The sequence below is a fragment of the Streptomyces poriticola genome (assembly GCF_036689765.1).
Lineage (GTDB): Bacteria > Actinomycetota > Actinomycetes > Streptomycetales > Streptomycetaceae > Streptomyces > Streptomyces poriticola.
In genome coordinates, this window is the sequence record NZ_JBAGKH010000001.1 from 285432 (window position 1) to 400088 (window position 114657).

93 protein-coding genes and 4 pseudogenes (2 of these 97 running past the window's edge) are annotated in these 114657 nt (G+C 72.8%); 56 read left to right on the forward strand and 41 right to left on the reverse strand.

The window, feature by feature from the left end; all coding sequences use genetic code 11:
* Together V5O46_RS01255 and aceE are read left to right on the forward strand one after the other, a co-directional pair.
* Positions 1-598: the 3' portion of a GntR family transcriptional regulator gene (locus tag V5O46_RS01255; RefSeq protein WP_332882464.1), read on the forward strand. It extends 26 nt beyond the left edge of the window; the window shows 598 of its 624 coding nt (coding positions 27-624); its start codon lies beyond the left edge, outside the window; the stop codon is at positions 596-598.
* Between the two features lie 360 nt (positions 599-958).
* A complete protein-coding gene (gene aceE, locus V5O46_RS01260) occupies positions 959-3661 on the forward strand; it encodes a pyruvate dehydrogenase (acetyl-transferring), homodimeric type (RefSeq protein ID WP_332882465.1) in 2703 nt (900 codons plus the stop codon).
* Positions 3662-3774: 113 nt separating this feature from the next.
* Here the strand turns inward: aceE and V5O46_RS01265 are convergent, their stop codons facing one another.
* Positions 3775-3915, reverse strand: a complete 141-nt coding sequence (locus tag V5O46_RS01265) for a methionine/alanine import family NSS transporter small subunit (RefSeq protein ID WP_332882466.1) — start codon at positions 3913-3915, stop codon at positions 3775-3777.
* Positions 3915-5483: a sodium-dependent transporter gene (locus V5O46_RS01270; protein WP_332882467.1), complete on the reverse strand. Its 1569-nt coding sequence runs from the start codon at positions 5481-5483 to the stop codon at positions 3915-3917. The genes V5O46_RS01265 and V5O46_RS01270 overlap by 1 nt, the downstream gene beginning before the upstream one ends.
* Before the next feature lie 111 nt (positions 5484-5594).
* Here V5O46_RS01270 and V5O46_RS01275 point away from each other — a divergent pair, with 111 nt between their 5' ends.
* Positions 5595-6638: a helix-turn-helix transcriptional regulator gene (locus V5O46_RS01275; RefSeq protein WP_332882468.1), complete on the forward strand. Its 1044-nt coding sequence runs from the start codon at positions 5595-5597 to the stop codon at positions 6636-6638.
* A 145-nt stretch (positions 6639-6783) separates the two neighbouring features.
* Entirely contained in the window at positions 6784-7305 is a 522-nt protein-coding gene (locus V5O46_RS01280) for a DUF4240 domain-containing protein (RefSeq protein WP_332882743.1), read from the forward strand.
* Between the two features lie 57 nt (positions 7306-7362).
* Here the strand turns inward: V5O46_RS01280 and V5O46_RS01285 are convergent, their stop codons facing one another.
* Positions 7363-8157, reverse strand: a complete 795-nt coding sequence (locus tag V5O46_RS01285; RefSeq protein WP_332882469.1) for a peptidoglycan recognition protein family protein — start codon at positions 8155-8157, stop codon at positions 7363-7365.
* A gap of 408 nt (positions 8158-8565) precedes the next feature.
* Here V5O46_RS01285 and V5O46_RS01290 point away from each other — a divergent pair, with 408 nt between their 5' ends.
* The 3 genes from V5O46_RS01290 to V5O46_RS01300 all read left to right on the forward strand — a co-directional run bounded on the left by V5O46_RS01290 (position 8566) and on the right by V5O46_RS01300 (position 12734).
* Positions 8566-9750: a MarP family serine protease gene (locus tag V5O46_RS01290; protein ID WP_332882470.1), complete on the forward strand. Its 1185-nt coding sequence runs from the start codon at positions 8566-8568 to the stop codon at positions 9748-9750.
* Positions 9751-10036: 286 nt separating this feature from the next.
* Complete coding sequence (locus V5O46_RS01295; protein ID WP_332882471.1) at positions 10037-10942, forward strand: TIGR01777 family oxidoreductase; 906 nt, start codon at positions 10037-10039, stop codon at positions 10940-10942.
* A 193-nt stretch (positions 10943-11135) separates the two neighbouring features.
* A complete protein-coding gene (locus tag V5O46_RS01300; RefSeq protein WP_332882472.1) occupies positions 11136-12734 on the forward strand; it encodes an NAD(P)/FAD-dependent oxidoreductase in 1599 nt (532 codons plus the stop codon).
* Between the two features lie 95 nt (positions 12735-12829).
* Here V5O46_RS01300 and V5O46_RS01305 read toward each other — a convergent pair whose 3' ends face one another.
* Positions 12830-14296 (reverse strand): regulator, encoded by a 1467-nt coding sequence (locus V5O46_RS01305; RefSeq protein WP_332882473.1) that lies wholly within the window; start codon positions 14294-14296, stop codon positions 12830-12832.
* A 147-nt stretch (positions 14297-14443) separates the two neighbouring features.
* Between V5O46_RS01305 and lipB the strand changes: the two genes are divergently transcribed.
* The 4 genes from lipB to V5O46_RS01325 all read left to right on the forward strand — a co-directional run bounded on the left by lipB (position 14444) and on the right by V5O46_RS01325 (position 17728).
* Positions 14444-15349, forward strand: coding sequence for a lipoyl(octanoyl) transferase LipB (lipB, locus tag V5O46_RS01310; protein ID WP_332882474.1), 906 nt, complete (start codon positions 14444-14446; stop codon positions 15347-15349).
* A 192-nt stretch (positions 15350-15541) separates the two neighbouring features.
* On the forward strand, positions 15542-16528 hold the full coding sequence (gene lipA, locus V5O46_RS01315) for a lipoyl synthase (RefSeq protein ID WP_332882475.1): 987 nt from the start codon (positions 15542-15544) through the stop codon (positions 16526-16528).
* A gap of 246 nt (positions 16529-16774) precedes the next feature.
* Complete coding sequence (locus V5O46_RS01320) at positions 16775-16975, forward strand: SCO2195 family GlnR-regulated protein (RefSeq protein ID WP_332882476.1); 201 nt, start codon at positions 16775-16777, stop codon at positions 16973-16975.
* Positions 16976-17023: 48 nt separating this feature from the next.
* Positions 17024-17728 (forward strand): DUF4191 domain-containing protein, encoded by a 705-nt coding sequence (locus V5O46_RS01325; protein WP_332882477.1) that lies wholly within the window; start codon positions 17024-17026, stop codon positions 17726-17728.
* Positions 17729-17841: 113 nt separating this feature from the next.
* Here the strand turns inward: V5O46_RS01325 and V5O46_RS01330 are convergent, their stop codons facing one another.
* Positions 17842-18309, reverse strand: coding sequence for an RDD family protein (locus V5O46_RS01330; RefSeq protein ID WP_332882478.1), 468 nt, complete (start codon positions 18307-18309; stop codon positions 17842-17844).
* A gap of 210 nt (positions 18310-18519) precedes the next feature.
* Here V5O46_RS01330 and glnA point away from each other — a divergent pair, with 210 nt between their 5' ends.
* The 5 genes from glnA (at position 18520) to V5O46_RS01355 (ending at position 23505) form a co-directional block, all read left to right on the forward strand.
* The gene (gene glnA, locus V5O46_RS01335) at positions 18520-19929 is read left to right on the forward strand and encodes a type I glutamate--ammonia ligase (protein WP_332882479.1); all 1410 of its coding nucleotides are present in this window, start codon (positions 18520-18522) and stop codon (positions 19927-19929) included.
* A 210-nt stretch (positions 19930-20139) separates the two neighbouring features.
* Positions 20140-20445, forward strand: a complete 306-nt coding sequence (locus V5O46_RS01340; protein WP_332882480.1) for an SCO2583/SCO2584 N-terminal domain-containing protein — start codon at positions 20140-20142, stop codon at positions 20443-20445.
* A gap of 95 nt (positions 20446-20540) precedes the next feature.
* Entirely contained in the window at positions 20541-21458 is a 918-nt protein-coding gene (gene htpX / locus V5O46_RS01345; RefSeq protein ID WP_332882481.1) for a zinc metalloprotease HtpX, read from the forward strand.
* 2 nt (positions 21459-21460) lie between these two features.
* Positions 21461-22045 (forward strand): PspA-associated protein PspAB, encoded by a 585-nt coding sequence (gene pspAB, locus V5O46_RS01350; protein ID WP_332882482.1) that lies wholly within the window; start codon positions 21461-21463, stop codon positions 22043-22045.
* Between the two features lie 275 nt (positions 22046-22320).
* Entirely contained in the window at positions 22321-23505 is a 1185-nt protein-coding gene (locus tag V5O46_RS01355) for a winged helix DNA-binding domain-containing protein (RefSeq protein WP_332882483.1), read from the forward strand.
* Positions 23506-23623: 118 nt separating this feature from the next.
* Here V5O46_RS01355 and V5O46_RS01360 read toward each other — a convergent pair whose 3' ends face one another.
* Complete coding sequence (locus V5O46_RS01360) at positions 23624-23950, reverse strand: hypothetical protein (RefSeq protein ID WP_332882484.1); 327 nt, start codon at positions 23948-23950, stop codon at positions 23624-23626.
* Between the two features lie 173 nt (positions 23951-24123).
* Between V5O46_RS01360 and V5O46_RS01365 the strand changes: the two genes are divergently transcribed.
* The 6 genes and pseudogenes from V5O46_RS01365 to V5O46_RS01390 all read left to right on the forward strand — a co-directional run bounded on the left by V5O46_RS01365 (position 24124) and on the right by V5O46_RS01390 (position 30066).
* Positions 24124-24483, forward strand: coding sequence for an arsenate reductase family protein (locus V5O46_RS01365; protein ID WP_332882485.1), 360 nt, complete (start codon positions 24124-24126; stop codon positions 24481-24483).
* A 158-nt stretch (positions 24484-24641) separates the two neighbouring features.
* A complete protein-coding gene (locus tag V5O46_RS01370) occupies positions 24642-25361 on the forward strand; it encodes an RlpA-like double-psi beta-barrel domain-containing protein (protein ID WP_332882486.1) in 720 nt (239 codons plus the stop codon).
* 226 nt (positions 25362-25587) lie between these two features.
* Complete coding sequence (glnII, locus tag V5O46_RS01375) at positions 25588-26628, forward strand: glutamine synthetase (RefSeq protein ID WP_332882487.1); 1041 nt, start codon at positions 25588-25590, stop codon at positions 26626-26628.
* Positions 26629-26900: 272 nt separating this feature from the next.
* Positions 26901-27198, forward strand: a pseudogene (locus V5O46_RS01380) (winged helix-turn-helix domain-containing protein); the annotation flags it as partial.
* Between the two features lie 69 nt (positions 27199-27267).
* Entirely contained in the window at positions 27268-28293 is a 1026-nt protein-coding gene (locus tag V5O46_RS01385) for an SDR family oxidoreductase (protein WP_332882488.1), read from the forward strand.
* 207 nt (positions 28294-28500) lie between these two features.
* Complete coding sequence (locus V5O46_RS01390; protein ID WP_332882489.1) at positions 28501-30066, forward strand: DUF1996 domain-containing protein; 1566 nt, start codon at positions 28501-28503, stop codon at positions 30064-30066.
* A 98-nt stretch (positions 30067-30164) separates the two neighbouring features.
* On the opposite strand, the gene V5O46_RS01395 is transcribed toward V5O46_RS01390, so the two are convergent.
* Positions 30165-30563, reverse strand: a complete 399-nt coding sequence (locus V5O46_RS01395) for a hypothetical protein (RefSeq protein ID WP_332882490.1) — start codon at positions 30561-30563, stop codon at positions 30165-30167.
* A gap of 129 nt (positions 30564-30692) precedes the next feature.
* Here V5O46_RS01395 and V5O46_RS01400 point away from each other — a divergent pair.
* The 6 genes and pseudogenes from V5O46_RS01400 (at position 30693) to V5O46_RS01425 (ending at position 36595) form a co-directional block, all read left to right on the forward strand.
* Positions 30693-31243: pseudogene (locus V5O46_RS01400) on the forward strand (tetratricopeptide repeat protein).
* Between the two features lie 30 nt (positions 31244-31273).
* A complete protein-coding gene (locus V5O46_RS01405) occupies positions 31274-33193 on the forward strand; it encodes a hypothetical protein (RefSeq protein ID WP_332882491.1) in 1920 nt (639 codons plus the stop codon).
* Between the two features lie 205 nt (positions 33194-33398).
* On the forward strand, positions 33399-34349 hold the full coding sequence (locus tag V5O46_RS01410) for a metal-dependent hydrolase (RefSeq protein ID WP_332882492.1): 951 nt from the start codon (positions 33399-33401) through the stop codon (positions 34347-34349).
* Positions 34349-35404 (forward strand): PDR/VanB family oxidoreductase, encoded by a 1056-nt coding sequence (locus tag V5O46_RS01415; RefSeq protein WP_332882493.1) that lies wholly within the window; start codon positions 34349-34351, stop codon positions 35402-35404. Before V5O46_RS01410 ends, V5O46_RS01415 begins: the two co-directional genes overlap by 1 nt.
* Positions 35405-35460: 56 nt before the next feature.
* Positions 35461-36150 carry a TetR/AcrR family transcriptional regulator gene (locus V5O46_RS01420; protein ID WP_332882494.1) on the forward strand — a complete coding sequence of 230 codons (690 nt, stop codon included), beginning with the start codon at positions 35461-35463 and terminating at the stop codon, positions 36148-36150.
* Positions 36151-36160: 10 nt separating this feature from the next.
* The gene (locus V5O46_RS01425; protein WP_332882495.1) at positions 36161-36595 is read left to right on the forward strand and encodes a hypothetical protein; all 435 of its coding nucleotides are present in this window, start codon (positions 36161-36163) and stop codon (positions 36593-36595) included.
* Between the two features lie 16 nt (positions 36596-36611).
* Here the strand turns inward: V5O46_RS01425 and V5O46_RS01430 are convergent, their stop codons facing one another.
* From V5O46_RS01430 to V5O46_RS01440, 3 genes are all read right to left on the reverse strand, one after another.
* Positions 36612-36971, reverse strand: coding sequence for a 5-carboxymethyl-2-hydroxymuconate Delta-isomerase (locus tag V5O46_RS01430; protein ID WP_332882496.1), 360 nt, complete (start codon positions 36969-36971; stop codon positions 36612-36614).
* Positions 36972-37045: 74 nt separating this feature from the next.
* Positions 37046-42454: a pullulanase-type alpha-1,6-glucosidase gene (gene pulA, locus V5O46_RS01435; protein WP_332882497.1), complete on the reverse strand. Its 5409-nt coding sequence runs from the start codon at positions 42452-42454 to the stop codon at positions 37046-37048.
* 130 nt (positions 42455-42584) lie between these two features.
* Positions 42585-43961: an alpha-amylase gene (locus tag V5O46_RS01440; RefSeq protein WP_332882498.1), complete on the reverse strand. Its 1377-nt coding sequence runs from the start codon at positions 43959-43961 to the stop codon at positions 42585-42587.
* Between the two features lie 237 nt (positions 43962-44198).
* On the opposite strand from V5O46_RS01440, the gene V5O46_RS01445 reads away from it, so the two are divergent.
* The 3 genes from V5O46_RS01445 to V5O46_RS01455 all read left to right on the forward strand — a co-directional run bounded on the left by V5O46_RS01445 (position 44199) and on the right by V5O46_RS01455 (position 47523).
* Positions 44199-45413, forward strand: coding sequence for a cytochrome P450 family protein (locus V5O46_RS01445; RefSeq protein ID WP_332882744.1), 1215 nt, complete (start codon positions 44199-44201; stop codon positions 45411-45413).
* A 180-nt stretch (positions 45414-45593) separates the two neighbouring features.
* Entirely contained in the window at positions 45594-45797 is a 204-nt protein-coding gene (locus tag V5O46_RS01450; protein WP_252425628.1) for a cold-shock protein, read from the forward strand.
* 88 nt (positions 45798-45885) lie between these two features.
* Positions 45886-47523, forward strand: a complete 1638-nt coding sequence (locus V5O46_RS01455) for a DEAD/DEAH box helicase (RefSeq protein WP_332882499.1) — start codon at positions 45886-45888, stop codon at positions 47521-47523.
* A gap of 70 nt (positions 47524-47593) precedes the next feature.
* Here V5O46_RS01455 and V5O46_RS01460 read toward each other — a convergent pair whose 3' ends face one another.
* The 6 genes from V5O46_RS01460 to V5O46_RS01485 all read right to left on the reverse strand — a co-directional run bounded on the left by V5O46_RS01460 (position 47594) and on the right by V5O46_RS01485 (position 54161).
* Complete coding sequence (locus V5O46_RS01460; protein WP_332882500.1) at positions 47594-48007, reverse strand: cytidine/deoxycytidylate deaminase family protein; 414 nt, start codon at positions 48005-48007, stop codon at positions 47594-47596.
* Complete coding sequence (locus V5O46_RS01465) at positions 48004-48366, reverse strand: hypothetical protein (protein WP_332882501.1); 363 nt, start codon at positions 48364-48366, stop codon at positions 48004-48006. Before V5O46_RS01465 ends, V5O46_RS01460 begins: the two co-directional genes overlap by 4 nt.
* Positions 48367-48857: 491 nt before the next feature.
* Complete coding sequence (locus tag V5O46_RS01470) at positions 48858-50603, reverse strand: glycoside hydrolase family 13 protein (protein ID WP_332882502.1); 1746 nt, start codon at positions 50601-50603, stop codon at positions 48858-48860.
* Between the two features lie 250 nt (positions 50604-50853).
* Positions 50854-51768: a sugar ABC transporter permease gene (locus tag V5O46_RS01475; RefSeq protein WP_332882503.1), complete on the reverse strand. Its 915-nt coding sequence runs from the start codon at positions 51766-51768 to the stop codon at positions 50854-50856.
* A 13-nt stretch (positions 51769-51781) separates the two neighbouring features.
* Positions 51782-52786 carry a carbohydrate ABC transporter permease gene (locus tag V5O46_RS01480; protein WP_332882504.1) on the reverse strand — a complete coding sequence of 335 codons (1005 nt, stop codon included), beginning with the start codon at positions 52784-52786 and terminating at the stop codon, positions 51782-51784.
* A 103-nt stretch (positions 52787-52889) separates the two neighbouring features.
* Entirely contained in the window at positions 52890-54161 is a 1272-nt protein-coding gene (locus V5O46_RS01485; protein ID WP_332882505.1) for an extracellular solute-binding protein, read from the reverse strand.
* A 463-nt stretch (positions 54162-54624) separates the two neighbouring features.
* Between V5O46_RS01485 and V5O46_RS01490 the strand changes: the two genes are divergently transcribed.
* Positions 54625-55659 carry a LacI family DNA-binding transcriptional regulator gene (locus V5O46_RS01490; protein WP_332882506.1) on the forward strand — a complete coding sequence of 345 codons (1035 nt, stop codon included), beginning with the start codon at positions 54625-54627 and terminating at the stop codon, positions 55657-55659.
* Between the two features lie 119 nt (positions 55660-55778).
* Complete coding sequence (locus tag V5O46_RS01495) at positions 55779-56708, forward strand: phosphatase PAP2 family protein (RefSeq protein ID WP_332882507.1); 930 nt, start codon at positions 55779-55781, stop codon at positions 56706-56708.
* 34 nt (positions 56709-56742) lie between these two features.
* Here the strand turns inward: V5O46_RS01495 and V5O46_RS01500 are convergent, their stop codons facing one another.
* Entirely contained in the window at positions 56743-59739 is a 2997-nt protein-coding gene (locus V5O46_RS01500) for a bifunctional [glutamine synthetase] adenylyltransferase/[glutamine synthetase]-adenylyl-L-tyrosine phosphorylase (RefSeq protein WP_332882508.1), read from the reverse strand.
* Between the two features lie 122 nt (positions 59740-59861).
* Here V5O46_RS01500 and V5O46_RS01505 point away from each other — a divergent pair, with 122 nt between their 5' ends.
* Together V5O46_RS01505 and V5O46_RS01510 are read left to right on the forward strand one after the other, a co-directional pair.
* Entirely contained in the window at positions 59862-60371 is a 510-nt protein-coding gene (locus V5O46_RS01505) for a pyridoxamine 5'-phosphate oxidase family protein (protein WP_332882509.1), read from the forward strand.
* 20 nt (positions 60372-60391) lie between these two features.
* Positions 60392-60847 carry a VOC family protein gene (locus V5O46_RS01510; protein ID WP_332882510.1) on the forward strand — a complete coding sequence of 152 codons (456 nt, stop codon included), beginning with the start codon at positions 60392-60394 and terminating at the stop codon, positions 60845-60847.
* A gap of 342 nt (positions 60848-61189) precedes the next feature.
* On the opposite strand, the gene V5O46_RS01515 is transcribed toward V5O46_RS01510, so the two are convergent.
* Positions 61190-62944 (reverse strand): NAD+ synthase, encoded by a 1755-nt coding sequence (locus tag V5O46_RS01515; RefSeq protein WP_332882511.1) that lies wholly within the window; start codon positions 62942-62944, stop codon positions 61190-61192.
* A 108-nt stretch (positions 62945-63052) separates the two neighbouring features.
* Between V5O46_RS01515 and V5O46_RS01520 the strand changes: the two genes are divergently transcribed.
* Positions 63053-63508: an RrF2 family transcriptional regulator gene (locus tag V5O46_RS01520; RefSeq protein ID WP_332882512.1), complete on the forward strand. Its 456-nt coding sequence runs from the start codon at positions 63053-63055 to the stop codon at positions 63506-63508.
* 14 nt (positions 63509-63522) lie between these two features.
* Here V5O46_RS01520 and V5O46_RS01525 read toward each other — a convergent pair whose 3' ends face one another.
* Positions 63523-64710, reverse strand: a complete 1188-nt coding sequence (locus V5O46_RS01525; RefSeq protein WP_332882513.1) for a globin domain-containing protein — start codon at positions 64708-64710, stop codon at positions 63523-63525.
* Between the two features lie 277 nt (positions 64711-64987).
* On the opposite strand from V5O46_RS01525, the gene V5O46_RS01530 reads away from it, so the two are divergent.
* Positions 64988-66349, forward strand: coding sequence for a glutamine synthetase family protein (locus tag V5O46_RS01530; RefSeq protein WP_332882514.1), 1362 nt, complete (start codon positions 64988-64990; stop codon positions 66347-66349).
* Positions 66350-66737: 388 nt separating this feature from the next.
* The gene (locus tag V5O46_RS01535; protein ID WP_332882515.1) at positions 66738-67058 is read left to right on the forward strand and encodes a GYD domain-containing protein; all 321 of its coding nucleotides are present in this window, start codon (positions 66738-66740) and stop codon (positions 67056-67058) included.
* Here the strand turns inward: V5O46_RS01535 and V5O46_RS01540 are convergent.
* On the reverse strand, positions 67055-67681 hold the full coding sequence (locus V5O46_RS01540) for a TetR/AcrR family transcriptional regulator C-terminal domain-containing protein (RefSeq protein ID WP_332882745.1): 627 nt from the start codon (positions 67679-67681) through the stop codon (positions 67055-67057). The two genes, V5O46_RS01535 and V5O46_RS01540, sit on opposite strands and share 4 nt — an antisense overlap.
* 163 nt (positions 67682-67844) lie before the next feature.
* Here V5O46_RS01540 and V5O46_RS01545 point away from each other — a divergent pair, with 163 nt between their 5' ends.
* Together V5O46_RS01545 and V5O46_RS01550 are read left to right on the forward strand one after the other, a co-directional pair.
* On the forward strand, positions 67845-68576 hold the full coding sequence (locus V5O46_RS01545; RefSeq protein WP_332882516.1) for an NAD(P)-dependent oxidoreductase: 732 nt from the start codon (positions 67845-67847) through the stop codon (positions 68574-68576).
* A 344-nt stretch (positions 68577-68920) separates the two neighbouring features.
* Positions 68921-69466 carry a PIN domain-containing protein gene (locus V5O46_RS01550; protein ID WP_332882517.1) on the forward strand — a complete coding sequence of 182 codons (546 nt, stop codon included), beginning with the start codon at positions 68921-68923 and terminating at the stop codon, positions 69464-69466.
* Positions 69467-69535: 69 nt separating this feature from the next.
* Here the strand turns inward: V5O46_RS01550 and V5O46_RS01555 are convergent, their stop codons facing one another.
* Together V5O46_RS01555 and V5O46_RS01560 are read right to left on the reverse strand one after the other, a co-directional pair.
* Positions 69536-70753: an MFS transporter gene (locus V5O46_RS01555; protein ID WP_332882518.1), complete on the reverse strand. Its 1218-nt coding sequence runs from the start codon at positions 70751-70753 to the stop codon at positions 69536-69538.
* A 111-nt stretch (positions 70754-70864) separates the two neighbouring features.
* Entirely contained in the window at positions 70865-71917 is a 1053-nt protein-coding gene (locus tag V5O46_RS01560; protein WP_332882519.1) for an endonuclease/exonuclease/phosphatase family protein, read from the reverse strand.
* Positions 71918-72236: 319 nt separating this feature from the next.
* On the opposite strand from V5O46_RS01560, the gene panB reads away from it, so the two are divergent.
* The 3 genes from panB to V5O46_RS01575 all read left to right on the forward strand — a co-directional run bounded on the left by panB (position 72237) and on the right by V5O46_RS01575 (position 75328).
* On the forward strand, positions 72237-73124 hold the full coding sequence (gene panB, locus V5O46_RS01565; RefSeq protein ID WP_332882520.1) for a 3-methyl-2-oxobutanoate hydroxymethyltransferase: 888 nt from the start codon (positions 72237-72239) through the stop codon (positions 73122-73124).
* 354 nt (positions 73125-73478) lie between these two features.
* Entirely contained in the window at positions 73479-74504 is a 1026-nt protein-coding gene (locus V5O46_RS01570; protein WP_332882521.1) for an ATP-binding cassette domain-containing protein, read from the forward strand.
* A complete protein-coding gene (locus V5O46_RS01575) occupies positions 74501-75328 on the forward strand; it encodes an ABC transporter permease (RefSeq protein WP_332882522.1) in 828 nt (275 codons plus the stop codon). Before V5O46_RS01570 ends, V5O46_RS01575 begins: the two co-directional genes overlap by 4 nt.
* Before the next feature lie 8 nt (positions 75329-75336).
* On the opposite strand, the gene V5O46_RS01580 is transcribed toward V5O46_RS01575, so the two are convergent.
* Positions 75337-78693: an AfsR/SARP family transcriptional regulator gene (locus tag V5O46_RS01580; RefSeq protein WP_332882523.1), complete on the reverse strand. Its 3357-nt coding sequence runs from the start codon at positions 78691-78693 to the stop codon at positions 75337-75339.
* Between the two features lie 173 nt (positions 78694-78866).
* On the opposite strand from V5O46_RS01580, the gene V5O46_RS01585 reads away from it, so the two are divergent.
* Positions 78867-79664, forward strand: coding sequence for a site-2 protease family protein (locus tag V5O46_RS01585; RefSeq protein ID WP_332882524.1), 798 nt, complete (start codon positions 78867-78869; stop codon positions 79662-79664).
* Here the strand turns inward: V5O46_RS01585 and V5O46_RS01590 are convergent.
* The 3 genes and pseudogenes from V5O46_RS01590 to V5O46_RS01600 all read right to left on the reverse strand — a co-directional run bounded on the left by V5O46_RS01590 (position 79654) and on the right by V5O46_RS01600 (position 81707).
* Positions 79654-79878, reverse strand: coding sequence for a hypothetical protein (locus V5O46_RS01590; protein WP_332882525.1), 225 nt, complete (start codon positions 79876-79878; stop codon positions 79654-79656). The two genes, V5O46_RS01585 and V5O46_RS01590, sit on opposite strands and share 11 nt — an antisense overlap.
* A 63-nt stretch (positions 79879-79941) precedes the next feature.
* On the reverse strand, positions 79942-80658 hold the full coding sequence (gene npdG / locus V5O46_RS01595; RefSeq protein WP_332882526.1) for an NADPH-dependent F420 reductase: 717 nt from the start codon (positions 80656-80658) through the stop codon (positions 79942-79944).
* 37 nt (positions 80659-80695) lie between these two features.
* Positions 80696-81707, reverse strand: a pseudogene (locus V5O46_RS01600) (sialidase family protein).
* A 166-nt stretch (positions 81708-81873) separates the two neighbouring features.
* Here V5O46_RS01600 and V5O46_RS01605 point away from each other — a divergent pair.
* Complete coding sequence (locus V5O46_RS01605; RefSeq protein ID WP_332882527.1) at positions 81874-82491, forward strand: hypothetical protein; 618 nt, start codon at positions 81874-81876, stop codon at positions 82489-82491.
* Positions 82492-82689: 198 nt separating this feature from the next.
* Here V5O46_RS01605 and V5O46_RS01610 read toward each other — a convergent pair whose 3' ends face one another.
* Positions 82690-82914 carry a hypothetical protein gene (locus tag V5O46_RS01610; RefSeq protein WP_332882528.1) on the reverse strand — a complete coding sequence of 75 codons (225 nt, stop codon included), beginning with the start codon at positions 82912-82914 and terminating at the stop codon, positions 82690-82692.
* Between the two features lie 59 nt (positions 82915-82973).
* Here V5O46_RS01610 and map point away from each other — a divergent pair, with 59 nt between their 5' ends.
* Both map and V5O46_RS01620 read left to right on the forward strand, forming a co-directional pair.
* The gene (gene map / locus V5O46_RS01615; RefSeq protein ID WP_332882529.1) at positions 82974-83831 is read left to right on the forward strand and encodes a type I methionyl aminopeptidase; all 858 of its coding nucleotides are present in this window, start codon (positions 82974-82976) and stop codon (positions 83829-83831) included.
* Positions 83832-83982: 151 nt separating this feature from the next.
* Positions 83983-84630: a biliverdin-producing heme oxygenase gene (locus V5O46_RS01620; protein WP_332882530.1), complete on the forward strand. Its 648-nt coding sequence runs from the start codon at positions 83983-83985 to the stop codon at positions 84628-84630.
* A gap of 45 nt (positions 84631-84675) precedes the next feature.
* On the opposite strand, the gene V5O46_RS01625 is transcribed toward V5O46_RS01620, so the two are convergent.
* The 3 genes from V5O46_RS01625 to V5O46_RS01635 form a co-directional block, all read right to left on the reverse strand.
* On the reverse strand, positions 84676-85320 hold the full coding sequence (locus V5O46_RS01625; RefSeq protein WP_332882746.1) for a PhzF family phenazine biosynthesis protein: 645 nt from the start codon (positions 85318-85320) through the stop codon (positions 84676-84678).
* A 79-nt stretch (positions 85321-85399) separates the two neighbouring features.
* On the reverse strand, positions 85400-86923 hold the full coding sequence (locus V5O46_RS01630; RefSeq protein WP_332882531.1) for an HtaA domain-containing protein: 1524 nt from the start codon (positions 86921-86923) through the stop codon (positions 85400-85402).
* Between the two features lie 57 nt (positions 86924-86980).
* A complete protein-coding gene (locus V5O46_RS01635) occupies positions 86981-88405 on the reverse strand; it encodes an HtaA domain-containing protein (RefSeq protein ID WP_332882532.1) in 1425 nt (474 codons plus the stop codon).
* 109 nt (positions 88406-88514) lie between these two features.
* Here V5O46_RS01635 and V5O46_RS01640 point away from each other — a divergent pair, with 109 nt between their 5' ends.
* The 4 genes from V5O46_RS01640 (at position 88515) to V5O46_RS01655 (ending at position 93094) form a co-directional block, all read left to right on the forward strand.
* The gene (locus V5O46_RS01640) at positions 88515-89558 is read left to right on the forward strand and encodes a heme/hemin ABC transporter substrate-binding protein (RefSeq protein ID WP_408648854.1); all 1044 of its coding nucleotides are present in this window, start codon (positions 88515-88517) and stop codon (positions 89556-89558) included.
* Entirely contained in the window at positions 89555-90646 is a 1092-nt protein-coding gene (locus V5O46_RS01645; protein WP_332882534.1) for a FecCD family ABC transporter permease, read from the forward strand. The genes V5O46_RS01640 and V5O46_RS01645 overlap by 4 nt, the downstream gene beginning before the upstream one ends.
* A gap of 17 nt (positions 90647-90663) precedes the next feature.
* The gene (locus V5O46_RS01650; protein ID WP_408648865.1) at positions 90664-91488 is read left to right on the forward strand and encodes a heme ABC transporter ATP-binding protein; all 825 of its coding nucleotides are present in this window, start codon (positions 90664-90666) and stop codon (positions 91486-91488) included.
* 604 nt (positions 91489-92092) lie between these two features.
* On the forward strand, positions 92093-93094 hold the full coding sequence (locus V5O46_RS01655) for a hypothetical protein (protein WP_332882536.1): 1002 nt from the start codon (positions 92093-92095) through the stop codon (positions 93092-93094).
* 24 nt (positions 93095-93118) lie between these two features.
* On the opposite strand, the gene V5O46_RS01660 is transcribed toward V5O46_RS01655, so the two are convergent.
* The 5 genes from V5O46_RS01660 to V5O46_RS01680 form a co-directional block, all read right to left on the reverse strand.
* Positions 93119-93847, reverse strand: a complete 729-nt coding sequence (locus tag V5O46_RS01660; protein ID WP_332882537.1) for a bifunctional DNA primase/polymerase — start codon at positions 93845-93847, stop codon at positions 93119-93121.
* Between the two features lie 152 nt (positions 93848-93999).
* Positions 94000-94623, reverse strand: a complete 624-nt coding sequence (locus V5O46_RS01665; RefSeq protein WP_332882538.1) for a TetR/AcrR family transcriptional regulator — start codon at positions 94621-94623, stop codon at positions 94000-94002.
* 260 nt (positions 94624-94883) lie between these two features.
* Positions 94884-95873: a small ribosomal subunit Rsm22 family protein gene (locus V5O46_RS01670; RefSeq protein WP_332882539.1), complete on the reverse strand. Its 990-nt coding sequence runs from the start codon at positions 95871-95873 to the stop codon at positions 94884-94886.
* A gap of 62 nt (positions 95874-95935) precedes the next feature.
* Entirely contained in the window at positions 95936-97141 is a 1206-nt protein-coding gene (locus tag V5O46_RS01675; protein WP_332882540.1) for a serine hydrolase domain-containing protein, read from the reverse strand.
* Positions 97066-98424: a multidrug effflux MFS transporter gene (locus V5O46_RS01680; RefSeq protein WP_332882541.1), complete on the reverse strand. Its 1359-nt coding sequence runs from the start codon at positions 98422-98424 to the stop codon at positions 97066-97068. Before V5O46_RS01680 ends, V5O46_RS01675 begins: the two co-directional genes overlap by 76 nt.
* A gap of 105 nt (positions 98425-98529) precedes the next feature.
* Here V5O46_RS01680 and V5O46_RS01685 point away from each other — a divergent pair, with 105 nt between their 5' ends.
* Positions 98530-99336, forward strand: coding sequence for an SDR family oxidoreductase (locus V5O46_RS01685; protein WP_332882542.1), 807 nt, complete (start codon positions 98530-98532; stop codon positions 99334-99336).
* A gap of 274 nt (positions 99337-99610) precedes the next feature.
* On the opposite strand, the gene V5O46_RS01690 is transcribed toward V5O46_RS01685, so the two are convergent.
* Positions 99611-99937: a nuclear transport factor 2 family protein gene (locus tag V5O46_RS01690; protein WP_332882543.1), complete on the reverse strand. Its 327-nt coding sequence runs from the start codon at positions 99935-99937 to the stop codon at positions 99611-99613.
* Positions 99938-100097: 160 nt separating this feature from the next.
* On the opposite strand from V5O46_RS01690, the gene V5O46_RS01695 reads away from it, so the two are divergent.
* Together V5O46_RS01695 and V5O46_RS01700 are read left to right on the forward strand one after the other, a co-directional pair.
* Positions 100098-100640: a DoxX family protein gene (locus V5O46_RS01695; protein ID WP_332882544.1), complete on the forward strand. Its 543-nt coding sequence runs from the start codon at positions 100098-100100 to the stop codon at positions 100638-100640.
* A 47-nt stretch (positions 100641-100687) separates the two neighbouring features.
* Complete coding sequence (locus V5O46_RS01700) at positions 100688-101026, forward strand: MazG-like family protein (protein WP_332882545.1); 339 nt, start codon at positions 100688-100690, stop codon at positions 101024-101026.
* A gap of 448 nt (positions 101027-101474) precedes the next feature.
* Here V5O46_RS01700 and V5O46_RS01705 read toward each other — a convergent pair.
* The 3 genes and pseudogenes from V5O46_RS01705 to brxD all read right to left on the reverse strand — a co-directional run.
* A pseudogene (locus V5O46_RS01705) lies at positions 101475-101649 on the reverse strand (DUF7873 family protein); the annotation flags it as partial.
* Between the two features lie 156 nt (positions 101650-101805).
* Positions 101806-104004, reverse strand: coding sequence for a DEAD/DEAH box helicase (locus V5O46_RS01710; RefSeq protein WP_332882546.1), 2199 nt, complete (start codon positions 104002-104004; stop codon positions 101806-101808).
* On the reverse strand, positions 104004-105353 hold the full coding sequence (gene brxD, locus V5O46_RS01715; RefSeq protein ID WP_332882547.1) for a BREX system ATP-binding protein BrxD: 1350 nt from the start codon (positions 105351-105353) through the stop codon (positions 104004-104006). The genes V5O46_RS01710 and brxD overlap by 1 nt, the downstream gene beginning before the upstream one ends.
* 184 nt (positions 105354-105537) lie before the next feature.
* Between brxD and V5O46_RS01720 the strand changes: the two genes are divergently transcribed.
* Both V5O46_RS01720 and V5O46_RS01725 read left to right on the forward strand, forming a co-directional pair.
* Entirely contained in the window at positions 105538-107355 is a 1818-nt protein-coding gene (locus V5O46_RS01720) for a GmrSD restriction endonuclease domain-containing protein (protein ID WP_332882548.1), read from the forward strand.
* Complete coding sequence (locus V5O46_RS01725; RefSeq protein WP_332882549.1) at positions 107352-108398, forward strand: CBS domain-containing protein; 1047 nt, start codon at positions 107352-107354, stop codon at positions 108396-108398. The genes V5O46_RS01720 and V5O46_RS01725 overlap by 4 nt, the downstream gene beginning before the upstream one ends.
* A gap of 29 nt (positions 108399-108427) precedes the next feature.
* On the opposite strand, the gene pglZ is transcribed toward V5O46_RS01725, so the two are convergent.
* Together pglZ and pglY are read right to left on the reverse strand one after the other, a co-directional pair.
* Positions 108428-111331 (reverse strand): BREX-2 system phosphatase PglZ, encoded by a 2904-nt coding sequence (pglZ, locus tag V5O46_RS01730; RefSeq protein ID WP_332882550.1) that lies wholly within the window; start codon positions 111329-111331, stop codon positions 108428-108430.
* Positions 111328-114657: the 3' portion of a BREX-2 system ATPase PglY gene (gene pglY, locus V5O46_RS01735; RefSeq protein ID WP_332882551.1), read on the reverse strand. It continues 561 nt past the right edge of the window; the window shows 3330 of its 3891 coding nt (coding positions 562-3891); its start codon lies beyond the right edge, outside the window — the gene reads right to left on this strand; it ends in the stop codon at positions 111328-111330. Before pglY ends, pglZ begins: the two co-directional genes overlap by 4 nt.

Genomic DNA, 114657 nt, shown 5'->3' on the forward strand with positions numbered 1-114657 from the left:
GCGCGAGCAGATCCGCGAGCACATCCTGGAGGGGATCATCAGCGGGCGCTGGCAGCCGGGCGAGCGGATCGTGGAGCGGCGGATCGCCACCGAGCTGGAGGTCAGCCAGACACCGGTACGGGAGGCGCTGCGCGAGCTGGAGTCGCTGCGGCTGATCGAGTCGGCGCCGAACAAGGGCGTCCGGGTACGCAATCTGACCGCCGCCGACCTCGAGGAGAGCTACCCGGTCCGGGCCGGTCTGGAGGCCATCGCGGCGGAGCTGGCGGCCGAGCGGCTGGCCGCGGACTGCTCGGCCCTCGAGCCGCATGTCGCCGCGCTGTACGAGGCGGACCGGAAGGCGGACGGGACGGCCCAGGTGCGGCACACCGTGGCGTTCCACCGGGAGCTGGTGCGGGCGGCCGGCAACTCGGTGCTGCTGCACACCTGGGAGGGCCTGGGCATCGAGGTGTTCACGGCGTTGTCCATCCGGTGGCTGGGCACGGTGCAGCAGTCGTACGCCGAGGAGCACGAGGAGCTGGTGGCGGCGTTCCGGCGCCGCGACCCGCGGATCGCCGAGCTGGTCAAGGCACACGTCCTCGGCTGCGCGCCGCGCGCCTGACGGTGATTCGTCCCGCGCCCGCGCTACGGTCAGGGGCGCGGGGAACCGCACGGACGAGCCACGGACCACCGGCATCCGCCACTCCGCCGAGCCGCCCGGGCTCTCCTGCGCACACCGCCTCTCACCTGCGCAAACCTCCCGATCGGACAGTCACCCCGTGCCATCGCCAGCGGCACTCCGTGCCTACTTTCTCGCGATCAAGAGGTTTTCCAGGTCAAGGCTTTGATCGATCATCGATCAGGGAGTTACAGTCACCGACGGGCTTCGACCAGAGGCCCACGCCCTGTCCTGCCAAAGACCAAGGGCACCCCCGAACCCTTACCGATGAGGGAACCCCCTTCGACTGAGGAAGGCGGCGACATGACCGACCCCAACGCCATCCAGCCGAGCGAGCTCGACCAGCTCCCGGACCGCGACCCGGAGGAGACCGCCGAATGGCAGGCCTCCCTGGACGCCGTCGCCAGGGCGGCCGGGCCGCATCGTGCGGCGTACCTGATGCGCCGCACTCTGGAGCGTGCCGAGGGCACCGGCGTCGCCCTGCCGAAGCTCCTCGAGACGGACTACGTCAACACCATCCCCACCTCCGCCGAGCCGGCCGTGGACGGCGACCTGGAGATGGAGCAGCGGATCGCCGCCTGGAACCGCTGGAACGCGGCGGCCATGGTGACTCGCAGCAGCAAGTACGGCGTCGGCGGTCACATCGCCACCTTCGCCTCCGCGGCCTGGCTCTACGAGACCGGCTTCAACCACTTCTTCCGCGGCAAGGAGGGCGACGGCTCCGGCGACCAGCTGTACATCCAGGGCCACGCCTCCCCCGGCATCTACGCCCGCGCCTTCCTCGACGGCCGGCTGAACGAGTCCCACCTGGACCACTTCCGCCGCGAGTCCGGCGGCAACGGCCTGCCGTCCTACCCGCACCCGCGCCGGCTGCCCTGGCTGTGGGAGTTCCCCACCGTCTCCATGGGCCTCGGCCCGCTCTCCGCGATCTACCAGGCGCGCTTCAACCGCTACCTGACCAACCGCGGTATCAAGGACACCTCCGCCTCCCACGTGTGGGCGTTCCTCGGCGACGGCGAGATGGACGAGCCCGAGTCGACGGCGGCCCTCGCGCTCGCCGCCCGCGAGGAGCTGGACAACCTCACCTTCGTCATCAACTGCAACCTGCAGCGCCTGGACGGCCCGGTCCGCGCGAACTTCAAGATCGTGCAGGAGCTGGAGGCCCAGTTCCGGGGCGCCGGCTGGAACGTGGTCAAGACGCTGTGGGGCACCGCCTGGGACGAGCTGTTCCAGCTCGACACCACCGGCGCGCTGGTACGCCGGCTGCGCGAGGTACCGGACGCCCAGATCCAGACCTACCAGACCCGCGACGCCGCCTACATCCGCCAGGACTTCTTCGGCGCCGACCCGGCGCTGGCGGAGATGGCCAAGCTGCTGAGCGACGACAAGATCCTCGAGTGCTTCCACACCTCGCGCGGCGGTCACGAGGTCCGCAAGGTGTACGCCGCCTACCGGGCCGCGCTCGCCCACAAGGGCGCGCCGACCGTGATCCTGGCCCAGACGGTCAAGGGCCACACCCTCGGTGAGGGCTTCGCGTCCAAGAACGCCAACCACCAGATGAAGAAGCTGACGGTGGACGAGTTCAAGGGCATGCGCGAGCTGCTCGGCCTGCCGATCAAGGACAGCGAGTTCGTCGACGGTGTGGTCCCCTACGGCCACCCGGGCGCCGACTCCCCCGAGGTCCGCTACCTCCAGGAGCGCCGTGCCGCCCTCGGCGGTCCGGCCCCGGCCCGCCGGGTCCACCCGGTGGCACCGCTGCCCGCACCCGCCGAGAAGCCGTTCACGGCCTTCGACAAGGGCTCCGGCTCCCAGAACGTGGCCACCACCATGGCGTTCGTCCGCCTGGTCAAGGACCTGGTCCGGGACAAGGAGACCGGGAAGCGCTGGGTGCCGATCGTCCCCGACGAGGCCCGCACCTTCGGCATGGAGAGCCTCTTCCCGTCGCTGGGCATCTACTCGCCCAAGGGCCAGACGTACGAGCCGGTCGACCGCGACCAGCTGATGTACTACAAGGAGGCCCGGAACGGTCAGATCCTCAACGAGGGGATCACCGAGGCCGGATCGATGGCCGACTTCATCGCCGCCTCGACGTCGTACGCGACGCACGGCGAGACGATGATCCCCTTCTACATCTTCTACTCGATGTTCGGCTGGCAGCGCACCGCCGACCAGATGTGGCAGCTCGGCGACCAGCTCGGCCGCGGCTTCCTGATCGGCGCGACGGCCGGCCGCACCACGCTGACCGGCGAGGGCCTGCAGCACGCCGACGGCCACACCCCGGTGATCGCCGCGACCAACCCGGCGTCGCTGACGTACGACCCGGCGTTCGCCTACGAGATCGCGGTCATCGTCCGCGAGGGTCTGCGCCGGATGTACGGCGAGCCGAGGCCGGGCGAGGACCAGGACGTCTTCTACTACCTGACGGTCTACAACGAGCCGCTGCCGCAGCCCGCCAAGCCGGCCGGCCTCGGCATCGACGAGGGCATCGTCAAGGGCCTGTACCGCTTCAACACCGCGGAGTCCGCCGGCCTGACCCCGGCCGCCAACGCCCCGCGGATCCAGCTGATGGGCTCCGGTACGGCGATCCACTGGGCGCTGAAGGCGCAGGCGCTGCTCGTCGAGGAGTGGGGCGTGGCCGCCGACGTGTGGTCCGCGACCTCCTGGACCGAGCTGCGCCGGGACGCCATGGAGGCCGACGCGGCGCTGCTGCGCGGCGAGGAGCGGGTGCCCTACGTCCGTCAGGCGCTGCAGGGCGCCGAGGGCCCGGTGCTGGCGGTCTCCGACTACATGCGCCAGGTCCCGGACCAGATCGCGCAGTGGGTGGAGCAGGACTGGGCCTCGCTGGGCGCCGACGGCTTCGGTCTGTCGGACACCCGTGAGGGCGCCCGCCGCCACTTCGGCGTGGACGCCGAGTCGGTCGTGGTCGCGGCGCTGGCCCAGCTGGCCCGGCGCGGCGAGGTCAAGGCGACGGCCGTGAAGGAGGCGCGCGAGCGCTACGGCCTGTAGGCCCGCCCGGCAACGGAGAAGGCCGTCGGCCCCCGTACTCCTCGCCCGCACGTGCGGGCCGGGACGGGGGCCGACGGCCTTCCGGCGCGATGCCGCTCCGCGGGACGCGGGCGCTACGGCGCGGGAGGGGTCTCCTCGTCCTCGGGGGTCGGCCCCGGGTCGGGGTGGCGGCGGAGCTGGAGGATGGCCAGCGCCAGCCCGCCCCACACCACGAGGATCGCAATGAGCATCATGACGATGGCGCCGCCGGACATCAGCGGTCCTCCTCTCCGTGCCGGTCGTTCCTCCGGTGGGCCCCGCTCCCCCCGGCGGCCGCCTTGTCCAGACTGGGCGGCGGGGTGGGGGGCGACTTCCACGGGATGAGCGAGAGAAGTACGCCGACCACCAGCGCGGCGATCGCCACGCTCCAGCCCGCCGAGAGCAGGAAGTCGGTGGAGTAGCCCTCGTAGTTCTCGTCGAACTCGGCGCGCAGGCTGTCGACCATCATCCAGCCCAGCACCACCGGGGTGATCAGGCCGAGGCAGAGCCGCCACCAGTGGCCCAGCCGGACCGCGGAGGTGGCGTCGGCGTCGCGCTGCAGCTCGGGGAGCTTGCGCATGAACCAGGCCACCGCGACCACCGAGACCAGCGCGGCCAGCGCGATGCCGTACTGGTTGATGAAGTGGTCGGAGACGTCGAGCAGATAGACGCCCTCGTTGGTGGGGAACAGCAGGATCGAGACCACCGCGACGGCGCCGCCGACCCCGAGGACGGCCGGGATGCGCGCCATGCCGGTGCGGTCCTGCACGGCGGAGACCACCACCTGGACGATGGAGATCAGCGAGGACAGCCCCGCGATCACCAGCGACACGAAGAAGAGCACGCCGAACACCTCGCCGAGCCACATCTCGGAGATGATCGTCGGGAAGGCGACGAAGGCCAGTCCGAGCCCCGCGCTCGCCACCTCGTCGACCGGCACACCCGCGTTCTGCGCCATGAAGCCCAGCGTGGCGAACACTCCGATGCCGGCGAGGATCTCGAACGAGCTGTTGGAGAACCCGGCGACCAGCGCGGAGCCGGTGAGATCCGCGCGGCGGCGCAGATACGACGCGTAGGTGATCATGATGCCGAAGCCGATCGACAGCGAGAAGAAGATCTGGCCGTAGGCGGCCACCCACACGCTGCCTTCGCCGAGCTGGGACCAGTCCGGCCGGAAGAAGCCGTCCAGACCCTCGGCCGCGCCGTCCAGGGTGAGGGCCCGGATCACCAGGACCACGAAGAACACCACCAGCAGCGGGATGAAGATCTTGTTGGCCTTCTCGATGCCGCGCCGGACCCCGAACGCCAGGATGACCAGCACGACGACCCAGACCGCGATGAGCGGCCACAGCACCCCGGTGACATAGCCGGAGACGAACCCGGGCTCCTCGGAGGTCTGGAGGAAGCTGCCGAAGAGGAAGCCCTCCGGATCGTCTCCCCAGGCGCGGTCGGCGGAGAAGCCGACGTAGCGGACGGCCCAGGCGATGATCACCGCGTAGTAGGTGGCGATCACGAACGAGATCGCCACCTGCCACCAGCCGATCGCCTCCGCCGGGCGCGCCATCTGCCGGTACGCCGCGGGCGGCGAGGTCCGGTGTCTGCGCCCGATCGCGTACTCCATGATCAGCAGCGGGATTCCCGCCGTGAGCAGGGCGATGAGATAGGGGAAGAGGAAGGCGCCGCCACCGTTGTCGTAGGCGACGGCGGGAAAGCGCCAGATGTTGCCGAGACCGATGGCGGAGCCGATCGCCGCCAGGAGGAATCCTGTGCGTGTGGCCCACTGTTCGCGGGGCTGATTCGCCATGTGCGTGTCCTCGTCCAGGGACGGCCCGATTGATGCGACGTTAACAGCGGTTCAGGGGATGCCCCAGGGGTCGTACGCCAGGCAGGTGAGACACCCGGCAGAATGGCTGTCATGCGTGCCGCGCGGCTGATCAGAATGGTGCTGCTGCTCCAGTCCCGGGCGTCGATGACCGCCGCCGAACTGGCCCGGGAGCTGGAGGTGTCGGAGCGGACCGTGATCCGGGACGCGCAGGCGCTCTCGGAGGCGGGTGTTCCGGTGTACGCGGACCGGGGCCGGGCCGGCGGGTACCGGCTGATCGGCGGCTACCGGACCCGGCTGACCGGGCTGGCCCGCAGTGAGGCCGAGGCGCTGTTCCTGTCCGGGGTGCCGGGGGCGCTGCGCGAGATGGGGCTGGAGGACGCGGCCTCGGCGGCCCGGCTGAAGGTGTCGGCGGCACTGCTGCCCTCCCTCCGGGACGCCTCCCGCACGGCCGCGCAGCGGTTCCATCTGGACGCGCCGAACTGGTTCCGGGAGCCGGAGACACCGGGGCTGCTTCCGGCCGTCGCGGACGCGGTGTGGGACGACCGGCGGATCACCGCCCGCTACCGGCGCGGGGAACAGGAGGTCGGCCGGGAGCTGGAGCCGTACGGGCTGGTGCTGAAGGCGGGGGTCTGGTACCTGTGCGCGCGAGCGGCGGTCCGCGCCGGCGCGGACAAGGGGGGCGACGGGGGCGGCGACGGGAGTGGGGGCGTGTCCGGCGACGGAGGCGGCGGAGCCTTCCGGGTCTACCGGATCGACCGGTTCGCGTCCGTCGAGGCGGGCACGGAGCGGTTCGCCCGGGACGAGGGGTTCGATCTTCCCGGGTTCTGGGCGGAGCGTGCCGAGCAGTTCGCGCGGTCGATCCTGCGGGCCGAGGTGGTGGTGCGGCTGTCCCCGCAGGGGGCGCGCGCGCTGCCGCACGCGGTGGGCTCGCTGTCGGCCGGTGAGGCGCTGGCCGGCGCCGGTGCCCCGGAGGCGGACGGGTGGGTGACGGTGACGCTGCCGGTGGAGTCGGAGGAGGTCGCCCACACCCAGCTCACGGGCCTGGGGCCGGAGGTGGAGGTGGTGGCGCCGGCGGGGCTGCGGGAGCGGTTCGCGCGGGATGCGCGGCGGCTGGCCGGGCTGTACGGCGCATGAGTGGCCGGGCTGTACGGCGCATGAGTGGGTGGCCGTGGGCGGCGGAGCCTGCGGTGGTCCGCCGGTGGCCCGCTCCGGACCGGCCCGGGGAATCCGCCGTATTCCGCGTGCGGGGCGCACTCCCAGGGCCGATGCTGGACCCGTGATGGACGAGACGGAGTTCTGGGAGCTGATCGACGCCACCCGCGAGGCCGCCGAGGGCGACCCCGAGGAGCAGGCCGACCTGCTCGTGGAGCGGCTGCTCCGGCTGGACCCGGACATGGTCCTGGACTTCGCCCGCCATTTCGAGGCCCGCTACAACCGCGCCTGCACCTGGGACCTGTGGGCCGCTGCCTGGATCCTGCTCGACGGTGCGAGCGACGACGCGTTCGACTACTTCCGGTGCTGGCTGATCGGCCAGGGCCGGGAGATCTACGAGGGTGCGGTGCACGAGCCCGACGCGCTCGCCGAGTTGCTCGACGAGTTCGACGAGGAGCTCGACGGCGACGGCGAGGACCTCGGCTACGCGGCCGACGAGGCGTACGAGCAGCTCACCGGCACCGTCGCCCCGGACCTGGGCATCGCCCCCGCCCCCGCGGAGCCGCTCGGCACACCGGTCGACCTGGAGAGCGACCGGGCGCTGGCCGAGCGGCTTCCGCGGCTGTGGGAGCGGTTCGGCGGCGAGTGACCGCCCCGGACCCGTGAGCCGTCCCCCCTCCCTCCGGGAGTTCCGGGTCCGGGCCTGCTAGGAGTTCCGGGTCCGGGCCTGCAGGGAGGGCCCGTCCGGGAGGAAGGGACGGTCCTGCAGGAGGGCGGCCCGTTCCCTGATCTGCGGCAGGCGGGCGCTGAGGGCGGCCCCCGGGCAGCTGGTCTGGTAGCCGGCGTCGTGTCCGGCGACGGCGGGCAGGGTGGCGGCGGTGCCGGCGGCGTACCGGCTCAGGCCGTTGCTGGAGACCAGGCGGACGCTCGCGCGCGGGTCGGTGCCGGAGCCGCCGAGCTTCCAGGCGGCCAGGGCGGCGATCGCGTCGGTCACTTCCCGGGGCACGGGACTTCCGGCGGTGAAGGTGCCCAGGGCGGCGATGCCGGTGGAGCGGTGGTTGAAGCCCTGGGTGTGGGCGCCGGTGACGGCGCGGTCGACGCCGCCGGCGCGGCCCTCGTAGATGGTGCCGCAGCGGTCGACGACGAAGTTGTAGCCGAGGTCGTCCCAGTCGCGGACGCCGGTCTGCCCGGTGTACAGGTCGCGGATGATGCGGGGCGCGTCTGCGCAGTCGTAGCCGTTGGGGGTGTCGGTGTGGTGCACGAACACGGCGACGACCGCGTCGTCGTAGCGCGGGGGCGGCTGGTCGCGGGCGGCGTCGCCCAGCCAGGAGCCCCGGGGCACGATGGGCGGCCGGGGAGCGGTGTGCGGGGCGGGGCTGCGGGCGGCGGCCCGGGCCTGGGCGGTGGCGGTCCGTTCCACCGAGATCGCGCACAGCGCCAGCGCCAGGACGGCGGCGAGGCCGGGCAGACAGGCGAGCAGCATCAGGGCCGACTCCGGCATGCGCACCGTGAGGCGCCGGCGCCCCCCGGGCAGCCGCCGCACGGCGGACAACCTGCGTGCCACGGGCAGCCGCCGCACGGCACGCGGCCTCCGTCCGACACGCGGCCGTCGTACGAGACGCGGCCTCCGCACGAGACGCGGACTTCGCCCGGTATGAGGTCTTCGTACGACATGCGGCTTTCGCGCACCACCACGCATGGACCCACTGTCCGCCGGAACCGGCCCGCCCGCGATGTGTGCTGTGCCACCCGGTGGAACCATCATCCCGGTCCGCGGCGTTTTCCGGTTACCGGCATGCGTGGCCGCCTCCCGGCCGCCCGTGCGCCCCTGGCTGATCACCGGGCCCGTCCGGTGCGTATTCCAGGGTCCCGAGGTGTCCGAAGGTGTCCGAGAGAGAGGCGGCTCTGCGTGGACCTGCTCGACATCCTGCTGTTGCTGGTGATCCTGGCGTACGCGGCGTCCGGGTACCGGCGCGGGCTGGTGGCCGGCTGTGTGTCGCTGGCGGGTTTCGTCGGCGGCGCGGTGGTCGGCGTGTGGCTCCTGCCGTGGGTGATGGACTGGGCGACGCCGGGGACCACGGCGGCGACGGTGACCGCGGTCCTGACGGTGCTCGTCCCGGCGGTGGTGGGCCATGAGCTGGCCGGGCGGCTGGCGCTGCGGCTGCGCCGGGAGCTGGGCGCCGGGCCGCTGCGGGTGGCCGACGGGGTCGGCGGGGCGGTGGCCAACTCGGCTGCCGTGCTGATCGTGGCCTGGGTGGCGGCGAGCGTTCTCGCGGCGTCCTCCTCGCCCCTGCTCACCTCGGCGATCCGGGGGTCGACGCTGCTGGGCACGGTGCAGCGGGCGATGCCGGAGACCACGCCCGCCTGGTTCTCGCGGGCCACGTCGGCGCTGACGGACGCCGGGTTCCCGCAGGTGTTCAATCCGTTCGAGAACGAGTCGACGGCACGGGTCGCCGAGCCCTCCGGCGACAGCGTCACGGCGGCGGCCACCCGGGCCGCGAAGCTCAGCACGGTCAAGGTGGAGGGCGTGGCCGGTCTCCAGGGCCGCGAGGGCAGCGGGTTCGTGTACGCGCGCGAGCATGTGATGACCAACGCCCATGTGGTGGCGGGCATCGACGAGCCGACGGTGCGGGTCGGCGGCGTCGGTCCGGTGCACGCGGCGCGGGTGGTGCTGTTCGACCCGGACAAGGACGTGGCCGTGCTGTATGTGCCCGGTCTGGGCGCCCCGGTGCTGCGCTTCGACGACGAGGCGGGGCGCGGTGACCCGGCGGTGGTGGCGGGGTATCCGCAGGACGGCGCCCTGGATCTGCGGGCGGCGACGGTCGCGAGCCGGGTGCGGGCGACCGGCCAGAACATCTACAGCGACGAGACGGTCACGCGGGAGATCTACTCCATACGTTCACTGGTCCGCCCGGGCAACTCCGGCGGCCCGCTGCTGACCACCGACGGCCGGGTGTACGGCGTGGTCTTCGCCCGCTCCACCTCAGACCCGGAGACCGGCTATGTGCTGACGGCCGCGGAGGTGTCCGCCGAGGCGCGGCGCGCCGCGCAGGCGACGGCGGCGGTGGACACGGGGGAGCCGGTGAGCTCCTGACGGCCCCTCGGGCCGCGGTCGGCGGCGGAGGCCGCCTCCGCGGGCGCGGTCCGCCGGCCCCGGACCTGGCGCCGGCCCGCTGTGCACGCCGGCCGGCGGTCTGCCGGTCCCGTGTGACAACGGTCCGCGTGACGACGGTCCCGTGTGACGACGGTCCCGTGTGACGACGGTCCCGTGTGACGACGGGTGCGGCGGGCCGCCCGGCCGCGGCGCTGCGGGCCGGCCTCCCCCGTTGGCGGGCCCGGTCGTGCGGGACTGCGGCGACGGCGGCGGGCAGTATGGGCGCATGGCAGCTTCCCGTGTCGCGGTGGCCGGAGCGTCCGGTCTGATCGGCAGCGCCCTGGTGCGGTCCCTGACCGCGGACGGGCACGAGGTGGTGCGCCTGGTGCGGCGTGCCCCGCAGGCTCCGGGCGAGGTCCGGTGGGATCCCGAGCGGAGCCGGGCGGACCCCGCCGGTCTCGCCGGGTGCGATGCGGTGGTGAACCTGGCCGGGGCCGGGATCGGCGACCGCCGGTGGACGCCGGCGTACAAGGCGCGGATCCGCGACAGCCGGGTGCGCGGCACGGCGGCGCTCGCGGAGGCCGTGGCCGCGCTGGAGCCGCGTCCGCGGGTCTTCGTGAACGGCAGCGCGATCGGCTACTACGGCGACACCGGCGCCCGGGCGGTGGACGAGAGGGCGCCCGCCGGCCGGGGTTTCCTGCCTTCCGTGTGCGTGGAGTGGGAGACCGCGGCGGCGCCCGCCCAGGAGGCGGGTGTGCGCACGGTGTTCCCCCGGACCGGGCTGATCGTGGCTCGCCGGGGCGGGGCCTGGGGGCGGCTGTTCCCGGTCTTCCGGGCGGGGCTCGGCGGACGGCTGGGCGACGGGCGGCAGTACTGGTCGTTCGTCTCGCTGCACGACGAGGTCGCCGCGATCCGCCATCTCCTCGACCGCGACGATCTGTCCGGTCCGTTCAACGTGACCGCGCCGCATCCGCTGACGAACCGTGAGATCACCGCTGCCATGGGCCGTGTGCTGCGCCGGCCGACGCTCTTCGCGGTGCCCGCGCCGGTGCTGCGGACGGTGCTCGGGGAGATGTCCGGGGAGGTGCTGGGCAGCGCCCGGGTGCTGCCGGCCCGGCTGCTGGAGTCGGGGTTCCGGTTCGCGTTCCCGGAGATCGAGGACGCGATCCGGGCGGCCCTGCAAGCACGGTGACCGGATTCCGAACGTGCTCCGGCCGTCTGCGACCGTCCTACGACCGCGATGCGACCGCCGTGCGACCGTGCCCTGCCCCTGTGCGACTGCCACCGACCGCCGAGGGGCCTAACCTCGTTCCGAACTCGGGTATTCCGGGAGCTTGTTGGGGGCATGACGTCCCCAGCGGCCGCGCAACCTCGAGGAGGGGCACGTGCTTGAGCCCGCGTACCAGGCGGACGTCGTCGTCGTGGGGGCCGGGGTCGCCGGACTCGCCGCGGCGCACCGGCTGACCAGCGCAGGAGTTTCGACCGTGGTCCTGGAGGCCGCCCCTGGTGCGGGCGGCCGCATGGCGACGGAGAAGGTCGACGGCTTCCGGCTCGACAGAATCGGGCGGTTGCTGTCCACGGCGGTCCCGGAGCTGCGGGACGCCCCGGGTCCGGCCGGCCTCGTGCTGCGGCCCTTCGCACCCGGGGTCCTGCTGCACAGCGACGGGCGCCACCATCACGCGGGCGCCCCGGCGGGTCCCGGGAGCGAAGGGGGCGCACGGAGCGCACGGGGCGCATTCCGTGCGATGCGCGCCCTCGCCGGCGCTCCCCGGCCGGTCCCGGCGGCCGGCGCTCCGGCGGCCGGCCCGAGCGCCCCCGGAGTCTCGGGGGGCCGCAGCGCGCCGGCGCACGGACCCCTCGTACCGGCGGCCCCGGGACGGCTGCTCGCGGGAGTCCCCGGGCGCCTGGGCTCGGTCCCCGCACGACTCGCCTCGGCCTCCGGCCGGTTCGCGGCGGGACCCGGCCGGCGCACGGGAGCGGCCCCCGGCGTGCCCGGACGGCCCGTGTCCCTGCCCCGGATCCGCGCCGGCGCCCCGCTCGGCACCGCCGTCGACCAGGCCCGGCTCGGCGCAGCGCTCGCCCGGCTCGCCGCGACGCCCGTCGAGCGGCTGCTGGCCCGCCCGGAGCTGCCCGCCGCCGAGGCGCTCGCCGCCCGCGGTCTGCCCTCCCGCGCCATCGAGGGCTTCCTGCGCCCGCTCCTGACGGCCCTGCTGTACGACCCCGGCCTCACCACCTCGAGCCGCTGCGCCGACCTCGCGCTGCACGCCTTCGCCGGCGGCCGGCTGTGCCTGCCGGAGGGCGGTGCCGAGTCACTGCCGCGGCTGCTGGCGGACGCGCTGCCACCGGGCACGGTGCACACCGGGGTGCGGGTCACCGCGGTCGCGACCAACGCGGTGACCACCGCCGACCACGGGGTGATCCGCTGCCGCGCCGTGCTGGTGGCGACCGACGCCCGGGCCGCCGCCGAGCTGCTGCCCGGCCTGCGGGTGCCCGGTTTCCACTCGGTGACGGTGGTTCACCACACCACGGACGAGCCGCCGGCGACCGGCACGGGTCTCCTGCTCGACGCCGACCGCGGCGGCCCGGTCGCCCACACGGCGGTGGTCAGCGAGGTGGACCCCTCCCGCGCCCCGTCCGGCCGGACCCTGGTGTCCTCGACGGTCCTGGGCCCTCCCCCACCGGACACCGACAGCGCCGTCCGCACCCATCTGTCCCGCCTGTACGGGGTGTCCACCGCCCGCTGGGAGACCCTTGCCGTGCACCACACGTCCGAGGCGGTCCCGGAGATGCGCCCGCCGCACGACCTGCGCCGGCCGGTACGGTTGCTGACCGGTCTCTACGTGTGCGGCGACCACCGCGACACCAGCACCGTCCAGGGCGCCCTGCGCTCCGGCCGCCGCGCCGCCGCCGCGGTCCTGGCCGACCTGGGCACGGACCGCCCGATGCACACGGCGGAACCCGTGCCCACGGCCCGGGCGGCCTGAGCGCTCCGCTGGACGTGCCGCGCTGTGCCGCCGCTCGTCCGCGGTGCCGCCGTGGCCGGTCGCGCAGTTCCCCGCGCCCCTTCAGGGCGCATGCCCTACCCCAACGCCGCCACCTTGTCCCGGTAGCCGCGCACCGGGGCGGCGTCGCGGTAGGGCTCCAGGCGGCGTTCGAAGTCGCGGACGTACTCCGTCGCCCGTACCGAGCGCATCTCGATCGCCTGGCCGGCGGCCTCGGCGCCCAGCTGACAGGCCTGGTCGAGCTCGCCGAGGCCGAGGCGGGCGGTGGCCAGCACGACCCGGCAGAACAGGCGGCTGCGGGCGTGGCCGGGGGCGCGCAGCGCCAGGGCGCGTTCCGCGTGCTGGGCCGCGGCGCGGAACTGGTGCAGGTCCCGGTGACAGTGCCCGAACTCGTCGGCGAGCTGGGCCTCGTCGAAGAAGCGCGCCCAGAACGGGACCTCGTCGCCGGAGCGGGCCGCCTCCATCGCCCGCTCGGCCCGCACCAGCGCGGCGGTGCAGGCCCGCACCTCGCCGAGCACCCCGTGCCCGCGCGCCTCGGCGGAGTGCAGCAGTGCCTGCACCACCGGCGGGGCACCGGCGCCCACCCCCTGCTGGGCGACCCGGGCGAGCTGGACCGCCTCTCGGCCGTGGCCGAGGTAGACGGCCTGCCTGCTCATGGTGACCAGCACATAGGAGCCGTACGCCCGGTCGCCGGCCGCCTGCGAGAGCCGGAGCGCCTGGACGAAGTAGCGCTGGGCGAGACCGTGCGCCGCGATGTCGTACGAGGTCCAGCCCGCGAGCCGGGTCAGGTCCGCGGCGGCGGCGAACAGCCGACGGCCGGTCTGCTCGCCGTAGGTGCCGCGCAGCATCGGCTCCAGCTCGTGCTCGAGGTAGCGGACCAGCGCCTGGCGGGCGTGCCCGCCGCCGTACCGGTCGTCCAGGGTGCGGAACAGCTCGCCGACCGAGCGCAGCGCGGCGAGGTCCCCGCCGGTGACCTTCTGGCCGGGGCCGCGGTCGGCCGGGACCCGCCGCCGGACCGCGGGGTCGAGCGGGGCCGCGCCCCGGGGCGCTGCCGGGCGGCCCTGCGCCGGGATGCGGACCGGGACATCGGCGCGGGCCACCTTCTCGTCGGCGCGGCCGATCAGCCAGTCGCGGCTGGGCACCACGAGTCCGGCCGGGGTGAACGCGATCTTGCGCAGCTCGGCGTGGCTGCCGGAATCCTTGCGCCACAGCCCGCTGACGATGTCGACGGCCTCCTCCGGGGTGGCGGCGAACTCCAGCCCCGCGTAGACCGGGGCGCAGGCGTCCAGGCCGAGGTCCTGGGCGGTGAGGCGGCGGCCGAGGCGGCGGGTGAAGACCTCGGCGATCAGCGCGGGGGTGGTGCCGCGGGGCTGCTGGCCGCGCAGCCAGCGGGTGACGGACGTCTTGTCGTATCTGAGGTCCAGCCCGTGTTCGAGGCCGAGCTGGTCGACGCGACGGGCGAGACCTGCGTTGGAGAACCCCGCTTCTGCGATGAGCGCGGCGAGCTGGCGGTTGGGAGTGCGCTGCGCGGGTCGTTCCGTCATGGTGCGGTGCGGTCTCCTGCCTTCCGGCGTTCGATGTGCCCGGATTGCCTGTGAGCAGCCCTTATGGCCTCTTGGACGGCGCGAATGTAGCGGAGAGTAAGCACCTGATCGCACATTTCGACAGGCATTCATCCGATCGTGTGAGGATTGCCCATTGCGGCTGACGGCAGCGGCCGAACGTACACGGAGCGGTCGGACGTACAGTGGCGTAGGCACGCTGCGTGCCTTACGACATCCAGGGAGGCGCTTGCCGTGAAGGAGCTGCGGTTCGTCCGTATGGGGTTCGGCGCCGAGGCCGTCGAGTACCGGCAGGCGTGGGACGAGCAGCGCCGGGTGCACGCGGCGCGGTTCGCCGACGAGGTCCCGGACACCGTGCTGCTGCTGGAGCACCCGCCGGTGTACACGGCCGGACGGCGCACCGCGGACAGCGAGCGGCCGCTCGACGGCACTCCGGTGGTCGACGTGGACCGCGGCGGCAAGATCACCTGGCACGGCCCGGGCCAGCTGGTGGGCTACCCCATCCAGAAGCTCCCGCGCCCGGTGGACGTCGTCGCTCACGTCCGGCGGCTGGAGGAGGCGCTGATCCGCACCTGCGCGGAGTTCGGCCTGGAGACCACCCGGGTCGAGGGCCGCAGCGGGGTGTGGGTCCTCGGTGACCCGGTGGCGCAGCGCCCGGCGCTCGGCGGGCTCGCCCTCGACTTCGACCCGCGGCTGCACGACGAGGAGTTCGACCCCCGGCTGAACGGGCCGGAGTACGCCCCGTCCAACGCGGGCCAGCGCCGGGAGGACCGCAAGATCGCGGCGATCGGGATCCGGGTGGCCAAGGGCGTCACGATGCACGGCTTCGCCCTCAACGTGAACCCCGACAACAAGTGGTTCGACCGGATCATCCCCTGCGGCATCCGCGACGCGGGCGTCGCCTCGCTGGCCGGCGAGCTCGGTCGCGACGTCACGATCGACGAGGTCCTGCCGGTCGCCGAGCGGCATCTGCGGGACATCCTGGAGAACGCCGACCTGCAACCGCGGGTGATCGAGAAGACACCGGCGGCATAGCGGGACGGCATACGGCATAAAGACAGCCTGCCCGGGGGTTCCCCCTCCGGGGGAGTTCGAGGACGAGGCCGTCCGGGCCCGGAACGGGCTCCGAGGGGCGACAGCCCCCGGCAAAGGCCAGCACCCCCGCCGGCCACCAAATCAACGGGCGTACCCTGGGGAACGCCGAGGAATCAACGCTAGGGAGCCGACGTGTCCGCAGTCGCACCCGACGGACGCAAGATGCTGCGCCTGGAGGTCCGCAACAGCCAGACCCCCATCGAGCGCAAGCCCGAGTGGATCAAGACCCGGGCGAAAATGGGTCCCGAGTACTCGAAGATGCAGAACCTCGTGAAGAGCGAGGGCCTGCACACGGTCTGCCAGGAAGCCGGCTGCCCCAACATCTACGAATGCTGGGAGGACCGCGAGGCCACCTTCCTCATCGGCGGTGACCAGTGCACCAGGCGCTGCGACTTCTGCCAGATCGACACCGGCAAGCCCGAGGCGCTCGACCGCGACGAGCCCCGCCGGGTGGGCGAGTCCGTCGTCACCATGGACCTGAACTACGCCACCATCACCGGCGTCGCCCGCGACGACCTGGAGGACGGCGGCGCCTGGCTGTACGCCGAGACCGTGCGCCAGATCCACGCCCAGACCGCGGACCGCGAGGCCGGCCGGACCAAGGTCGAGCTGCTCGCACCGGACTTCAACGCGGTCCCCGAGCAGCTCGCCGAGGTCTTCGGCTCCCGCCCCGAGGTCTTCGCGCACAACGTGGAGACGGTCCCGCGGATCTTCAAGCGGATCCGCCCCGGCTTCCGCTACGAGCGCTCCCTGAGGGTGATCACCGAGGCCCGGGACTACGGCCTGGTCACCAAGTCCAACCTGATCCTCGGCATGGGCGAGACGCGCGAGGAGGTCAGCGAGGCACTGCGGCAGCTGCACGAGGCGGGCTGCGAACTCGTCACCATCACGCAGTACCTGCGCCCGAGCGTGCGCCACCACCCCGTGGAGCGCTGGGTCAAGCCGCAGGAGTTCGTGGAGCTGAAGGAGGAGGCCGAGCAGATCGGCTTCTCCGGTGTGATGTCCGGCCCGCTGGTGCGCTCCTCGTACCGCGCCGGTCGGCTGTACCGGATGGCCATGGAGCAGCGTGACTCCGCCGCTCCGCAGCGGGGTGGGCACGTCGCCACGCAGGCGGTCTGACCCGAGCGCGTGTGAATCCGCGCACAAGGTGCTACCCCCCGGTATCGGCCGGGGCGCCGCGGCCCTGACCGTCCTCCCAGCTGGGGGCACCGGTCAGGGCCGCGGTGCGTCGGCCGGATCACGCATCAGGCCTTCATGGGTGTTTGACCGGTCGGTCACGCACTGGTAACACCAATCAGTGACCCTGGACTCACGCCACGTACACCCTTACCCAGTGCCGTACCGAGGGGGCCCTCCACGATGCCGATGCAGGCCCAGCCCGTCCGCGCCACCGCGATCCCGTCGTTCTCCGACGCCCTGCGCGCCGTGGAGACGCTGCTGCTCAGCAGCGGCCAGCGCACGGCCCGACGCAACGCCTGGACGTCCGTCCTGGAGGACCGCCGGCGTGCCAAGGACCGGGTCGAGGCCGAGCGCGTGCTCCAGCAGGCCGTCTCCGGCCGCCGCTGACCCGCACTGCCTTCGTCGGCGCTCGCGGGGGCACGTAGACTTCGTGGCATGGCGAGGAAGGACAACGCGGCAGAGACTGCGAACCCCGGGCGACTGAAGCAGATCGCCCTCACTTACAAGATGACCCGCAGGGCCGACACGAAGATCGGTCTTGTACTCGCGGCTGTCGGCATCATCACCTTCGGTGTCTTCCTCGCGATCGGTTTCCTGATCGGCCACCCGATCTATCTCGGCATCCTGGGCCTGCTGCTCGCCTTCCTCGCGACGGCGATCGTCTTCGGGCGCCGCGCCGAGCGGGCGGCCTTCGGACAGATGGAGGGCCAGCCGGGCGCCGCCGCGGCCGTGCTCGACAACATCGGCCGGGGCTGGACGACGACCCCCGCGGTGGCGATGAACCGCAGCCAGGACGTGGTGCACCGCGCGGTCGGCAAGGCCGGCATCGTGCTGATCGCCGAGGGCAACCCGAACCGGGTGAAGTCCCTGCTCGCGTCCGAGAAGAAGAAGATGAACCGGATCGTCGCCGACGTCCCCGTGCACGACCTGATCGTGGGCACCGGCGAGGGCCAGGTCGAGCTGAAGAAGCTGCGCACGACGATGCTGAAACTCCCGCGCGTGCTGAGCGGCCCGCAGGTCACCGCGACCAACGACCGGCTGCGCGCCCTGGGCGACCTGATGAGCAACATGCCGCTGCCCAAGGGCCCGATGCCGAAGGGCATGCGGCTGCCGAAGGGCGGCGGCCCCGGCCCGCGCTGACCCGAGTACAGCAGAGCCGCGAGTACGACGAGGGGCGCCCGGATTCACTCCGGGCGCCCCTCGTCGCACTCGCGGCTCTCGTCGTACCGCTCGCCGAGCGTGCGGCGGCAGCGCTACAGCCGCACCTCGACCGTGCGGGCCAGCCTGTCATGCAGACCGCGGCCGTCACGGTCCCAGATCAGCGCCGGGATCGCCAGGCACAGCAGGACGGAGCGCAGCAGCGCGCGCAGCGGGCTGACCCGGCCGGTGCCCAGCTCGACGACGCGCAGACCGAGCAGCCGCTTGCCCGGGGTGAAGCCGATCGTGCCGACGGTCAGGACGCTCAGCACGAAGAAGATCAGCAACGCCCAGTTCGAGGTGGCCTGGCCGTAGCCGTCGGTGATCAGGCCGTATGCGATCAGCAGGCACAGCCCCCAGTCCACGGCCAGGGCGCCGAGCCGCCGGCCGGGACCCGCGATCGAACCCGGCCCCTTCTCCGGCAGGCCGAGCTCCTGACCTCGGTAGCCGAAGTCGGCACCGGCCTCCTCCATGGCCGCGCGGGGGCCGGAGAGCCACGATCCGATTGCTTGCCTCTTGTCCACCCGTACACGGTACTGCGCCCGTATGCGACCGGAGCACGGCGGGGTGTGTCAGAGCTAGCCTGGGACGCGAGCCGGTTAACTTCTGCGAAACAAACGAGTCACGCCCGAGAAATGACCCGTCCCTAGGGTCGTGGCCAGCGTGTGCCACCCGCACTGGCAGCACGAACGATCTACCACCCCGGCGGGACGGTCGGGAGTAGGAGGAGCTGGATGTTCCAGAACGCCGACGAGGCCAAGAAGTTCATCGCGGACGAGGACGTCAAGTTCATCGACGTCCGGTTCTGCGACCTGCCGGGCGTCATGCAGCACTTCACCGTGCCCGCCGAGGCGTTCGACCCCGCCGAGGAGCTCGCGTTCGACGGTTCGTCGATCCGCGGTTTCCAGGCGATCCACGAGTCCGACATGGCGCTGCGCGCGGACCTGTCGACCGCCCGGGTCGACCCGTTCCGCCGGGACAAGACGCTGAACGTCAACTTCTTCATCCACGACCCGATCACGGGCGAGCAGTACTCCCGCGACCCGCGGAACGTGGCGAAGAAGGCCGAGGCCTACCTGGCCTCCACCGGCATCGCCGACACGGCGTTCTTCGGCCCGGAGGCCGAGTTCTACGTGTTCGACTCCGTCCGCTTCGCCACCAGCGCGAACGAGTCCTTCTACCACATCGACTCCGAGGCCGGCGCCTGGAACACCGGCGCCCTGGAGGACAACCGCGGGTACAAGGTCCGCTACAAGGGCGGCTACTTCCCGGTCCCGCCGGTCGACCACTTCGCCGACCTGCGCGCCGAGATCTCCCTGGAACTGGAGAAGGCCGGTCTGAAGGTCGAGCGCCAGCACCACGAGGTGGGCACCGCCGGCCAGGCCGAGATCAACTACAAGTTCAACACGCTGCTCGCCGCCGCCGACGACCTGCAGCTCTTCAAGTACATCGTGAAGAACGTGGCCTGGCGCAACGGCAAGACCGCGACCTTCATGCCGAAGCCGATCTTCGGTGACAACGGCTCGGGCATGCACGTCCACCAGTCGCTGTGGAGCAACGGCGAGCCGCTCTTCTACGACGAGCAGGGCTACGCCGGTCTGTCCGACACCGCCCGCTACTACATCGGCGGCATCCTCAAGCACGCCCCGTCGCTGCTGGCCTTCACCAACCCGACGGTGAACTCGTACCACCGTCTGGTGCCCGGCTTCGAGGCGCCGATCAACCTGGTGTACTCGCAGCGCAACCGCTCCGCCGCGATGCGTATCCCGATCACCGGCTCGAACCCGAAGGCCAAGCGCGTCGAGTTCCGCGCCCCGGACTCCTCCGGCAACCCGTACCTGGCCTTCTCGGCGCTGCTGCTGGCCGGTCTGGACGGCATCAAGAACAAGATCGAGCCGGCCGAGCCGATCGACAAGGACCTCTACGAGCTGGCTCCCGAGGAGCACGCCAACGTCGCCCAGGTCCCGACCTCCCTCGGTGCCGTGCTGGACCGGCTGGAGGCCGACCACGAGTTCCTGCTCCAGGGCGACGTCTTCACGTCCGACCTGATCGAGACGTGGATCGACTTCAAGCGCAGCAACGAGATCGCCCCGCTGCAGCTGCGTCCGCACCCGCACGAGTTCGAGCTCTACTTCGACGTGTGACCGGCGTGTGATCGGCGTCCGGCCGATCGTGGTGCCCCCGCCCTGGAACCAGGGACGGGGGCACCGTCGTTTATCCGGAAACGGCTTCACAGAGCCCTCCGAAGCGGGAATCATGACGGATGGGACTGCTGTTCGAGTGCGCGCAGCACCCACACAGGAACACGCAGCACCCACACAGGACCACCCAGGGCAACGGGGAGAGGGACCGGGATGTCCGAGCGGGACGACGACGAGCGGGAGTTCGACCTGAAGTGGGCGGACGGCGCCGAGCACAAGGAGCCGTCGGCGCGGGCCCGCATGCTCGCCGCACGCTGGAAGGAGAACCCGCCCGGACCGGTGCCGTTCCGCCCCGACCCGGAGCACTCGGGTTCCCGCCGCAGATCGCGCTCCGCGCGCTCGGCGCGCTCCCCGCACTCCTCGAGGTTCCGGTCGTCCTGGGTCTCCACGGCCGTGGTGCTCGGCGGTATGGCCGCGGTGATCCTGCTGCTGGGCTACCTCAACTTCCGGGCACCCTGACAGGCGCGCCGCCGGTCCGGCACGGGAGGGTTCGCCGGGGCGGGTGCACACTGGAGAGCATCGGGACGAGTGCCTGACTGTTCGGGGTGATGCAGATGCGCAGCCGCTTCCGGAGCGACCGCCGCCTGACCGTGCGGATGGGGCTCACCCTGTTCCTGCTCGGACTGCTGTACGTGGCGTTCGTCGCCGCACTGATCGCGCTGCTGAAGTCCTGGGTGCTGGTCGTGGTGATCGCGGCGGCGGCACTGGGGGCGCAGTACTGGTTCTCCGACCGGATCGCCCTGTACGCGATGCGCGGCCGGGTCGTGGAGCGGGAGGAGTTCCCGGAGCTGCACGGCGTGGTCGACCGGCTGAGCGCGATGGCCGACATGCCCAAACCGGAGGTGGCCGTCTCCAACATGGACATGCCGAACGCGTTCGCGACCGGGCGGAACCCGGACCACGCGGTGGTGTGTGTGACCAGCGGACTGCTGCGCCGGCTGGAGCCCGCCGAGCTGGAGGGCGTGCTCGCGCACGAGATGTCGCACGTGGCGCACAAGGACGTCGCGGTGATCACCGTCGCGTCCTTCCTGGGCGTGATCGCGGGACTGGTCGTGCGGTTCGCCTTCTACTCGCAGCTCTTCGGCGGCGGGCGGCGCGACCAGAACACCTTCGTCGTCTTCGCGGCCGTGATCGGCGTCTCGGCAGCCGTGTACGCGCTGAGTTTCCTGCTGATCCGGGCCCTGTCCCGGTACCGGGAGCTGGCGGCGGACCGGGCGGCGGCGCTGCTCACCGGCCGCCCCTCGGCCCTGGCGTCGGCGCTCACCAAGGTCACCGGCGACATCGCCCGGATCCCGAGCAAGGACCTGCGCACGGCGCAGGCGTTCAACGCCTTCTACTTCACCCCGGCGCTCGGCGCCCGCCCCGGGCTCGTCCAGCTGTTCTCCACCCACCCCAGCCTGGAGGACCGGCTCGAGCAGCTGGGCCGGATCTCCACCGAACTGGGTGAGGCGGCGGCGCCCGGAGGGGCCTGAGCATGGGACTGCTGGACATCCTGCTCGGCCGCAGCAGGCCCGTCGCGCCCGACCTCGACCGGCTCTTCGCGCTGCCGTCGGCTGCCGTCACCCTCCAGGCCGCCACCGGATTCACCCCGACCGGACAGGGTGCGGTGTGCTTCGCGACCGTCGAGGGGGCGGCCTTCGAGCAGATCCACCACGAGGTGCAGGCCCTGCTGGACGCGGACGCCGGCCGCGACGGCTCCCCGGTGGAGATGAGCCGCGACGAGTACGGCTACTCCTGGCTGGTCTCCCGCCGCTCCCCCGAGGCGCTGCCCTCCCTCGTGAACGATCTGCACGCGGTGAACAGCTCGATGGAGGTCAACGGCTTCGGCCCGCAACTGCTGTGCTCCCTGGCCGGCTTCCGGCACGAGGACGGGAGGCGGCTGGGGCTGGTCTACCTCTACAAACGGGGCACCTTCTACCCCTTCGCGCCACTGCCCGGCGGAGCGCAGCGGCGCGACAACCCGCTGGAGCTGCGGGTCCGGGCGGCGCTCGCCGACGACCTGCAGATCGAGCGGGACCTGGGCCGCTGGTTCCCGGTATGGGGCGCGCCGGGCCTGTAGGAACCGACGACAGGGTGGCGCCGGCAGCCATGGGTACGTACCCAGCGCTGCCGTGGCCGGTGCTGCCATGCCCGGTGCCGCCGTGACCGGTGCCGCCGTGATCACGGCCGCCCCCTGCTGGTGCCGCCCGCTGCCGGCCGCGTCGCCCGCCGGCCGCGGCTGTTGTCAGTGCCGTCCGGCAGGATGGGCGATGTGAGGGACCCGCGTGCGGAACCGCGCGCGGGACCTGGGACCTGACGGCGAAGACGCAGGCGGGACCGGCGGACGGAGGCGGCATGAGCGACGGGCGGCGGCACATCGGGGCGGCCGAGCGGCGGGCGCGGCTGGCGCGGCGGCACCGGCTGTCCGGACCGGACCGGGTGGGGAGCCCCGAGGAGGTCGCCGCCTCGCTGGTGGCACTGCACGGCACCGACCCGGCCACCGTGTTCCTGGCGGTGGGTGCGCGGCTGGCGGACCCGGCGAAGACGGTGGGCGAGACCGAGCGCGCGCTGTACGAGGACCGGTCCCTGGTCCGGATGCACGGCATGCGGCACACCATGTTCGTCTTCCCGACGGAGCTGACGGCGGTCGTGCACGCCTTCATGGCGCAGGCGTTCGCCGCCCGGGAGCGCGCCATGCTGCTCACCCATATGGCGGCGGCCGGAGCACCGGACGCGGCCTGGCTCGCCGAGGTGGAGGAGTCGACGCTGGCCGCGCTGGCCCGGCGCGGCCAGGCGACGGCGGCCGAGCTGAGCCGGGACGAACCCCGGCTCAAGGAGCGGTTCGTGCACGAGGCCGGGAAGAGCTACGAGGGGCTGCACACCGTCTCCACGCGGCTGCTGCGGGTGCTGGGTGTGGAGGGCAAGGTGGTCCGGGGCCGGCCGCTGGGCTCCTGGACCTCCAGCCAGTTCCGCTGGGCCGTCGCGCCCGGGCATCCCGAGCTGGACACCGCCGGGGCACAGGCCGAGCTGCTGCAGCGGTGGCTGGCGGCGTGCGGTCCGGCGACCGAGGCGGATCTGAAGTGGTGGACGGGGTGGCGGGTGACGGAGGTACGGCAGGCGCTGGCCGCGAGCGGGGCGGAGGCGGTGTCCCTGGACGAGGGCACGGGGTACGTGGTCGGCGGTGACGCGGACCCGCCGGAGCCGACGGTGGAGCCGTGGGCCGCGCTCCTGCCCGGCCTGGATCCGACGGCGATGGGCTGGCAGCAGCGGGACTGGTATCTGGCGCCGGAGCTGCGGCCCCTGCTGTTCGACCGCAGCGGAAACGTCGGCCCGACGGTGTGGTGGGACGGCCGGGTCGTCGGCGGCTGGGCGCAGCGGCCCGACGGGGAGATCGTCTGGCGCGTCCTGGACGGCACGGGCGTCGGTCGCGAGGCGGAGGCGGCGATCGCCGCGGAGGCGGAGCGGCTGCGGGCCTGGGTGGGGGCGACCCGGGTGACCCCGAGATTCCGGACGCCTCTCGAGCGGGACCTGTCGGCCTAGGACACGCGGCGACCCCGGGGGCGGCCACCTCCGTCTGCCCGCGTCCGGCGGCAGCGGGCCGCGTCCGCCGGGCGCCCCGCTGGTCTGCGGGGTGCCCGGCGTCGACGCGGCCCGGGAGTCAGCGGGAGTAGCGCATCAGCGCGCGCACCATGTGGCACGTCGTGTCGGACGGCGGGTGAACGCCGATGGTCTCCGCGGTGCTCCGTATCCTCTCGTTGCGGGCCTGGTTCGGCAGGTAGACGCCGGAGTCGAGCAGGGCGACGGCGAGCCGGAGCGCCTTGAGCCGGCGGTTGTGCGTGATGTACCACTCGCGGGGGCGTCCGGCCGGCAGCGGGCGCTTCTCCACGGGTGCGTACGGCAGATCGAGCAGCACGGGCTGCTTGGCGGTCGACTGGGTGGGCAACGGTTTCCGGTACGGCTTCGGCGTGAGTGCGGCAGCGGGCACAGGCATCCTCCTGTCGCGGTCAGGGCACCGCCCGGAACCCTCCGGCGGCACCCTCGAACATGCTTCTATTTTACCGCCCACCACTGACAAATCCCCTGGCCAGCAAGGCTTTCGGGGGCTGTGTGACGGGCGGGGAGAACGGGTTCCCGGGCACCACGGGCTACCGTGACGGCATGGAGATCTGGATCAACCCGGCCTGTTCGAAGTGCCGCAGCGCGGTCAAGCTGCTCGACGCCGAGGGCGCCGACTACACCGTCCGCCGCTATCTGGAGGAGGTACCGGGCGAGGACGAGATCCGCGCCGTCCTCGCCCGCCTCGGCCTCGAACCGTGGGAGATCACCCGAACCCAGGAGGCGGCTGCGAAGGAGCTGGGCCTGAAGGCGTGGCCCAGGGACGCCGCCGCCCGCGACCGCTGGATCGCGGCGCTCGCCGCACACCCGAGGCTGATCCAGCGCCCCATCATCACGGCGGACGACGGCACCGCGGTCGTCGCCCGCACCGAGGAGGCGGTCCGGGACGCCCTGTCCAGGTGACCGCGCCCCGCCAGTCGCACGGCAGCCCCGACAGCAGAACAAGCCTCAACTTCCCTGTGATGCAGGTTACTTGAGGGAATCGTCGTGACCAGTGAGTAACCTCGTTCGGGATCTCGTACATAGCGGCGTACGCTCCCCTACCCCTTCAGGAGGCGCGCATGTCGCGCAGGAGAACTCTCGGCCCCAAGAAGAAGATCGCACTTCTGGTCAGCGCTGCGGCGGTGGCCGGCGGCGGGGCCTTCGTGATGGCGAGCACCTCGAACGCCTCGCAGACCACCGCGCAGACGAAGTCCGCCGAGGACTCGACCGTCTGCCAGGGGCTCGCCACCGCGCTCGGTAACAATCTGAACTTCATCGAGGGCCAGCGGGCCAACCCCGACGCCCAGTCGGAGGCCCGGATCGCCAACCGCGAGGCGGTCGTCGAGGAGATCAAGCGCAAGCAGGCCGCGTCCGGCTGCGCGGTGGGGGAGTCGGCTCAGGGCTCCCAGGCCGCACAGCCCCCGCAGAACGGCCAGGAGGACGCCGGGGCAGGTGCCCAGGAGGGCGCCGGGGACGCAGGGCAGGAAGCCGGGCAGGAAGCCGGCGAGCAGGCCGGTGAGCAAGCCGGTGACGCGGGCCAGGCGGCAGCCGGTGAGCAGGTGTGCAACGGCTCCACGGTCACCGTCTCCGGCGAGGGCGGCGCGCCCGCGGCGTCCAGCAACCAGTTCCCGGCGGGCACCCAGCTGAAGGTCACCAACCTGGACAACAACCAGTCCACGACGGTGGAGGTCACCTCGGTCTCCGGAAGCTGCGTGCTGCTCAACAACGCGGCGTTCGAGCAGGTCCGGGAGCCCGGCAAGTTCCTGATCCGCCGGGCGCTGATCGAGAAGGTGGGGTGAGACCCGGCCCTCCTCCCGTCCTCGCGCCCCGAGGCGGGGGGAGGGTCGCAGGGGGCACACCGGGCCGCCGGGCCCCGGCAGCTCCCGGTAACACGGGGTTCACACACGGGCAATGGCCGGGAAATCGCCTGTTGACAGGCTGCCGGGCAGTAGAGGCGGCGCCTCGGTGCCGCAGCGCCGCAGCACCCGCAAGTGCGCCCAGACCCACCCCCGAAGGATGTGGCCCGTGACCTTCAAGGCTGAGTACATCTGGATCGACGGCACCGCGCCGACGGCCAAGCTGCGTTCCAAGACGAAGATCATCGCGGGCTCCCCCGCCGGTCTGGACACGCTGCCGATCTGGGGCTTCGACGGGTCCTCCACCAACCAGGCCGAGGGCCACGCCTCGGACTGTGTGCTGAAGCCGGTCTTCACCTGCCCCGACCCGGTACGCGGCGGCGACGACGTGCTGGTGCTGTGCGAGGTCCTCAACACGGACATGAGCCCGCACCCCTCCAACACGCGTGCCGCGCTGGCCGAGGTCGCCGAGCAGTTCGCCGCGCAGGAGCCGATCTTCGGCATCGAGCAGGAGTACACCTTCTTCAAGGACGGCCACCCGCTGGGCTTCCCCAAGGGCGGCTTCCCGGCCCCGCAGGGCGGCTACTACTGCGGTGTCGGCTCCGACGAGATCTTCGGCCGCGACATCGTCGAGGCGCACCTGGAGAACTGCCTCAAGGCGGGCCTGGGCATCTCCGGCATCAACGCCGAGGTCATGCCGGGCCAGTGGGAGTTCCAGGTCGGCCCGCTGGCGCCGCTCGACGTCGCCGACCAGCTGTGGGTCGCCCGCTGGCTGCTCTACCGCACCGCCGAGGACTTCGGCGTCGCCGCCACCCTCGACCCCAAGCCGGTCAAGGGCGACTGGAACGGTGCCGGCGCGCACACCAACTTCTCCACCAAGGCGATGCGCGAGTCCCCCGGGGGCTACGACGCGATCATCACCGCCTGCGAGGCGCTCGGCGAGGGCTCCAAGCCGTTGGACCACGTCAAGAACTACGGCTCGGGCATCGACGACCGGCTGACCGGCCTGCACGAGACCGCCCCGTGGGACAAGTACTCCTACGGCGTCTCCGACCGGGGAGCCTCGGTCCGTATCCCGTGGCAGGTCGAGAAGGACGGCAAGGGCTACATGGAGGACCGCCGCCCGAACGCCAACGTCGACCCGTACGTGGTGACCCGCCTCCTCGTCGACACCTGCTGCACTGCGCTGGAGAAGGCCGGCCAGGCCTGATCCGCCCACTGCTTCTCCCGCTTCCTTCCGGGGCGTCCACCGTCGAGGTGGGCGCCCCGGCCGGGTTCCGCCCCACCGGGTTCTGGTCCAATGGGGACCTGGTCGGCTTCCAGAAGTGTGCGGGGACGGGTCGTACGACCTCGAGCCCTTCTGGTCCGCACGCCGGCACCACGACTTCGACCGGGTGTGTCGCCGCGCTCACCGCGCGGGCCCGCTGACGCCGCCCACCCGGCCTCCCCCGCCCCGCCGGGCGCCCGGCGCCCGGCGAAGCAGCCGGGGAACCGCTGGTGCGCATCGACACCGCGCGGCACCGCCGCCGTCGACGGCCGCGAGCTCGCTCTCATCTACCTGGAGTTCGGGCTGCTCTCCCACCTCGTCGCGCACCCGCACCAGGTGCACACCCGGGACCGGCTGGTCACCACGGTGTGGGGCTACGGCCATGTCGGCGACGGCCGCACCGTGGACGTGCACATCGCCCGGCTGCGCCGCAAGCTGGGCCCCGAGCACCGGGACGCCATCCGGACCGTGCGCCGCGTCGGCTACACGTACGTCCCCCCGGCCGGCCGCTGACCAGGGCGGGGGTCTGCTCACAGCAGACTCCTGTTCCCCCGTCCTCCCACGCCGGGCACCCTGGAGCGCATGAGACTGCTGATGCTGGGTGGTACGGAGTTCGTGGGGCGGGCGGTCGTCGAGGCGGCCCTCGGGCGCGGCTGGGACGTCACCGTCCTCCACCGGGGACGGCACGCCCCGCCGCCGGGCGTGCGGGCGCTGCACGGCGACCGCACCGCACCCGACGGGCTCGCGGCGCTCGCCGGCGCCGACGGCGACTGGGACGCCGTCGTCGACACCTGGTCGGCGGCGCCCCGCGCGGTGCGGGACTCGGCGCGGCTGCTGCGGGGCCGCGCCGGCCGGTACGTGTACGTGTCGAGCTGCTCGGTGTACGAGTGGCCCCGGCCCGCCGGATACACCGAGGACGACCCGCTCGTCGACGGCGCCTCACCGGACGCCGGGCAGCGCGACTACGCCCGCGACAAACGGGGCGCCGAACTGGCCGTCCTGGACGCCTTCGGTGCGGACGCCTCGGTCCTCGTACGGGCCGGACTGATCCTCGGGCCGTACGAGAACATCGGCCGGCTGCCGTGGTGGCTGACCCGGACCGCCCGCGGCGGCACCGTCCTGGCACCCGGCCCGCGCGAACTGCCGCTGCAGTACATCGACGTACGGGACCTGGCCGGATGGCTCCTGGGGGCGGTGGAGCAGGGGCTGAGCGGCCCGTACAACCTGGTCTCCCCGCCGGGACACGCCACCATGGGCGCCCTGCTCGACGCCTGCGTCCAGGTCACCGGCGGCGCGGCGAGGCTGCGCTGGACCGCGCCCGACGACGTGCTCGGCGCCGGGATCGAGCCGTGGACCCAGCTGCCGGTGTGGGTGCCGCCGGACAGCGACCTGCACGCCACCCTGCACGGCGCGGATGTCTCCCGCGCCCTGGCGACCGGCCTGCACTGCCGCCCGGTCACCGAGACGGTCGCCGACACCTGGAGCTGGCTGCGGGAGATCGGCGGCACGGCTCCCCTGCGCCCGGACCGGCCGACGGTGGGCCTCGACCCGGAGACGGAGGCCAAGGCGCTGGCGGACGGGAACCCGGAGGGACCGGGCGGAGAATAGGCCCGCACCCCCGCACCGGCGACCCGCGGTGAGGGATCAACAACTGCCGGTGTTTCACGGCCAGTTGTGACGGGAATGTCCCAGGGGATTCCCATCAACTCCCGGGACGGGTGAACACCTCTGCGGCGGACTCCGTATGGGAAGGAGCCGCTTCACTCCTGACGGGCGCCCCGATGCCCCGCCCCCGCAAGGAAGCAGAGGAGTTCCATGGGACGCAACACAAGAAAACGCCGTACGCCGCTGGCCACCAAGGCCATAGCCGCATCGGCGGCCCTAGCGCTCGGTGGGGGCGGGCTGATCTGGGCCAACTTCTACGCCTCGGCACACGAGAAGAACCGGGGGTACGACCAGACCAGGTCCGCGGCGGCGCAGGTCGCGACGATCGACTGTCCCGACGTCGGCCAGCAGATCTCCGACGTGCCCGACCGGGCCCGCGGGGAGGTCGACGGCGAACTGGCCACGCTCGACCAGCAGATCACCAACGCCTACCAGCGGCTGGCCACCACGCGCCGGGCGCAGCAGCAGGACCCGCGGTTCGTCCAGAACAGCATCCTCAGTCCGCTCAAGGACCGGCGGAAGGCGATCATCGACCGCATCCAGCTGGAGATCAACCGCGCCGGCGGCAACGCCGACGACAACCTGGACGAGCTGGCCGGCTGCCAGGGGGTGCCCGCCGAACAGCCGGACGTCAACAACGGCAACGACAACAACGGCGGTAACAACGACGGCGGTAACAACAACAACGACAACAACAACAACGGCAACAACGACGGCGACGGCAACCAGGACAACGACGGCCAGAACCAGGGTGACGGCCAGAACGTCGGTGACAACGGCAACGGTGCCGCCGGGCCGTTCGCCGACGACTTCGTCGACATCACCACCGTCGAGCCGAACGTCCCGCCGTCCAACGGCAACGGGCTGAAGGCGGACGGGGACTCCGGTTCCCAGGGCAGCTTCACCACGTTCTGCGGTGTCAACGAGAACAACCTGTTCAACAGCGACAACCTGATCGTGGCCCCGGGTGTCGACAACGGCGCCCACCACACCCACGACTACGTCGGCAACCAGGACAACGACGCCTTCTCCAGCGACGAGGACCTGGCCGACGCGGACACCTCCTGCCAGAACCAGGCCGACAAGTCGACCTACTACTGGCCGGTGCTGCGGCTCCAGGACGGCACCGAGGAGTTCGACGCCAATGATCTGGGCGGCGGCGCCGAGGGCAACGTCGGCAGGATCCTGAAGGCCGAGCAGGCCGAGATCAAGTTCGTCGGCAACAAGCAGAGCGACGTCGTCGCCATGCCGAAGTTCCTGCGCATCATCACCGGTGACGCGAAGGCCTTCACCAACGGCGACGCCAACGCCAACGCCTCGCTGAGCTGCACGGGCTTCGAGGACCGGCAGCTGACGGACAAGTACCCGATCTGCCCCGAGGGCAGCAAGGTGGTCCGCACGGCCAACTTCCAGAGCTGCTGGGACGGCCAGAACATCGACAGCGCCAACCACCGGGACCACGTGGACTTCGTCCAGGAGGACGGCGGCTGCGCCAACGGCTTCCAGGCCATCCCGCAGCTGCAGATCCGGCTGATCTACGACGTGCCCGCCCCGGTCATCGAGAACGGACAGGTGCAGAACCCGTTCGCGGTGGACGGCTTCCCGGAGCAGCTGCACAAGCCGATCACCGACCACAACGACTTCATCAACGTCATGGACAACCGGCTGATGAAGCAGGTGGTCAAGTGCATCAACAGCGGCAGGGACTGCCAGTGAGCCGGTAGGCACCGGACCGGCCGCGCAAAGAGCCGGCGGTGGGAGATCCCACCGCCGGCTCCCGCATGCCGGGGGTCCGTCCTCAGTGATCGGTCCCCCTAGTGGTCGGCGTGGTTGAGGCCCACCTCCATCGCGCCGCCGAGCCGGCCCTGCAGTGTGGTCAGGGTGTCCTCGTGGCCGACGGCGACCCATTTGCGGCCGACCAGGTAGTAGCCGCCGTAGTCCTTGGCCGTGTTGATCCACTCGCGCTGGCCGCGGTCGGTGGCGAAGGTGACCAGGACGTACTTCTCGTCGCCCTTGGCGCAGATGGCCTGGCGGATCTGGTCGGCGTCGGTCTGCATGTTCGGCTCGCACTTCACCTCGGCGGCGAGCTGCTCCAGGTTCCCCGTCGCGGTCTCCGGCACGTCCCCGGCACCGTCCGTACCGGCTCCGCAGCCCGTCAGCGCCAGCACCGCCACCGCGCCCGCCAGCGCCGACTTCGCTCGGGTCAGCCTCATGAGTTCCTCCGGTCCCTTCGGCGGCATGCCGCACCACGCCCCGGCACGGGGCTCCGTCGCCCTCCTTACGGCTGCGGGCCACGACGTGCTCAAAGAACGCCGGTGCCACCGGGGCGCGGGCGTGCGAAGGTGGCGCGTGGACACGGACCGGAGATCCGGGTGGCCGCCGCACGGGCGACGCTCGACGGCCGTGCGGACGACGACGGGGACGACGCGGCGGACCGGGCGGCGTTCCGGGCGGTGATCGGCGCACCGGTCGCGGAGCTGCCGGCGGACAGTCCGCTCGGCCCGTTCGAGCAGGCCTGCGCCTGGGACTCGACGGGCCGTACCGAGCAGGCGGTGCCGCGGTACCGGGAGGCGCCGGCGCTCGGACTCGCCGAGGTGAGCCGCCAGGGGCGCGCCGGGCCGGGATCCGGCTCACCGGTTCGCCGCGCAACCTCGGACGCCCGCAGGAGGGCGTCGAGCTGCTCACCCCGGAGCTGGACGCGGAGCCGGACGAGTCGGACGACGCGGTGCCCGCCTGCCCGGCGCCGGGCCGGTCGGGTGTGAGCCGTGACCGGGCAGGGTTGTCCCTGGTGCTCGGCGCGCTCGCTCCCCGTCTGCCGCGACACCAGAGGCCGATGGCGAACTACGCGCGTCTGCCCGGCGCGCCGGAGGAGTCGTCCGTGGCGGTCCGGTGACCAACCGTCGATTCGCTCGTTCTGCTGAACGTGCAGTCACAGGATGTCGCCCCGCGCCCCGCACCGTCCGCCGCCGACCCGGTCGTCGACGTCGAGCAGGCCGAGGCCGCGCTCGTCGAGCACTACCCGCGACTGGTCCGGCTCGCCTACCTGGTGCTGCCGTCCGGTCTCGGCCGCAGCCGCCGGGTGATGACCGCGCACGCCCTCGCCCAGCGCGCACTCCCGCGGAACCGTACGACGACACCCGTCATCCCGGCGCAGTCCACCGGCCGCGAGAGCGACCCCGGCTATGCGCTGGTCCGGCTCGCGGTGGTGCGTACGGCGCTGGAGGCCGGGCTGCCGCTGCGGCGCAGGGCCCGGCCCAGGCGGTCCCAGCTGCCCCCGCTGCTCCCCCAGGTGTGGGGGCTGAAGCTGTTCCCGCGCTCCGGCGGCGCCGACGAACTCGCCCTGGACCAGCGGCTGTCCGCGCTGTCGGGGCCGGGCCGGGCGGCGTATGCGCTGCGCGGTCTGGAGAAGCTCCCGGACGGCGAGGTGCGCCAGGTGCTGGGGGCGGCCGGGGTCGGCGACGTGGCGGCGGCGCTGCGGGAGGCCGACTCCGTACCCGGGCAGCACGCACTGCTCGACTCGCCCGAGTTCGACCCGTGCTCGCTCCAGGCCCGCCCGACCGATCTGATGCGCCGCCGTCAGCACACCAGGGCGGCGCTCGTCGCCGGGGTGGCGCTGGTGGTGTGCGGGGCGCTGCTGGGGCTGCCCGGCGAGGGCTGGGGGCCGGACGGGGCCGCCGCCCCGCCGTACGCCCGCAATCCCGCCGCCGAGGCCGCCCTCGACCCGGGTCGGCTGACCAGGGCCGCGCCCGCCGCCTGGCGGTCCTCGGACCGCACCGACTTCTCGGTGTGGCCGGCCCGCGGCGGCCTCACCGACGACGGGAAGCTGCTGCGCCGCGCGCTCGCTGTGTGGGCACGCCCCGGCGGGACGGTGCGGGTCTCGGCGACGCCCGGCACCCCGACCGGCGGCCCGGCGGGACCACCGCGGCTGCTGTACGCGGGGACGGTCGACGCCGCGCGCGTGGTGATCCTCCACGACGGTCTGCGCGTCGTGCGGTATGCCGAGCCGGAGGACGGCACCGCGGGTGCGGCGCTGGACTTCGCGCGCGCCGACGGGGCGGGCCGGGCGGAGGCCACCGCGGTGGTGCTGGGCCGGGCGGACGGTAACGTGCGCTATCTGACGGCGCCCTGGGTGACCGAGGCGGCGGAGCGGGACCTCACGAAGCCGGGCGCCGGGGCGATGGAGCTGACGCTGACCGACGGGGTGACCTCGCCGCTGGCAAGTCCCGCGCAGCGGAGCGGCGCGTGCACCTCGTGGAACGTGCTGGAGCTGACCGACGGCAAGGACCGGCGGCTGATGACCGATCTGGGCGAGCTGGTCCCGGCCCGGCTGACGGCCGGGCGGCCCGGGTCGGCCGCGGAGGCCTCCGGTGCCGAGGCGCTGCGCACCTGGGCGCCGTTCGGCTGCTCGCTCGGCGCGGTGCGCGGACAGGGCGTGCGGTCGGTGAACGCCTGGGCGTTCGCGGAGCAGCCGCTGCCCGACGGGAGCGGCAGGGGCTCGTGGGTGTGCACCCGCGCCGAGACCTGGCGGGGTGAGGGGGCCCGGGTGCTGGCCCAGTTCCACACGCCGGGCGGCCGGTACGGCGCGGTGGCGGCCAAGGCGGAGAGCGTTCCGGCGTGCGGCGCGCGCGACCCGCAGGTGCTGGCCGGAGTGCTGTGGAAGTCGGCGACGGGCGACTGGTACCTGCTGGCCGCGGGCGGCCGGGACACGGAGTCGGTGCGCGCGACGGGCGGCATCGAGGCGTCCTCGAACGGGAACGTGCTCACCGCGCGGGCCGAACAGGGGGCGCAGGCCGAGCTGTCGGGCACCCTGAAGGACGGCGGGATGCTCACCGGTCTCGGCTGAGCGCTCCGCTCGAAGTGCCGCGACATGCCGTCGCTCGTCCGCGGTGCCGTCGTGGCTGGTCGCGCAGTTACCCACGCCCCTTCAGGGCGCTCGCCGAACCGCAGTGGACTTCACCCGACCTGCCGAGGACCCGTTACTGACACTGCCGTCAACAAGTCCCGCCCGAAGGGTTCCCCCGGGTCGTACCCCTCAGTACATTGACGCCATGTCTAACACGCAGGACCGGCTGCCCCGGCCGGTGGAGTCCGAGCGCATCCCGCTCAAGGCACGGAAAGTGTCCTTCTCCTGGGCGGACACGCCGCTGCACTGGGTGCCGGGGGACCCGCTCACCACGCACACCATCAACGTGCTGCACCTGCTGCTGCCCGCCGGGGAGCGCTGGTTCGTGCACGTCTACAAGCAGGTGCTGCCGTACGTCCGGGACGAGCGGCTACGCGAGGACGTCATCGGGTTCATCGGCCAGGAGGCGATGCACTCCCAGGCCCATGACGAGGTCCTGCCGCACCTGCGGGAGCAGGGGCTCGACCCGACCCCGTACACCGCACAGGTCGACTGGCTGTTCGAGAAGCTGCTGGGTGACCGCACCCTGCCGCCGGGCCGCCCGCGCCGCTGGTGGCTGCAGGAGCGGGTGGCGCTGATCGCGGCCATCGAGCACTACACGGCGTTCCTCGGCGACTGGGTGCTCAACGCGGGCGAGCTGGACCGGCGCGGCGCCGATCCGACCATGCTGGACCTGCTGCGCTGGCACGGCGCGGAGGAGGTCGAGCACCGGTCGGTCGCCTTCGACCTGTTCCTGCATCTCGACGGGGGCTACCGGCGGCGGGTGCGGACCTGGGCGGTCGCGTTCACGGCGCTGGTGTTCCTGTGGCAGCGCGGGGCGCGGTTCTTCATGGCTGCCGACCCGACCGTGGTCGACGGCCGCGCCCGCCTCCGGGACTTCTACCTCCGCGGCCGGCGCGGTCTGCTGCCCTCCACCGGCGCCATGCTCCGCTCCGTCCCGCGCTATCTGAGCCGCGCCTACCACCCTTCGCAGGAGGGATCCACACAGCAGGCCGTGGCCTACCTCGCCTCCTCCCCCGCCGCACTGGCCGCGGAACGGGCCGGGCAGACCGGGAGGCCCGGGGAGACCGGGCAGCCCGGGAAAGGAGCGGCGTGATGCCCAGGCTCACCACCCTGGCCGTGGCCGCCGGTGCCGCGCTGCTCGCCCGGCGGGCGCTGCGCCGCCGTATCCAGGGCTCACCGCTGTGGCCGATGCCCGCGCTGGATCCGCCGATATCCGGCCGGCCCCGGTCCCGCGCACTGACGCTGAGCGTCTCCGCGCACGAGCAGATCGCCGACGGTGTGGTCCGGCTGCGCCTGGAGGGGCACGACCTGCCGCGCTGGGAGCCCGGGGCGCACCTGGACCTCGTCCTGCCGTCCGGCCTGATCCGGCAGTACTCGCTGTGCGGAGACCCGGAGGACACCTCGTCGTACACCGTCGCCACCCGGCTGGTCGAGGACGGCCGGGGCGGCTCGCGCGAGGTGCACGAGCAGCTCCGGGCGGGCATGGAGCTCCAGGTGCGCGGCCCGCGCAACCGCTTTCCGCTCACCGGCGCCCCCGCCTATCTCTTCGTCGCCGGCGGCATCGGCATCACCCCGCTGCTGCCGATGCTGCGCGCCCTGCCGGAGGGCGCCGACTGGCGGCTGCTGTACGGCGGTCGGACCCGGGCGTCGATGCCGTTCCTGGAGGAGCTCGAGAAGCTGGACCCGGAGCGCACCCGGGTCACGGTCGCCGCCGAGGACGAGACCGGGCTCCCCGACCTGGACGGGTTCCTCGCCCGCCCGCCCGAGGGCACCGCCGTCTACTGCTGCGGCCCCGAGGGGATGATGGCGGCCGTGGGGGAGCGGCTCCCGGCGGGCGCCTCGCTGTATCTGGAGCGTTTCGCGCCACGCAGGAGCGCCGAGGGCGAGCACGGCTTCGAGGTCGAACTGCGGCGCAGCGCGCGGACGCTGTCCGTCGCGCCGGACTCCTCGGTGCTGGCCGCCGTGCGGGCCGAGCTGCCGGACACCCCGTACTCCTGTGAACAGGGCTGGTGCGGGACGTGCCGGCAACGGGTGGTGGAGGGCGAGATCGACCACCGGGACGAGCTGCTGACGGACGGGGAACGCGACGACTCCATGCTCATCTGCGTCTCGCGCGCCCAAGGTGAGCGGCTCGTCCTCGACCTGTGAACACCAGGACCGGTCCGGCCCGTTCTGCGGCCGGATCCGATCGGTAAGGTGTTCGTATGACTACCGGGGTACGCCGCAGAATGGGAGTCGAGGAGCGGCGGCAGCAGTTGATCGGCGTCGCCCTCGAACTGTTCAGCCGCCGCTCGCCCGACGAGGTCTCCATCGACGAGATAGCGTCGGCCGCGGGCATCTCCCGCCCGCTGGTCTACCACTACTTCCCCGGCAAACTCAGCCTCTACGAGGCGGCGTTGAAGCGGGCCTCGGAGGATCTGGCGGCCCGGTTCGTGGAGCCCCCGGAAGGGCCGCTGGCGGGGCGGCTGCTGCGGGTGATGGCCCGCTTCTTCGACTTCGTGGACGAGCACGGCCCCGGCTTCGCCGCCCTGATGCGCGGCGGCCCGGCGGTGGGCTCCTCGGCGACGAACGCGCTCGTCGACTCGGTGCGGCAGGCCGCCTACGACCAGATCCTCGCCCATCTGAAGGTCACCGAGCCGCCCGCGCGGCTGGAGCTCGCGGTCCGCTCCTGGATCTCGCTCGCCGAGTCGACCGCGCTGATCTGGCTGGACGGCCGGCGCATCCCGCGCACCGAGCTGGAGGCCCAGCTCGTCCACGACCTCGCCGCGCTGATCGCCGTCAGTGCCGCCTACGACGACGAGATGGGCGCCCTGCTGCGCCGCATCCTGAAGGACGAGCCGGCCGACGGCCCGTTCGCCGACCTGGTGGGCCGGCTGATCACCCTGGCCTCGTAGGAGGGGGAACATGACTACGTGGGCTCTGGTCGTCGAGACGACCGTGGGGTTCCGGGACCGCAAGCACGTGGAGGCGAACGTGGTGGCCCACGTCGAGGGTTCCCGTGCGGAGGCGCTCACGGAGCTGGAGCGGCGGGCACGCAGCTACCAGCCCGAGCACCCCTGGAGCCCCGACCGCCGCCGGCTGCTGCGCACCGGGGACGGCTTCCTGCTGGTCGTCGACGGGGCGATGCAGTCCTTCGCCACCCGGTTCACGGCGGCGGAGCTGCTCCACGACTCCGCCGCCCCGAAGCCCGCGGCGGATCCGCCGGCCGAGCCTGCCCGGCCCTCGAAGGCGGCGGGGAAGCAGGAGAGGAGGCAGGAGGACGAGCGGGCCGAGGTCGAGCGGGATGCGGACGGGGTGCCGGTGAGGCCCGCGTGGCTGGGCCGCCCCGACCTGATGTGAGTGCGCGGTGGGGGCGCTACCGGCTCTCGTGCTTCCGGTACGACGGGTCCAGGTCGCGCACCTCGGCGGAGGCGTGGACGGCGAGGCCCCCGGCGGGAGCGAGGTGCCGGCGCAGCAGCTCCAGGGCGGTCTCGGCGAGCCGCGCCCTGGTCTCCTCGGTGCGGCCCGCGAGCAGCCCGAGGGTGATGTGCACGACGGCGTGTCCCTCGGTGTCCGGCCCGACCGCGGTGTCCTCGCTCCGGCGGAACTGCGTGGTGCACGCCGCCGGCCTGGCCGCCGCGATGTCGACGACGGCGGTGTGCAGGTCCCGGGCGAAGGCGGGCCGGTCGAAGCCGTCAGCGAGCTCGGCGGAGTAGTCGACGGTGATCTGCGGCATGAGCCCTCCTGTTCGTCACTGCTCGTGATCGTTCCCGAACAGCAGGGCTCACCCTAACCGCAGCTCGCGGGCGGTCAGCCCGCCCGGGCGAACACGGCGACCGTCCGGGCCGGGACGGTGAACGTGCCCGAGGCCGACTCGTAGGCCGCCCCCTTCACCACCGCGTCGGCGCCGTCCGCCTGTACCGGGTGCAGCCGGTAGCCGGTGCCGCCGAGCCCGGCGACCCGCTGCTGCTGCCGCTCGGGGGTGGCGTTGAAGACCACGACCAGGTCACCGAGGCGCATGGTGATCACGCCGGGTGTCTCGTCCGTCCCGGACAGCGGGAAGGAGAGCCGGGACTGCACCTGGTCGGCCGTGGTGAGGGAGAACGCGTCCTCCGTCGTGCGGATCCGCAGCAGGTCACGGTAGGCGGCCGACGCGCCCGCGATCTGCGGGCAGCCGACCTGCACCGCACCCAGCAGCGGCTTGGCGTGCGGCCACTTGTCCTGGTTGTCGGCGGCCATCGGCAGCCCCCGGCCGAAGCCGTTGCCGTCGGCGCAGTTCCAGTGGACGGCGTTGAACCAGTCGCCGCTGTCGTAGGAGTTGCGGTCCAGTGACTTGGAGCGCAGCAGGTCGGTGCCGGCCTGGGAGAGCGCCGGGCCCTGGGAGAGTGCTGCCGTCGCCATGGCGAGGACCTGCATGCGCGCCCGGTCGTCCGGGGACGTGTCCTTCGGCAGTTTGAAGGCGAGCGCGTCGAACAGGGTCTCGTTGTCGTGCGCGTCGGCGTAGGCGAGTGCGTCGCCGGGTGCCTCGGCGTAGCCGGCGGGCGAGCCGTTGTAGTCGACGTCGGAGCCCTGGACCTCCTTGCCGCTGGTGTCGGTGAACCGGTAGCCGGCCAGGTTGCCGGAGAGACCGACCTTGATCAGGTCCTGGTGGTGCAGCAGCCGGGCCTTCTGCTCGGCCGGGGTGCCGTTGGCCTCGGAGGTGTTGGGGTCGGTGTAGAGACCGGAGGCGAAGCCCTGGACACCGGGGTCGGCGTCGAAGGGGCCGCCGCCGCGCACCGCGTCGCGGGCCCGGTCGGAGAAGGTGGCGATGCCGGTGCCGGCCATGTGCTTCTGGGTGGCCTGGACGAACCGGGCGTCGTCGGCGACCTCGCCGAAGTTCCAGCCCTCCCCGTACAGGATGATCTTCTTGCCGTCGACCCCGTCCTTCTCGGGCGTCAGCGCGTCGAGGGCCTCGCGGACGGCGGCCATGTTGGCCTTGGGGTGGTGGCCCATCAGGTCGAAGCGGAAGCCGTCGACCTTGTACTGCCTGGCCCAGGTGACCACCGAGTCGACGACCAGCTTGCCCATCATGGCGTTCTCGGGCGCGGTGTTGGCACAGCAGGTGCTGTCGGCCACCGATCCGTCGGCGAGCAGCCGCTGGTAGTAGCCGGGCACGATCCGGTCCAGGACGGAGGTGGCCGCCTGGCCGCTCGCGGCGGTGTGGTTGTAGACCACGTCCATGACGACCCGCAGGCCGTCCTCGTTCAGCGCCTTGACCATCTTGCGGAACTCGACCGTGCGGGCGGTGCCGTCCGGGTCGGTGGCGTAGGAGCCCTCGGGGACCGTGTAGTGGTACGGGTCGTAGCCCCAGTTGTAGGCGTCCTCGGCCGCGATCCCCGCCACGCACTCCTGCTGCCGGTCGGAGTCGGCCGGGTAGGAGCCGAGGTCGCAGTCGACGACGGCCTGGTCGGCCTTCCGCTCCGGGATGGTGGCGATGTCGAAGGCGGGCAGGAGGTGGACGTACGAGGTGCCCGCCTCCGCCAGCTTCCGCAGGTGCTGCGAGCCGTCGCTGTCCTTGTCGGTGAAGGCCAGGTAGGTGCCCCGGTGCTCGGCCGTGCGGTCGGCGACGGAGAAGTCCCGGATGTGCAGTTCCTGGATCTGCGCGTCGTGCAGCGGCACCGCCTCCGGCTTGTCGTACGTCCTCCAGCCGCGCGGGGCGAGGGAGCGGTCGTCCAGGTCGACGACGAGGCTGCGCTCGGAGTCGGTGGTGAGGGCGACCGAGTACGGGTCGGTGACCCGGTTGGTGACGACCTTGCCGGCGGTGGACGCCCACACCTTCACGGCGTACCGGTAGGGCTTGCCCTTCCAGGAGCGCGGTCCGGTGACGGACCAGACGCCGGTGCTGTCGTTCCGCTTCATCCGGACCGTGCGGCCGCCGATCTCCAGGGCCACGCTCTGCGCGGTCGGCGCCCACACGGAGAGCCGGGGCCTGCCGCGGTGGAAGACCGGGCCCAGGCCGGCCTCGGTGGCGGCGGCGTAGAGGTCGTCGAGCGCACCCGCGATCTGCACGCCGGTCGCCGCGAGCACCGCGCCGGTGGCGGCCCGCTGGACGGCCGCGATCTGGCCGCGCAGCGCATCCCGGACCCGGTCGCGGTCGCGCGGGTCGACGGACCAGGCGGTGTGTTCCCTCAGATGCGGGAACCTCGCCTTCTGCGCGTCGGTGAGAGTGGTCGGCGTCAGCCGCAGCCACCTCTCGTCCGCGCCGGTGAGCGTGCCGTCCCGGACGGCGAGGGAGCCGGTGCGGGAGTAGACCAGCTGGGTGGAGGCGGCGCCGTCCGTGCCGTTCCAGGCGACGGTGTCGCGGTCGATCCAGACCGCCTTGGAGGTGGTGAGGTCCAGGGCGGCGGCGGAACCGGCGGGCTGCGGCAGCAGGTACCGCTCCTGCCCGCTCAACAGCCACACCTCGTGGCCGTTCGCCTGCAGGTCCAAGGCCTGGTCGGTGGGCAGGTCCTTCTCGTCGCCCTTGTGGACGATGTAGCTGAGGCTGGTGGCACCCTCGGTGAGCGGCACCTCGAAGACCGCGCCATAGGAGTCGGTCTTCACGGGCAGCAGCGGCTTCGCCCAGTCGGTGGGGTTCGCGGCGCCGGACCAGACGTGCAGTCCCCAGCCGTCGTAGTTCCCGTCGGGGCGGTGGTAGTGCAGCACCGCCTTGCCGGTGTCCTGCGGCGGATGGGCGGGCCGCTCGGTGAGCACCGGCTCCTTGCCCTGCTCGACCCACACCTCGCCGGTCTGTGTCACGTCGATGGTGCGGTCGGCGGCGACGTCCTTGTTGCCGTCCTTGTCGATCACCAGGAAGCCGACGTCGGAGGCACCGGGCTCGAGCCTGACGTAGGCGAAGGCGCCGTAGGCGTCCCGGCCGGTGAAGGGGTGGCTGTCCGGCCAGGTGGTCTGCTCGCCGTCGGCGAGGTCCCCCCAGGCGTACAGGCCCCAGTCGTCGTAGTTCCCGTCGGCGCGCTGGTAGTGGACGATCGCGTAGTCGCGGGAGGAGGCGGAGGGGGGTTCGGGGGCGGGCGGGGTGCCGGTGACGGAGGCCGCGGTGGCGCTCGCCGTACGCCCTGCCGAGTCGACGACGACGGCCTTGTAACGCAGGGCGGTGCCGGGCGCGGTGCCGGCGGGGACGGTGTGGGTGACCTTGTAGGGGGCGTGGTCGGCGGAGCCCAGGGTGCGCCACTTGCCGTTGCCGGTCTGGGCGGCGAAGACGACGCGGTTGAGCCGTCCGCCGTCGGTGTCGGCGGTGAGCTCGACGGTCCCGGTGGCGCCGGGCTCGGGGGCGGTGAGGGTGAGGGCGGGCTCGGTGGCGGGCTCGGCGAGCCGGGCGGCGGCCCTGAGCACGATCGCGCCGCCCGCCGGGACGGTGACGGTGATCTGCCGGTCGGCGCCGGTGGTCACGGTCGCGTCGGTGCCGTAGATCCCGCGGAAGGCGGTGCGCGCCGCGTCGGTCGCGAAGGTGGCGGTGCGGGCGGCGTCGGCGTTGTTGAAGGCGACCACGTACTGGGTGCCGTCGGTGCCGGTGCGGGTCACGGCGTAGACCCCGGCGCCGTCGGCCGCGTACCGCTCGGTCTGCACCCCGTCGGCGAGGGCGGGGTGGGCCTTGCGGAGCCGGGCGAGGGCGGCGATGGACCGGTAGAGGGGCGCCTTCCTGTCGTAGGCGTCCTCGGCGTGGGTGCGGTCGGTGCCGAGCTGGTCGTCGTCGAGGTAGTCGGCGGTGCGGGACGCGAACATCGGCTGGCGGGCGTCCTTGTCGCCGCCGGAGCCGGTGAAGCCCTGCTCGTCGCCGTAGTAGACGACGGGGTTGCCGCGGTTGAGGAACATCAGCTCGTTGGCGAGCCGGGCCTTCTTCAGCAGCTCGGTGTCGGTGGCGTCCGGGTCGTCCTGCTTCAGGAAGTGCCCGAGGCGGCCCATGTCGTGGTTGCCGAGGAAGGTGACCTGCTCGTAGGCGTTGGCCTTGTCGGTGGTGTACTTCCAGTCGTCACCGAAGACGGACGCGAGGCGCTCGGCGCTGCCGCCCTGGGAGGCGTAGCTGCGGGCGGCGTCCTGGAAGGGGAAGTCGAGCGTGGAGTCCAGGCGGCCCCGGGTGACGTAGGGCGAGGTTACCGAGGTGTCGGCGGAGTAGACCTCGCCGAACATGAAGAAGTCCTCGCGACCGCGTTCGGCGGCGTACCGGTCGAGGGCGGTGGCCCACCGGGTCCAGAACTCCATGTTGACGTGCTTGACCGTGTCGATGCGGAAGCCGTCGATGTCGAAGTCCCGCACCCAGCGCTGGTAGATGCGTTCCATGCCCCGGACGACCTCGGGCCGCTCGGTCCACAGGTCGTCGAGCCCGGAGAAGTCCCCGTACGTGGCCGACTCGCCGGCCCAGGTGGAGTCGCCCCGGTTGTGGTACATCGACGGGTCGTTGAGCCAGGAGGGCACCTTGAGGTTCTTCTTGGCGTCGGGGACGACGGGGGTGCGGGGGAAGGAACTCTCGTCGACGCGCGGGAAGCGCCTGGGCTCTCCGTCGGCGTAGTCGGCGTCGTCGAAGGGCTCCCCGGTCTTCTTCGTCAGATAAGGGAAGGCGCCCTTGGAGAGGTAGCTGTAGGACTTCTCCTCGTAGTCGATGACGTCGGCGGTGTGGTTGGTGATGACGTCGAAGAAGACCTTCATGCCCTTGGCGTGGGCCTTGTCGACCAGCCGTTCCAGGTCCCCGTTGGTGCCGAAGTGCGGGTCGACCTGGGTGAAGTCGGTGATCCAGTAGCCGTGGTAGCCGGCCGAGGCGTCGGCCCCGGTCCCCTGCACGGGCTGGTTCTTGAAGATCGGGGCCATCCAGATGGCGGTGGTGCCGAGGTCCTTGATGTAGTCGAGCCGCTCGGTCAGGCCCTTCAGGTCCCCGCCCTGGTAGAAGCCCTTGTCGGTGGGGTCGTGGCCGGTGCTGAGCCGGGAGCCGGTGAGGCCGCCGCGGTCGTTGCGCGGGTCGCCGTTGGCGAAACGGTCCGGCAGGACGAAGTAGAACTGCTCGCGGGTCAGCTCGTGCCGCGCGGCGGTCCTGGCCAGCTTCCCGTCCGGAGGGGGCGGCGGCGGGGCGGCCGCCTGTGCGCCGACGGGCTGGAGGAGTGTCGCCGCGAGGGCGGCGACGGTGAGGGCCGCGACCCGTGGTGCGGCGGAGGTGCGGCGCGTCCCGCGCGCCGGCCGTCTCGGTGTCACCGGTGTGAACTCCTTGCGATTGCGGCTCGTTCGGGTCCGACCCCGGCGTGACGGTAGCGGTGGCGCAAGTCTTGCGGCAAGGGTCGTGAAAGCAACGGCAAGGATTTTCACGACCCTTGCCCGGGGCGGCTCAGCAGGAACGCTCGTCCACGTGCAGCGCGAGGGCGGTGTTGCTGCCGAGCACCGCGGTGACCTGCCCGGATCCGTCGACGGTCACGGGCGTGCCGTTCTGCACGTTGCAGTACGTACCGGCGGGCAGCGAGGTCTGGTAGGTGCGGGTGAGGGAGGAGGACTCGTGGTTGATCGCCACGAAGCCCTTGTCGCCGCGGCCGAAAGCGATCGCGTCGTTCCCGTTGTCCCACCAGTCCGTGACGGCCTCACCGCGCGTGGCGTTGCGGAAGCCCACCATGGACTCGATCTCGGGCCAGGCGTGCTGGCACTTCCAGCCGTCCTGCCAGCAGGCGTTCACCTGCCCGCCGTTCGGCGGCCCGGCGTCGTGGTCGGACCATTCGTAGCCGGAGTTGATGTCGGGGGCACCGTAGGGCCAGGCCAGCATGAAGACGTTGGCCAGGGTGTAGACGGCGTGGTCCTTGTAGCCGAGGGTGGATCCGTTGCGCTCGGTGTCGTGGTTGTCGACGAAGACGCCGGCGACGGAGCTGCTCATATAGCCCCAGCCCTCGCCGTAGTTCTTCAGGTAGGCGAGCTTCTCGTCGTTGAGGACCCGCTTGAGGTCGTACCCGTACCGGAACTCCTGGACGTCGCCGTTTCCGGTGTACTCGCCGGGCTGGACGGCCTCCCCGGCCCCGTGGATGACCTCCTGCTTCCAGTAGACGGAGGGGTTGGTGAGGCGGGACTTGATGGCGGCGAGGTCACCGGACGGCATGTGCTTGGCCGCGTCGATGCGGAAGCCGTCGACGCCGAGGGAGAGCAGGTCGTTCAGGTAACCGGCGAGGGCGGAGCGGACGTACTCCTCGCCGGTGTCGAGGTCGGCGAGGCCGACGAGTTCGCAGTGCTGGACGTGGTAGCGGTCCTGGTAGTTGCCGATCTCGGAGCGGCAGTCGTCGAAGTCGTGGGAGGAGTACAGGCCCGGGTAGTCGTACTTCGTGTACGACGATCCGCCGGTGCCGGTGCCGTCGCCCGCGGACATGTGGTTGACCACGGCGTCGACGACCACTTTCACACCGGCGGCGTGGCAGGTGTTCACCATGTCCCGGAAGGCGGCGCGGTCGCCGAGACGGCCGGCGATCCGGTAGCTGACGGGCTGGTAGGAGGTCCACCACTGCCCGCCCTGTATGTGCTCGGCGGGCGGGGAGACCTGCACGTAGCCGTAGCCGGCGGGGCCGAGGGCGGTGGTGCACTCCCGGGCGACCGAGGCGAAGTTCCACTCGAAGAGTACGGCGGTGACGTCCCTGTCGCCGGGTGGGGACGCCTGGGCATCGGACGTCGGGGCCATGACAAGGGTGGCCGCGGCGAGGGCGGCGGCCCCGGAGAGGGTTCTGCGTGCCATGTGGGGGTCCTTCTTCGCTGAAGGGTCTTTCTGCAAGATTGCTGAAACCTTGCGGTGACGCAGATGTTAAACGCTCATCAACTGAAAGGGGAGCGGTCGGGGCGAAGTTGCGGGAGCGGAGTCGGCCGACGCACCTCTCGGCACGGCGCCCTCCGGCGCCTACGATCGGCCCCGTTCCCGTCCGACCGACGCCAGGAGGGCCCGGTGGAGCCGACCCCCGCCACTGCACCGCACCGGATGGATCCCTCCGGAGGCTGCCCGCATGCCGACAACGCCCGGTTACTGGCCCGCGGAGCGGTCGCCCCGGTCGTCCTGCCGGGCGGCATCGAGGGCATGGCCGTGCTCGGGCACGAGGCGCTCCGGGAGTTCCTCCAGCACCCCGACGTCGCGAAGAACGCCCGCCACTTCACGGCCCTGCGGGAAGGACGGGTCGGCCCGGGGTGGCCGCTGCTGACCTTCGCCACCGTGCAGGGCATGACCACCGCCGACGGGGACGACCACCGCAGGCTGCGCTCGCTGGTCAGCCGGGCGTTCACACCCCGCCGGGTGGACGGACTGCGCCCCCGGGTGGAGGAGTTGACGGACTCCCTGCTCGACGGTCTCGCCCGGGCGGCGGAGGCGGGCGGCGGGATCGCCGACCTGCGGAAGCACTTCGCACTGCCGCTGCCGATGGGCGTCATCTGCGAACTCCTCGGCGTGGCGGCCGAGTTCCGCGACCGGCTGCATCACCTGTCCAACCAGGTCGTGGCCACGGACATCGGACCGGAGGAGGCGGTGGCCGCCAACCGCGAGCTCGTCGCCGTACTGGCCGAGGTCGCCGCCGTCCGGGCCGCGCATCCCGGTGACGACCTCACCAGCGCCCTGATCGCCGCCCGGGACGAGGACGGCGACCGGCTCAGCGAGCAGGAGCTCATCGGCACCCTGGTGCTGATGATCATCGCCGGTCACGAGACCACGCTCAACCTGATCACCAACGCCGTACGCGCCCTGTGCGGCCACCGCGACCAGCTGGACCTGGTGCGCTCGGGCGGGGCGACCTGGGCCGACGTGGCCGAGGAGACGCTGCGCTGGGACGCGCCGGTCAGCTACTTCCCGTTCCGCTACCCCGTGCGGGACCTCGCCCTGGACGGCACCCTCATACCGGCGGGCACCGCCGTGCTCGCCGGGTACTCCGCCGCCGGCCGCGACCCGCAGGCACACGGCCCGGACGCCGGACGCTTCGACGTCACCCGCCCCGCCCGCGCGGACGCCGTACGCCATCTCTCCCTGGGCCACGGCGCGCACTACTGCCTGGGCGCCCCGCTCGCCCGCCTGGAGACGACCATCGCCCTGGAGCGGCTGTTCACCCGCTTCCCCGCACTCGACATCGCGGAACCCGAGGACCGGCTCGCACGCCACTCCAGCTTCGTCGGCAACAGCGTGCGCGCGCTTCCCGTACGCCTGGGCGGCTGACCCGCCGGGCGGGCTCGGCCCGTGATCCGGCACGCGGCCCCGGGCTGTGCTAATGTTTCCACGTTGCAGTTGTGGTACCCATGAACCTATGTGCGCCTGACGGGAATGTTTCTCCTTCGGGCGCATTATTTGTTTTCCGGCATCTCCGGATGGGGCCTCTGCCTACAGAAGGAGAAAATCATGGCACAGGGAACCGTCAAGTGGTTCAACGCCGAAAAGGGTTTCGGCTTCATCCAGCAGGACGGCGGCGGCCCGGACGTCTTCGCCCACTACTCGAACATCGCGACCCAGGGCTTCCGTGAGCTCCAGGAGGGCCAGCGGGTCACCTTCGACGTCACGCAGGGCCAGAAGGGCCCGCAGGCGGAGAACATCGTCCCCGCCTGATCGCCGGACGCGTATCCACTCACCGGGGTCCGCACCGTCACGGGTGCGGACCCCGGTTTGTGCTGTTTCCAGGAAGGCAGACACCTGCATGGCCCGTAGGCCCCAGAAGCCGAACCGGCGCGCCTCGTCGCCCCGACCGTCCGCGTCGACGCCGAGAGAATTCCGGCTGCCGGAGAGCTCGACACCCGCGCTTCCCCCCGTCGAGGACTTCGCCGGTCTGGACATGCCCGCGGGGCTGCTGCAGACCCTCACCGCACAGGGTGTGACCACGCCGTTCCCCATCCAGGCCGCCACGCTCCCCAACTCGATCGCCGGGCGTGACCTGCTCGGACGCGGACGCACCGGATCCGGCAAGACCCTGGCGTTCGGGCTGGCGCTGCTGGCCCGCACGGCAGGGCTGCGCGCGGAGCCCAAGGCGCCCCTCGCCCTCGTGCTGGTGCCCACCCGGGAACTCGCCCAGCAGGTCACGGACGCGCTGACGCCCTACGCGGCGGCGGTGAACCTCCGGCTGGCCACCGTGGTCGGCGGGCTGTCCATCACCAAGCAGGCCGGCGCGCTCCGGCGCGGCGCGGAGGTGGTCGTGGCGAGTCCCGGCAGGCTCAACGACCTCGTGGAACGCGGGGACTGCGTGCTCGACCAGGTACGCATCACGGTGCTGGACGAAGCCGACCAGATGACCGACATGGGATTCCTGCCGCAGATCACCAAGCTGATCGAGAAGGTGCGTCCGGACGGACAGCGGCTGCTCTTCTCGGCCACCCTGGACCGCAACATCGACCGCCTGGTGCAGCGCTTCCTCACCGACCCCGTGGTGCACTCCGTGGACCCGTCCGCGGGGGCGGTGACCACCATGGAGCACCACGTGCTCCACATCCAGGACGAGACCGACAAGAAGGCCGTCACCACGCGTATCGCGGCCCGGGACGGCCGGGTCATCCTCTTCCTGGACACCAAGAGGTCCGCCGACCGGCTCGCCAAGCGGCTCCTGGCCGTCGGCGTGCGCGCGGCGGCCCTGCACGGAGGCCGCTCCCAGCCGCAGCGGAACCGCACCCTGGAGCAGTTCCGGAACGGGCAGGTCACCGCGCTGGTGGCGACGAACGTCGCGGCCCGGGGCATACACATCGACGATCTCGACCTCGTCGTCAACGTCGATCCCCCCACCGACCACAAGGACTACCTCCACCGGGGCGGCCGGACGGCCCGCGCCGGCGGCTCCGGCAGTGTGGTCACGCTGGTCCTGCCCGACCAGAAACGGGACGTCACCCGGCTCATGTCGGACGCGGGCATCCGCCCCCGCACGGCCCGGGTCACGTCGGGCGACGCGGAACTGGCCACCCTCACCGGCGCCCGCGAGCCCTCCGGCATCGCCGTCACCATCGAGGTCCCCCAGCAGGCGGCCCCGGCCTCGTCCCGCCCGGAGCGGAGGACCGGTACGAGAACCGGCACCAAGCCGGGCCCCGGGAACGGCACCAAGCCAGGCGGCCGATCCGGCCGTCGGCGCCGGAACGGCGGCGGGGCCACGGCGACGGCAGGGGCTGCCGCTGCCGGGGGCGAGTCGGCCCGCCGGGCACGCTCCGGCGCGGCCCCGGGCGGTGCGGGTGGGTCCGGCGGAGCGGGCGGCCCCCGATCCGACCGCACGGCCGCGGCCGGTTCGGTGAACGGCGCCGGCGGGACCGGCCGCCGGGGCTCCGGCCGCCGAGGCGGCCGCCGCACCCCCGCCTCCTAGCCGCACGCGGCCACGCCGGCCGTGGAGACGGGTTGCGTGGCCGTTCGTCGCGGGCGTGCTGGGCCGGCCCCTACTCGGCCTCGAGCTGGTGGTCGGCCCGGACGTAGCTCTCGGGCAGCAGGTCCGCGATGGGGACGGCGCGGGTGCGGTCGCCGTTGCCGACGACGACCCCGAGGTCGGGGAAGTAGTCGAGGAGGGCCTGACGGCAGCGGCCGCACGGCGGAACCACCCCGCGGTCGCGGTCGCCCACGGCGACGATCGTGTCCAGCTCGTAGACGCCCTGGGCCGCCGCCGCGCCGATGAGGACCAGCTCGGCGCAGGGACCGCCGGTGAAGTGGTACGCGTTCACCGCGGTGACGATCCGGCCGTCCCGCGCGCGGGCCGCCGCCGCGACGGTGTGGTTGTCACCCCGGCAGCGAGTGCGCGCCACGTCGGCCGCGGCCCGGACGAGGTCGTGGTCGACCGGGCGGGTCGGCGTGGTCATCTCTTCTCCGCCTTCGTCGGGCCTCCGCACGTTGCGGCGAGGCCTGCGGTACTCCCTGCGCGCGAGTCCTTCCGCTCCGCCAGCATGAACAGGGCGGCAGCGGCGCCGATGAAACCGAAGCCGACGCTCGTACAGGCCATGACCGTCCCGTAGGAGGCGTCGGCTATCCGCGGGACGGCGTTCACCAGGGTGAGGGCGTAGCAGCACAGGAAACCGCAGGCACGGAGCCGCATCCCGGCCTGCCGCCGGTTCCGCGACCACCGCGGTGACCATCCGGCCAGTACCGCCGCAGACACCGGCACAACGAGCACGGTCGCCACGGCCAGCGCCGTCCAGTGGTACAGCGGGTTGCCGTTCACCCAGGCCCCCTTTCCCAGGGGGCGCAATCCTAGAGGATGATCACACCGACCACAGGCGGCAGGTCAGGCCACGGGTTCGTACCCGGTGCTGACGCCCACCGGGGGACGTCGTGTCCCCGGGAGGGTGCCGAGTGTTCCTTACGGCCGGTCGACTCGGTGGAGCTGGGGAGCGTGAGAAACAGGCACACCTGGTGCACACATGCCGGCGGATACGAAGGCGGGAAGGACTGGTGTTCCGGTGTGCGGCGACGCGTGATCCCTGTGGGGCAGGTTCGGTGGTCTGCTGCGGTGCTGGGTCCCCGCGCGCGAGGAGGAGTCGGGAAAGAACTCCGGCCCGGACGGCAGTTGGCGGTCTCACGGCTGCCGTGCCGAGGCCGGAGCGGCGGGCACCCGGTGCGCCCGCACCGGATCGAGCAGAGCCGTCGTGGGCGAATGGGCCGAAGGGCCCGCCCCTCCCCTGCCGGGGGGAGCGGCGGGCCCAGGGGCCGGTGTCAGCCCGTCGTCCACCACACCGTCGTGTCGGCCGGCAGCTTCGCCTCGCCGTCGGACTCCGTCACCTCGCCGCTGGAGAGCAGCATCCGGCCGTAGGCGGGCAGCGCGACCGACTCGGCGGTGGTGTTGGCGACGCAGACGAACTCCCCGCGGCGGAGGGCGAGGACGCCCTCGGGGGCGCGCAGCCACTCCACCGCGTCGCCCGCGCCGAGGTCGGGCTGGGTGCGGCGGATCGCCAGGGCGGCGCGGTACAGCTCCAGGGTGGAGCCGGGGACGCCGGTCTGGGCCTCGACGCTCAGTTCGCCCCAGCTGTCCGGCTGGGGGAGCCAGCTGCCGCCGTCCCCGAAGCCGTACGACGATCCCGTGCGGGTCCACGGGATCGGCACCCGGCAGCCGTCGCGGAAGCCGTCCTGCCCGGCGCCGCGGAAGTACGCCGGGTCCTGGCGCACCTCGTCCGGGAGGTCGACGACGTCGGGCAGGCCCAGCTCCTCGCCCTGGTAGACGTAGGCCGAGCCGGGCAGGGCCAGCATCAGGAGGGTCGCGGCGCGGGCGCGGCGCAGGCCCAGTGCACGGTCGCCGGCCTGGCGGATCTGGGTGCCGAGGCCGGGCGGGTTGGCGAAGCGGGTGGCGTGCCGGGTGACGTCGTGGTTGGACAGCACCCAGGTCGCGGGGGCCTTGACCGGGCGCATCGCGTCCAGGGTGCGGTCGACGACCTCGCGCAGTTCCTCGGCGTCCCAGTGGGTGCCCAGGTACTGGAAGTTGAACGCCTGGTGCAGTTCGTCCGGGCGGACGTAGTTGGCGGTGCGCTCGATGGTGGGCGTCCATGCCTCGGCCACGAAGATGCGCCCACCCGTCTCCCGTCCCCGCCCTTCTGCGGAAGGCCCTTCGGGCCCCATGGGATCCGAGTACTCGTCGAGGATGAGACGCCACTGGCGGTAGATGTCGTGGACGCCGTCCTGGTCGAAGAACGGCATGACATCGTTGCCCAGCAGCTTGAGCTGTTCGTGGGATCCAAGGTCGGGCAGGCCCTCGGCCTTCACCATGCCGTGGGCGACGTCGATGCGGAAGCCGTCCACGCCCATGTCCAGCCAGAAGCGCAGGATGGAGCGGAACTCGTCGCCGACGGCCGGGTGCTCCCAGTTGAAGTCGGGCTGCTCGGGGGCGAAGAGGTGCAGGTACCACTCCCCCGGTGTGCCGTCGGGCTCGGTGACCCGGGTCCAGGCGGGGCCGCCGAAGATGGACTCCCAGTCGTTGGGCGGCAGCTCGCCGTGGCTGCCCTTGCCGGGGCGGAAGTGGTAGCGCTCGCGCAGCGGGGAGCCGGGGCCCTCGGCGACGGCGCGCCTGAACCACTCGTGCTGGTCGGAGGAGTGGTTGGGGACCAGGTCGACGATGATGCGCAGGCCCAGCCGGTGGGCGTCGCGGATCAGGGCGTCGGCGTCCAGGAGGGTGCCGAACATGGGGTCGACGGCGCGGTAGTCGGCGACGTCGTAGCCGGCGTCGGCCTGCGGGGAGGCGTAGAAGGGGCTGAGCCACACGGCGTCCACGCCGAGGTCGCGCAGGTACGGCAGGCGGGTGCGGACGCCCTCCAGGTCGCCCATGCCGTCGCCGTTGCTGTCGGCGAAGCTGCGTGGGTAGACCTGGTAGATCACCGCGTCGCGCCACCAGTCGCGGCGCCTGGCGACGGTGGCGACGGCGGATGCGGTCGTGGGGGTCGGGGCCGGGGCTGCGGAGTGCTGCTGGCTCATGTCGTCCTTGATGGCTAACGGTGGTCGGATCATGAATCGGGTGATGACTTGGATCATGAATCGGATGGGGCCGGATCACGCCCCCGGTGGGGACCGAGTCCCCCGATCGTGGGCCGGTTCCCCCCGATCGTGGGCCGTGGCGCGGGTGCGGGGCCGGTGAGGACCGGGCGGTCGCGGCGCCGGCGGGGTCGGATGGGCGCCGCGACCGCAACCCGAGCGGCGGGGCCGCGCGGGAGTCTCGAAGGGAGGATCAGCCCTTGGTGCCGCCCGCGGTGAGGCCGGTCACCAGGTTCTTCTGCACCAGGTAGAAGAAGGCGGACACGGGTATCGCGATCAGCACGGCGGTGGCGGCCATCAGGTGGCGCTGGGCGTCGTGCTCGCTGACGAAGCTCTGCAGTCCGACGGCGAAGGTGTACTTGGTGTCGGACAGCATGAACGTGGAGGCGAAGGCGACCTCGCCGAAGGCGGTGATGAAGCTGTAGAAGCCGGCCACCGCCAGGCCCGGCCGGGCCAGCGGCAGGATCAGCCGGAAGAAGGTGCCGAACGGGGACAGGCCGTCGACCCGGCCGGCCTCGTCGATCTCGAACGGAATGGTGTCGAAGTAGCCCTTGAGCAGCCAGGCGCAGTACGGCACCGCGGTCGAGCAGTAGACGAGGATCAGGCCGAGGTAGCTGTCGACGAGCTGCAGCTCGGACAGGATCTGGTACATCGGCACGATGAGCACGGCGATCGGGAACATCTGTGTGACCAGCAGCACCCACATCAGCTTCCGGTAGCCGGGGAAGCGCATCCGGGAGACGGCGTACCCGGTGGTGGCGGCCACCATGACGCCGATGACCGTGGTGCCGAGCGAGACGATCAGCGAGCTCTGCAGCCAGTGGAAGAAGTTGGTCTCCTGCAGGACGAACACGTAGTTGTCGAGGGTCATCTTGCCCCAGATGCGCCCGGGGTGGAGGTAGTCGTCCTTGTCCGGGCCGAGGGACAGATAGACCAGCCAGGCGACGGGGAACAGCGCGATCAGGCTGGCGACGGTGAGGATGCCGTGCGAGGCGAGGGCCGCGAGCGGGCTGTTCTCGCCGCGGCGGCGCACCTTGCGGGGCGCCGCGGCGGGCGCGGGGGCCGGCTCGGCCGGAGCGGTGGCCGTGGTGACGGTGGGGGTGGTCATGGGAGCTCCTGCCTCAGATCGCGAGCTGCTGCTCATTGCGGTTCAGCCAGCGGCGGTAGAACGAGGTGAACACGATCAGGATGGCCAGCAGCAGGATGCCGTAGGCCGCGGACTGTGCGAAGTCGCGCGGCTGCTGTCCGAAGCCGAGGTAGTACGCCCAGGTGACCAGGATCTGCGCGTCCGGGGCGGTGTTGCCGAACAGCAGGAAGATCACGGCGAACTGGTTGAAGGTCCAGATGATGCCGAGCAGGACGACGGTGGAGCTGACCGAGCGCAGTCCGGGCAGGGTGACGTAGCGGAACCGCTGCCAGGCGTTCGCGCCGTCCATCTCGGCGGCCTCGTAGAGCGAGGAGTCGATGGACTGCAGGCCGCCGAGGAGGGAGACCATCATGAACGGCACTCCGCACCAGGTGTTGACCATGATCGCGGCGAACCGCTGCCAGAAGGTGTCCTCCAGCCACGCCGGGGTCGGCAGGTGCAGCGTCTCCAGCGCGCCGTTGATGATGCCGGTGTCGGCGAGCATGAAGCGCCAGCCGAAGACGGTGACGAAGGTGGGCACGGCCCAGGGCAGGATGAGGATCAGCCGGTAGAGGGTGCGTCCGCGCAGCTTCTGGTTGAGCAGCAGGGCGAGGCCCAGGCCGATGGAGTAGTGCAGCGCGACACAGGCCGCCGTCCAGACGATCGTCCAGATGAAGTGGGACCAGAAGCGGTCGTAGGCGGTCTCGCCCCACAGGATGTCGGCGTAGTTGTCCAGGCCGATGAACTTGTAGGTGGCCTCGATCTCGTTGGCGCCGATGGTGCGGGCGGTGTTGAGGCTGGTGGCGTCGGTGAAGGTGAGGTAGAAGCCGTACGCCAGCGGGTACAGCACGAGGACGCCGAGGACGACGGCCACCGGCGCGATCATGGCGTAGGCGTACCAGTGCCGCTGGAACGCCTGCTTCAGGCGCCGGCCGAGGCCGGGCCGCGGGGCGTGGTCACCGCGGCGCTTGCCGGTCGCGCGGTCGATGGCGACTGTCATGGTTCGACAACCTTTGCGAAGGTCGGGAGATCGAGGGGGTCGGCACACGGCCGGCGGCCGCCGGAGACCCCGGGATCCGGGGGTCTCCGGCGGCCACGCGGGCTCACTTGCTGAAGTCCGGCACCAGCTTGGCCATCGCGGTCTCGGCGTCGCCGAGGCCCTTGTCCAGGGACTCCTTGCCGCCGGCGATCTGCGGCAGCTCCTCGTCGAGCGGACCCCACAGGGAGCTGTACTCGGGCAGCGCCGGGCGCGGCTGGGCGGCGGGCAGGACGCCCTGGTAGCCGGCGATACCGGGGTCGGCCTTGACCTGGTCGGTGTAGGCGTCGTCGCGGGTGGGCAGGGTGGAGTTCTTCAGGGCGATGGTCTCCTGGGACTTCGCCGAGGTCATGAACTTCACGAACTTCAGTGCGGCCTTCTGGTGCGCCTCGTCGGAGCCGGCGTACACGGAGAGGTTGTGGCCGCCCGTGGGGGCGCCCGCCTCGCCGGTGGAGCCGGCCGGGACGGTGGCGATGCCGAGGTTGTTCCTGTCCTGGAACGCCGAGCCCTTGTAGAAGTTGGTGATCTCCCAGGGGCCCTGGAGGATCGAGGCGACCTTGCCGCTGACGAACGCCTCCTGGATGTGGGCGTAGGCGTCGGCGGTGGTGTCGGCCTTGTGCAGGCCCTTGCCGTCGAAGAGGTCCAGCCAGGTGCCGTACGCCTTCCTGGCCTCCGCCGAGTTGACGGTGATCTTCTTGGCGTCGGCGTCGACCGTGTCGGTGCCCTCGCCGTACAGGAACGGCTGGGCGTAGTAGGACTGAGTGGAGCCCCAGTAGCCGTCGACGCCGGTCTTGTCCTTGATGGTGGCGGCGGCCTTCTTCAGGTCGTCCCAGGTCTCGGGGGCCTCGACGCCGGCCTCGGCGAAGAGCTCCTTGTTGTAGACGAAGGCGAGGGTGTCGGTGACCAGCGGCACACCGTAGGTCTTGCCCTCGTACTCGGCCTGTTCGACCAGGTTGGGCTGGAACTCGTCCTTCTCGGCGAGGGCCTCGGTGCCGTCCAGCGGCAGGAAGAAGCCCTTCTTGGCGAAGGCGGGCGTCCAGCCGACCTCGGAGCGCAGCACGTCGGGGGCGCCCTTGGAACCGGCGGCGGTGTCGAACTTGTTCTGCGCCTGGTCGAAGGGGACGTTGACGTAGTTGACCTTGATGTCCTCGTTGGCCGCCTCGAACTCCTTGACCAGCGCCTGGTAGGTCGGCGCCTCGTTGGTCGCGTTGGAGGTGTCCCACCAGGTGATGGTGACCGGACCGCCGGACTCGCTGTCGCTGCCGCTGTCCCCGCCGCACGCCGTCGCCGCGAGGGCGAGGGACGCCACGAGCGCGGTGGCCGCTATGCCACGCCGCATGAGTTCTCCTTGAGGGTGAAGGCCCGTGTGGTGCGAGAGGGGTCCCGTCCGCTCCCGCCTGCCGACTGCGCCGTTGCCGCGGCCGGGCGACGGTGACATTAGCTCTGCGTGTCGGCCTTGCGAAAGGCCTTGCAGAAAAAAAATGCAAGCACTGCCGACAGTTACCCCGCCGTGACCCGACCTCGACCGTCGCGAGACCGCCTCACGTCCGCCCCAGGGCTGCGATAGATCGACTTTGAGCCGGTGTTTCCGCGCGCCCGACAGGGAGACGCGCACTTGTGCAAGACTCTGCAAGTACTTGCCACGCCTCTCGCCGACCGGGGTCCCTCCGTTGCGGACGAGGTTGCCGACCACCACATGGGGGATCGCGATGACGCACCAGCCCGCAGCGGGCCGCTCCACGGCACGCACCCGGCGCCCCGTCGGTGTGCAAGGCGTCACGCGGCCGGTACAGTCCACCCCTGTGACCACACGGCTTGCCGACATCGCTGCGCAGGCGGGGGTGAGCGAAGCGACCGTCAGCCGCGTCCTCAACGGGAAGCCGGGCGTCGCCGCCACCACCCGCCAGTCCGTGCTGGCCGCCCTGGACGTGCTGGGCTACGAGCGCCCGGTACGGCTGCGGCAGCGCAGCGAGGGCCTGGTGGGCCTGATCACCCCGGAGCTGGAGAACCCGATATTCCCGGCGCTGGCCCAGGTGATCGGCCAGGCCCTGACCCGCCAGGGCTACACCCCGGTGCTGGCCACCCAGACGCCGGGCGGCTCCACGGAGGACGAGCTGACCGAGATGCTGGTCGACCGCGGGGTCGCCGGGATCATCTACGTCTCGGGACTGCACGCCGACACCACCGCCGACATGCAGCGCTACGAACGGCTGCGCGCCCAGGGCGTGCCGTTCGTGCTCGTCGACGGGTTCTCGCCCAAGGTGCAGGCGCCGTTCATCTCCCCCGACGACCGCGCCGCGATGAACCTCGCGGTGACCCACCTGGCCTCCCTCGGCCACAGCCGCATCGGGCTGGCGCTCGGACCGAAACGGTTCGTCCCGGTGCAGCGGAAGATCGAGGGTTTCGTCCGCACCATGCAGGACCAGCTGGGACTGGACGCGCACACGGTCGAGTCGGAGCTGGTCCAGCACTCCCTCTACACCCTGGAAGGCGGCCAGGCGGCGGCCGTCGCGCTGATCGAGCGGGACTGCACGGCCGTGGTGTGCGCCAGCGACATGATGGCGCTGGGCGCGATACGGGCGGCGCGGCAGCACGGCCTGGGAGTCCCGCGGGACATCTCGGTCGTCGGTTTCGACGACTCCCCGCTGATCGCCTTCACCGATCCGCCGCTGACCACCGTCCGCAAGCCGGTCCCGGCGATGGGGCAGGCGGCGGTGCGCACCCTGCTGGAGGAGATCGGCGGCACCCCCGCCCCGCACAGCGAGTTCGTCTTCATGCCGGAGCTGGTGGTACGCGGCTCCACGGCGTCGGCACCGGGCAACAACGGGCGGCCCTGAACCACCCCGAATCATCCTCAAGTCGGAGGTAGCGGCCTCCCGTCGGCGTAGAACATGCGTGCAGAACCCGACAGGGGGATGATCGGTGGAGGAATGCAAGTCTGGCAGACTCTGTGCCCATGGGTGACACGACCGTGACCACGACGGAAAGCCGCGAAACGGCCGCTTCCTCCTCCGTCGCGGACGAGGTTTCCTCCCCCGTCGCGGACGAGGTTTCCTCCCCCGTCGCGGACGAGGGCCGCTCCCCCGTCGCCGACCGGACGGGGCGGGGTCTCCTGCGCCGGTTGCGCACCCCCCGCAGGCCGCGGTTGTGGTTCGAGATCCTGCTGATCGCGGTCAGTTACTGGACGTACTCGCTGGTCCGCAACGCCGTGCCGGAACAGCGGGCAGAGGCGCTGCGCAACGCCGACTGGATCTGGAAGGTCGAGCACCAACTCGGCATCGCCGTCGAGGAGTCGATCAATCACGCCGTGAACTCGGTGACTTGGCTCATCGTGGGGATGAACTACTACTACGCCACCCTGCACTTCGTCGTCACCCTGGGTGTCCTGGTCTGGCTGTACCGCAGGCATCCCGGCCGCTACGCGGCGACCCGGACGGTGCTGTTCGCGACCACGGGAGTCGCCCTGGTCGGCTACTACCTGTATCCACTGGCCCCGCCCCGCCTGATGAACGGCTCCCTGTTCATCGACACCGTCATGGTCCACCAGACCTGGGGGTCGATGGCGTCCGGCGATCTGAAGAACATGTCCAACCAGTACGCGGCGATGCCGTCGATGCACATCGGCTGGTCGCTGTGGTGCGGCCTGACCATCCTCGCCCTCACCACCGTCCCCTGGGTCCGCGTCCTCGGCATCCTCTACCCGGCGCTCACGCTGGTGGTGATCGTCGCCACCGCCAACCACTTCTGGCTGGACGCGGTGGGCGGACTGATCTGCCTCGGCTTCGGCTACGCGGTGGCCCGTGTCTGGTACGGCGCACAGCCGTACGCCCTGCCGAGGCTGGTCCCGGCCCGAGGCGGCGGCCCCCTGCTGTCCTCGAGAACGTAGCCGGGACCCCGGGACCGCCGAGACCCCGGCCCCCTCACCCTCCGTAGAACAGCTCCTCCACCACGGTCCGGGAGCGGCGGGCGGTGCGCCGGTAACCGTCCAGCATGTCGCCGGCGTGGCCGGGCCCGTAGCCCAGGTAGCGGCCGACCGCGGCCAGCTCGCGGCGCTCCGAGGGGAAGGTGTCCCCGGCCCGGCCCCGGACCAGCATCACCGCATTGCGCACCCGCGTCGCCAGGACCCACGCCTCGTCCAGGATCCCGGCCTGCTCCTCGGTGAGCAGCCCGGCCTCCCGGGCCGCCGCCAGTGCCTCCCGCGTCCGCGTCGTGCGCAGGCCCGCCACCTCGCACCCGTGCTGCAACTGCAGCAGCTGCACCGTCCACTCGACGTCGGAGAGCCCGCCGGGCCCCAGCTTGGCGTGCAGCTTGGGGTCGGCGCCGCGCGGCAGCCGCTCGGACTCCATCCGGGCCTTCAGCCGCCGGATCTCCCGTACGGCGTCGTCGCCGAGCCCGCCCGCGGGGTACCGCAGCGGGTCGACCAGCTCGATGAACCGCCGCCCCAGGTCCGCGTCACCGGCGACCGGCTCGGCCCGCAGCAGGGCGTGCGACTCCCAGGTCAGCGACCAGCGCCGGTAGTACGCCTCGTACGATTTCAGGGTGCGCACCAGCGGCCCGGACTTGCCCTCCGGGCGCAGGTCGGCGTCGATCAGCAGCGGCGGGTCGGCACTGGGCAGCGCGAGCAGCCGCCGCATCTCGGCGACCACCTTGTTCGCGGCCTCGCCGGCCTCCCGTTCGTCCACACCGTCCCGGGGCTCGTGCACGAACAGCACGTCGGCGTCCGAGCCGTAGCCCAGCTCGTGCCCCCCGAACCGCCCCATGCCGATGACCGCGAACCGGGTGGGCAGCACCTCTCCCCAGCCGGCCCGCGTCACGGCCCGCAGTGTCCCGGCGAGCGTCGCGGCCGTGAGGTCGGACACCGCACCGCCCACCCGGTCCACCAGCGCGCCCTGGTCGGCCTCGGCGGGCTGGGCCTCGGTGCCGTAGGAGCCGACGATGTCGGCGGCGGCCGTACGGAACAGCTCCCGCCGCCGCACCCCGCGCGCCGCGGTGACCGCCTGCCCGGCGTCGTCGGCGCGCCGGACCGCCGCGAGGATCTCCTGCTCCAGCTGGACCCGCCCGCGCGGCGCCAGCCCCGCGCCGTCACCGTCCCCGAGCAGCGCCACCGCCTCCGGCGCCCGCATCAGCAGATCGGGCGCGAGCCGCCCGGCGGACAGCACCCGGGCCAGGTTCTCGGCGGCCGCGCCCTCGTCCCGCAGCAGCCGCAGGTACCAGGGCGTCTTGCCCAGCGCGTCCGACACGTTCCGGAAGTTCAGCAGCCCGGCGTCCGGATCGGCCGAGTCCGCGAACCACCCCAGCAGCACCGGCAGCAGCGTCCGCTGGATGGCCGCCTTCCTGGTGACCCCCGACGCCAGCGCCTCCAGATGCCGCAGCGCGGCGGCCGGGTCGGCGTACCCGAGCGCGACCAGCCGCTCCCGCGCCGCCTCCGCACTGAGGCGGGCCTCGCCGGGCGCGAGCTGGGCGACCGCGTCGAGCAGCGGCCGGTAGAACAGCTTCTCGTGCAGCCGCCGTACGACGGAGGCGTGCCGCCGCCACTCCCGCAGCAGCGTGGCGACCGGGTCGGTGCGCAGTCCCAGCGACCGCCCGAGCCGGCGCAGGTCCGCTTCCTCCTCGGGCACCAGATGGGTTCGCCGCAGCCGGTGCAGCTGGATCCGGTGCTCCATGGACCGCAGGAACCGGTACGCCTCGTCGAGCTGGGCGGCGTCCACCCGTCCGACGTATCCGCCCGCGGCCAGCGCGGTCAGCGCGTCCAGCGTCGTCCCGCTGCGCAGCGAGGCGTCGTCCCGCCCGTGCACCAGCTGCAGCAGCTGCACGGCGAACTCGACGTCCCGCAGCCCGCCGGGCCCCAGCTTCAGCTGCCGGTCGACCTCGGCGGGAGGGATGTTCTCGACCACCCGCCGCCGCATCTTCTGCACGTCGGCGACGAAGTTCTCCCGCTCGGCGGCCTGCCACACCAGCGGCTGCAGCGCCTCGACGTACGCGTCCCCCAGCCCGGGATCGCCGGCCACCGGGCGGGCCTTGAGCAGCGCCTGGAACTCCCAGGTCTTCGCCCAGCGCTGGTAGTACGCGAGATGGCTGCTGAGCGTGCGCACCAGCGGACCGTTCCTGCCCTCGGGCCGCAGATTGGCGTCGACCGGCCAGATGGACCCCTCGACGGTGGTCTCGGAGCAGATCCGCATCATGTGGGAGGCCAGGCGGGTGGCGGCGCGCAGCGCCACGGCCTCCTCGGTGCCCTCCACGGCCTCGCCGACGAAGATGACGTCCACGTCTGAGACGTAGTTCAGCTCCTGGCCGCCGCACTTGCCCATGGCGATCACGGCGAGCCGGCACACCTCGGCGTCCTCGGGCGCTCCGGCCTCGGCGAGCCGGAGCGCGGCGCGCAGGGTGGCGGTGGCGAGGTCGGCCAGTTCGGCGGCGGTCTCCGCGACGTCGATCGTGCCGCAGACGTCCCGGGCGGCGATGGACAGCAGACAGCGCCGGTAGCCGACGCGCAGCGACACGGGGTCGGTGACCTCGGCGAGCTGGCGCTCGAACTCCGCCACCCCGCGGTGCAGATCCTGCGGCTCGTAGGTCACGAGCGCCCGCCAGTCGCCCGCGTGCCGGGCGAGGTGGTCGCCAAGCGCGGCGGAGGCGCCGAGCACCCCGAGGAGCCGGTCCCGCAGCGGCTTGGCCGCCGTCACGGTGTCCAGCAGCTCCTGCCGGTCGGTCGGCCCGTCCTGCGCCTCCAGCAGCCGCACCAGCCCGTGCAGGGCGAGATCGGGGTCGGCGGTGCCGCCCAGCGCCTCCAGCAGCACCGGGTCGTCGCGGACGGCGGCCGGCTCCACACCGTCCAGCAGCCGCTCGGCTGCGGAGGGGTCGGTGAAGCCGTGCCGCAGCAGTCGCGTGAAGGTACTGCTTCTGCGCCCCGGCGCCGTCATCCCGGGCCTCCTGTCGGATCAAGGTCGTCCTGGCCAGAGCCTAACGGGCGCGCCCGCGCGGGGCTCCGACGAGTTCCGCGCCCCGCAGCCGTCTGCCCTCTCGCACAGGTCGAGGAGGGACGATGACCACCACCCGCCCCCAGGCCCGCCTGGACCCCCGCTACAGCGACCCCGAGTCCGTCGCCCCGCCCTGGCCGGGGGCGGAGGCCCGGCTCGCCGCGGCCGAGCTGTTCTGGATCTCGACGGTGCGGCCGGACGGCCGCCCGCATGTGACCTCGCCGCCCGCGGTCCGGTCGGAGGCCGCGCTGCACTTGTGCACCGGGCCTCAGGAGGGCAGGGCGAGGAACCTGGACGAGAACCCGCAGGTCGTCCTGACGACCGGCACCAGCACCTGGAACCGGGGCTACGACCTGGTGGTCGAGGGAGCCGCGGTGCGGGTCACGGACGACGCGCGGCTGCGCGAGCCGGCCGCCGCCCGGGAGACGAAGTACGGCAGCTTCTGGCACTTCGAGGTCCGGGACGGCTGCTTACAGCGCGGTGCGGGACACGCGTCCGTCTATGCGGTGGCGCCGCGCACCGTTTTCGGCTTCGGTAAGGGGGAGCCGTTCAGCCCGACGCGCTGGCGGTTGTGACACCCACGGGAGGACGCTGTATGGACATGACCCTCGAAGTGATTCCGCTGCCGGTGAGCGACCTCGACCGGTCGAGGGACTTCTACCGGGACAAGGTCGGTTTCCACGTCGACATCGACCAGGAGGTCATGCCGGGGATGCGGATCGTGCAGCTGACGCCTCCCGGATCCGGCTGCTCGATCGCCCTCGGCGACGGCATCTGGGACGAGAGCCGGGGGCAGAAAAAGCCGGTGCCCGGCTCCTACCAGGGTCTGCAGCTGTGCGTGACCGACATCAGGGCGGCGCATGCGGAGCTGACCGCGCGGGGGCTGGAGGTCTCCGAACCGGTGGAGTACTCGCCCCAGGACGGGGGGACGTTCATGTACTTCAGCGATCCGGACGGCAACGGGTGGGCGGTACAGGAGTACCGCCGGCGCATCAAGGAGCCGCTGCACGAGCTGCTGGCGCAGGTGAAGGCACGGCAGCAGGAGAGCTGACAGGCGCCCCGGCGGTGCGGTGACCGTCGGGCGGGCGGGCGCACCCCGACGTCGCCGGGTCGCGCCGCCCGCGCCCAGCAGGCCGTTCAGGCCCCGCGCCCACCAGGCTGTTCAGGCACCGGGGGGCACGACTGCCCGCGGCTCGGCGGATCCGGGCCGCGGATCCGGGCCGCGGATCCGGGCCGCCCGCCGGGTGGGCGCCGTCGCGGCGGTGTGAGTGGCCACCGACCCGCACCGGCCGCCGCAGGCATCGCACCCGCACTCGGACCACCCCCACCGAACCGCCGGAGGCACCCCGCGCCCCCCGCCACCAGAACCGCCGGAGGCACCCCGCGCCCGGCGTCAGGCCGTCTCGCGCCACCCGTTGGTGATGGGCAGGCGCCGGTCCTTGCCGAAGCCCTTCGCCGAGATCTTCGTCCCCGGCGGGTACTGCCGCCGCTTGTACTCCGCCGTGTCGACCATCCGCAGCGTCCTCGTCACCAGCTCCCGGTCGTACCCGGCCGCGACGATCTCGTCGGCCCCCTTGTCCCGGTCGACGTACAGCTCCAGGATCGCGTCCAGCACCGGATAGTCCGGCAGCGAGTCCGTGTCCACCTGCCCCGGCCGCAGCTCCGCGCTCGGCGGCTTCACGATCGAGTTCTCGGGGATCGGCGGTGTCTGCCCCCGCCCCACCGCCGCCCGGTTCCGCCACTCCGCCAGCCGGAACACCGACGTCTTGTACACGTCCTTGATCGGCCCGTACGCCCCCACCGAGTCCCCGTACAGCGTCGAGTACCCGACCGCCAGCTCCGACTTGTTGCCGGGCGCCAGCACGATGTGCCCCTCCTGGTTGGAGATCGCCATCAGCATCGTGCCCCGCAGCCGCGACTGCAGGTTCTCCTCCGCCAGCCCGGCCAGCCCCAGCGCCCCCATGTACGCATCGAACATCGGCTCGATCGCGACCGTCCGGAAGTTCAGCCCGGTCCGCCGCGCCAGCTCCGCCGCGTCGTCCTTGGAGTGGTCGGAGGAGTACTTGGACGGCATCGACACGCCGTACACGTTCTCCGCCCCCACCGCATCGCACGCGATCGCCGCGACCAGCGCGGAGTCGATCCCGCCGGACAGCCCGATCAGCACCGACCGGAACCCGTTCTTCGCGACGTACGCCCGCAGCCCCACGACCAGCGCCGAGTAGATCTCCTCGGCGTCGTCGAGCCGCTCCGCGTACCCGCCGCTCATCTCCCCCGCGTACGGCGCCACCGGCTCCTCCGACAGCACCACCCGCTCGATGCGGAGCCCGTCGTCCACGACTCCGCTCGGCGCGTCGGGCACGGCCGCGGGCAGGTCGAGGTCGAGTACGACGCACCCCTCGGCGAACTGCGGCGCCCGCGCGACGACCTCCCCGCCCGCGTCCACCACGATCGAGTCGCCGTCGAAGACCAGCTCGTCCTGCCCGCCGATCATCGCCAGGTACGCGGTGGTGCACCCGGCCTCCTGGGCCCGCTTGCGCACCAGCTCCAGCCGGGTGTCGTCCTTGTCGCGCTCGTAGGGCGAGGCGTTGATCGAGACGAGCAGCCCGGCCCGCGCGGACCGGGCGGCCGGCACCCGCCCGCCGTCCTGCCAGAGGTCCTCGCAGATCGCGAGGGCGACGTCGACGCCCCGCACCCGCACCACCGGCATGGTGTCGCCCGGCACGAAGTACCGGAACTCGTCGAAGACGCCGTAGTTCGGCAGGTGGTGCTTGGCGAAGCCGAGCACCACCTCTCCGCCGTACAGCACGGCCGCCGCGTTCTGCGGCGCACCGGCCGGCTGGCCGTACTTCGGCTGGGCGGTCTCGCTGCGGTCGAGGTAGCCGACGATCACCGGCAGCTCCCCGAAACCCTCCTGGGCGAGCCGCGCGGCGAGCGACCGCAGCTCGGCGCGGGAGGCCTCGACGAAGGACGACCGCAGGGCGAGATCCTCGACGGGGTACCCGGTCAGCACCATCTCCGGGAACGCCACGAGGTGCGCCCCCTGCTCCGCGGAGTGCCGGGTCCAGCGCAGAATCGTCTCGGCATTGCCGGAGAGATCACCGACGCGGGAGTCGATCTGGTTCAGGGCGAGTCGTAGTTGAGGCACGCGGCCAGTTTAATCGTCAGAGCGACGCGATATGGAGAAGGAGGTACGGATCACGCAGCCCGACCGGATAATTTGAACGCCGGATGCACAATTACCTACGCTCCCGGTATGCGGCTGCTGCGCTCCACCGACCTCGCCCTGCGCGTCCTGATGCGCCTCGCCGCGGCCCGTGACGCCGACCCCACGGCGAATCCCACTACGCGTGACGTCGCCGCGGCCATGGACGTGCCGTACACCCACGCCGCGAAGGTCGTCGCCGAACTCCAGCACATGAACCTGCTCACGGCCCGACGGGGCAGGGGCGGCGGGCTCACGCTGACCGAGCAGGGCCGTACGGCGTCCGTGGGCGCCCTGGTACGCAGCTTCGAGGGCGAGGGCGACGTCGTCGACTGCGAGGGCACCGCGACCAGCGCGCCCTGCCCCCTGAGCCCAGCCTGCCGCCTGCGCGGCGCGCTGCGCCGGGCCCAGGAGGCGTTCTTCGCCTCCCTGGACCCGATCACGGTCTCGGACCTCACCGGCGACGCGACGGGCCCGCTCCTGCTGGGCATCCCACCGCGGCCGTAAGGGCATCGACAGCCCTATCCCCGCCCGGCCTGCCACAGGTCCGGCCCGAACACCTCGTAGTGGATCCCGGCCGGTGCCACCCCCTTGCCCATCAGCTGCTCCCGCACCGCCCGCAGGAACGGCGGCGGACCGCACAGATACGCCCGTGTACCCGGCGCGACCGGCACGGGCGTGAGGTCGACGTACCCGGTGTACGCGCCGGCCGGCGCATCCTGCTCGTACCAGAAGTGCACCGTGCCCGCGGCCAGCTTGGCCGCGTACGCCTCGTGGTCGGCGCGCAGGGCGTGGTCGGCGGGCGAGCGGTCCCCGTGCACGACGGTGACCGGTGCGCGGTGCCCGCTCCCGGCGATGTGCGCCAGCAGCGCGGTCATCGGGGTCACGCCGATCCCGGCCGATGCCAGCAGCAGCGGGGTGTCCGCACCGACGTCGAGGACCAGGTCGCCGTAGGCCTCGGACAGCTCCAGGACGTCACCGGCCCGCACACGCGCATGGAGATGGCCCGAGACCTCACCGTCGGGCGTGGGGCCGCCGTGCACCCGCTTGACGCTGAACTGCCGCTCGTCCGGCCCGGGCGCCCCGGAGAGGCTGTACTGCCGTATCTGCCGGGCTCCGTCGGCGAGGGCCACCCGGACGGAGACGTACTGGCCCGCACGGAAGTCCCGCACCGGGCCGCCGTCGGCCGGGCGGAGCCGGAAGGTCACCACATCGGCGGTCTCGGTGATCCGCTCGACGACCTCCCAGGGGCGCCAGCCGTGCCCGCCGCGCTCCTCGTGGAGACGCCTCTCGATGGCGATCAGGGCGTTCGCCATCAGCCAGTAGACCTCGGTCCAGGCCGCCGCGACCTCCGGCGTGACGGCGTCACCCAGCACTCCCGCGATGGCGGCGAAGAGGTGCTCGTGGACGATCTCGTACTGGTCCGCGGTGACGCCGAGGGAGGCGTGCTTGTGCGCGATGCGCTGGAGCATGGCGTCCGGCCGTTCGTCCGGGTGCTCCAGCAGCTGGGTCGCGAAGGCGGCGATGGAGCCCGCGAGGGCCCGGCGCTGGGTGCCGGCGGCCTGGTTCCCGCGGTTGAACAGATCGCGCAGCAGTTCGGGGTGGGCGGCGAACATCCCGGCGTAGAACCGCTCGGTGATCTCGCCGAGGGACGCGCCGACGGCGGGAAGTGTGGCACGTACGGTGACAGCGGACTGCTCGGACAGCATCGGGCCTCCTGTGCTGGGCATGCTGGACTTGCCGGAACCTGCTCGGCTGCTTGCACCCTCATTAAAACTTGCATCCAGAATTCCAATTAACGGGGGTCTGCGGACCCGGCGACGGACCCGGCTGTTACGGATGCCGGGGCGAGCGGGCAAGATGGGCCACAGGGGCGATCGGCAACGCACACGAAACGCTGGTGTGGTGGGATGCCCAGGAGTGCCCGACCGCCTCCCGCGGTACCGGAGACAGGCGGCCTGACCAGCAAGGATGGGGAAGCGGAAGATGGACAAGCAGCAGGAGTTCGTGCTCCGGACCTTGGAGGAGCGCGACATCCGTTTCGTACGTCTGTGGTTCACGGACGTGCTGGGCTTCCTGAAGTCGGTCGCCGTGGCTCCGGCGGAGCTGGAGCAGGCCTTCGACGAGGGCATCGGCTTCGACGGCTCCGCGATCGAGGGTTTCGCCCGGGTCTACGAGTCCGACATGATCGCCAAGCCCGATCCGTCGACGTTCCAGATCCTCCCCTGGCGTGCGGAGGCCCCGGGCACGGCCCGGATGTTCTGCGACATCCTGATGCCGGACGGCTCCCCGTCCTTCGCCGACCCGCGCTACGTTCTCAAGCGCGCCCTGAACCGCACCTCCGACCTGGGCTTCACCTTCTACACCCACCCGGAGATCGAGTTCTTCCTGCTGAAGAACAAGCCGACGGACGGCTCGGTGCCGACCCCGGCGGACAACTCGGGCTACTTCGACCACACCCCGCAGAACATCGGCATGGACTTCCGCCGCCAGGCGATCACCATGCTGGAGTCGATGGGCATCTCGGTGGAGTTCTCGCACCACGAGGGCGCACCGGGCCAGCAGGAGATCGACCTGCGTTACGCCGACGCGCTGTCCACCGCGGACAACATCATGACGTTCCGCCTGGTGATGAAGCAGGTGGCGCTCGAGCAGGGCGTGCAGGCCACGTTCATGCCCAAGCCGTTCTCCGAGCACCCGGGCAGCGGCATGCACACCCACCTCTCCCTCTTCGAGGGTGACCGCAATGCGTTCTACGAGTCCGGCGCCGAGTACCAGCTCTCGAAGGTCGGCCGCTCCTTCATCGCGGGTCTGCTGAAGCACGCGGCGGAGATCTCCGCGGTGACGAACCAGTGGGTGAACTCCTACAAGCGGATCTGGGGCGGCTCGGAGCGCACCGCAGGCGCGGGTGGTGAGGCACCGTCGTACATCTGCTGGGGCCACAACAACCGCTCGGCGCTGGTCCGCGTGCCGATGTACAAGCCGGGCAAGACCGGCTCGGCCCGGGTCGAGGTCCGCTCCCTGGACTCCGGCGCCAACCCGTACCTGGCCTACGCCCTGCTGCTCGCGGCCGGTCTGAAGGGCATCGAGGAGGGCTACGAGCTCCCGCCGGGCGCGGAGGACGACGTCTGGGCCCTGTCCGACGCCGAGCGCCGGGCGATGGGCATCGAGCCGCTCCCGCAGAACCTCGGCGAGGCGCTGGACCTGATGAACCGCAGCGACCTGGTCGCCGAGACCCTCGGCGAGCACGTCTTCGACTTCTTCCTGCGCAACAAGAAGCAGGAGTGGGAGGAGTACCGCTCCGAGGTCACCGCCTTCGAGCTGCGCAAGAACCTCCCGGTGCTGTAGGCCCGAGTCGGAGCGGGCTCCCTTCGCCCGGCAGACGGGGGCCGGCGGTCACGTACCGCCGGCCCTTCGGCGTTCCACGGCCCTGTCGCCCTGTCGCGCTGTCTCCCTGTCGACGGAGGCTCGATCCAGCGTCCTGCGCCGGTGATCGACGCCCGGCCGGAGAGCACTCGCGGAATGCCCGCCGAGTGGACGGACGGCTCCGCCGCCCCCTCGGGCTGCTCCGTGCCCGGCTGCGCGAGCAGCGGAGCCGCGCGGGGAGACCGGCACCCGGGGGTGCCCGAGCACGGATCGGCACTCCGTCGGGTGAACCGCACCGTCGGGTGGCTGCCGACGCACCCGGCGCCGGGAAGGGCGTTCGTGCCGGACAGCCGACGCACAGGGAGCGCCCATGCCGAAATTTCTCATCCAGGCCAGCTACACGCCCGAAGGCACGAAGGGACTGCTCGCCGAAGGCGCGAGTGGCCGGCGGGCCGCTGTCGAGCAGGCCGTCTCCAGCCTCGGCGGGAGCGTCGAGGCCTGCTACTTCGCCTTCGGCGAGGACGACGTCGTGCTCATCATCGACTTCCCCGACCAGGTGGCGATGGCCGCGGTCAGTCTCGCCGTGAAGGCCAGCGGCGGCCTGCGCACCCGGGCGACCCCGCTGCTGACCCTCGACGAGATCGACCGGGCCACCCGCCGGGAGGTGTCCTTCCGCGCCCCCGGTGACTAGCCCCGGTCACTGGGCCGGGGTGTCGTGTGCTCGTCCGGCCCCAGTGCGTCGAGGATGAGCGCGAGGCCGAACGCGAACTCGTCGGCGTAGTCGTACCCGGGCTCGAGGGCGTGTTCCGTGGCGAGTTCGGTGAGGTGTGGGTAGGCGTCGGCGGGCATGTCGGACAGGATGGCGCCGGCGACCTCGTCCAGCTCCGCCGGGCCGGTGAAGGGCAGGCTGGTCTCCTGGATCACGAAGCCGTACAGGTAACTGTCGATCAGTGAGAAGGCGTGCGCGGCCATCGGGACGGAGAAGCCGCCGGTGCGCAGGGCGCCGAGGACGGCGTCGTGGTGGCGCAGGGTCGCGGGTCCCGGCCGGGTGCGGGAGTCCATCAGACCCACGGCCCAGGGATGGCGGCGCAGCACGGCGCGGGCGGACTCCGCCCGGTGGCGCATGGCACTCTTCCAGCCGGTGTCGCGCGGGGGCAGGTCGATCTCGGCGAACACCGCGTCGACCATGCCGTCGAGGATGTCCTCGCGGCCGGTGACGTGGTGGTACAGCGACATCGCCTCGACTCCCAGCGGCGCGGCTACCGCCCGCATGGTGACGGCCGACGCCGACCCCTTCCCGTCCGCCACCGCCATCGCCGTACGGATCACCCGCTCACGGGTGAGCGGCTTCCTTCCCTGCACCGCGCCCCTCCTCTTCACCGTGCCCCTCCTCGCTGTCCCTTCTTGACGACCTTACGACATAAGGCTACCGTCCCTTACATCATAAGGTGACTGTTCGGCGGAGGGCGGCGCTGTCATGGGTACGGATCAGGTGGGCACGGGTCGGATGAAGAAGGTCTGCATCGTCGGAGCTTCCGGGAAGCTCGGGCAGTACATGGTCCGGCACGCGCTGGACCGCGGCTACGAGGTGGTCGGGGTGTGCCGCGAGCGCAGCGTGCCGAAGCTGGCCCCGTTCGAGGGGCGGATCACCGTGGTGCCGGGGCCGACGAACGACCCGGAGGTGATCCGCCGGGCGGCCGACGGCTGTGACGGGGTGCTGACGGTGCTGGTGCCCTGGGGTGTGCAGCAGTACTCGTCCGGCACGGCACAGGCGGTGCTGGACCACGCGCGGCCCGGCGCGCGGCTCGTCTTCTCCTGCGGCTGGCACATCACGCGGGACGGCAAGGACCGGTACTCGCGGACGTTCCGGGCCGCCGTACGGGTCGCCGCCCGGCTGGCCAAGCTGGTCCGCGCGGTCGAGATAGACGACCAGGTGGAGGCGTGCCGCCGGGTGTTCGCCAGTGACACCCGGTGGACGGTGGTGCGCGGCAGCTCCCTGGAGGAGGGCGAGAGCCAGGGGCTGCCGGTGTGGAGCCGGCACGTGGGCGACCCGGTGCTGGCCAGCAACCGGACACGGCGGGTGGACTTCGCGCTGTTCATGGTGGAGGCGCTCACCGACGACACGCTCGTCCGGGAGGCCCCGGCGATCGTCGGGTGCCGCACCCCCAGCGCCCTCGCCCACGCCGCCCGGCACGCCGACCCCGCTTAGCCGCGGCACCTCCGGCAGACACTCCGACGAGAGATCGCTCCCCTCGCCGGAGATACACATGATCTGCACCAGCAGATGCATGGCACCGGAGCGAACCGACGTCCACGCCGACGACAGCGACCTCGCGCCGATCAAGGAGGCCGCCGGACGTCTCGGTGCCGCGGAGGCGGAGATGATCCGCCAGGGTGTCCACCGGATCGCCCCGGCCCATCGGGTCCGGGACGAGCCGTTCGTGACCGACGAGGAGACCTTCGGCCTCGGTGGCCCCGTGGACCGGGCCGAGATCGCAGGGCCGTCGCCCGGGACCACGAGCGCGCGAGCGGGGGGGACCGGGGCGACGCGGCGTGATCGCGATCGCCGGCACCTCCGGGCTCCTCGCCCTCGTCAACCGGGCCGACCCCGATCACCACGCGGCCAGGAAGGCCGCGGACCAGTGCGGCTTCCTCGTCACCAGCCCGCTGGCGCTCACCGAGGTCCACCAGGTGGCGACGAGCCGCGCCGGGCACGCCGCTGCGGACGGGATCCTGCGCTCCCTGAGCGCACGCATGCGGCAGATGCGGCTCGTCCTGGCGCCTCCCACGCCCGAGATCCTGGACGCCGCGCTGTCCGTCCGCGCCCGCCACGACACCCTCGACCTGGATCCGGTGGACGCCGTGGGCGCCGTGGGCGCCGTGGGCGCCGTGGGCGCCGTGGGCGCCGTGGGCGCCGTGGGCGCCGTGGGCGCCGTGGGCGCCGTGGGCGCCGTGGGCGCCGCCCTGGCCGCCGAGTACGACACGGACGCCATGGTCCCCATGGACATCCGGACTTCCGGACGGTCCGGACGCCGGGCGGGCGGTACACCTGCTTCCGGATCCTTCCCGACGACATCTGGGCGCGCCCCTGGACTCTGAGCGCCCTAGGCTCTCCTGAGCACCCGGCCCCCTGAGCACACCGGGGCCCTGAGCGCATCGGGCCTCCGCTCAGCGGCGCGCCGCCTCCGGGGCCTTCGTCCGGCGCGCCGCGACCACCCGGCGCGGCCGGTCGGCCGGCGCCGCCCGCCGGTCGACCGCGTACGCCGCGCCCGCCACCGCCAGGCCCAGCACCGCCAGGGCCGACCCGGCGAGCGCCGGGGAGGTCACGCCGTGGCCCGCGGCCAGAGCCAGGCCGCCGATCCAGGCGCCGCCGGCATTGGCGAGGTTGAAGGCGGCCTGGTTGGCGGAGGAGGCCAGGGAGGGGGCCGCCGCGGCCTTCTCCATGACCGTCAGCTGCAGCGGGGATCCGGTGACGAAGGCCGCCGTGCCGAGCAGCGCGACCGCGACGGCGGCGGTGACCGGGGTGCGCATCAGCAGCGGGAAGAGGGCCAGGACCAGCGTCAGGGAGGCCAGACCGCCGAAGAGCGTGCCGCGCAGCCGGTGGTCGGCGAGCCGGCCGCCCAGCAGGTTGCCCGCGGTGGCGCCGACGCCGAACAGGGCCAGCAGCAGGGTCACGCTGGTGTCGGCGTACCCGGCGGCGTCGGTGAGCATCGGGGCGATGTAGCTGTAGGCGGCGAACAGGGCACCGAAGCCGGCGACGGTGGTACCGAGCGCCAGCCAGACGGGCAGCGAGCGCAGGGTGGCCAGTTCGCCGCGCAGACCGGCCGCCGGCGCGGGTGCGTTCTCGCGCGGGATCAGCAGCGCCAGCGCCGCGATCGCGGCGAGGCCGATGGCGGCGACCCCGAGGAAGGTCGCCCGCCAGCCCAGATGCTGGCCCATGAGGGTCCCGGCCGGGACGCCCGCGATGTTGGCGACCGTCAGGCCCAGGAACATCAGGGAGACCGAGCGGGCCTTGCGCTCCGGGGCCACCATGCCGGTCGCGACCACCGCTCCGACGCCGAAGAAGGCGCCGTGCGGCAGCCCGCTGAGCAGGCGGGCGGCGAGCAGCCAGTGGTGGTCGGGGGCGAGCGCCGAGAGGGCGTTGCCGACCACGAACAGCACCATCAGGCCGATCAGCACGGTGCGGCGCGGCACGCGTGCGGTCACCGCGGCCAGCAGCGGGGCGCCGATGACCACTCCGAGGGCGTACGCCGAGACCAGATGGCCGGCGGCGGGGATGGAGACACCCAGGTCGTCCGCGACGCCGGGCAGCAGGCCCATCATCACGAACTCGGTCGTTCCGATGCCGAAGGCACCCACGGCGAGGGCGAGCAGGGCCAGGGGCATGAGGGGTCGCCTTTCGGGAGCGGTTGCGCGGACCGGGACTCGGGGTGTCCGAACCCTGTATGTTCAAGCTCGGAACAAAGTCTCTCAGGTCGCGCATTCCCTCCGGAGCCCTCAGGAGGCCGTTGTGTCGACCTTCACACGGGCGGCCACGGGGAGGTGATCACTGCCGGTGGCGGGAAGCGTCCAGCTGGTGACCGGATCGACGCCCTTCACCAGGATCTGGTCGATCCGCGCCATCGGGAACGCCGCCGGCCAGCTGAACCCGAAGCCGTCGCCCGCCGCGCCCTGCGTGGAGCGCATCTGGGCGGTGACGGCGTTCAGCGACCGGTCGTTCATGGTGCCGTTCAGATCGCCGAGCAGGACCACCCGCTCCAGCCGCTCCCCCGCGATGGCCTCCCCCAGTGCGTCGGCGCTCTTGTCCCGCTGCCGGGCGGTGAATCCGGCCTCCAGCTTCACCCGCACCGAGGGCAGGTGGGCGACGTAGACGGCGACCGGTCCGCCGGGGGTGGCCACGGTGGCGCGCATCGCCCGCTTCCAGCCGAGCTGGATGTCGACGGAGCGGACGGCGCTCAGCGGGTACCTGCTCCACAGCCCGACGGTGCCCACCACCTCGTGGTGCGGATAGGTCGCCGCCAGCGCCTTCTCGTACGTCGGCACCGCGGACGCCTTGAGCTCCTCCAGGGCCAGCACGTCCGCGCCCGAGGCGGCCACCGCGCGGGCGGTGCCGGAGGGGTCGGCGTTGTCGGCGTTGACGTTGTGCGTGGCCACCGTCAGATCCCCGCCGGAGCCGGTCTTGTCACTGAGCAGCCCGCCGAAGAGGTTCAGCCACACCACCGCGGGAAGCAGCACGGCGATCAGGGCCGTGGCCGACCTGCGGACCAGGGCGACGGCCAGCAGCACCGGGATCAGCAGGCCCAGCCACGGCAGAAACGTCTCGGTGAGACTGCCCAGGTTGCCGACCGCGTTCGGGATGTGCGCGTGCGCCGCCAGCACCCCGGACAGCAGCACCGCCACCGCCGCCGTGATCAGACCCCGGCGCCAGATCCGCCGGTCGCCCCGCCAGCCGGCGGCGTACCGGACGCACAGGCGCCGGATGCGGTTCCCCCGGGGCCCGGCCTCCGAGCCGCCGCTGTCCGTCTCCGTCACGTACGCCTGCTGCGCCATACCGCCGCCTCACTACCTGCCGTGCACACCGTCGCCCCCCGCGCCCCGGAAGAACCCTAGGGGATGATCGGTTCCCTTCCCGCCGCCGCATGACGGCCGTACGGGCACGAGGACGAGCCGGTCGCCGCCCGGAGTTCCGGTGGCGGGCGGTGCTGGAGGGGTCTGTGACCAAACGCGCACATTCGGCGGCTCGCGACGGCGCCCCGGTGCCGCCCTGGTACCGGGGTCCTCTGGCCCTCGGTGGCACGAGGTGCCACCATGGAGGGGAGTCCGGGGACGCCGTCAGGGCGCCTCGAGATGACATGAAGGAGCCGTTGCCATGACGCAGCTCTCGGCTGCCCATGACGCGCAGGCGTCGCAGCACAGCAAACCCTCCGACGGCAGCAAGGCGCTGTACGGGGGCAGGAGCACCCGCCGCATCACCGTCCGGGACGTCACCGCCGCCAAGGAGCGCGGCGAGAAGTGGCCCATGCTCACCGCGTACGACGCGATGACCGCGTCCGTCTTCGACGAGGCCGGCATCCCGGTGATGCTGGTCGGCGACTCCGCGGGCAACTGCCACCTCGGCTACGAGACCACCGTCCCGGTCACCCTCGACGAGATGACCATGCTGTCGGCCGCGGTGGTCCGCGGCACCAGCCGGGCGCTCATCGTCGGTGACCTGCCCTTCGGCTCCTACCAGGAGGGCCCGGTCCAGGCGCTGCGCTCGGCGACCCGGCTGGTCAAGGAGGCCGGTGTGGGCGCGGTGAAGCTGGAGGGCGGCGAGCGCTCGCACCGGCAGATCGAGCTGCTGGTGGAGTCCGGCATCCCGGTGATGGCGCACATCGGGCTCACCCCGCAGTCGGTCAACGCCATGGGCTACCGCGTGCAGGGCCGCGGCGAGGAGGCGGCCCAGCAGCTGCTGCGGGACGCCAAGGCGGTGCAGGACGCGGGCGCCTTCGCGGTGGTCCTGGAGCTGGTGCCGGCCGAGCTGGCCGCCGAGGTGACCCGGACGCTGCACATCCCGACGGTCGGCATCGGCGCCGGTGCGGAGACTGACGCGCAGGTGCTGGTGTGGACCGACATGCTCGGGCTGACCGGCGGGCGGGTGCCGAAGTTCGTGAAGCAGTACGCCGATCTGCGTGCGGTCATGGGCGACGCGGCGAAGGCGTTCGCCGAGGACGTCGTCGGTGGAACGTTCCCGCAGGAGGAGCACTCCGTCCACTGAGCGCTCCGCCGGCAGCGCCGCGATGTGCCGTCGCTCGTCCGCGGCGCCGTCGTGGCCGGTCGCGCAGTTCCCCGCGCCCCTTCAGCGCGCTGCCGAACCGCAGGGGACTTCGCCCGACCTGCTTGGAGCCATCGCGGTACGACACCGGGGCCTCGCCGATCTTCCCCCGTCGGCGGGGCCCCGGCGCGTTCCGCGGCTGTCGGTGGCCGTGTCGGTGCCGTGTCGGTGCCGTGTCGGTGGCTGCCGGTGGGTGCCGGTGGGTGCCGGGCGGACGTCGGTGAGGTGTCGGGAGTGCCGGGCGGCTGTCGGCCGGCTGTCGGTGGTTTGTCGGCCGGGGCTGGCACCGTCGGCGGCATGAAGCGAATCGACGGAAATCCCCCGGCCGCGAGCGCCGCGGTCACCGTACGGGGGTTGGTCAAGCACTACGGCGAGACCAGAGCGCTGGACGGCGTCGACCTGGATGTGCGCGAGGGCACCGTGATGGGCGTGCTCGGGCCGAACGGCGCCGGCAAGACCACTCTCGTACGCATCCTCTCCACCCTGCTGGCGCCCGACGCCGGGCACGCCACCGTCGCCGGCCACGACGTGCTGCGCCAGCCCCGGCAGCTGCGCCGGGTGATCGGGCTGACCGGGCAGTACGCGTCGGTGGACGAGAAGCTCCCCGGCTGGGAGAACCTCTATCTGATCGGGCGGCTGCTGGACCTGTCCCGCAAGGCCGCCCGCGCCCGCGCCGACGAGCTGCTGGAGCGGTTCTCGCTCACCGACGCCGCCAGGCGTCCCGCGGGCACCTACTCCGGCGGTATGCGCCGGAGGCTGGACCTGGCCGCGTCGATGATCGGCCGCCCGGCCGTCCTCTTCCTCGACGAGCCCACCACCGGCCTGGACCCGCGTACCCGCAACGAGGTGTGGGACGAGGTCAAGCGCATGGTCGGGGACGGCGTCACCGTGCTGCTGACCACCCAGTACATGGAGGAGGCCGAGCAGCTCGCCTCGGAGCTGACCGTCATCGACCGCGGCCAGGTCATCGCCGGCGGCGGCATCGAGGAGCTGAAGGCGAAGGTCGGCGGCCGCACCCTGCGGGTCCGGCCCGCCGACCCGCTGCAGCTCCGCCCGCTCGCCGGGTACCTGGACGAGCTCGGCATCACCGGGCTCGCCAGCTGCACCGTGGACGCCGAGCGCGGCTCGGTTCTGGTGCCGATCCTCAGCGACGAACAGCTCACCGCCGTGGTCGGCGCGGTCACCGCGCACGGCATCACCCTCGCCTCCGTCGGCACCGAACTGCCCAGCCTGGACGAGGTGTTCCTGTCCCTCACCGGCCACCGCGCCGGCGCCCCGCAGCAGCCCGCGCCCGCCGAGACCCGCGAGGAGGTCGCCGTATGAGCGCCGCCACCCTCACCACCGACGCCGCCCTCTCCCCCGCGGACTCCCGGATCCCGCTGCGCGCCCATCTGCGGCACACCGGCGCCCTGGTCCGCCGGAACCTGCTGTGGATCCGGCAGGACCCGGAGTCGATGTTCGACGCCCTGCTGTTCCCGATCGTCTTCACCCTGCTGTTCGTGTACGTCTTCGGCGGCTCCATCGGGCAGGCGCTGGGCGGCGGGCAGGAGGCGTACGTGCAGTACGTGGTGCCCGGTCTGATGGCCATGATGGGCATGACCATGGCCCAGGGGGTGGGCACCGGCTTCAACCAGGACTTCAACTCCGGGGTGATGGACCGCTTCCGGTCGCTGCCGATCGGGCGCGGCTCGGTGCTGTTCGCGAAGATCGCGGTGGAGCTGCTGCGGATGCTGTTCGCCACCACGGTGCTGATGGTCGTCGGGGTCCTGGTGGGCTTCGACATCACCAACTGGCCGGGGCTGATCGCCTCCGTGGGGCTGTCCGTGCTGTTCGGCTCGGCGCTGATGTGGATCTTCCTCACCCTCGGGGTGACGATGAAGAACGCCCAGTCGGTGCAGGCGATGGGCTTCCTGGTGCTGATGCCGCTGCAGTTCGGGTCGTCGATCTTCGCGCCGACCGAGTCGATGCCGGGCTGGCTGGAGACGTTCACCGGGTACAACCCGCTGTCCAACCTGGCCGACGCGGCCCGCGGGCTGATGACCGGCGGCCCGGTCGCGCACGACCTGTGGATGGTGCTCGGCTGGTCGGTGGTGCTGACGGCGGTGATGGCGCCGATCGCCGTCCACAAGTTCCGTACGAAGCACTGACCCCCGGGTCACACCAGGGCGGCGGCCTCATCGCCGGTGAGGCGGCCGCCCTCGGCGTACGCGGCGTCGTACGCCTCGGCGCCGAGCACCCCCCGCACACGTGCGGAAGCCCGGGCGCGGCAGTGCCGCTCCATCGCCGTCGTGCAGTGGGCGGGCGGCAGCACCGCAACGGCGGCGCCCAGGCACCGGGCGGCGTCCCGGGCCCGGTTTCCTCCGTCGACACCGGCCAGCGCCATCCCGGCGATGGTGAGGTGGGTGGAGCGCATCTGCGGGGCGATGGCCCGGGACAGCGGGTCCTCGGACCGCTCCAGCGCCTTGCGGACCTTCGCCAGCGCCTCCTCGTGCCGGTCCTCCAGCGCGTCCAGCCAGGCCTCCGAGCCGAGGATGTAGCCGTCGAAGACGGCGAAGTGGGAGAGGGCGAACTCCTCCCGCAGCAGCCTGAGCTGCTCGCGCGCCTCGGACAGCCGGTCGGTCACGCCGAGCCGCCCGGCGAGGAACAGCCGGGCCGCCGGCAGCGCCCCGTTGTGCCGGGCGTCCGACACGCTCTCGATGACGTCCCGCAGGATCCGCTCCCCGCGGACGGCCTCCGTCTCGTCGCCGGAGTCCACCAGGGCGCTGCCGAGGCGGGCGCCGAGGACGGCCACCTGGGCGTGGGCCCCTAGGCGTTCGGCGTGCTCGGAGGCGGCTGCGTAGTCGGTGGCGGCGAGCAGATGGCGGCCCTGGCGCTCATGGGCCTCGGCGCGCGCGGAGAGCGCCTCGGCGGTACCCCAGTCGTCGCCGAGCCGCCGGTAGATCTCCAGCGCCTCGTCGGCGTCGCGGGCCGCGTCACCGGCCCAGTGGGCGCGGTTGGCCAGGAGGTTGGCGCGCAGCTGCAGACTGCAGGCCAGCTCCCACTCGAAGCCCGGGGTCCGCCGGCAGGTGCGGACGGATGCGTCGAGGATGACGCGCAGCCGCTCCATGTCGCCGGTGAGCATCACGGCGTAGAACCAGAGCATGCCGGGGCTGCGGCAGGTCTGCGGCATGCCGGGCTCGTAGGTGGCGGTGATGGCGCGCAGCTTCGCCTGTGCCGCGGGCTGCTGCCAGGTCTCCAGCTCGGTGTCCATGCAGGCCATGTGGGCCAGGTGCACGCCCCGCCGGGCCTCGGCGAGCACCTCGCCGGTCATCGGGGGCGGTGCGGCGGTGCAGGGCTCCCGGAGCGGTGCGGCCGGGCGGACCGGCTCGGTGAACGGGTCCGGCCCCAGGGCCATCACCTCGCTGCACCAGCTGCGGGCCTCGATCCGCAGGTCGCGTATCTGCCAGTACCAGGCCAGGGACAGCACCAGGCACAGCGCCTCCTGCTCGTCGCGCTCGGCGACGGCGTGGCGCAGTGCGGTGCGCAGGTTCTCGTACTCGCGCTCGAGCCGCTCGATCGCGGTGAGTTGTTCCGGGCCGCGCAGCAACGGGTCGGTGGTGCGGGCCAGTTCGCGGTAGTACGTCAGATGGGCGCGGGCGGCGGTGTCCCGGCCGCCGGACGCGCCGAGGTGTTCGCCCGCGTACTCGGCGACGGTCTCCAGCAGCCGGTAGCGCATCTCCCCGTGGTTCGACGGGGCGGCGACCACCAGGGACTTGTCGACCAGGGAGCCGAGCGCCTCCAGGGCGGCCGGCCCGCACACGGCCTCGGCGGCGGCCAGGTCGCAGCCGCCGGCGAACACCGACAGGCGGCACAGCACGTCCCGTTCGGCGCCGTCGAGCAGGTCCCAGGACCAGTCGACGACCGCGCGGAGCGTCTGCTGGCGGGGCAGGACGGTACGGCTGCCGGAGGTGAGCAGCCGGAACCGGTCGTCGAGCCGCTCGGCGATCTGGCGGGGGGTGAGCATCCGCAGCCGGGCGGCGGCCAGCTCGATGGCGAGGGGCAGCCCGTCCAGGCGCCGGCAGATCTCGGCGCACGCCTCGGGGTCGTCGTCGACCCGGAAGCCGGGGCGGGCGGCGGCGCCCCGGTCGCCGAGCAGCCGCAGCGCGGCCGGTTCGGGCAGCGGCTCGACCGGGCGCAGCAGTTCGCCGGGCACGCCGAGGGGCTCGCGGCTGGTGGCGAGGACCGTCAGGCCGGGGCAGCGGGAGAGCAGCTCCTCGACGAGGCGGGCGGCGGCCCCGACGACATGCTCGCAGTTGTCCAGCACGATCAGCATGCGGCGCCGGCCGCAGTGCTCGACGAGCCGTTCGACGGCGTTGTCCGGCCGTTCGGCGACGGCCCGCATCTCCTCCGCCCCGGCGCCGTACAGCACGGTCTCGCGGGCGCCGAGGGCGGTGAGCACGGCCCCGGGCACATCGTCGGGGTCGTCGACGGGGGCGAGCTCGGCCAGCCACACACCGTCCCCGGCCGGGTCCCCGGCGGCCTCGGCGGCCTCCTGGGACAGCCGGGTCTTACCGGATCCGCCGGGCCCGAGCAGGGTGACGAGCCGGGCGCCGGACAGGTCCGCGCGAAGGGTGTCGAGGTCGGCGTCGCGGCCGACGAAGGAGGTGAACCGGGCCCGGAGGTTGCCACGGGGCGGCCGGGGCGGGGGCACGGACTCCCCGGACGCGGCCTCCTCGGACACGGACTCCCCGGACGCGGCCTCCCCGGGCACGGGCTTCCGGGGACCGGGATCTGCGGTGGGGGGCTGCTCCGGCCCGGGCCGGAGCAGCTCGGCGTGCAGCGCCCGCAGTTCCGGGCCCGGGTCGGAGCCGAGCCGGTCGGCGAGCAGGCGGCGTACGTCCTCGTAGGCTGCGAGCGCCTGCGCGGTACGGCCGGTGTCGCGCAGGGCGCGCAGCCGCAGCGTCTGGAGCGGCTCGTCCAGCGGGTGGGCGTCGCACAGGGCGGTCAGCTCGGGCAGCGCCTGCTCGGCGTGGCCGAGGCCGAGGGCGGCGGTGTGGCGGGCCCGCCGGGCGTCCAGCCGCCGGGTCTCCCAGCGGGCGGCCTCGGCGCTGCGGTCGGGCAGGTCGGCCAGGGCCGGGCCGTGCCACAGGGCGAGGGCGTCGTCGAGCGCGTCGGCGGCCTTGTCCGGGTCGCCGCCGGCCAGGGCGCGGGTGCCCTCCTCGGCGAGCCGGTCGAAGCGGTACAGGTCGACGTCGTCGGGCGGGGCGGCGAGACGGTAACCGCCGTCCGCGGAGGCGACCGCGTCCGCGCCGAGCGTCCGGCGCAGCCGTCCGACCAGCGCCTGCAGCGCCCCCGGCGCGTCCGCGGGCGGATCCCCGGCCCATACCTCCTCCACCAGCAGGCCCGCCGGTACGGTCCGGCCGGCGCGCAGGGCGAGCACGGTCAGCAGGGCACGCAGCCGCGCCCCGCCGACCGGGACGACGGTGCCGTCGGGGCGGAGGGCCTGAGTGGTGCCGAGGATGCGATAGCGCACGGGCCCATTGTCCCCGGTGACGGCACGGTTCCGCGCCCGGGTTTTGGCGGGCGGGCCGGGAACCGGTGGCCGCCCCCTGACGTTTCCCTCCAGGCACGGGTACGGTCGAGCCTTCCGCCGGGCCGGACCCGCCGTGCCGGACCCGCCCCGACAGCCCCAGGAGCCCGCCTCTCATGACCACCGCCACCGCACAGCCCAGTGACCGGCGGGTCAGTCCCGTGTTCGTCGGGATCCTGGCCGTCGCGGCGGTCACCGGATGGGCGACCTGGACCGGGTTCGCCGAGCTGCCGGGCGTGGCCGTGTTCCTGTTCGTGACGGCCGCCTGGGTCGTCTCCCTGTGTCTGCACGAGTACGCCCACGCGCGCACCGCACTGCACAGCGGGGACATCTCGGTCGGCGCGAAGGGCTATCTCACGCTGAACCCGGTGAAGTACACCCATGCCCTGCTCAGCATCGTGCTGCCCGTACTGTTCGTGATCATGGGCGGGATCGGTCTGCCGGGCGGTGCCGTCTTCATCGAGCGGGGCCGGATCCGGGGCCGCTGGCGGCACAGTCTGATCTCGGCGGCGGGCCCGCTGACCAACGTGCTGTTCGCGGTCGTGTGCACGGCGCCGTTCTGGCTGGGCGCGCTGGACGGCGTGCCGCGCGACTTCCGGCTCGCGCTGGCCTTCCTGGCCCTGCTCCAGGTCACGGCGGCGATCCTGAACTTCCTGCCGGTGCCGGGGCTGGACGGCTACGGGGTGGTCGAGCCCTGGCTGTCGCGCCGGGTGCGGCGGCAGGTCGAGCCGTTCGCGCCGTTCGGCCTGCTGTTCGTGTTCGCGCTGCTGTGGGTGCCGGAGCTGAACGGCGTGTTCTTCGACGCCGTCGACGGCATCCTGGGCAGCCTCGGGATCGGCGACGCCGAGACCTACTGCGGCTTCGAGCTGTACCGCTTCTGGCAGACCGACGAGCTCTGCTCGCTCAGCCCGTGACGGACGACGAGGACGGGTCGGAGGAGGCGGCGGAGGCGGCGGCGCGGTCGGTGTCCCGGCCGCGCTTGACGTAGTACCAGCACATGTTGGACGACACGCCTGCCATCAGCACCCACACCACGCCCATCAGCACACTGCCCCGGACGAAGGAGACGACGGCCGCGGCGACGGCGAGGGCGCAGACGGCCAGGGCGTAGCGGGCGAGACGGGGCATGGGAGGGGCTCCTCGGGGGGACACGGGCGGGCACTGCTGGTGCCCCCAGTGTCCCCCATCGCCTCATACGTCCGTGACGCGGAGCCCGGCGTGCGCCTTGTAGCGGCGGTTGACGGAGATCAGGTTGGCGACCAGCGACTCCACCTGGTGGGCATTGCGCAGCCGGCCGGCGAAGACGCCGCGCATGCCGGGGACGCGCCCCGCGAGCGCCTGGACGGTCTCGACATCCGCCCGTACCTCGCCCAGCACCATCACATCGGTGTCGATCTGCTCGATCTCCGGGTCCTGGAGCAGCACGGCCGACAGATGGTGGAAGGCGGCGGTGACCCGGCTGTCCGGCAGCAGCGCGGCGGCCTGCTCGGCGGCGCTGCCCTCCTCGGGCCTGAGGGCGTAGGCGCCCTTCTTGTCGAAGCCGAGCGGGTTGACGCAGTCGACGACGAGCTTGCCGGCCAGCTCCTCGCGCAGCGACTCGAGGGTCTTGCCGTGGCCCTCCCACGGCACGGCGACGATCACGATGTCGCTGCGGCGGGCGGTCTCGGCGTTGTCGGCGCCCTCGACGCCGAGACCGAGCTCCTCGGCGGCGGCCTGCGCCCGCTCCGCGGCACGCGAGCCGATGATCACCTTCTGGCCGGCCTTGGCGAGCCGGTACGCCAGTCCCTTGCCCTGCGGCCCGGTCCCGCCGAGCACGCCGACGACCAGCCCGGAGACGTCGGGCAGCTCCCAGGGGTCCTTGGCGGGGGCCTTCTGTGCGCCCTGTGCGGCACTGTCGGTAGAGGTCATGCGCCGACTCTACGTGCGCCCGCCGGAGCGGCCGGGGTCAGGTGAGCAGTTCCACCGGCAGCCTGCGGAAGGTGATCGTGTCGTACGGCCCGCCGGTGCCGGTCTCGTACAGCGGGCCCACGGTCCCGGCGTCGGTCCGGACCAGGTCGGAGCAGGCGGCGGGCAGCTCGTCCACGGTGTGCGCCGGGTGCCGGGTGGTGCCGCCGTCGGTGGAGGCGCGCAGCGTCATCCGGGCGCGGGCGTCCGGATCGGCGGGCCCGGAGATCAGCAGCACGCCGGGCTCGCGCAGCTGCAGGACGCTGCCCTGGCAGACGGGGCCGGCCAGGCCGGGCTGCATCCGGAAGGGCGTGGTCAGGGTGCCGCCGCCGTCCGCGGAGCGGGCGTCGGCGCGGGGTGTGGGGGACGACGGGGGCATGGTGCGGGCGTTGACGTAGAGACGGCCGTCGGCCACTTCCGCAGCGGTGGACTCGACGGCGCCGATGCGTCCGGCGGTTCCGTCGGCGGCCTGGCCGAGCCGCCAGGTGCTGCCGCGGTCGTCGCTGAGCGGACAGTGGCCGCCGTCGGGACCGCCCGCGCCGCCGTCGGCCGCGGGGCAGGGAGTGGCCGGCGGGGACGACGACACGACCGGTGCGCAGTTGGAGGGCGTGGCCGGGGGTGGTGGCGTACCAGCGCCAGGGCGGCTTCCTCACCTGCCGGGTGATCTCCGACGGGCCGGCCCAGGTGAGCCCGTCGTCGTCGCTGTGTGTCACCCACACCCGGCGCCCGTCCTCGGCGGAGACGTCGCCGCGGCGGACGGCGGCCTCGGTGGCGTGAGCGGCGTTGCGGACGTGCACCAGCAGGATCCGCCCGGTGTCCAGCACGACGGGGGCGGGGTTGCCTGCGCGGTCGTCGCCGTTCTCGGCGGCGAGGAGCGGCGGCCCCGGGTCCGGCCGCCGTCCGTCGGATCGCTTCACGACGATGTCGATGTCGCCGTGGTCGGCCGGCCCGCCGACGCGGCCCTCGCAGGACGCGAGCAGGGTGCCGGCGGCGGTGGCGACGACGGCCGGGATGCGGAAGCTCGCGTATCCGTCCTGGCCGGCCCGGAAGGGGACGGAGGGTTCTGCCGTGGGGACGGGCTCCTGATTCGCACCCGGTGGCCTGTCGGCATGCCCGGGTCGGGCGAATTCGCGGTGAACTCCGGGTCACAAGTGACTGGTTGCGGCAGGATGCGGCGGCATGGACGCCGTGAGGGTCGCGCTGCTGCGGGAAGTGCTCGCCGGGACGGAGTGGCTGGGGGCCACCCGGAGGTTCGCGGGGGCGCTGCGGGGGTCGGTGGTGGCCCACGGGGGCGGGTTGCTGCTGGTGGGCACCGCGGAGTACGAGCCCTGGCATCTGGCGGCGCACCTGGTGGACGAGGCCGCGTGGTCGGGGACGCCGGAGCTGGCGCCGACGCTGGTACGGCACGGTGCGCGGCCGTCGGACCCGGCGCATCTGGCGGTCGGTCCGGGACGGCTGGCGGCGGCGCGGCGCGGGGAGACGCTGCTGGTGGTGGCGGATCAGGAGCCGGGGGCGGGGCTGCTGGAGCGGGTGCACGACGTGCGGCGTGCGGGGGTGACGGTCCTGGCGCTGGGCGGAGGCGAGAAGGGACCCGGCGAGTTGGGGGCGATGGCGCACGAGGTGCTGGCGGTGCCGGAGGGGGGTGAGCTGGACCTGGACACGGTGCAGCATCTGGTGAGTGCGGCGGCCGGGGAGAACGCGGTGCCCCCGCGGGCGGCGGGCCGGGGGCGGTTCCGCGAGCGGCTGTCGCGGCTCGCCGATCAGCTGACGGCGCCGCCACCGCCCGCGGGCTGGTGAGCGGCGGGCGCTGCGCGGCTGCCGGGAGTGGGTCCGCCAGCCCGGTCCGGACGGGGTTGCCGTCCGCGCCCTCCCGTGCCGCCCTGGAGGGGCACCGCCCGGGGCGTTCACGGGCACCGGGGGAGGCACGGCTGCCCGCGGTGCGGCTGCCCGCGGGAGGTGCGGTGCGGCACAACCGCCCGCGGGCCGGGGGGCGTCTCAGTCGCTCTCCGGGCGCGGCGTGTCGTGCCACTTGGGGTCGGTTTCCCATTCGAGGTTGCGTTCGCGGGCCGTCCGCATCGCGTTCTCCGCCTCCGGGCGGGAGGCGTACGGGCCGAAACGGTCCTTGCCCGGGCAGTCCGGGCCCTCCTCGACCTTCTGGTGTTCCAGGCAGTAGTACCACTCGCCCGGCTTACCCGCCGTGCGCTTCTTGAACAGGGCCATGACCGGCTCCTTCCGCCAGGGGACATGGTCTCGTATGCCCGCTGGTTAGACTCGCTGGCATGTCTGGCCAGTCGCTGCTCGTTCCAGGGGAGCTCTCTCCCACCCGTTCCGTACCCGGAAACATCCGCCGGCCCGAGTACGTCGGCAAGCCCGCGCCGACGCCGTACTCCGGCCCGGAGGTGCAGACGCCCGAGACGATCGAGGCGATGCGGGTGGCGGGCCGGATCGCGGCGCAGGCGATGGCCGAGGCCGCGAAGCTCATCGCGCCGGGGGTGACCACGGACGAGCTGGACCGGGTGGCGCACGCGTACATGTGCGACCACGGCGCCTACCCCTCCACGCTCGGCTACCGCGGCTTCCCCAAGTCGCTGTGCGCCTCGATCAACGAGGTGATCTGCCACGGCATCCCGGACTCGACGGTGCTGCGCGACGGCGACATCGTCAACCTGGACGTGACCGCGTACATCGGCGGTGTGCACGGCGACAACAACGCCACCTACCTGGTCGGCGAGGTGGACGAGGAGAGCCGGCTGCTCGTCGAGCGGACCCGGGAGTCGCTGAACCGCGCCATCAAGGCGGTCCGGCCGGGCCGGCAGATCAATGTCATCGGCCGGGTGATCGAGTCGTACGCCAAGCGGTTCGGATACGGGGTGGTGCGGGACTTCACCGGCCACGGCATCAACAGCTCGTTCCACTCGGGCCTGATCATCCCGCACTACGACAGCCCGCACGCGACGACCGTGGTCGAGCCGGGGATGACGTTCACCATCGAGCCGATGCTGACGCTGGGCACCCACGAGTACGACATGTGGGACGACGGCTGGACGGTCGTGACGAAGGACCGGAAGCGGACGGCCCAGTTCGAGCACACGCTGGTGGTGACCGACACGGGCGCGGAGATCCTCACCCTGCCGTAGCCCCACCGGCCCCACCGGCCCCGGTTTCGTCCCGCTGACCCGCTCTCCTCTCGAGGGCGGGTCATTTCGTGTGTCCGGGGGTAGGCTTTTACCGACAGGACGTCGGCAACCGTATTGACTTAGGTAAGCCTAACCATAGAAGATCGGTGACATGGACTCCTTCTCGACGCTCATCCGCACCGCGTCACACGAACAGCACGTGGAGGCGGAGACCTCGACGTTCATGAGCGACATGCTGGGCGGCCGGCTCGGCGTCGACGCCTACGCCCGGTACACCGAGCAGTTGTGGTTCGTCTACGAGGCGCTGGAGAGCGGCACCGACCGGCTGGCGGCGGACCCGGTGGCCGGGCCGTTCATCCGTCCGGAGCTGATGCGGCTGGCCCCCCTGGAGCGGGATCTGGAGCATCTGCGGGGGCCGAACTGGCGGGCGTCGCTGTCCGCGCTGCCGGCCACCCGGGCCTACGCGGACCGGGTCCGGGAGTGCGCCGAGCGCTGGCCCGGCGGCTATGTCGCCCACCACTACACGCGCTATCTGGGCGATCTGTCCGGCGGCCAGATCATCCGCGACAAGGCGGAGCGCACCTGGGGCTTCGCGAAGAAGGGTCCCGGCGTCCGCTTCTATGTCTTCGACGGCATAGCGAACCCGGCCGCGTTCAAGCGCGAGTACCGGGAGCTGCTGGACGGCCTGCGCGCGGACGACCTGGAGCAGCAGCGCGTCGTCGCCGAGTGCAAGAAGGCGTTCGCGCTGAACACGGCCGTGTTCCGGGCACTGGGCGAGGAGTTCCCGCTGAGCGCATAGCGCACAGCGCACAGCACACAGCGCACAAGGCTCAGGCCGGCCGGCTCAGCGGTCCAGGAAGACGCGTCCGCCGATCTCCACCCAGTCCTCGGGCTGCGGCGCCGTGAGGATCTGGGAGCCCGCGCCCTGCGTGATGTTCAGGGCGCGGCCCAACTGCTCGGTGAGCAGCAGTGCCGCCGCCCCGGTCGCCTCGTCCTCGTCGATGCCGTCGTCACGGCCGGGGAACGCACGGGCCCGGACCCGGCCCGCCGCCTCGTCCTCCCATGCCCAGGCGTACTCCCAGTCCCCCGGCGGCGGTACGGCCAGCCCTTCGACCTCGGCGACGGTGGCGTACCGGCGCAGGGTGCGCGGCGGCGCCCACTCGGCCCGTGCCTCGATCCAGCTGAACTCCCCGTCCTGCCGGGCACCCACCACCCCGGCCGGGGTGACCAGTTCGGGCACGTCGAGCAGCCAGGCGGTGCCGACGCAGGGGTGGCCGGCGAAGGGCAGCCGCAGGGTGGGGGTGTAGATGTCGATGACGCCGCGCTCGGGGTCGTCGACGAACACGGTCTCGCTGAAGCCGAGTTTGGCCGCGCACCGCTGCCGGTCCTCGGGGTCCGGCAGCACGGAGCCGTCCCGGACGACGCCGAGCTCGTTGCCGTAGCCGCCGTTCGGGGCGCAGAAGACTCGTACGACGTCGTAGTCGGGCAGGATTTCGGTCACGGAGGCATTGAAGCAAACGGGGTGTGGGGGACGGATGTCCGTCCCCCACACCCCGTCGTCCGGTCGCCTACCGCTCCCCGGCCGTACGCCGCCTGCGCATCGCGAGCACCACGCCGGCCCCCGCCGCGACCGCCACCGCGGCGGCCGTGCCCAGTGCGCCCGCCGGTATCTCCGACCCGGTGGTGGCCAGGCTGCCGCCGGTCACGGCACCGGTGGTGGTGCCGGTGCCGCCGGTCGTCGAACCGGTCCCGCCGGAGGTCGTACCGCCGGCCGTCGTACCGCCCGAGCCGCCGGTCGAACCGCTGCCACTGCCGCTGCCGTCGGGCAGGTCCGCGTCCGCGTTCAGCGCCACCGCGAGGTCGACCGGGTCGAGGGCGGCGCCGGCATCGTAGAAGCCGCCGAAGGCCTTCGCACCCGCCTGCGTCAGGGTGGCCGCGACCCCGTCGACCGTGATCACGTCGTCCTCGGCCGTCAGGTCGGCGGACCCCGCCTCGAGGTCGGCCAGGACCACGTCCTGCGAGGTCTCGCCGAGACTGGTGACATCGGCGGTGAGCGTGCCGGAGCCGCCGTCGAGGCCGGCCTCGAGGTCGGTCAGGGTGAGGTCGAGGCCGTAACCGCCGTTCTTCTCGTGGCCCTTGAAGGTCACCGCGCCCTCGAAGGAGGCGGTCAGCCTGTCGGCCTCGGTGTCGTAGGTGCCGGTCGCGTCGGCGAAGGTGAACGGGCCGTTGTCCGCGGCCTGGCTCGCACCGCCCGACGTGGTGATCGTCCCCTTGGCCAGGGGACCGACGACGTAGGTGCGGAAGGACTCCTTCACGCCCCAGCCGAGTGTGCCGTAGGCGATCTCGCCCTGCGCCGGAGCCTCGCCCGGGGAGGCCGAGGGCTCCGGGCTGCCGCCGGGGGCGGGGCTGGTGCTGGTGCTGCTGGACACCGACGGGGTCGGCTCCGGGTCCGGGTCCGGGTCCGGCGACGAGGGCGTGGACTCGCTGGTGCTCGGGGCCGGCTCCGGCTCCGTCGGGGTCGGGGCGGGCTTGTGGGCCACCGTCAGCGGGTCGCCGGCCGCGCCCTCGTAGGACGCGGAGCCGAAGACCTCCGCGGCCTCGGCGGTGAGCGTGGTCGCCATGTCCGTCATCCGGCGGGTGACGGCGACGGTGGCGAGCGGTACGTCCTGGGTCGTGGTGCCGTCGCGGGTGACGTCGGCGGTGATCTCGGCGTCCTTGCTGTCGAACCGCACATCCGACAGGGTCAGGGCGAAGCCGTGTGCCCGGGACTCGATGGCCAGGCCGCCCCGGAAGGCCAGGTTCACCGTGTGGCCGGTGGATTCGTAGCTTCCGGTGCCGTCGACGAAGGTGAAGGCGCCGTTGCCGGGGGCCTGGCTCGCACCCTCGGTGAGGGTGAAGGTGCCCTTGGCCGTCCCGGTGACATAGGAGCGGTACGACTCCTTGATGCCCCAGGTCAGTTCGTAGTCCTCGAGCGGCGTCCCGGCCGCGGCCGCGCTGGTCGCACCGGCCGCGGCCAGGGCGGTGGCGCCGAGGGCGGCGGCCGTGGCGACGGCGACGGCGAGGGCGGTGGAGCGGCGTCGTCTGGCGGGCATGGGTCGATGTCTCCTCGGTGGGCGGTCCGTCTCCGGTGCGGGGACGGAACAGGGGGTTCAGCTCTCTTCGGGGGCCTCGGCGGCGGGGCGCGCCCGGCGTCTGCGGACCGCGACGGCCGCGGCGAGCAGCAGCAGGGCACCGGCCGCGAGGCCGACGGGCAGGGCGGGGAAGCCGGAGCCGTCGTCCGCGGCGGCGGCCACCGGTGCGGCCGACTCCGGTACGGCGGACCCCGGTACGGCGGGCTCCGGCTGCGGACTCGCGCTCTCCGTGGGTGCGCTGCCCAGGTCGGGCAGGGCGGGCAGTTCCGCGTCCGCGGTGAGGGCGACGGCCAGGGACACCGGGTCCATCTCGGTGCCGGCCTGGTACATCCCGCCGAAGGCCTGCGCGCCGCGGGAGGTGAGCTTCGCGGGCGCCTCGGTGACCCGGACCAGACCGTCGGCGGGCTCGAGGTCCTTCGCGGTGAAGGTGACCAGCGGCACCTCGGTGCCCTGGTACCCGGGGCTCTTCACGTCGGCGTACAGGGTGCCGGTGCCGTCCTCGACGGCGGCCCGCACTCCACTGAGCGTCAGGTCGAGGCCGTGGGCGCCGGTGAAGCGCACCGCGCCCCGGAAGGCGGCGGTCAGTTCGCCGTCCCGGTACGTCCCCTCGCCGCCGGGGAAGCGGAAGAGGGCACCGCCGTCCTGGGCCCCCGCGGTCAGGGTCCACCTGCCGTCGGCGATGTCGCCGGTGACGTACTCCCGGAAGGTGCGGCGCACGCCCCAGTCGACGGCGCCGTCGGCGAGGGGGCCGCCGGCGGCCCGGACGGGCGTGGGCGACCTGCCCGCCTCGGTGGGCGTGGCGGACGGCTGCTTCCGCTGCGCCGCGGGCCGGACGTCCGCGGAGAGGCTCACCGGGTCCAGGGCGGTACCGGCGGTGTAGTAGCCGGCGAAGGACTCGGCGCCCCGGGCGGTGAGGGTGGCGGGGACGTTGTTCAGGGCGACGGAGGTGCCGCCGCCGCGCATGTCGATCCCGCCGAGGGAGAGGGAGGCGAAGGGCACCTGTCGGGACGTCGTGACCGCCCCGGTGCCCTTCGCCCTGCTGACGACGTCCACATGGAGCGTTCCGGTCCCGCCGGAGATGCTCACCGTGGGGCGGCTGACGGTGAGGTCGAGCTGCGGGGCGCCGCCGTCCTGCTGGTGACCGACGAAGCGGACCCCGCCGGAGAACGAGGCGCGGAAGGCACCCGTGGCGCCGTCGTAGCTGCCGGTCGCCGAGTGGAAGCGGAAGGCGCTCCCGCCGACGGTTGCGGCACCGCCGGTGAGGGAGTAACTCCCCTTGGCGACGGGCCCGGTGACATAGCTCTGGAAAGTGGACCTGATGCCCCAGTCCAGCCGCCCGCCCTGCACGGTCCGGCTCTCGGCGTGTGCGGGGGCGGCCGGGAGCAGGGCCCCCAGAACGGCCGCGCACAGCACGGTCACCAGGGTGCGTAGGCGGGTGGGCATGCGGCATCCTCCGGGGCACGGACCGGTAGCGAACGAAGGTAAGGCTAACCTAAGCTTCAACCTGCCGATACATCAGTGGACGGAAAGGACGGACGGAACCGTGCGACGCTTGCGCACCCGACTGGCGGGAGCACTGCTGTCCGTGCTCGCCCTCTCCCTGACCGCGACCGGATGCTCGGGCTCATCGGGCTCATCGGGCTCATCGGGCTCATCGGGCTCGGCCTCGCCCAGTGCCGCCACGGCCGGCCCGGAGACCGTCGCCGACCGGGTGGAGCCGCTCACCGACCGGCCCGTGCCCGAACTCCCGGTGACCGTGCGCTCCGCCGACGGCACGGAGGTGACGGTGGGCAGCGCCGACCGACTGGTGCCGCTCTCCGGCAGCCTCAGCGAGATCGTGTTCACCCTCGGCCTCGGCGACCGTGTCGTCGCCCGCGACCTCACCGCGACCTTCCAGCAGGCCGAGCAGCTGCCCGTGGTCACCCGCGGCCACGACGTCTCCGCCGAGAGCGTGCTGTCGCTCCGGCCCGACCTGGTGATCGCCGAGACCGGCACCGGGCCCGAGGAGGCGATCCGGCAGATCCGGGCCGCCGGTGTCCCGGTCCTGGTGGTCGCCCCGGCCACCGGCCTGGACGACGTGGCCGCGCGCATCGGCGCGGTCGCCGACGCACTCGGCGTCCCGGCGGCCGGGCAGCAGCTGACCCGGCGTTCGCAACAGCGGATCGACGCCGTCCGCGGGGACGTGCCGCGGGACGGGGACGCCAGGCCGCGCATCGCCTTCCTGTATCTGCGCGGCTCGGCCTCCGTCTATCTGATCGGCGGCCGGGGCTCGGGCGCCACCTCGCTGATCGAGGCGGCCGGCGGGGTCGACGCGGGCGCCGCCTCGGGGCTGGAGAAGGACTTCACCGCCATCACCAGCGAGGCGCTGGTCAAGGCGGCGCCCGACGCGATCCTGGTGATGAGCAAGGGACTCGAGTCGGTCGGCGGCGTCGACGGCCTGACGGAGATCCCCGGGGTCGCCCAGACCCCGGCCGGCACGGACCGGCGGATCGTCTCGGTCGAGGACGGGGTGCTGCTCAACTACGGCCCGCGCACCGACCAGGTGCTGCGGTCGGTCGTGGAGCAGCTGTACGGCGAGAGCGGGGACCGCGCGTGACCGTCCTGGACAAGCCGGTGGGGCGGGCCCCCGCCGAACCCCCGGCCCCGGTACCGGCCCGGCGGTCCGCGGCCCGGCTGCTGGCGGCCGGGCTGCTGCTCGCCCTGCTGGTCCTGGTGCCGGTGGCGGCGGGGCTCGGCGCCTATCCGATCCCGGTCGGCGACGTCCTCGGCTCCCTGGCGCACCGGGTCGGGATCGGCGGTGCGGAACTGGACCGGATCGCCGAGTCGGTCCTGTGGAACGTGCGGTTCCCGCGGATCGTGCTGGCCCTGACCATCGGGGCGTCGCTGGGCTGCGCGGGCGCGCTGATGCAGGGCGTGTTCGGCAACCCGCTGGCCGAGCCGGGCACCATCGGGGTCTCGCTGGGCGCAGCGGTCGGGGCGGTCGCTTCGATCTCGCTGGGGCTGGACTTCCTCGGCAACTGGACCCTGCCCGCGATGGCGTTCGTCGCCGGGCTCGGCACCGTGCTGCTGGTGTACGGCATGGCACGGGCGCGGGGGCGCACGGAGGTGGTGACGCTCATCCTCATGGGCATCGCGGTGAACGCCTTCGCGGGCGCACTCATCGGGCTGTTCGTGTTCCTCGCCGACTCCGCCGCCGTCAACCAGATCACGTTCTGGCAGCTCGGCTCCCTCGCCCAGGCCACCTGGCCCAAGGTGTGGGCGGTGCTGCCGTGCGCGGTGGCCGGACTGGCCGTCGCCCCGCTGTACGCGCGCCGCCTGGATCTGCTCTCGCTGGGCGACCGGCCCGCCCGGCATCTGGGGGTCGAGGTGGAGCGGCTGCGGATCGTGCTGATCCTGGTCGTCGCCCTGCTGACGGCCGCCGCGGTGAGCGTCTCCGGGGTCATCAGCTTCGTCGGTCTCGTGGTACCGCACCTGATCCGGATGGTCGCCGGCCCCGGTCACCGCTTTCTGCTGCCGTGCAGTGCGCTGGGCGGGGCGCTGGTGCTGCTCGGCGCCGACCTGGCCGCGCGTACCGTCGCCGAGCCGGCCGAGCTGCCGCTCGGGGTGCTGACGGCGCTGCTCGGCAGTCCGTTCTTCTTCTGGCTGCTGCGCCGCACCCGGCGCAGGCAAGGGGGTTGGGCATGAGGACCGTCCTGCATCGCATGGGTCTCGTACCGTCCCGTCCGGCGCCGCCGGCTCCGGCCGCGCCCGGCGACGTCCTCGCCGAGGCCGAGTCGCTGCAGGTCCGGCTGGACGGGCGGCCCGTCCTCGACGGCGTGGACACCGCCGTCCGGGCGGGCGAGGTGCTGGCGCTGGTCGGCCCCAACGGGGCGGGGAAGTCGACCCTGTTGGGTGCGCTGGCCGCGGATCTGCCGCCCGCCGCCGGGGTGGTACGGGTCCACGGGCGCCCGGCGCCCGAGTGGTCCGCGCCCGAACTGGCGCTGCGTCGCGCCGTGCTGCCGCAGTCGGCGGCGCTGTCCTTCCCGTTCCGGGTGGAGGAGGTGGTCCGGATGGGCCGCGCCCCCTGGGCCGGGACACCGGCGGAGGACGAGGACGACCCGGCCGTGGATGAGGCGATGGCCCGCACCGAGGTGACCGGCTTCGCCGGCCGCCCGTTCTCCGCGCTCAGCGGCGGCGAACGGGCCCGGGTGGCGCTCGCCCGGGTGCTCGCACAGCGCGCCCCGCTGCTGCTGCTCGACGAGCCGACCGCAGCCCTGGACCTGCGCCACCAGGAGCTGGTGCTGCGGCTGTGCCGGGAGCGGGCGCGGGCCGGGGACGCGGTGGTCGTCGTCCTGCACGACCTGGGCCTGGCGGCGGCGTACGCCGACCGGGTCGCCGTGCTGCGGGCCGGCCGGGTCGCGGCCGACGGCCCACCGCGGGAGGTCTTCTCCGACCACCTGCTGACGGAGGTCTACGACCAACCGGTCGAGGTACTCCCCCACCCCCGCACCGGAGCCGCCCTCGTCACTCCGCGCCGGGAAGGCTGACCGCACGCGGCACAGAGGACCCGGCCACCGGAGCCTCGGGACAGCCGCCCCGGAGAACGCGGCAGGACCTACCGCGCGCGGAGCACGAGCAGGCCACCGCAGGCAGGGCACGGGAGGGCAGCCCGCGGGCACGGCACCGGCGCGCCGACCACGAGCGGCGCGAGAGGCCCGCCCCGGGTCGCGGCGCGGCAGGGAGCGGCGGGTCGCGGCGCGGCAGGGGGCCGGCCGGGTCGTGGCCGACGGCCCTCGCGGGTGGCCGACGGCCCTCGCGGCAGGTCTCCTCCGGCCGTCTGCCGACGGAGGTCCACGAGCGACCGGAGGTGCTGCGCCGACCCCGCACCGGAGCCGCCTTCGTCACTCCGCGCCGGGAAGGCCGACGGCACGCGGCACGGGAGGGTCGGCCGAGAGCGCAGTGCGAGACTGCTGACGGCGGACGCGGCGCGGGACGGCCGGCCGAGGATGCAGCGCGGGTGGGCTGACCCTGGACGAGGCGCGGGTGTCGGGTCGGATCACGGAGCGGGGACGGAAACCGGCTCCGGCCGTCCGTGCGTCCCTTGGTCCCGGTAGGGTTCGCCTCCGGGAAGGGGAGGGTGAAGGAAACCTGATGAGCAGGGATCGCGGCACTGAGAGGCTTCGCGGGCGTGCCCGGGGCGCGCTGCTGGCGGCGTCGGTGACCGTTCTGTCGGTCACGGCGAGCGGATGCGTGGTGGTGCACGGCGAGCGCGAGGTGCTCCCCGCGGCCACCCGGGCCGAGGCCGCCGAGGCGCTGGAGCGGTTCACCGCCGCGTACAACAAGGCCGACAAGGCCTACGACCCCTCCCTGGACGCCGGGGTCACCACCGGCGCCCTCGCCGACATCGACTCGGCCCGGCTGAGGGCCGGTCAGGCCAACCACCCGGACGGCAACCCGGGCCACGATCCGCTCGAACTGACGGACGTGAAGTACACGATCCCGAAGAAGGCGGGCTGGCCGCGCTGGTTCCTCGCCGACGCCCGGGGCAACAAGGGCGGCGACGCGCGCTGGCTGCTGGTGTTCACCCGGGACGGGATCGACGACACCTGGGAGGTGGCCTATCTGACGCTGGCCGCCCCCGGCTCCATACCCGGCTTCCCGACGGACGAGGACGGCTGGGCCGAGGCCGTCCCCGCCGACTCCGCCGAACTGGCCGTGCCGCCCGGCGAACTGAGTGACGCCTACGCCGCCTACCTCGGGGAGGGCGGATCGACCTTCAAGGACGGTGCCCACACCAGCGGCTGGCGGGAGCTGCGCAGGAAGCAGGAGAGCCGGCCCGGACTGGCCCGGCAGTACATCGACGAGCCGCTGACCAACGGCGACTACGCGCCGCTGGCGCTGCGCACCGAGGACGGCGGCGCGCTGGTGTTCTTCACCTCGCGGCACTACGAGAAGCAGACCGCCGCCCAGGGCGCCTCCGTGCCCACGCCGAACCAGGACGTGCTGGCGCTGACGGAGGGTGAGATCAAGCAGTCGCTGACGATGGAGTTCGTCTCCAACGCGGTGGCACTGGACCCGGCGAAGGATTCGGGCGGGGACGGTGTGACGATCGTGGGGCGCGTCCAGGGACTGACCTCGGCGCAGGGCGAGTAGCAGCCCCCGGACGGGGCGGGGCGGTCAGTGCCGCAGCGGCCAGGCCGACCCGGCGTGGTCGGCCTCCGCACGGACGTGCCGGGCGCAGGCGTCGGTCAGCGTCTCCAGCAGGCTCAGCGGGTCCGGGAGCGGATGCTCCGGGCCGCGCACCCAGTGCACGCTCTGGTCGCCGGGCAGCACGGCGGGGGGCACCAGGACGTAGGAGCCGCGGCAGTGCCAGCGCAGGCCGGGGTGCTCGTCCATCGTCTCGGGGTGGCAGTCCAGCTCGCAGGGCCACCACTCGTCCTCGTCCTCGGGGGTGCCGCGGGTGAGGGTGAAGAACAGCATGCGGCCGTCGTCGCTCTCGGCGACCGGGCCGACCTCGACGCCGGAGTCCGCGAGCCGCTGCAGCGCCTGGCGGCCGGCCTCCAGGGGGACGTCGAGGACGTCGTGCACCATGCCGGTCGCGGTGATGAAGTTGGCCTGCGGCTGGTGGCGGGCCCAGCGCTCGATCTGCGCCCGGTCGGTGGTGGACTGCGTCTGCCAGGCGAAGGAGACCGGGTGCCGGGCCGGGGTGGGACAGCCGACGCGGTCGCAGGAGCACATGTAGCCGGCCGGGTGCGCGGCGGGCGCCAGCGGCAGTCCGGCCCCGGCGGCGGCGAGCAGCATGGCCTCCCGGCCACCGTCCCCGGCGGGCTGCTTCGGGCGGCGTCCGCGCAGCCACTGGGAGAGTCTGCCCTGCCGGCCGGTACGGCCGCCGAACTCCGCGCTCATCTATCCCCTCGCCTCGCCGTCGTGCGCTCCAGCATGCCCTATCGTCGCACCATTCCGTGCGTCGGGGTCGGGGACGGACAAACTTCCCAGGTCAGCGCGGACCGCGTCAGTGCGGGGCGAGTCAGCCCGGAGCCCCTTCGGCGCGGGGCGGGTCAGCGCGGGGCGAGTCCGTGCAGCGCGTAGTCGACGAGCGTGTCGGTGTACTCGTACGAGAACGGGGCCGTGCGCTGGAGCCAGCGCTGGGCGAGCGGGGAGACGAACAGCTCCAGCGCGATGCGGGGATCGAGGTCCGGGCGGATCTCCCCGGCGTCCTGCGCGGCGCGCAGCCGGTCGGCGTAGAGCTGGAGGGACGGCTCCAGCAGCTTGGCGACGACGGCCCGGCCGAGCTCCTCGTCGACGACCCCCTCGGCGGCCAGCGCCCGGCTGGGCCCCTCGAACCTGGGGTCCCGCAGCTCGTCGACGGTGGCCCGGAGTACGGCCTTGAGGTCGGCGGCGAGGTCGCCGGTGTCCGGGATCGCGTACTCCGGCTGCTCCTGCCGCTGCTCCGGGTCCTGGCCCGACTCGTAGGCGAGGTCGAGGAAGGCCTCCAGCAACACGTCCGCCTTCGAGGACCACCAGCGGTAGATGGTCTGCTTGCCGACGCCGGCACGGGCGGCGATGCCCTCGACGGTGGTCCTGGGGTAGCCGACCTCGGCGACGAGGGCGAGGGCGGCGTCGTAGATGGCCCGGCGGGACTTCTCGCTGCGGCGCTTGTGAACGGGCTTCGTTGTCGACATGGCTCGAATCTATCAATTGACAAGACGGACCGTCTCGCGGTATCCGATCCATCGAGACGAACCGTCTCGTACTGTCATGCCTTCGATGGAGGAGTCCTTCACGACCCGAAGCGGAACAGGAAACATGCTGGGCGTCGGCGGCGCCCGCCGGAACCCCGGCCGAGGAGGACCTGCGCCCTGAAGGGGCGCGGAACTGCCCTACCAGCCACGACGGCGCCGCAGACGAGCGACGGCACAGCGCGGTACTTCCAGCGGAGCGCTCAGCGCCCGTCCGGCGGCCAGGCGTCGCCCCAGTCGGCGTCGCGGGCCGCCCGGTACAGCTCGCCGTGGCGCTTGGTGACCGTGACCCGGCGCAGGTCCTGCTCGGCCTCGCACAGGTCGAGCAGGACCTGCCCCTTACGGATCTGCGGACGCCGGACCACGCGTGCGGCGGCCGGCGCGGCGGGGAACCGCACTGCGGCGACGTAGGAGAACTTCTCGTCCTCGTAGGCGAGGGACCCGCCCTTGACCTGGCGGTGCAGGGAGGAGCGGCTGACCCGCGCCGAGAAGTGGCACCAGTCGGTGCCGGGGGCGATGGGGCAGTCGGCGCTGTGCGGGCAGGGCGCGGCGATCCGGAGACCGGCGGCGATCAGCCGGTCGCGGGCCTCGATCACCCGCTCGTACCCGGCCGGGGTGCCGGCCTCGACGATCACGACCGCCTGCCCGGCACCGGCGGCCGCGTCGACCAGGGCGGTGCGGTCGGCGGGCGTGAGCTCGTTGAGGACGTAGGAGACCGTGACGAGGCCGGTGGCCTCGAGGGTGAGGTCCGTGCCGATCCGGGCGCGCCGCCAGCGGACGTCCGCGAGTCCGGGCTCGGCGGCGGCGATCTCCCGGCCGAGTGCGAGCGCGGGCTCCGACCAGTCGAGCACGGTCACCGGCCGGGCACCGCCCCAGACGACGCCGGCCGCCCAGACGGCCGCCCCGGTGCCGCCGCCGGCATCGGTGTGGCTGCCGGGCGTCCAGCCGGGAGCGGCCACAGCGAGCGCCGCCAGCGCCGAGCGCACCGCCTCGAAGGTCGCGGGCATCCGGTACGCGGCGTAGGCGGCCACGTCGGCGCGGTTGCGCAGGATCGGGGCGCCGGTCGGGGTGGCCCCGCGGTAGTGCGTGATCAGCCGCTCCACGGCCTGGGCGGCCTGCCGGGTCGGCAGGCCGTCGAGCAGGCCGGCCAGGGCGGCCCGCAGGGTGTCGGCGGGGGCGGCGGGGGCGTTCACCCGGCGATTCTACGGGCCCGGCCGGTGCCGGTGATCGCTGCTCACGGTGTGCGGCGGCGCCCTCACCGGCCGCGCACCGCCCGCGCCACACAGGTGGCCGCCGCGGCCCGGGGCCGGCTGTCCGCGATGTGCGGGCGCCGCGGGTGCACCGTGTTGGCGAGCAGGACGAGGAAGGTGTCCGTGGCCCGGTCGAGCACCAGCATCGGCCCGGTGAACCCGGTGTGCCCGGCCGCCCCGCGCCCCGCCAGCTCGCCCATGAACCACGGCTGGTCGAGGGCGAAGCCCAGGCCCGGCGGGGTCAGCAGCAGGTCGACGAAGTCGGGCCCGAGGATGCGCGCCGGGCCGTAGCCGCCGCCCGCGAGCAGTGCGCGGCAGAACACCGCCAGGTCCCGGGCGGTGGAGAACAGGCCCGCGTGGCCGGCGACCCCGCCCAGTGCCCAGGCGTTCTCGTCGTGCACCACCCCGCGCAGCATCCCCCGGTCCGCCTTGGCCCACGGGCGGCGCTGGTCCTCGGTGGCCGCCGCGTCGGGGCACGGACCGAAGCGGGTGGCGGTCATGCCGAGCGGGCGGGTGATCCCGTCGTGGACCAGGGTGTCGAGGCGGCGGCCGGTGATGCGCTCCAGGACCTGCTGGAGCAGCAGCATGTTCAGGTCGGAGTAGCAGTGGGTGCCCGATGCTGCCGCGGGCCGCTCGGCACGGAGCAGCGCCAGCCGTTCGGCGTGGTCGGCGCAGTCGTACAGCGGGAGTTCGGGCCGGAGCCCGGAGGTGTGGGTCAGCAGCTGCCGTACGGTGATGCCGGCGCGGGCCGCGGCCCGGAAGTCCGGCAGATAGGCGCCGATCTCGGCGTCGATGCCGAGCGTGCCCCGTTCGATCTGCTGCACCGCGGCGACGGACGTGAACAGCTTGGTGAGCGAGGCCAGGTCGAAGGGGGTGCCGGGGGTCACCGGCACCCGGGACGGCTCCGGCAGCTCCACCGCCGAGCCGCTGCGGGCGTCGTAGGCGGCGTAGCGCACGGCCCAGCCGGCCGCCTCCTCGACGGCGAGCACCGGGCCGCGTCCCACGGCCAGGGCGGCACCGGCCGCCCAGGGGCGCTCCCCCGCCGTCAGCCGGCGGACCTCCTGGACCAGCCGGTGCAGCTGAGCCGGGTCCAGGCCCGCCCGCTCGGCCGTGTCGCTGCGCAGTCTGGGTGCGCTCAGCTCTCCGCTCCCTCCGCGTCGGGCCGCGCCTCGGCTTCCGCAGGTGCTCCGCGAGTGCTCCGGGGACGGCACATTCCCATGAAGCAGGCCAGTGCCACCAGGGCGGCGCCCAGTTGGACGACGGCCATCGGCACGGCGGTGTCCTCTCCGGCGACGCCGACCAGCGGCGAGGCGACGGCCCCGATGAGGAAGGAGGCCGTGCCGAGCAGCGCGGAGGCGGAGCCGGCGGAGCGCTTGACCCGCATCAGGGCGAGGGCCTGGGTGTTGGGCAGGGTGATGCCCATCGCGGACATCAGCACGAACAGCGCGGCGGCCACCGGCACCAGTCCGACCTCGCCGAAGACGCCGAGGGACATCAGCAGCAGCACGGTCGCCGCGGCGACGACGATCGTCAGGCCGAGGCCCAGCACCCGGTCCAGCCGGACCCGGCCGACCAGAACCTTGCCGTTGATCTGGCCGACGACGACCAGTCCGACGGAGTTGAGGCCGAACAGCAGGCTGAAGGTCTGCGGGGAGGCGCCGTAGATCTCCTGGATCACGAACGGCGAGGCGGAGATGTAGGCGAACAGCGCGGCGAAGGCGAAGCCGCCCGCCAGCAGGTACCCGGAGAAGGACCGGTCGGCGAGCAGGCCGCGCATCGAGCGCAGCGCCTGCCGGCCCCCGCCGGTGTGCCGCTCGGCGGCGGGCAGCGTCTCCGGCAGCTTCGCCCACACCGCACCGCCCAGCAGCAGTCCGAGCACGGCGAGGACGACGAACACCCCCCGCCAGTCCGTGATCCGCAGGATCTGCCCGCCGATCAGCGGCGCGACGATCGGGGCGACGCCGGAGATCAGCATGAGGGTGGAGAAGAAACGGGCCATGGCCACGCCGTCGTACAGGTCGCGGACGACGGCCCGGGCGATCACTATCCCGGCGGCGCCCGCCAGGCCCTGCGCCAGCCGGAAGGAGACCAGGGCGCCGGCCGTGGGGGCGAGCGCGCACAGGGCGGTGGCGACGACATAGACGGCGAGGCCGGCCAGCAGCGGGCGGCGGCGGCCCCAGCGGTCGCTCATCGGTCCGACCACCAGCTGGCCGAGGGCCATGCCCGCCAGGCACGCGGTGAGGGTGAGCTGGACGGTCGCGGCGGGCGCGTGCAGGGACCGGGTGACCTCCGGCAGCGCCGGGAGGTACATGTCCATCGCCAGCGGGGGCGTTGCGGTGAGGCCGCCCAGGATCAGCGTGACGAGCAGGCCGGTACGGCGGGCGGCACGCAGCGCACGGGGCGTTCCGGGCGGTGCCGTCCCCGGTCCGGGGTCCCCGGGCGGCCCGCTCTTCGGTTGTGGGGTGTCCGGTATCGATGCCCCGCGCTCGGGCATGCGGCCCTCCCTTTCGACGGATCCGGCACCCATGCTCTCAGCTCGTACGAAATGCTTGTACGACGCGTGCGGCGCACCGCGTGTGCGCACGTACTCTGCGGACCCATGAACACCGTGAGAGACACCGGGGCAACGACCCACGAAGAGACACCCGGAGCGGCCGGCCCGCACAGGACCGCCGTGGTGACGGGGGCGGGCTCGGGCATCGGGCGCGCGGTCGCGGTCGAGCTGCTGCGCGCCGGCTGGTCGCTGGCGCTCGCCGGCCGGCGCACCGAGCCCCTGGAGGAGACGGCGGCCCTGGTGCCGGGCGGCTCGGCCGTCCCCGTCCGCACCGACGTGTCCCGCCCCGAGGACGTGGCGGCGCTGTTCGCGGCCGTGCGGGACCGCTTCGGGCGGCTGGACCTGCTGTTCAACAACGCGGGCACGTTCGGCCCGGGCGGGGTGCCGGTGGAGGAGCTGTCCTACGAGGCCTGGCGGCACGTGGTGGACACCAACCTCAACGGCGCGTTCCTGTGTGCGCAGGCGGCGTACCGGCAGATGAAGGAGCAGCACCCGCAGGGCGGCCGGATCATCAACAACGGCTCGATCTCGGCGCACACCCCCCGGCCGCACTCGGCGGCCTACACGGCGACCAAGCACGCCCTGACGGGCCTGACCAAGTCACTGTCGCTGGACGGGCGGGCGTACAACATCGCGGTCGGCCAGATCGACATCGGCAACGCGGCGACCGACATGACGGCACGGATGCAGACCGGCGCCCTCCAGGCCGGCGGGGAGGTCGCACCGGAGCCGGTGATGGACGTCGCCGACGTGGCCCGCACGGTGCGCCACATGGCGGAACTGCCGCTGGAGGCGAACGTGCAGTTCGCGACGGTGCTGGCGACGGCGATGCCGTACGTGGGGCGCGGCTGACGCACCGGCGGACGGGCCACGCGCCGCCGGGCGGGTGTGCACCGGCGCGCTCAGACGCCGTGAGCGCACGCCCCGGGCGCACTGGTTCGCACACGAACGGAGCTTGATATTCCGCGCCGTTGCGGCCGGTGGGCGACCTGTGCTCAACTCTCCTCCATCAGAGCTTCACAAGTGAAGCACGGATGGATGCCGGTCACCGCGAGCCAACGCGAGGGGGAGGCGGCAGCCGTTCCGCCCCGCCGGCCGAGGGCGGGACGGCTGCCGCACGGACGCATCAGGCCTGGCCGGTCTCGAACCGGGAGATCCTGCCGTCCTCGTCGACGTCGAACTGCCACCGGGTGCGCATCTCGCCCCAGGTGTCGTTGCGGTACTGGGCGACCAGCGCGCGGCCGTCGTTGGACTCGTTCTCGACATCCATGTGGCCGTTGGAGGAGAAGATCTCCCGGTCGATCCACTCGGTGAGGTCGCGGTCGGAACCGTCGTCGGCCATGGTGGCGTCGGGGGTGAGCAGGGAGAGGAAGGCGTCGCGGTCGTGGGAGTTGACGGCGGCGACGAAGGCACGGACGGCCGGGTCGCTGAGCCGGTTCTGCTGAATCGTCATGCCGGCCAGCCTCACACCGGCCCCGCACCCCCGCCACCTGAGCGTGCCACTCGGGCCCGCCCGTCCGGGCGCCACCCGAACGGCGCCGGTGAGGGGCCCGCGCTGAGGCCGCCGGTGCGACGGTGGAAGGGCGGACCGCTGGCCTCCCGAAGGAGTCGACGTGACCTGTACCGACCGACGCGACCTGGGGCTGCTGCTGCTCCGGCTGGGCACGGGAGGCGTGCTGGCGGCACACGGTGCGCAGAAGCTGCTCGGCTGGTTCGGGGGCGGCGGGATCGAGGGCACCGGCCGGTTCATGGAGTCGGTCGGCTACACGCCGGGCGAGGCCAGTGCCACGGCCGCGGGCCTTGCGGAGGCCGGCGGCGGGACGCTGCTGGCGCTGGGCCTGGCCACCCCGGCGGCCGGCGCGGCGGCGGCCGGCGCGATGGCGGGCGCGGCGGCCGTGCACGCCCCGAACGGTTTCTTCGCCCGGGCCGGCGGCTACGAGTACGCCGCGTCCCTGGGCCTGACGGCCGCCGGGCTCGCGGTCACCGGCCCCGGCCGCTACTCCCTGGACCATGCGCTCGGCCACACGGTCAACCGGGGCTGGATGGTCCCGACGGCGTTCGCGGCGGTCGCGGCGGCCACGGCGGTGGTCGTGGGGGCGCGTAACCGGCGGGTGCGCAGGGCGGCGGAGGGGGAGCAGCAGGCGCTGTTCGACTGACGTACCGGGCACCCGGCGGTCCGGCCGCGCGTGGCAAGCTGCCCCGCATGAGCGACGAACGCGGCGGCTCCCCCGCCGACCTCTGGAGCACCATCGACGACCTGTGGAAGTGGCTGGACACCGATTCCGTCGTCGGCGGCCGGGAAGGGCTGCTGCTGCGCATGCTGAAGCTGTCCGAGGAGGTCGGCGAGGTCGCGGAGGCGGTGATCGGCGCGACGGGCCAGAACCCGCGCAAGGGGGTCACGCACACCTGGGACGACGTCCAGTCGGAGCTGTGCGACGTGGTGATCACGGCACTGGTGGCGCTGCGCACGCTGACGCCGGAGGCACGGGAGGTGTTCACCCGGCATCTGGTGCGGGTGACGGAGCGGTCGCTGGGCGGGTGAGTGCGGCAGGGCAGGAGTCCTCACCCTCGGCCGGCGGCCGGTGGGTGCGGGGGCCTGCAGGCCGGCAGTCGTGCACCGTACCGGATGGCGTGTCCCGCGTTGACTCCGTAGACGAGGTCTCGCAGGAGAGTGCCTGCGTGTCGCAGCAGCGTCCTCATGTGGGCGACTCCGAGCAGCCTTTGACGGCCGGGCAGCGGGTGCGACGAGGCCTCGCTGCTGCTGCTGCGCAACCTCGCCGGCGCCCATCTCATCCGGCACCAGGACGAGCGCCGCTACCAACTGCACGATCTGCTGCGGTCGTACGCGACGAGGCCGGCGAGGCGCCTGGACACCGAGTCCGAGCGGACCAGGGCGATGCGCCGGGCGGCCGACTTCCATCCGCGCTGACGCCGGGGCTCCGGCGGGGGCGCGGGAGGTCAGGGCTGCGCCGGTTCCCCGGCGAGCGACCTCTCGACGAGGACGGCGGCCATCTGCTCGCCCTCCTCGTCCCTGGGCTGGCAGGTCCGCGAGATCCCGGCGAGCAGCGCCGGCTTCTGAACCTTGTGGTGCCCTGCGGTCACGTCCTGGAGCGCCTTGCTCTTGGCTCTCTTCTCGACGGCGATGATCTGATTGAGTTTCGCCACGTCACCCCCGTCTATCGAACACCAGAACCGTAGTCGGGGCTCCGGACCGCGGCACGCGCATTCCACCGCACGTGGCCGCTGCTGGTGGAGCCGTCGTCCGCCCCGGGGCCCCGGCGTGTCCCTCGGTTTCGAGCGGCCCCGATCGCTCTTCCCGGTTCAGTCGTCGTGCAGAAAGCGCGCCGACTCGCCCAGCACCGAGCGTGCGCTGTCGAAGTCGGCCAGCCGGGCCGCCACCGTGGCCACGGCGAGGCGTTCCGGTAGGGCGGCGGAGAACTTCAGCCCGCGTACGGCCCGGCGGTCCACCTCTGGCAGGACGAGGTTGTCGCCGACGTTCTCACGGGCCGTACGCCAGTCGGCCGGGGTGAGGTTCTCGCGCAGGCGCAGCCAGCTGTCGGTGGGCCGTTGCAGGGGGTCGGTGACCGATCGGAGGGTGGCCGCAAGGGTGGCGTTTGCGCGGTGGCCCGCCCAGGTCCACCAACGGACGTCGGAGCCGGCACGCGTGATCAACGTGCCACCTGGGTGGACCGTGTCGGGTGCGTCGGTCCCGCGCTGCTCGGCCAGGCACGCCTCCGCACGCCGAGTGAGAGAGACCGGCGGGGCGGTGCCCAGCAGCACCTCGCGCATGGCGCGCGTCAGGGCGTACGACAGTCCGGCGACGCCGCCGTTCATCCACTTGGCGATGCCGCCGCCCTCGGCCGGCTCGACGAAGACGCGTCTGCGCAGCCAGTCGATGTACGTGACCTGCCAGCTGCGTCCGCCGAGCAGCAGCCTCCTGGGTCCTGGGCGTTCCTCTGTGAGCACGCTCGGGTCGGTGCGGCCGATCTCGGTGCGGCCGGACAGGACGGTGAACTGCGGAGGTGCGGTGAAGGAGGCGGTGAGTTCGATGAAATGTCTTCTGCCGAAGCGGCGCTCAGCCTCAGGGCCGACGAACAGCATCCCGCCGTCGCTGTCGAGGAAGCCCTCCTCGGTGAGAAAGCGCAGGACAGGGGCGGCCGACTTGTCGAACGGGGCAAGGCCGTTCCACTGCCGGTCCCACAACCGGTCGCCGAGCTTGTGCTGCTGAAGGGTGACGGCGAGCAGCTGCTGGGCCACCAGGTGGCGCGGCTCCGGCGGGGGGACGACCGGTTCCACCCAGCCTCGCGACCACAGCAGCAGCAGTCCCCCCGCCTGCAGCAACGATTCCTTGCGGGTGGTGAGGAACAGGCAGTTCCGCACGGTGCCGGGGCGGCGGCCGGTGCGGCCGATGCGCTGCAGGAACGAGGCGACGGAGGCCGGGGAGTCGATCTGGATGACGCGGTCCAGGTCACCGACGTCGATGCCGAGTTCGAGCGTTGACGTGGAGACGATGACGCAGTCGCGGGCATCGGCGAACGCCTGCTCGGAGCGGGCGCGTTCGTCGACGGAGAGCGAGGCGTGGGACAGGAAGACGGTGACCTCGCGCGCGCGGAGCGCCGCGCCCAGCTCCTCGACCTGGCGGCGGGAGTCGCAGAAGACGAGCCGCTTCTCTCCTCTGTGCAGCACCGAGATGAGTTTGGCCGCGTTGTCGAGGGAGCCGACGTAGTCGAGTTCCACTTCGCCGGCGGGCCGGCCGGCCGGCTCCGGATGCGTCTTGCCGCCGTGTCCGCTGCTGTCGGCGGCGGGCAGGTGCACTCCGGGGGCGACCACCTTGCCGGTGCGGCCGGGGGCGCCCGAGCCTTGCAGCCAGTACAGCAGTTCGGCCGGGTTGCCGACGGTCGCCGAGAGCCCGACGCGCTGGATGGGCCGTCCGGTGACCCGCTCCAGCCGTTCGAGCACGGCGAGCAGATGCCACCCCCGGTCGTCCCCCGCGAACGCGTGCACTTCGTCGACGACGACGGCCCTCACGCTTCCCAGCAGACGGGCGTGGTCGGTCTTGACGCCGATCAGCATCGCTTCGAGCGACTCGGGCGTGGTGAGCAGGATGTCCGGCGCCTCGGCCCGGATGCGCTGCCGTGTCGATTCCCTGGTGTCACCGTGCCAGAGTGCGGCTCGCCGCCCCAGCCACTGCGCGTACGCGTCGACGCGGCCGACCAGGTTGTTGAGGAGCGCCTTGAGCGGGCACAGGTACAGCACGGATGTGCCCGTCCACTTCTGCTCGGTCATCGCCGACAGCAGGGGGAAGCAGGCCGCCTCGGTCTTGCCCCCCGCCGTCGGAGCCAGCAGTACGGCGTCCTGCCCCCGCATGAGCGGCGTGATCGCCGCCCGCTGCAGGGGGCGCAGATCGGGCCAGCCCAGGGTGTTGACGATGTGGTGCAGGACGACGGGGTCGAGTCGGTCCAGTTCGTCGACGTCCTCCTCACCCGGTCTCTTCCCGGCCGGGTGTTCCGCGTCCGCCATCACAGCTCCAGGTCGATGTCATCGGCCGACGCGGCGCCCCCGGAGACCGTCGCGGCCAGATTCCGTTCGACGTCGGTCAGTTCGCCGTCGGCGACGGTGAGCCGGTAGTGCCGCCGTGGGTCGAAGTCCTCGAACTGGTCCACGCGGTCGAGCACGTCCCCGACGAGCTTCTTCAGGAACAGCCGGGGGGCCACCCCGGCCTTCCCGCCCAGCGCCCCGCCGACGGCTGCCGCGAGATCGGCGACATACCCGTCGTCGACGGCCTTCCGCACGCGCTCGGGTGCTTCCGCCGCATCGGCGTACAGGTCACGGATCGTGAGGCCGAGTCCGACCAGGGACTCCCGGTTGAAGCCGGGAAGCCTGATCTGCACGGCACGGGGGTTGTCGAACCGCGGGTCGGTGGTGAAGTCGGTGGCCAGCCGCTGAGCGAGCGGGGCCAGGCGCTGCACGCCCTGCTGGCCGTCGTAGAAGGCCGGGGTGCCAGTGATGACCAGATAGAGGCCGGGGAAACGGCCGGAGTGCACCTCGTCGATGAGCTGCCGCAGCGCGTTGAGTGCCTTGTCTCGGGCGTCCGACCGGACCCGCTGCAGCGTCTCCACCTCGTCGAGGACGACGAACAGCCCGGTGTGCCCTGAGTCACGCAGCACGGTGAGGAGGCCCTGCAGGAAGCCGAGCGCGCCGAAGTGGTCGAGGTCGCCCCGTACTCCGGCGGTCCGGCGGACGGAGGCCGCGACGTGCGGCTGGCCGCCGAGCCACGCGAGGACGGCGGCGGCGGTCGCCTCGTCGTCGCCGGCGAGGGCGGCCCGGTAGCCGCGCAGGGCGGTGGCGAACGACGGGGCGTGCCGGGAGACTTCGGCGAGCCGTGCGACGAGCAGCTTCTCCACCTCGCCAGGGAGCTCGTCCTCGGCCGCGCCGGCGGCGAGCACGTCCTCCTCGAGGGCGTAGAACCAGGCGTCGACCGCGGGCCGCAGCGCGCTGGGCGGGAAACTGGAGGTGGTGAGCCGTTCGGTGAGCCGCCGGTAGACCGTCTCCAGCCGGTGCAGCGGTGTCTCGTTCTCCGAGACCTGGATCTCGGCCGCGGCGAAGTTGCGGCGTTTGGCCCGCTCGCCCAGCCAGCGGGCGAAGAACGTCTTGCCGGACCCGTACTCGCCCCGCACGGCCTTGAACACGGAGCCGCCGGACGCCACGGCGTCCAGTTCCGCGTCCACGGCAGCCTCGAACCGGTCGAGTCCGGTGGCCAGCAGATCGAGTCCGCTGTCCGGCACGGCACCGCGGCGCAGCGCGTCGATGACGGTACGGCGGCGGGCGGCGCTCACCTGTACGGGGCGCTGGGATCCGGTGGTACTCACAGGAAGCAGTCTTCCATTTCCACGGACGAACGTGCGGGGACCGGAGCGCGAGGGCGGCGGAACGGTCCTCGCTTCACGCTGCTCGCTGCCGAGGCGACGCCCTTCCCGGAATCGGTTGACGGTCACCCGGAGACACTGCTGGAATCACTCTCCGTACAGCCGACAGGGTGGGAGTGGGACGGGCGTGGCGGCACTCGACAACGTGAAACTGAAGGACGTACTCGCTGACGTGGCCTCGGGCTCCCTGCAGTTGCCCGACTTCCAGCGGAACTGGAAATGGGACGACGACCGGATCCGCGCCATCATCGCGACGGTGACGCTGGACTACCCGCTCGGCGTGGTGATGACGTTGCAGACGGGCGGCGCCACCCGGTTCCGCTCCAGGACGCTCACCGGAGCGCGCCCGGACGGGGACCCGGCCGCGGACCTCCTCCTGCTGGACGGGCAGCAGCGCCTCACGTCCCTGTTCCAGGCCCTGTGGCTGGACGCCCCGGTGGAAACCGCGGACGCCCGCGGCAAACCCGTCGAGCGCTGGTACTACGTCGACATCGCGAAGGCCGTCGGCCCGTCCGCGGACCGCGACGCGGCCATCCTGTCCGTCCCGGCGGACAAGGTGCTGCGCACCGACTTCAACCGCACGGTGGTGCTGGATCTGAGCACCGTGGACGACGAGTGCGCGGCCGGTCTCTTCCCCCTGCACCTCGCCTTCGACGCCCAGCGGGTGAACCAGTGGAAGAAGGCGTACATCAAGGCGGACGAGGACCGGAACTGGGACCTGTGGGGCCAGTTCGACGAGTCCGTCCTCCAGCAGATCCGCGCCTTCCAGGTGCCGATGATCCGGCTGGCCGCCTCCACCTCCATGGACGCCGTCTGCGCGGTGTTCGAGCGGGTCAACACGGGTGGTGTGCCGCTGAACGTCTTCGAACTGCTCACCGCGACCTACGCCGGGGACCGCGAGTACGTCGACCGGACCGGGGACTACTACCAGCTCCCCGAGGTGTGGCAGGAGATCAAGCAGGGGCTGGCCGCCAAGTACCCGGTCTTCGGACGTCTGGACAGCGGCATCGAGAACGGGCTGAGCAGCATCGACTTCCTGCAGGCCATCGCCCTGGTACGCACCTGGGAGCGGAAGCAGGCGGGCATCGGGGCGACGGTGTCGTGCAAGCGCCGGGACCTGCTGGACCTTCCGCTGGCAGACTTCATCCGGCTGGCGCCGAAGGTCGCCGACGCCCTCGCCTGGGTGGGCGACTTCCTGGAACGGCAGTGCATCGTCCGCCCGAACGACCTGCCGTACCAGACACAGCTCGTCCCGCTCGCGGCGGTGCGCGCCATCCTCGACACGGCGCTGGACGGCCTGGCGGCGGAGGAGAAGATCGAGCAGTGGTACTGGTGCGGGGTCCTCGGCGAGATGTACGGCGGCTCCACCGAGACCCGCTTCACGCGTGACGTCGAGCAGCTCGTCCCGTGGATCGCGCAGGGCGACCGGGCGCCCGACACCGTCACGGACGCCTTCTTCTTCGCCGACCGCCTCGACAGCCTCACCACCCGCAACAGCGCGGCCTACAAGGGCATCTACGCCCTGCTGATCAAGCAGGGGGCGGTTGACTGGCATCACACGGGCAGCCCGCTCAGCCCCGGCAGGCTGGACGAGTACGGCGTGGACGTCCGGCAGGTCTTCCCCAAGACCTGGTTCCGGCGCGGGAACAGCGAGGGCCTGCCCACGAACTCCATCGTGAACAAGACGCCGCTGTCCTACCGCGCGGCGATGGTCATGACCGGCGCGCCTGCCTCCTACCTCACCACCATGGTCGCTGCCTCCGACATGCGCCCCGAGTGGTTCGACGACGTACTCGCCACCCACCTCATCGACCCGGAAGCGCTCCGCGACAACGACTACGAACGGTTCTACAGTGACCGTTCCAAGCAGTTGCAGGATCTCGTGCACTCCGCCATGGGCAAGAGGACCATGCTCCGTGATCTCGCGGAGGACGACGCCCGATGACGACCGCACCCGGCGGGCAGGACCTCGCAGCGCTCAAGGGCAGGACCGTCCCCGTGCAGGACATCCTCGACCTGTTCCAGGTCCGGGTCCGCGACCACCGGACGGTGCACCGCATCTCGCAGGCGCTCACGGACGCCGGACTGACGACGCTGCCGGACTTCGCCGTGTGCGGCCAGCGCAGCAACGTCGACGTGGTGCCGCTCGCGTCCGTCCCCGCACAGTCCGCCCCCGCCGAAGCGGACGCGGACGAGACGGAGGAGGCGCTGCCGTCGGCCGCGCTTCCGCAGCGCCTGCTGCTCGGGGACATCCCGTCGGCTCGGCGCGGCCTGGTGTCCGTCGGACCCGGCACGCCCCTGGCGCAGACCACGTTCCTGATGCGCACGAAGGGCGTCTCGCAGGTCCCGGTGACCACCGGCATGGCGCAGATCCACGGAGTGGTCACCTGGGGGTCCGTCGCCAAGATGTACGAGGCGGGCAGGCAGCCGACGCTGGACAACGCGATGGAGAAGGACTCCCTCCCGGTCGCCGACACCCGCCAGGAGTTCTTCTCCGCTCTGCCGGTCATCCGCGAACAGGGGTATCTCCTGGTCCGAGGCGATGACGGCTGCCTCTCGGGCATCGTCACCGCCGCGGACGTCACGGACCGCTTCGAGGGCGCGGCGCGGCCCTTCTTCATCGTCGGGGAGATCGAGTCCCTGCTGCGCCGCTGTCTGGGCGCGGCACTGGACGAGGAGACCGTCAAGGCGGTGCAGACGAACAAGAAGCCCGAGCACCGCACCGGCCAGGTCTCCGACCTGATGTTCGGGGACTATCTGAGACTCCTGGACGGCGGCCAGGCGAAGACGTCGCTGGCCGAGCGGGCCGACGCCAACTGGGCCGCCCTGAAGTGGGCCAACATGCCCAGGGAGCAGTTCATCGGCCGTCTGAAACGGGTGAAGGACATCCGCAACCGGATCGCCCACTTCGACGAGAAGCCGCTTCCGCAGGAGCTGCTCGACGAGCTGACGACGTTCGCGAACCTGCTGCGGGCGTTCGTGGCCTGACGGCGTCGGGGGTGCTGCCTCCGACGCCGTCAGCCCGCCCGGAGGGCGAACTGTTCGCGCAGCAGGGCCTCATGGAGCCGTAGCGTGCGCCCGTCCGGCAAGGTCTCCAGCACCTGTACGCCGTCGTAGTTGAGGAGCTGCCGCAGCACCGCGGCGAAGCCGTCGCCCCGGGCGGTGGGCATGCCCGCGCGCTGGGCGAGCGCGGTCGCGGGCAGGGTGCCGCCCGCGTCGAGCAGGGCCGCCAGGGCCTTGTGGACCTGCTCCCGCTGCGGCCTGCGCGCCAGACCGTCCAGCTGCCCCTGATACGTCTCCGAGTCGAGCAGCGCCCTCACCAGCGCCTCACTGCGCGAGACGACGACCGGTGTGAGCAGGGCGTCGTCTCCCCCGCCGGTCAGCGCCACGTCGAACAGCGCGTCGGGCAGCGACCCGGAGTCGGGGTGCTTCTTGCGCGGTTTCGCCGTCCGCTTCTTCGGAGCCGCGCCGGCCGGCTGAGCCGAAGGCCCGTCCGGCGCCTGCCTCCCCGCTTCCTCGGGAGCCCACCAGGGGGGCCGCTGGTCCCCCAGCTCCCGCCATCCCTTGGGCGGTTCCGCCCCGAACGGCAGGAACGCGAGCACCGGGATGGTGAACTCGGCGAGGGAGGCCCCGCCGTGGTAGCCGGCTTTGAGGGCGGTGTAGCGGGAGTCGGCGTCCCAGAGCGCGACGATGGACGCGCCGGGCTCGGGCCAGACCACGCGCGGTCCGGACAGGGCGATCTCCCGTTCGCCGATCGGGCCGCCGGGCAGGCGGTGGCGTGCGGACGCGGGTTCGGTGGCCGCGTCGGCCTTCGCTCCGTGCCGGTCGACGACATGGCCGTGGTCGCTGGTGACGATGACTGCCATGCCCTGGGCCGCCGCGACCCGGAGCAGGCCGCGCAGGCCGGGTACGTCGTCGATCCGCCAGGCGCCGTCGCCGAGCTTCTGCTCCTTGGCGAGGCGGTCGTCGACGGCGTTGAGGACGACGGCGACCTGCGTTCTGCCGTCGGTGAGCGCTTCCGTGAGGGCCGGTCCGAAGGCGTCGCCCGCGGTCTCGGTGCGCAGGTCGTCCTTGTGGAAGACGGCGGCCGGGGCCCCGCCCCACAGCCTGAGCGCGGGGAAGTGCCGCTTCTCGTCGGCCTGCGCGCCCTTCATCAGGGCGCCCGCGAAGAGCGACGTCCGGGACACGGCCGTCACGGTGGGGAGGGCGGCGGCCATCGCCCGTCGACGGGGCGCGCCCTCGGCGAGCGGGTCGAACTCCGCCCAGGAGCGGCGCAGTTCCTCGCCGAGTTCGTTCGCTATGGCCGCGCTCATGCCGTCGACCACGAGCAGCAGCACCCGCCGCTCCTCCCCGCGCCGGACGACGGGCCCGACCACCCGGTCGAGGAACGACTCGACGGTGAGCATGCCGCCGGGCGGGGTGCCGTCCTGCGTCCAGCCGGACAGCGAGCGGGCGAAGGAGGCGTCGATCTGCCGCCGCCGGTCCCTGACGCGCGTGCCGAGGGTGTCGTAGGCGGCCTTGAGTGCCAGGTCCGGGTCGCCGCCGGCCTCGATGTGCTCCAGGGCGAGGTCGGCCCAGCCGGTTTCGGCGATGTGCCGCTGGATGGCGTCGGCGACGGTGGGCGCGTCGGCGGACGGGTCGGTGGCCAGCCAGCGGGCGAGGCGCTGACCCATGCGGGCGCGTTCGACGCGGGCGGCCTCCTCCGGGTCGGCGGCGAGCCGGTGCTCCGCGAGCCGTCGTACGGCCTCGGTGACGGCCGTCGTGTCGTCCGCCGTGAGCGCGTGGCCGACGGCGGTGAACCGGGCTTCCAGTCCGCCGCGCAGGACGGGGCTCGCCGCGACGGCCGGCTCGGCGCCGAACTGGCGGGCCAGCGCGGCGGCCCGGTCGAGCACGATGCCGCTGGTGCGGCGCGCCTCGCGGGCCTGGTCGGCGTCGGCGCCGCCGTTCCGGCACCCGGCTGCCAGCAGCGTGCTCACATACTCCTCGGCGGAGCTGCCGAAGACGCACACCAGGGTGTCGAGTTGTTCGCCGACGGCCGGGGGCTGGTCGCCGAGGTAGCGTTCGGCGCGGCCCCGGGCCCGATAGGTCTCGGGGGCGGGCTCGGCGTGCTGCCACAGGGCCGCGCACACAAGGCCGAAGGCGGCGGCGTCCACGCCGCGGTCGGCGTCGACGAGGGCGAGCAGAGCACGTCCGGCGAGACCGGCCTGGTCCTCCTCGCCGAGGAAGGCGGTCAGCCCGGCACGCTCGGGGCCGCGCAGGGCCGGCAGCCGCTCGGGGGCGCCGGGCCGGGTCGACCAGTGCAGGAGGGTCTGCGCGTCGAGCCGGTCCTCGCCGGGGCGTCGCGCACCGCCCTCGGTCTCGTAGCGGCCGAGGCGCAGGCGGCGCTGGGCGAGTGCGGTGAGGGCGTACTGCCGGGACAGCCAGCCGCCGGGCACCGGCGGCCAGCCGCCGGGCGGGGTGGCGTCGAGCAGGGCTTCGGCGGCCCAGTCGGCGTCTTTCAGGCGCGGGTCGATCTGCCGTGCGCCGAACGCCTCCCGCACCACGTCCCAGCTGTCGACCATGTCGATGCGCTGCTTGTGGACGCGTGCGGTGATCGCCGGGTCCAGTTCGTTCTGCTCGCGGTCGGTGAGGACCACCAGGACGGCGGGGCCGGGGCGTCGGCCCGCCAGATGACCGAGGACGAGTTCGTGGACGGCGAGCGGTGAGGGCGCCGCCGTGACGCCGGCCGTCCGGCCCTCACCCCAGACTGGTTCGGCGGGCCCGTCCCACTGGGGCGCGGACCGCAGCAGCACGACCCGGCGTCTGCCCCCGCCGTCCGCGGTCAGGGAGGCGGCGAGGGAGGACTGCGACGACAGGTACTGGGTGACGGTCGCCGTGTTCAGCCGGACGGCGCCCGGGGCGGCGGCGACGGTGTCCGTCATTCGACGACCTGCCAGGTGATCTCGATGGTCGCGTCGGGGTGGCGGGCGGCCAGTTCGGACAGTTCCGCCCGGAGGTCGGCGACGGCGCGCGCCGCCGTCGTCCGGCGGCCGCCGGCCTTTCGCGCGGAGCCGCCGCCGGACGTAGCCGGTGTCGCGGACTCCTGCGGGGTGTACGGGATGCGCGGGACTCTGGTCGGTGTGTTCAGGGACACGTCGTCGGCCGTCGGCCGGGGCTCGGCGGGAGGGGGCGGGGGCGGGGTGACGGCGGCCTGGCTGCGCTTCACCAGGGCGACGACCTCGCGCTGGGTGCGGGCCAGGGCGTCGCGGAGGTTCGCGGTGTGCTGGTCGTCGCGGGCCACGTTGCGCAGCGAGTCGAGCAGTGCCGCGCCCTCGGGGCCGAGTCCGGCGGCGAGTTCGAGGGTGCTCCAGGGCGCGGAGGCGACGGCTTCCGCGACGCTGCGGGCCTGCTTGATGGAGGTGCCGTACCGGTCGGCGCTGGTCTCGCCCAGATCGAAGGAGGCGAGGGCCTCCACGGTCTTCTTCGCACCGGCCGCGCCCTTGCCCGCCTCCGCGGTGAGCGCGTCCAGCAGTTGCATGGCGCGGCGGGCGAGGGCGAGCCGTCCGGTTTCCGCGGTCTGGTCGAGTCCGAGGAAGGTGGCGTGGCCTTCCAGCTGGTGGACCAGGTCGGCGGTGTGGCCCTGGTGGGCACGGGCGGCCTCGACGATCTGGCGGGCGAACTGGTTGACCATGCGGCCGCGCCGCAGGGCGGGAGCCTTCTGCCCGAAGACCGTCTCGAAGCGCTGCCGTGCGGTGTCCCAGGCCGGCTCGGCGGGCAGCGGCTGGCTGCGCAGCGCGTCATGGTCCTTGATCGCGGACAGTTCCGGCGCGGGGTCGAGTACGGTGCCGCCGCGCACCCACACCCGGTCGTCCATCTCTGCGAACGCGGCGACGACGAGCCGGGCGAGGAAGTCGGGCAGGCCGCGCGGGTCGGGCTTGTCGGTCCAGTCGGTGAGGGTGATCAGAGTGAGGTCCCCCGTGCTGCCCTGGGCGCTGGCGAGCTGGCGGAAGTGGTCGGCCCAGTAGCGGGACAGCTCGAAGTACGCCTCCTTCTGCTGCCCGAGGCGCAGGGGCCCGGCGATCCGCTGCATCAGCCTGCGGTCGGCGGCCGGGACCTCCACGCGTCCGTCCCGCGCTTCGGCGGCGGCGCGGACGTGCGTGAACACCTTTCTCGTGTCGGCTGACTTGACGGCGGCCCCGGTTGCGTCGGGGTCGAGGTCGGGGTGCGCCGGGTACTGGTGGGCGAGCAGCTTGCCCGCGATGTGCCGGATGCCGTCGTGCAGGCTCTGCCCGAAGGACAGGGTGAGGCCGTCCACGTCGGGCAGTGCGACGAGATGGTCGTCGAAGTCGGGCACGACGTCGGCGGCCTGCTTCCGGGCGAGCCCGTAGGCCTGCTTGAAAGCGCCCTTGACCTGCTTGAGCAGAGCGTCGCGCTGGGTTTCGAGGAGGCCCTTGGCGCGGCTGCGGTTGTCGGCGTTGAGGTGGCCCGCGTACTGGGTGTCGAAGCGGTGCTCGTCGGCGAGTGCCTTGTCGATGACGACGAGCCGGCGGAAGTCGGCGAGGCGCTGCGCGGACAGATGGGCGGGCAGCCAGGCGACCGTGCGGGACCGTTCGCCCTGCTGGCGCTCGCGCAGTCGCCGGATGCGGTTGACGTCCTCGACGGGGCCCCACTCGCCCTCGTCGAAGGGCAGGTCCATGGCGATCCGCCAGCGCCCCTGCTCCTGCGGCATCAGGTCGTGGTCGGGCAGCTCGTCCTCGTCGGCGACGTTGCCGAACACGATCTCGACGGTGCGGGCGGTGCCGCGCCACACCAAGCCGAGCTGGTCGCTCAGCTGCCCGTGGTCGACGCCCAGTTCCTCCGACAGCAGCCGCCGGGCGAGGGCGACCCGGTTGCCGGGGTTGTCGTTGACCTGCGCGTTGGCGATGACGGAGTCCACGTCGACGCCGGACAGCTCCAGCCGCACGCCCGGGTTGGCGTCGGTGCCGGTCTCCTTGATCTCGGGGAACCTGGCCGCCCACTCGGCGACCTTGTTCTTGATGATGCCGACCTCGGCGCCGGGGATGGGCGCGAGCACCGACCCGTGGTTGAGCGCGCCGAGCCGCCGGATCGTCAGCTCGGACAGCGCGGGCACGCTGGGCGCGAGCGCCGACAGCAGCAGGGTGCACACGAGCCGGTTGTCGCCGGCGAACATCCGGCAGCGGTTGGCGCGCTGCGGGTCGGTGAGGGACTCGGGCCGGTTGCGGTACTGCTCGACGTCGTCCTCGGTGATGTCGTACGAGCTGAGCAGGTACGGCCGCAGCTTGGTCTTGTAGAGCTTGTCGGCGGCTTCGAAGACGACCTTCAGGCTGTCGGTGAACGGCTTGTCGCCGCCCTCCGCGATCACCGGGTACAGGTCGCCGACCGGGATGAGCTGCCCGAGCCGGATCTCGTTGCGGTGGTCGGCGAGCAGCTGGCCCATCAGCTTCAGACCGGTGCGGGAACGCTGCAGCGCGGACGAGATGTGGACCAGGGTGTCCATGAACGCCGGCGAGAACGGGTAGGTCAGCCGGAACGACTCCGCGTCCGCGCCGGTCGTGCCCTTCTCCGAGCCGAGGAGGGTGTCCCAGACCTGGCTGCCCACCCGCTTGGTCTGCTCGAAGGCCGCGTCGACGAGCTTGGCCGCCTCGGCGTCCCTGGGCTTGAGCAGGCGCGCGTGGGCGACCTGCGGAAGGTTGCGGTCCTCCAGCGTGATCTTGTCGAACCGGCCGGAGGCCAGGTTGAGCGTGTCCTGGATGGACGACTCGGCGGCGCCCGACACCTCCTCGCCGACCAGTTCGCGCAGGTCGCGCTGGCGGGCGATGAAGGACACGACGGGGATGGCGCGGCGGGCGTCGCCGCCCTCCACGAAGTTCGTGATCTTACTGGCCTCGCGGGCCACGAACTTCTGGTCGTGGATCAGGGTGGCCAGCCACAGGATCAGCTCGTCCATGAAGAGGATCAGCCCGTCGTAGCCGAGCGACTTGGCGTGCTCGGCGATCACGGACAGGCCGGCGTCGAGGGAGACGAAGCCGTGCTCGTCCTCGGCGGCGTTCCTGGCGAAGCCCGGGAGGAGGTTGGTGCCGGCGTCGTTGACCAGCTTGGCCCGCAGCTCGGCCGGGGTGGACGGGTTGCGGAGGTCGAGCGCGGCGGCCCCCTCGTGGTCCTCCTCGGCGGCGAGCGCGGTGTCGAGGAGCTGCGGGGTCCAGGCGAAGCCCTCGCCCCACTCGTCCTCCTCGTCACCATCCGCATC

Coding starts and splice junctions, on each gene's coding strand:
- V5O46_RS01690 (WP_332882543.1), bottom strand. CDS start 99,937: ATGACGATTCAGCAGAACCGGCTCAGCGACCCGGCCGTCCGTGCCTTC.
- map (WP_332882529.1), top strand. CDS start 82,974: ATGTCTGGCCAGTCGCTGCTCGTTCCAGGGGAGCTCTCTCCCACCCGT.
- V5O46_RS01485 (WP_332882505.1), bottom strand. CDS start 54,161: ATGCGGCGTGGCATAGCGGCCACCGCGCTCGTGGCGTCCCTCGCCCTC.
- V5O46_RS01370 (WP_332882486.1), top strand. CDS start 24,642: ATGTCGCGCAGGAGAACTCTCGGCCCCAAGAAGAAGATCGCACTTCTG.
- V5O46_RS01605 (WP_332882527.1), top strand. CDS start 81,874: ATGGACGCCGTGAGGGTCGCGCTGCTGCGGGAAGTGCTCGCCGGGACG.
- V5O46_RS01725 (WP_332882549.1), top strand. CDS start 107,352: ATGACGACCGCACCCGGCGGGCAGGACCTCGCAGCGCTCAAGGGCAGG.
- V5O46_RS01430 (WP_332882496.1), bottom strand. CDS start 36,971: ATGCCGCAGATCACCGTCGACTACTCCGCCGAGCTCGCTGACGGCTTC.
- V5O46_RS01540 (WP_332882745.1), bottom strand. CDS start 67,681: ATGGCGGTGGCGGACGGGAAGGGGTCGGCGTCGGCCGTCACCATGCGG.
- V5O46_RS01710 (WP_332882546.1), bottom strand. CDS start 104,004: ATGGCGGACGCGGAACACCCGGCCGGGAAGAGACCGGGTGAGGAGGAC.
- V5O46_RS01275 (WP_332882468.1), top strand. CDS start 5,595: ATGCGTGCCGCGCGGCTGATCAGAATGGTGCTGCTGCTCCAGTCCCGG.
- V5O46_RS01455 (WP_332882499.1), top strand. CDS start 45,886: ATGGCCCGTAGGCCCCAGAAGCCGAACCGGCGCGCCTCGTCGCCCCGA.
- V5O46_RS01390 (WP_332882489.1), top strand. CDS start 28,501: ATGGGACGCAACACAAGAAAACGCCGTACGCCGCTGGCCACCAAGGCC.
- V5O46_RS01265 (WP_332882466.1), bottom strand. CDS start 3,915: ATGTCCGGCGGCGCCATCGTCATGATGCTCATTGCGATCCTCGTGGTG.
- V5O46_RS01495 (WP_332882507.1), top strand. CDS start 55,779: ATGGGTGACACGACCGTGACCACGACGGAAAGCCGCGAAACGGCCGCT.
- V5O46_RS01365 (WP_332882485.1), top strand. CDS start 24,124: ATGGAGATCTGGATCAACCCGGCCTGTTCGAAGTGCCGCAGCGCGGTC.
- V5O46_RS01655 (WP_332882536.1), top strand. CDS start 92,093: ATGAGCAGGGATCGCGGCACTGAGAGGCTTCGCGGGCGTGCCCGGGGC.
- V5O46_RS01385 (WP_332882488.1), top strand. CDS start 27,268: ATGAGACTGCTGATGCTGGGTGGTACGGAGTTCGTGGGGCGGGCGGTC.
- V5O46_RS01635 (WP_332882532.1), bottom strand. CDS start 88,405: ATGCCCACCCGCCTACGCACCCTGGTGACCGTGCTGTGCGCGGCCGTT.
- V5O46_RS01590 (WP_332882525.1), bottom strand. CDS start 79,878: ATGCCCCGTCTCGCCCGCTACGCCCTGGCCGTCTGCGCCCTCGCCGTC.
- V5O46_RS01285 (WP_332882469.1), bottom strand. CDS start 8,157: ATGCCGGAGTCGGCCCTGATGCTGCTCGCCTGTCTGCCCGGCCTCGCC.
- V5O46_RS01320 (WP_332882476.1), top strand. CDS start 16,775: ATGCAGGCCCAGCCCGTCCGCGCCACCGCGATCCCGTCGTTCTCCGAC.
- V5O46_RS01450 (WP_252425628.1), top strand. CDS start 45,594: ATGGCACAGGGAACCGTCAAGTGGTTCAACGCCGAAAAGGGTTTCGGC.
- V5O46_RS01280 (WP_332882743.1), top strand. CDS start 6,784: ATGGACGAGACGGAGTTCTGGGAGCTGATCGACGCCACCCGCGAGGCC.
- pglZ (WP_332882550.1), bottom strand. CDS start 111,331: ATGACGGACACCGTCGCCGCCGCCCCGGGCGCCGTCCGGCTGAACACG.
- V5O46_RS01305 (WP_332882473.1), bottom strand. CDS start 14,296: ATGACGGAACGACCCGCGCAGCGCACTCCCAACCGCCAGCTCGCCGCG.
- V5O46_RS01665 (WP_332882538.1), bottom strand. CDS start 94,623: ATGTCGACAACGAAGCCCGTTCACAAGCGCCGCAGCGAGAAGTCCCGC.
- V5O46_RS01395 (WP_332882490.1), bottom strand. CDS start 30,563: ATGAGGCTGACCCGAGCGAAGTCGGCGCTGGCGGGCGCGGTGGCGGTG.
- V5O46_RS01425 (WP_332882495.1), top strand. CDS start 36,161: ATGACTACGTGGGCTCTGGTCGTCGAGACGACCGTGGGGTTCCGGGAC.
- V5O46_RS01340 (WP_332882480.1), top strand. CDS start 20,140: ATGTCCGAGCGGGACGACGACGAGCGGGAGTTCGACCTGAAGTGGGCG.
- V5O46_RS01630 (WP_332882531.1), bottom strand. CDS start 86,923: ATGCCCGCCAGACGACGCCGCTCCACCGCCCTCGCCGTCGCCGTCGCC.
- V5O46_RS01480 (WP_332882504.1), bottom strand. CDS start 52,786: ATGACAGTCGCCATCGACCGCGCGACCGGCAAGCGCCGCGGTGACCAC.
- pspAB (WP_332882482.1), top strand. CDS start 21,461: ATGGGACTGCTGGACATCCTGCTCGGCCGCAGCAGGCCCGTCGCGCCC.
- V5O46_RS01650 (WP_408648865.1), top strand. CDS start 90,664: ATGGGTCTCGTACCGTCCCGTCCGGCGCCGCCGGCTCCGGCCGCGCCC.
- glnA (WP_332882479.1), top strand. CDS start 18,520: ATGTTCCAGAACGCCGACGAGGCCAAGAAGTTCATCGCGGACGAGGAC.
- V5O46_RS01525 (WP_332882513.1), bottom strand. CDS start 64,710: ATGCTGTCCGAGCAGTCCGCTGTCACCGTACGTGCCACACTTCCCGCC.
- V5O46_RS01570 (WP_332882521.1), top strand. CDS start 73,479: ATGAAGCGAATCGACGGAAATCCCCCGGCCGCGAGCGCCGCGGTCACC.
- V5O46_RS01325 (WP_332882477.1), top strand. CDS start 17,024: ATGGCGAGGAAGGACAACGCGGCAGAGACTGCGAACCCCGGGCGACTG.
- V5O46_RS01575 (WP_332882522.1), top strand. CDS start 74,501: ATGAGCGCCGCCACCCTCACCACCGACGCCGCCCTCTCCCCCGCGGAC.
- htpX (WP_332882481.1), top strand. CDS start 20,541: ATGCGCAGCCGCTTCCGGAGCGACCGCCGCCTGACCGTGCGGATGGGG.
- V5O46_RS01445 (WP_332882744.1), top strand. CDS start 44,199: ATGGATCCCTCCGGAGGCTGCCCGCATGCCGACAACGCCCGGTTACTG.
- V5O46_RS01475 (WP_332882503.1), bottom strand. CDS start 51,768: ATGACCACCCCCACCGTCACCACGGCCACCGCTCCGGCCGAGCCGGCC.
- V5O46_RS01585 (WP_332882524.1), top strand. CDS start 78,867: ATGACCACCGCCACCGCACAGCCCAGTGACCGGCGGGTCAGTCCCGTG.
- V5O46_RS01545 (WP_332882516.1), top strand. CDS start 67,845: ATGGGTACGGATCAGGTGGGCACGGGTCGGATGAAGAAGGTCTGCATC.
- V5O46_RS01270 (WP_332882467.1), bottom strand. CDS start 5,483: ATGGCGAATCAGCCCCGCGAACAGTGGGCCACACGCACAGGATTCCTC.
- V5O46_RS01500 (WP_332882508.1), bottom strand. CDS start 59,739: ATGACGGCGCCGGGGCGCAGAAGCAGTACCTTCACGCGACTGCTGCGG.
- V5O46_RS01530 (WP_332882514.1), top strand. CDS start 64,988: ATGGACAAGCAGCAGGAGTTCGTGCTCCGGACCTTGGAGGAGCGCGAC.
- V5O46_RS01700 (WP_332882545.1), top strand. CDS start 100,688: ATGAGCGACGAACGCGGCGGCTCCCCCGCCGACCTCTGGAGCACCATC.
- npdG (WP_332882526.1), bottom strand. CDS start 80,658: ATGACCTCTACCGACAGTGCCGCACAGGGCGCACAGAAGGCCCCCGCC.
- V5O46_RS01520 (WP_332882512.1), top strand. CDS start 63,053: ATGCGGCTGCTGCGCTCCACCGACCTCGCCCTGCGCGTCCTGATGCGC.
- V5O46_RS01680 (WP_332882541.1), bottom strand. CDS start 98,424: ATGCCCGAGCGCGGGGCATCGATACCGGACACCCCACAACCGAAGAGC.
- V5O46_RS01535 (WP_332882515.1), top strand. CDS start 66,738: ATGCCGAAATTTCTCATCCAGGCCAGCTACACGCCCGAAGGCACGAAG.
- panB (WP_332882520.1), top strand. CDS start 72,237: ATGACGCAGCTCTCGGCTGCCCATGACGCGCAGGCGTCGCAGCACAGC.
- V5O46_RS01420 (WP_332882494.1), top strand. CDS start 35,461: ATGACTACCGGGGTACGCCGCAGAATGGGAGTCGAGGAGCGGCGGCAG.
- aceE (WP_332882465.1), top strand. CDS start 959: ATGACCGACCCCAACGCCATCCAGCCGAGCGAGCTCGACCAGCTCCCG.
- V5O46_RS01415 (WP_332882493.1), top strand. CDS start 34,349: ATGCCCAGGCTCACCACCCTGGCCGTGGCCGCCGGTGCCGCGCTGCTC.
- V5O46_RS01355 (WP_332882483.1), top strand. CDS start 22,321: ATGAGCGACGGGCGGCGGCACATCGGGGCGGCCGAGCGGCGGGCGCGG.
- V5O46_RS01505 (WP_332882509.1), top strand. CDS start 59,862: ATGACCACCACCCGCCCCCAGGCCCGCCTGGACCCCCGCTACAGCGAC.
- V5O46_RS01410 (WP_332882492.1), top strand. CDS start 33,399: ATGTCTAACACGCAGGACCGGCTGCCCCGGCCGGTGGAGTCCGAGCGC.
- V5O46_RS01470 (WP_332882502.1), bottom strand. CDS start 50,603: ATGAGCCAGCAGCACTCCGCAGCCCCGGCCCCGACCCCCACGACCGCA.
- V5O46_RS01510 (WP_332882510.1), top strand. CDS start 60,392: ATGGACATGACCCTCGAAGTGATTCCGCTGCCGGTGAGCGACCTCGAC.
- V5O46_RS01610 (WP_332882528.1), bottom strand. CDS start 82,914: ATGGCCCTGTTCAAGAAGCGCACGGCGGGTAAGCCGGGCGAGTGGTAC.
- V5O46_RS01555 (WP_332882518.1), bottom strand. CDS start 70,753: ATGCCCCTGGCCCTGCTCGCCCTCGCCGTGGGTGCCTTCGGCATCGGA.
- V5O46_RS01295 (WP_332882471.1), top strand. CDS start 10,037: ATGGCAGCTTCCCGTGTCGCGGTGGCCGGAGCGTCCGGTCTGATCGGC.
- V5O46_RS01620 (WP_332882530.1), top strand. CDS start 83,983: ATGGACTCCTTCTCGACGCTCATCCGCACCGCGTCACACGAACAGCAC.
- V5O46_RS01660 (WP_332882537.1), bottom strand. CDS start 93,847: ATGAGCGCGGAGTTCGGCGGCCGTACCGGCCGGCAGGGCAGACTCTCC.
- V5O46_RS01460 (WP_332882500.1), bottom strand. CDS start 48,007: ATGACCACGCCGACCCGCCCGGTCGACCACGACCTCGTCCGGGCCGCG.
- V5O46_RS01685 (WP_332882542.1), top strand. CDS start 98,530: ATGAACACCGTGAGAGACACCGGGGCAACGACCCACGAAGAGACACCC.
- V5O46_RS01440 (WP_332882498.1), bottom strand. CDS start 43,961: ATGGCACGCAGAACCCTCTCCGGGGCCGCCGCCCTCGCCGCGGCCACC.
- V5O46_RS01560 (WP_332882519.1), bottom strand. CDS start 71,917: ATGGCGCAGCAGGCGTACGTGACGGAGACGGACAGCGGCGGCTCGGAG.